Source organism: Janthinobacterium sp. UMAB-56 (assembly GCF_900095265.1).
Taxonomy (GTDB): Bacteria; Pseudomonadota; Gammaproteobacteria; order Burkholderiales; family Burkholderiaceae_D; genus Janthinobacterium.
In genome coordinates, this window is the sequence record NZ_LT607668.1 from 1 (window position 1) to 108,322 (window position 108,322).

General features: G+C 61.6%; 96 protein-coding genes and 3 tRNA genes. 64 read left to right on the forward strand and 35 right to left on the reverse strand.

Annotated features, from left to right (window positions below):
• A partial coding sequence (locus K0F85_RS23500) for an aldehyde dehydrogenase family protein (protein WP_219118337.1) occupies window positions 1-611 on the forward strand: 611 nt, incomplete at its 5' end.
• A gap of 22 nt (window positions 612-633) precedes the next feature.
• Here K0F85_RS23500 and K0F85_RS23505 read toward each other — a convergent pair.
• From K0F85_RS23505 to K0F85_RS23550, 10 genes are all read right to left on the reverse strand, one after another.
• Window positions 634-2,208, reverse strand: coding sequence for a histidine phosphatase family protein (locus K0F85_RS23505; RefSeq protein ID WP_257638139.1), 1,575 nt, complete (start codon window positions 2,206-2,208; stop codon window positions 634-636).
• Between the two features lie 98 nt (window positions 2,209-2,306).
• Window positions 2,307-3,896, reverse strand: a complete 1,590-nt coding sequence (locus tag K0F85_RS23510; RefSeq protein WP_219118338.1) for a histidine-type phosphatase — start codon at window positions 3,894-3,896, stop codon at window positions 2,307-2,309.
• Window positions 3,897-3,974: 78 nt separating this feature from the next.
• On the reverse strand, window positions 3,975-5,372 hold the full coding sequence (locus K0F85_RS23515) for an alkaline phosphatase family protein (RefSeq protein ID WP_219118339.1): 1,398 nt from the start codon (window positions 5,370-5,372) through the stop codon (window positions 3,975-3,977).
• A 230-nt stretch (window positions 5,373-5,602) separates the two neighbouring features.
• Window positions 5,603-6,622, reverse strand: coding sequence for a LacI family DNA-binding transcriptional regulator (locus K0F85_RS23520; RefSeq protein ID WP_219118340.1), 1,020 nt, complete (start codon window positions 6,620-6,622; stop codon window positions 5,603-5,605).
• A 64-nt stretch (window positions 6,623-6,686) separates the two neighbouring features.
• Complete coding sequence (locus K0F85_RS23525) at window positions 6,687-6,848, reverse strand: hypothetical protein (protein ID WP_219118341.1); 162 nt, start codon at window positions 6,846-6,848, stop codon at window positions 6,687-6,689.
• Window positions 6,849-6,922: 74 nt separating this feature from the next.
• Window positions 6,923-6,999: transfer RNA gene (locus K0F85_RS23530), tRNA-Met, on the reverse strand.
• Between the two features lie 60 nt (window positions 7,000-7,059).
• Window positions 7,060-7,136: transfer RNA gene (locus K0F85_RS23535), tRNA-Met, on the reverse strand.
• A 359-nt stretch (window positions 7,137-7,495) separates the two neighbouring features.
• Window positions 7,496-8,443 (reverse strand): tRNA (adenosine(37)-N6)-dimethylallyltransferase MiaA, encoded by a 948-nt coding sequence (gene miaA, locus K0F85_RS23540; RefSeq protein WP_219118342.1) that lies wholly within the window; start codon window positions 8,441-8,443, stop codon window positions 7,496-7,498.
• An 89-nt stretch (window positions 8,444-8,532) separates the two neighbouring features.
• Window positions 8,533-10,440 carry a DNA mismatch repair endonuclease MutL gene (mutL, locus tag K0F85_RS23545; protein WP_219118343.1) on the reverse strand — a complete coding sequence of 636 codons (1,908 nt, stop codon included), beginning with the start codon at window positions 10,438-10,440 and terminating at the stop codon, window positions 8,533-8,535.
• A 138-nt stretch (window positions 10,441-10,578) separates the two neighbouring features.
• Window positions 10,579-11,520: a peptidylprolyl isomerase gene (locus K0F85_RS23550; protein ID WP_219118344.1), complete on the reverse strand. Its 942-nt coding sequence runs from the start codon at window positions 11,518-11,520 to the stop codon at window positions 10,579-10,581.
• Window positions 11,521-11,768: 248 nt separating this feature from the next.
• Between K0F85_RS23550 and K0F85_RS23555 the strand changes: the two genes are divergently transcribed.
• Complete coding sequence (locus tag K0F85_RS23555) at window positions 11,769-12,419, forward strand: VTT domain-containing protein (RefSeq protein ID WP_070223029.1); 651 nt, start codon at window positions 11,769-11,771, stop codon at window positions 12,417-12,419.
• A gap of 99 nt (window positions 12,420-12,518) precedes the next feature.
• Here K0F85_RS23555 and K0F85_RS28995 read toward each other — a convergent pair whose 3' ends face one another.
• On the reverse strand, window positions 12,519-12,710 hold the full coding sequence (locus K0F85_RS28995) for a hypothetical protein (protein ID WP_257638149.1): 192 nt from the start codon (window positions 12,708-12,710) through the stop codon (window positions 12,519-12,521).
• On the opposite strand from K0F85_RS28995, the gene K0F85_RS23560 reads away from it, so the two are divergent.
• Window positions 12,709-13,608 carry a carbonic anhydrase gene (locus K0F85_RS23560; protein WP_374198796.1) on the forward strand — a complete coding sequence of 300 codons (900 nt, stop codon included), beginning with the start codon at window positions 12,709-12,711 and terminating at the stop codon, window positions 13,606-13,608. The genes K0F85_RS28995 and K0F85_RS23560 overlap by 2 nt on opposite strands.
• Here the strand turns inward: K0F85_RS23560 and K0F85_RS23565 are convergent.
• The 3 genes from K0F85_RS23565 to tsaE are packed head-to-tail and all read right to left on the reverse strand — an operon-like array spanning window position 13,605 to window position 16,305.
• Entirely contained in the window at window positions 13,605-14,441 is an 837-nt protein-coding gene (locus K0F85_RS23565; protein ID WP_219118346.1) for a D-hexose-6-phosphate mutarotase, read from the reverse strand. The two genes, K0F85_RS23560 and K0F85_RS23565, sit on opposite strands and share 4 nt — an antisense overlap.
• A gap of 14 nt (window positions 14,442-14,455) precedes the next feature.
• Entirely contained in the window at window positions 14,456-15,853 is a 1,398-nt protein-coding gene (locus K0F85_RS23570; RefSeq protein ID WP_219118347.1) for an N-acetylmuramoyl-L-alanine amidase, read from the reverse strand.
• Window positions 15,817-16,305 carry a tRNA (adenosine(37)-N6)-threonylcarbamoyltransferase complex ATPase subunit type 1 TsaE gene (gene tsaE, locus K0F85_RS23575; protein ID WP_070223037.1) on the reverse strand — a complete coding sequence of 163 codons (489 nt, stop codon included), beginning with the start codon at window positions 16,303-16,305 and terminating at the stop codon, window positions 15,817-15,819. Before tsaE ends, K0F85_RS23570 begins: the two co-directional genes overlap by 37 nt.
• Window positions 16,306-16,383: 78 nt before the next feature.
• Here tsaE and queG point away from each other — a divergent pair, with 78 nt between their 5' ends.
• Window positions 16,384-17,475, forward strand: a complete 1,092-nt coding sequence (gene queG, locus K0F85_RS23580; RefSeq protein ID WP_219118348.1) for a tRNA epoxyqueuosine(34) reductase QueG — start codon at window positions 16,384-16,386, stop codon at window positions 17,473-17,475.
• 19 nt (window positions 17,476-17,494) lie between these two features.
• Here the strand turns inward: queG and K0F85_RS23585 are convergent, their stop codons facing one another.
• Window positions 17,495-17,845, reverse strand: a complete 351-nt coding sequence (locus tag K0F85_RS23585; RefSeq protein ID WP_219118349.1) for a DUF3052 family protein — start codon at window positions 17,843-17,845, stop codon at window positions 17,495-17,497.
• 140 nt (window positions 17,846-17,985) lie between these two features.
• On the opposite strand from K0F85_RS23585, the gene K0F85_RS23590 reads away from it, so the two are divergent.
• Together K0F85_RS23590 and K0F85_RS23595 are read left to right on the forward strand one after the other, a co-directional pair.
• Window positions 17,986-18,642 carry a PadR family transcriptional regulator gene (locus tag K0F85_RS23590; RefSeq protein WP_257638141.1) on the forward strand — a complete coding sequence of 219 codons (657 nt, stop codon included), beginning with the start codon at window positions 17,986-17,988 and terminating at the stop codon, window positions 18,640-18,642.
• A gap of 22 nt (window positions 18,643-18,664) precedes the next feature.
• Entirely contained in the window at window positions 18,665-19,492 is an 828-nt protein-coding gene (locus K0F85_RS23595; protein WP_219118350.1) for a siderophore-interacting protein, read from the forward strand.
• Between the two features lie 82 nt (window positions 19,493-19,574).
• Here K0F85_RS23595 and K0F85_RS23600 read toward each other — a convergent pair whose 3' ends face one another.
• Both K0F85_RS23600 and K0F85_RS23605 read right to left on the reverse strand, forming a co-directional pair.
• Entirely contained in the window at window positions 19,575-20,159 is a 585-nt protein-coding gene (locus tag K0F85_RS23600; RefSeq protein ID WP_034780029.1) for a response regulator transcription factor, read from the reverse strand.
• 18 nt (window positions 20,160-20,177) lie between these two features.
• Window positions 20,178-22,211, reverse strand: a complete 2,034-nt coding sequence (locus K0F85_RS23605) for a PAS domain S-box protein (protein ID WP_257638142.1) — start codon at window positions 22,209-22,211, stop codon at window positions 20,178-20,180.
• 137 nt (window positions 22,212-22,348) lie between these two features.
• Between K0F85_RS23605 and K0F85_RS23610 the strand changes: the two genes are divergently transcribed.
• The 6 genes from K0F85_RS23610 (at window position 22,349) to K0F85_RS23635 (ending at window position 27,434) form a co-directional block, all read left to right on the forward strand.
• Window positions 22,349-23,341, forward strand: coding sequence for a TRAP transporter substrate-binding protein (locus K0F85_RS23610; RefSeq protein ID WP_374198803.1), 993 nt, complete (start codon window positions 22,349-22,351; stop codon window positions 23,339-23,341).
• 116 nt (window positions 23,342-23,457) lie between these two features.
• Window positions 23,458-24,030 carry a TRAP transporter small permease gene (locus K0F85_RS23615; RefSeq protein WP_219118352.1) on the forward strand — a complete coding sequence of 191 codons (573 nt, stop codon included), beginning with the start codon at window positions 23,458-23,460 and terminating at the stop codon, window positions 24,028-24,030.
• Window positions 24,027-25,307, forward strand: coding sequence for a TRAP transporter large permease (locus K0F85_RS23620; protein WP_219118353.1), 1,281 nt, complete (start codon window positions 24,027-24,029; stop codon window positions 25,305-25,307). The genes K0F85_RS23615 and K0F85_RS23620 overlap by 4 nt, the downstream gene beginning before the upstream one ends.
• Before the next feature lie 425 nt (window positions 25,308-25,732).
• Window positions 25,733-26,233, forward strand: coding sequence for a methylated-DNA--[protein]-cysteine S-methyltransferase (locus K0F85_RS23625; RefSeq protein ID WP_219118354.1), 501 nt, complete (start codon window positions 25,733-25,735; stop codon window positions 26,231-26,233).
• Window positions 26,230-27,147 (forward strand): site-specific tyrosine recombinase XerD, encoded by a 918-nt coding sequence (gene xerD, locus K0F85_RS23630; RefSeq protein ID WP_374198798.1) that lies wholly within the window; start codon window positions 26,230-26,232, stop codon window positions 27,145-27,147. Before K0F85_RS23625 ends, xerD begins: the two co-directional genes overlap by 4 nt.
• 80 nt (window positions 27,148-27,227) lie before the next feature.
• Window positions 27,228-27,434, forward strand: a complete 207-nt coding sequence (locus K0F85_RS23635) for a hypothetical protein (protein WP_102296696.1) — start codon at window positions 27,228-27,230, stop codon at window positions 27,432-27,434.
• Between the two features lie 66 nt (window positions 27,435-27,500).
• Here the strand turns inward: K0F85_RS23635 and K0F85_RS23640 are convergent, their stop codons facing one another.
• From K0F85_RS23640 to K0F85_RS23650, 3 genes are read right to left on the reverse strand one after another with little or no spacing between them, the layout of a single operon-like run.
• On the reverse strand, window positions 27,501-28,778 hold the full coding sequence (locus K0F85_RS23640) for a TolC family protein (protein ID WP_219118355.1): 1,278 nt from the start codon (window positions 28,776-28,778) through the stop codon (window positions 27,501-27,503).
• Window positions 28,765-31,869, reverse strand: a complete 3,105-nt coding sequence (locus K0F85_RS23645; protein WP_219118356.1) for an efflux RND transporter permease subunit — start codon at window positions 31,867-31,869, stop codon at window positions 28,765-28,767. The genes K0F85_RS23640 and K0F85_RS23645 overlap by 14 nt, the downstream gene beginning before the upstream one ends.
• A complete protein-coding gene (locus K0F85_RS23650; protein WP_219118357.1) occupies window positions 31,862-32,986 on the reverse strand; it encodes an efflux RND transporter periplasmic adaptor subunit in 1,125 nt (374 codons plus the stop codon). Before K0F85_RS23650 ends, K0F85_RS23645 begins: the two co-directional genes overlap by 8 nt.
• Window positions 32,987-33,224: 238 nt before the next feature.
• On the opposite strand from K0F85_RS23650, the gene K0F85_RS23655 reads away from it, so the two are divergent.
• Entirely contained in the window at window positions 33,225-33,905 is a 681-nt protein-coding gene (locus K0F85_RS23655; RefSeq protein WP_219118358.1) for a response regulator transcription factor, read from the forward strand.
• Window positions 33,898-35,295, forward strand: coding sequence for a cell wall metabolism sensor histidine kinase WalK (locus K0F85_RS23660; RefSeq protein ID WP_219118359.1), 1,398 nt, complete (start codon window positions 33,898-33,900; stop codon window positions 35,293-35,295). The genes K0F85_RS23655 and K0F85_RS23660 overlap by 8 nt, the downstream gene beginning before the upstream one ends.
• On the opposite strand, the gene K0F85_RS23665 is transcribed toward K0F85_RS23660, so the two are convergent.
• The 4 genes from K0F85_RS23665 to K0F85_RS23680 all read right to left on the reverse strand — a co-directional run bounded on the left by K0F85_RS23665 (window position 35,270) and on the right by K0F85_RS23680 (window position 41,046).
• On the reverse strand, window positions 35,270-35,599 hold the full coding sequence (locus K0F85_RS23665; protein ID WP_219118360.1) for a hypothetical protein: 330 nt from the start codon (window positions 35,597-35,599) through the stop codon (window positions 35,270-35,272). The two genes, K0F85_RS23660 and K0F85_RS23665, sit on opposite strands and share 26 nt — an antisense overlap.
• Complete coding sequence (locus tag K0F85_RS23670) at window positions 35,599-36,321, reverse strand: MgtC/SapB family protein (protein ID WP_374198801.1); 723 nt, start codon at window positions 36,319-36,321, stop codon at window positions 35,599-35,601. The genes K0F85_RS23665 and K0F85_RS23670 overlap by 1 nt, the downstream gene beginning before the upstream one ends.
• Window positions 36,322-36,681: 360 nt before the next feature.
• Window positions 36,682-39,801 carry an efflux RND transporter permease subunit gene (locus tag K0F85_RS23675; RefSeq protein WP_219118361.1) on the reverse strand — a complete coding sequence of 1,040 codons (3,120 nt, stop codon included), beginning with the start codon at window positions 39,799-39,801 and terminating at the stop codon, window positions 36,682-36,684.
• 3 nt (window positions 39,802-39,804) lie between these two features.
• Complete coding sequence (locus tag K0F85_RS23680) at window positions 39,805-41,046, reverse strand: efflux RND transporter periplasmic adaptor subunit (RefSeq protein ID WP_219118362.1); 1,242 nt, start codon at window positions 41,044-41,046, stop codon at window positions 39,805-39,807.
• Between the two features lie 393 nt (window positions 41,047-41,439).
• Here K0F85_RS23680 and K0F85_RS23685 point away from each other — a divergent pair, with 393 nt between their 5' ends.
• Window positions 41,440-43,983 (forward strand): EAL domain-containing protein, encoded by a 2,544-nt coding sequence (locus K0F85_RS23685; protein ID WP_219118363.1) that lies wholly within the window; start codon window positions 41,440-41,442, stop codon window positions 43,981-43,983.
• Here K0F85_RS23685 and K0F85_RS23690 read toward each other — a convergent pair.
• Window positions 43,977-44,954: an endonuclease/exonuclease/phosphatase family protein gene (locus K0F85_RS23690; RefSeq protein WP_219118364.1), complete on the reverse strand. Its 978-nt coding sequence runs from the start codon at window positions 44,952-44,954 to the stop codon at window positions 43,977-43,979. The two genes, K0F85_RS23685 and K0F85_RS23690, sit on opposite strands and share 7 nt — an antisense overlap.
• Window positions 44,955-44,991: 37 nt before the next feature.
• Here K0F85_RS23690 and ybaK point away from each other — a divergent pair, with 37 nt between their 5' ends.
• The 22 genes from ybaK to K0F85_RS23800 all read left to right on the forward strand — a co-directional run bounded on the left by ybaK (window position 44,992) and on the right by K0F85_RS23800 (window position 68,146).
• Window positions 44,992-45,483, forward strand: a complete 492-nt coding sequence (gene ybaK / locus K0F85_RS23695; protein WP_219118365.1) for a Cys-tRNA(Pro) deacylase — start codon at window positions 44,992-44,994, stop codon at window positions 45,481-45,483.
• Window positions 45,484-45,580: 97 nt separating this feature from the next.
• Window positions 45,581-46,225 (forward strand): glycerol-3-phosphate 1-O-acyltransferase PlsY, encoded by a 645-nt coding sequence (gene plsY / locus K0F85_RS23700; protein ID WP_257638143.1) that lies wholly within the window; start codon window positions 45,581-45,583, stop codon window positions 46,223-46,225.
• Window positions 46,226-46,315: 90 nt separating this feature from the next.
• A complete protein-coding gene (locus K0F85_RS23705) occupies window positions 46,316-46,987 on the forward strand; it encodes a DsbA family oxidoreductase (protein ID WP_219118366.1) in 672 nt (223 codons plus the stop codon).
• 70 nt (window positions 46,988-47,057) lie between these two features.
• Window positions 47,058-47,348 carry a DUF427 domain-containing protein gene (locus tag K0F85_RS23710; RefSeq protein WP_219118367.1) on the forward strand — a complete coding sequence of 97 codons (291 nt, stop codon included), beginning with the start codon at window positions 47,058-47,060 and terminating at the stop codon, window positions 47,346-47,348.
• 41 nt (window positions 47,349-47,389) lie between these two features.
• Window positions 47,390-48,352, forward strand: coding sequence for a DUF2157 domain-containing protein (locus K0F85_RS23715; RefSeq protein ID WP_219118368.1), 963 nt, complete (start codon window positions 47,390-47,392; stop codon window positions 48,350-48,352).
• Entirely contained in the window at window positions 48,349-50,010 is a 1,662-nt protein-coding gene (locus K0F85_RS23720; protein ID WP_219118369.1) for a GDYXXLXY domain-containing protein, read from the forward strand. Before K0F85_RS23715 ends, K0F85_RS23720 begins: the two co-directional genes overlap by 4 nt.
• 53 nt (window positions 50,011-50,063) lie before the next feature.
• Window positions 50,064-51,308 carry a metal-dependent hydrolase gene (locus K0F85_RS23725; RefSeq protein ID WP_219118370.1) on the forward strand — a complete coding sequence of 415 codons (1,245 nt, stop codon included), beginning with the start codon at window positions 50,064-50,066 and terminating at the stop codon, window positions 51,306-51,308.
• Window positions 51,309-51,414: 106 nt separating this feature from the next.
• On the forward strand, window positions 51,415-53,166 hold the full coding sequence (locus K0F85_RS23730) for a cation:proton antiporter (protein ID WP_219118371.1): 1,752 nt from the start codon (window positions 51,415-51,417) through the stop codon (window positions 53,164-53,166).
• 81 nt (window positions 53,167-53,247) lie between these two features.
• Entirely contained in the window at window positions 53,248-54,156 is a 909-nt protein-coding gene (locus K0F85_RS23735; protein ID WP_219118372.1) for an ion transporter, read from the forward strand.
• A 49-nt stretch (window positions 54,157-54,205) separates the two neighbouring features.
• Window positions 54,206-55,186 (forward strand): 3-oxoacyl-[acyl-carrier-protein] synthase III C-terminal domain-containing protein, encoded by a 981-nt coding sequence (locus K0F85_RS23740; protein ID WP_219118373.1) that lies wholly within the window; start codon window positions 54,206-54,208, stop codon window positions 55,184-55,186.
• 10 nt (window positions 55,187-55,196) lie between these two features.
• Window positions 55,197-56,234, forward strand: coding sequence for an NAD(P)-dependent oxidoreductase (locus K0F85_RS23745; protein ID WP_219118374.1), 1,038 nt, complete (start codon window positions 55,197-55,199; stop codon window positions 56,232-56,234).
• Window positions 56,227-57,057 (forward strand): MBL fold metallo-hydrolase, encoded by an 831-nt coding sequence (locus tag K0F85_RS23750; RefSeq protein ID WP_219118375.1) that lies wholly within the window; start codon window positions 56,227-56,229, stop codon window positions 57,055-57,057. Before K0F85_RS23745 ends, K0F85_RS23750 begins: the two co-directional genes overlap by 8 nt.
• Window positions 57,054-58,367 carry a F390 synthetase-related protein gene (locus tag K0F85_RS23755; RefSeq protein ID WP_219118376.1) on the forward strand — a complete coding sequence of 438 codons (1,314 nt, stop codon included), beginning with the start codon at window positions 57,054-57,056 and terminating at the stop codon, window positions 58,365-58,367. Before K0F85_RS23750 ends, K0F85_RS23755 begins: the two co-directional genes overlap by 4 nt.
• Before the next feature lie 11 nt (window positions 58,368-58,378).
• Window positions 58,379-59,002 (forward strand): phosphatase PAP2 family protein, encoded by a 624-nt coding sequence (locus tag K0F85_RS23760; protein ID WP_219118377.1) that lies wholly within the window; start codon window positions 58,379-58,381, stop codon window positions 59,000-59,002.
• Window positions 58,999-60,114, forward strand: coding sequence for a sterol desaturase family protein (locus K0F85_RS23765; RefSeq protein WP_219118378.1), 1,116 nt, complete (start codon window positions 58,999-59,001; stop codon window positions 60,112-60,114). The genes K0F85_RS23760 and K0F85_RS23765 overlap by 4 nt, the downstream gene beginning before the upstream one ends.
• Window positions 60,111-61,217, forward strand: coding sequence for an acyl-CoA desaturase (locus tag K0F85_RS23770; RefSeq protein ID WP_257638144.1), 1,107 nt, complete (start codon window positions 60,111-60,113; stop codon window positions 61,215-61,217). Before K0F85_RS23765 ends, K0F85_RS23770 begins: the two co-directional genes overlap by 4 nt.
• A 67-nt stretch (window positions 61,218-61,284) precedes the next feature.
• Complete coding sequence (locus K0F85_RS23775; protein ID WP_219118380.1) at window positions 61,285-61,839, forward strand: GbsR/MarR family transcriptional regulator; 555 nt, start codon at window positions 61,285-61,287, stop codon at window positions 61,837-61,839.
• On the forward strand, window positions 61,836-62,480 hold the full coding sequence (locus K0F85_RS23780; RefSeq protein ID WP_219118381.1) for a DUF4166 domain-containing protein: 645 nt from the start codon (window positions 61,836-61,838) through the stop codon (window positions 62,478-62,480). The genes K0F85_RS23775 and K0F85_RS23780 overlap by 4 nt, the downstream gene beginning before the upstream one ends.
• Window positions 62,477-63,940 carry a TIGR01777 family oxidoreductase gene (locus K0F85_RS23785; protein WP_219118382.1) on the forward strand — a complete coding sequence of 488 codons (1,464 nt, stop codon included), beginning with the start codon at window positions 62,477-62,479 and terminating at the stop codon, window positions 63,938-63,940. Before K0F85_RS23780 ends, K0F85_RS23785 begins: the two co-directional genes overlap by 4 nt.
• A gap of 45 nt (window positions 63,941-63,985) precedes the next feature.
• The gene (locus K0F85_RS23790) at window positions 63,986-65,374 is read left to right on the forward strand and encodes an ethanolamine ammonia-lyase subunit EutB (protein WP_219118383.1); all 1,389 of its coding nucleotides are present in this window, start codon (window positions 63,986-63,988) and stop codon (window positions 65,372-65,374) included.
• A gap of 71 nt (window positions 65,375-65,445) precedes the next feature.
• Window positions 65,446-66,888: a pyridoxal-dependent decarboxylase gene (locus K0F85_RS23795; protein ID WP_257638145.1), complete on the forward strand. Its 1,443-nt coding sequence runs from the start codon at window positions 65,446-65,448 to the stop codon at window positions 66,886-66,888.
• 13 nt (window positions 66,889-66,901) lie between these two features.
• Window positions 66,902-68,146, forward strand: coding sequence for a RimK family alpha-L-glutamate ligase (locus K0F85_RS23800; protein ID WP_219118384.1), 1,245 nt, complete (start codon window positions 66,902-66,904; stop codon window positions 68,144-68,146).
• Here K0F85_RS23800 and K0F85_RS23805 read toward each other — a convergent pair whose 3' ends face one another.
• A complete protein-coding gene (locus K0F85_RS23805; protein WP_219118385.1) occupies window positions 68,147-69,082 on the reverse strand; it encodes a hypothetical protein in 936 nt (311 codons plus the stop codon).
• Between the two features lie 83 nt (window positions 69,083-69,165).
• Between K0F85_RS23805 and eutC the strand changes: the two genes are divergently transcribed.
• Entirely contained in the window at window positions 69,166-69,954 is a 789-nt protein-coding gene (gene eutC, locus K0F85_RS23810) for an ethanolamine ammonia-lyase subunit EutC (protein ID WP_219118386.1), read from the forward strand.
• Here the strand turns inward: eutC and tsaD are convergent, their stop codons facing one another.
• Window positions 69,955-70,995, reverse strand: coding sequence for a tRNA (adenosine(37)-N6)-threonylcarbamoyltransferase complex transferase subunit TsaD (gene tsaD, locus K0F85_RS23815; protein ID WP_219118387.1), 1,041 nt, complete (start codon window positions 70,993-70,995; stop codon window positions 69,955-69,957).
• A 210-nt stretch (window positions 70,996-71,205) separates the two neighbouring features.
• Between tsaD and K0F85_RS23820 the strand changes: the two genes are divergently transcribed.
• Complete coding sequence (locus tag K0F85_RS23820) at window positions 71,206-71,613, forward strand: nitrite reductase (NAD(P)H) small subunit (RefSeq protein ID WP_219118388.1); 408 nt, start codon at window positions 71,206-71,208, stop codon at window positions 71,611-71,613.
• A 75-nt stretch (window positions 71,614-71,688) separates the two neighbouring features.
• On the opposite strand, the gene K0F85_RS23825 is transcribed toward K0F85_RS23820, so the two are convergent.
• A complete protein-coding gene (locus K0F85_RS23825; protein WP_219118389.1) occupies window positions 71,689-72,750 on the reverse strand; it encodes a 3-deoxy-7-phosphoheptulonate synthase in 1,062 nt (353 codons plus the stop codon).
• Window positions 72,751-72,910: 160 nt separating this feature from the next.
• Window positions 72,911-73,588, reverse strand: a complete 678-nt coding sequence (locus tag K0F85_RS23830; RefSeq protein WP_219118390.1) for a hypothetical protein — start codon at window positions 73,586-73,588, stop codon at window positions 72,911-72,913.
• Window positions 73,589-73,744: 156 nt separating this feature from the next.
• On the opposite strand from K0F85_RS23830, the gene ybiB reads away from it, so the two are divergent.
• From ybiB to K0F85_RS23870, 8 genes are all read left to right on the forward strand, one after another.
• Complete coding sequence (ybiB, locus tag K0F85_RS23835; protein ID WP_219118391.1) at window positions 73,745-74,737, forward strand: DNA-binding protein YbiB; 993 nt, start codon at window positions 73,745-73,747, stop codon at window positions 74,735-74,737.
• 41 nt (window positions 74,738-74,778) lie between these two features.
• The gene (locus K0F85_RS23840; protein WP_257638146.1) at window positions 74,779-76,008 is read left to right on the forward strand and encodes an NAD(P)/FAD-dependent oxidoreductase; all 1,230 of its coding nucleotides are present in this window, start codon (window positions 74,779-74,781) and stop codon (window positions 76,006-76,008) included.
• Window positions 76,009-76,191: 183 nt separating this feature from the next.
• Window positions 76,192-76,404 (forward strand): 30S ribosomal protein S21, encoded by a 213-nt coding sequence (gene rpsU / locus K0F85_RS23845; protein WP_008451879.1) that lies wholly within the window; start codon window positions 76,192-76,194, stop codon window positions 76,402-76,404.
• A 201-nt stretch (window positions 76,405-76,605) separates the two neighbouring features.
• Window positions 76,606-77,058 carry a GatB/YqeY domain-containing protein gene (locus K0F85_RS23850; RefSeq protein WP_034746974.1) on the forward strand — a complete coding sequence of 151 codons (453 nt, stop codon included), beginning with the start codon at window positions 76,606-76,608 and terminating at the stop codon, window positions 77,056-77,058.
• A 130-nt stretch (window positions 77,059-77,188) separates the two neighbouring features.
• Complete coding sequence (gene dnaG, locus K0F85_RS23855; protein WP_131685402.1) at window positions 77,189-78,985, forward strand: DNA primase; 1,797 nt, start codon at window positions 77,189-77,191, stop codon at window positions 78,983-78,985.
• Window positions 78,986-79,449: 464 nt separating this feature from the next.
• Window positions 79,450-81,690, forward strand: coding sequence for an RNA polymerase sigma factor RpoD (gene rpoD / locus K0F85_RS23860; protein WP_219118393.1), 2,241 nt, complete (start codon window positions 79,450-79,452; stop codon window positions 81,688-81,690).
• A 109-nt stretch (window positions 81,691-81,799) separates the two neighbouring features.
• Window positions 81,800-81,878 (forward strand) — tRNA-Ile (locus K0F85_RS23865).
• Between the two features lie 100 nt (window positions 81,879-81,978).
• A complete protein-coding gene (locus K0F85_RS23870; RefSeq protein WP_219118394.1) occupies window positions 81,979-82,314 on the forward strand; it encodes an FKBP-type peptidyl-prolyl cis-trans isomerase in 336 nt (111 codons plus the stop codon).
• A 15-nt stretch (window positions 82,315-82,329) separates the two neighbouring features.
• On the opposite strand, the gene K0F85_RS23875 is transcribed toward K0F85_RS23870, so the two are convergent.
• The 5 genes from K0F85_RS23875 to K0F85_RS23895 form a co-directional block, all read right to left on the reverse strand.
• Window positions 82,330-82,818 carry a DUF2726 domain-containing protein gene (locus K0F85_RS23875; RefSeq protein WP_219118395.1) on the reverse strand — a complete coding sequence of 163 codons (489 nt, stop codon included), beginning with the start codon at window positions 82,816-82,818 and terminating at the stop codon, window positions 82,330-82,332.
• Between the two features lie 97 nt (window positions 82,819-82,915).
• Window positions 82,916-83,629: a YjjG family noncanonical pyrimidine nucleotidase gene (locus K0F85_RS23880; RefSeq protein WP_219118396.1), complete on the reverse strand. Its 714-nt coding sequence runs from the start codon at window positions 83,627-83,629 to the stop codon at window positions 82,916-82,918.
• Between the two features lie 244 nt (window positions 83,630-83,873).
• Window positions 83,874-84,365 carry a DUF4265 domain-containing protein gene (locus K0F85_RS23885; RefSeq protein WP_219118397.1) on the reverse strand — a complete coding sequence of 164 codons (492 nt, stop codon included), beginning with the start codon at window positions 84,363-84,365 and terminating at the stop codon, window positions 83,874-83,876.
• Between the two features lie 247 nt (window positions 84,366-84,612).
• The gene (locus K0F85_RS23890) at window positions 84,613-85,332 is read right to left on the reverse strand and encodes a Crp/Fnr family transcriptional regulator (RefSeq protein ID WP_219118421.1); all 720 of its coding nucleotides are present in this window, start codon (window positions 85,330-85,332) and stop codon (window positions 84,613-84,615) included.
• A 521-nt stretch (window positions 85,333-85,853) separates the two neighbouring features.
• Complete coding sequence (locus K0F85_RS23895) at window positions 85,854-86,072, reverse strand: oxidoreductase-like domain-containing protein (RefSeq protein ID WP_219118398.1); 219 nt, start codon at window positions 86,070-86,072, stop codon at window positions 85,854-85,856.
• Between the two features lie 363 nt (window positions 86,073-86,435).
• Here K0F85_RS23895 and K0F85_RS23900 point away from each other — a divergent pair, with 363 nt between their 5' ends.
• The 17 genes from K0F85_RS23900 (at window position 86,436) to K0F85_RS23980 (ending at window position 107,673) form a co-directional block, all read left to right on the forward strand.
• On the forward strand, window positions 86,436-87,974 hold the full coding sequence (locus K0F85_RS23900; RefSeq protein ID WP_219118399.1) for a DEAD/DEAH box helicase: 1,539 nt from the start codon (window positions 86,436-86,438) through the stop codon (window positions 87,972-87,974).
• Window positions 87,975-88,324: 350 nt separating this feature from the next.
• Window positions 88,325-89,341 carry a glycosyltransferase family 2 protein gene (locus K0F85_RS23905; protein WP_257638147.1) on the forward strand — a complete coding sequence of 339 codons (1,017 nt, stop codon included), beginning with the start codon at window positions 88,325-88,327 and terminating at the stop codon, window positions 89,339-89,341.
• Window positions 89,342-89,345: 4 nt separating this feature from the next.
• Window positions 89,346-90,416 carry a dTDP-glucose 4,6-dehydratase gene (rfbB, locus tag K0F85_RS23910; RefSeq protein WP_219118400.1) on the forward strand — a complete coding sequence of 357 codons (1,071 nt, stop codon included), beginning with the start codon at window positions 89,346-89,348 and terminating at the stop codon, window positions 90,414-90,416.
• Window positions 90,413-91,309 carry a dTDP-4-dehydrorhamnose reductase gene (gene rfbD / locus K0F85_RS23915; protein ID WP_219118401.1) on the forward strand — a complete coding sequence of 299 codons (897 nt, stop codon included), beginning with the start codon at window positions 90,413-90,415 and terminating at the stop codon, window positions 91,307-91,309. Before rfbB ends, rfbD begins: the two co-directional genes overlap by 4 nt.
• A 2-nt stretch (window positions 91,310-91,311) precedes the next feature.
• Window positions 91,312-92,199: a glucose-1-phosphate thymidylyltransferase RfbA gene (gene rfbA / locus K0F85_RS23920; protein ID WP_219118402.1), complete on the forward strand. Its 888-nt coding sequence runs from the start codon at window positions 91,312-91,314 to the stop codon at window positions 92,197-92,199.
• On the forward strand, window positions 92,196-92,741 hold the full coding sequence (rfbC, locus tag K0F85_RS23925; RefSeq protein ID WP_219118403.1) for a dTDP-4-dehydrorhamnose 3,5-epimerase: 546 nt from the start codon (window positions 92,196-92,198) through the stop codon (window positions 92,739-92,741). The genes rfbA and rfbC overlap by 4 nt, the downstream gene beginning before the upstream one ends.
• Window positions 92,741-93,559 carry an ABC transporter permease gene (locus K0F85_RS23930; protein ID WP_219118423.1) on the forward strand — a complete coding sequence of 273 codons (819 nt, stop codon included), beginning with the start codon at window positions 92,741-92,743 and terminating at the stop codon, window positions 93,557-93,559. Before rfbC ends, K0F85_RS23930 begins: the two co-directional genes overlap by 1 nt.
• A complete protein-coding gene (locus K0F85_RS23935; RefSeq protein ID WP_219118404.1) occupies window positions 93,549-94,880 on the forward strand; it encodes an ABC transporter ATP-binding protein in 1,332 nt (443 codons plus the stop codon). The genes K0F85_RS23930 and K0F85_RS23935 overlap by 11 nt, the downstream gene beginning before the upstream one ends.
• Window positions 94,881-98,033 (forward strand): glycosyltransferase, encoded by a 3,153-nt coding sequence (locus tag K0F85_RS23940; RefSeq protein ID WP_219118405.1) that lies wholly within the window; start codon window positions 94,881-94,883, stop codon window positions 98,031-98,033.
• Between the two features lie 68 nt (window positions 98,034-98,101).
• Complete coding sequence (gene wecB / locus K0F85_RS23945) at window positions 98,102-99,205, forward strand: non-hydrolyzing UDP-N-acetylglucosamine 2-epimerase (protein WP_219118406.1); 1,104 nt, start codon at window positions 98,102-98,104, stop codon at window positions 99,203-99,205.
• Window positions 99,202-100,317, forward strand: a complete 1,116-nt coding sequence (locus tag K0F85_RS23950) for a glycosyl transferase (protein WP_219118407.1) — start codon at window positions 99,202-99,204, stop codon at window positions 100,315-100,317. The genes wecB and K0F85_RS23950 overlap by 4 nt, the downstream gene beginning before the upstream one ends.
• A gap of 250 nt (window positions 100,318-100,567) precedes the next feature.
• The gene (locus K0F85_RS23955) at window positions 100,568-101,554 is read left to right on the forward strand and encodes a glycosyltransferase family 2 protein (RefSeq protein WP_257638148.1); all 987 of its coding nucleotides are present in this window, start codon (window positions 100,568-100,570) and stop codon (window positions 101,552-101,554) included.
• Complete coding sequence (locus K0F85_RS23960) at window positions 101,548-101,913, forward strand: GtrA family protein (protein WP_219118408.1); 366 nt, start codon at window positions 101,548-101,550, stop codon at window positions 101,911-101,913. Before K0F85_RS23955 ends, K0F85_RS23960 begins: the two co-directional genes overlap by 7 nt.
• Window positions 101,910-102,761: a GNAT family N-acetyltransferase gene (locus K0F85_RS23965; RefSeq protein ID WP_219118409.1), complete on the forward strand. Its 852-nt coding sequence runs from the start codon at window positions 101,910-101,912 to the stop codon at window positions 102,759-102,761. The genes K0F85_RS23960 and K0F85_RS23965 overlap by 4 nt, the downstream gene beginning before the upstream one ends.
• Window positions 102,751-103,560, forward strand: coding sequence for a PIG-L deacetylase family protein (locus K0F85_RS23970; RefSeq protein WP_219118410.1), 810 nt, complete (start codon window positions 102,751-102,753; stop codon window positions 103,558-103,560). Before K0F85_RS23965 ends, K0F85_RS23970 begins: the two co-directional genes overlap by 11 nt.
• Before the next feature lie 72 nt (window positions 103,561-103,632).
• Window positions 103,633-106,140 (forward strand): hypothetical protein, encoded by a 2,508-nt coding sequence (locus K0F85_RS23975; protein ID WP_219118411.1) that lies wholly within the window; start codon window positions 103,633-103,635, stop codon window positions 106,138-106,140.
• 438 nt (window positions 106,141-106,578) lie between these two features.
• The gene (locus K0F85_RS23980; RefSeq protein WP_219118412.1) at window positions 106,579-107,673 is read left to right on the forward strand and encodes a glycosyltransferase; all 1,095 of its coding nucleotides are present in this window, start codon (window positions 106,579-106,581) and stop codon (window positions 107,671-107,673) included.
• Between the two features lie 136 nt (window positions 107,674-107,809).
• Here K0F85_RS23980 and K0F85_RS23985 read toward each other — a convergent pair.
• A partial coding sequence (locus tag K0F85_RS23985; protein WP_219118413.1) for an integrase core domain-containing protein occupies window positions 107,810-108,322 on the reverse strand: 513 nt, incomplete at its 5' end.

A 108,322-nucleotide genomic window follows, 5' to 3' on the forward strand; every position in this document is an offset into this window, starting at 1 on the left:
ATCAACTGGTCGAGGCACTGTTGCCGCGCATCGCGGCACTGAAGATTACGCAAGGCATGGATTTGTCGGCCGAGATGGGGCCTGTCGTGACGCAAGTGCACAAGGAAAAAATTGCCGGCTACATCGCCACGGGCGTGAAAGAAGGCGCCAAACTGGTGGCCGACGGGCGCGGTTTCGTGCTGCCAGGCCATGAAAACGGCTTTTTCCTCGGCGGCAGCCTGTTCGACCATGTCACGCCGGAAATGACGATCTACAAGGAAGAAATCTTCGGCCCGGTGCTGTGCATCGTGCGCGTGCCCGATTTCACGGCGGCGCTGGACCTGGTCAACGCCCACGAATACGGCAATGGCACGGCGATCTATACGCGCGATGGCAACACGGCGCGCGAATACACGCACCGGGTGCAGGTGGGGATGGTCGGCGTGAACGTACCGATTCCCGTGCCGATGGCTTTCCACAGCTTCGGCGGCTGGAAGCGCAGCCTGTTTGGCGACCACCACGCGCATGGCCCGGAATCCGTGCGTTTCTACACGAAGCAGAAGGCCGTCACGCAGCGCTGGCCAGCCTCGACACAGGCTGGTGCCGAGTTTGCCATGCCGACCTTGAAATAAGGTGCGAGCGCGGCGCGCCGTGTCAGCGCGTCGCCACGTGTCCGTAGCAGGTTTTCAGTTTCCCGTAGTCGTAAAAGACGCTGTCGGGCGCGATGCGGGCGCCGTCGCAAGCGGCCTGGAAGTCCGTTTCCTTTTCGTTGTACAGCAGGCGTACGATGAGCTGCCCTGCGCCGTTGCGGTACACATCCCACTGCATATTGGCCGCCATCGGCGAGACGTTCTGGCCGCGCCATGGATTATTTTCATAACTGTAGCTGGTCGATGCCGGCAGCGGCGCGAGTACCTGCTTCAAGCCCATGGCCGAAGCGAGCGGAATGAGCATTTCGGCGTGCGTGAAACGCAGCTTGGCAGCATGACGCAGGTCGCCCCTGGCCAGCGCATCGACTTCCTTGAAAAAATCGTCGCGCAAGGCCAGCGCGAAACGCCAGGTCACGCCTGCGCTGGCGGTAGTGGCCGGCCCTTTCTGGTAAAAATCCTCGTGGTCGGCGACATAGGCGTAGTAGCGCGCATCCTCGGCAGGCATGTAGCGGCTGAAATCGGCGGGCACTTCATGTCGCATGCCGGCGGCGATCGCATACAGCGCATACAGTTTCATTGCGGCGGCATTCAGGCTGCGGATGACGGTCTTGCCGCTGCCCTTCATGGTGCGCGTGAGTTTGCCGTCGGCGCTGGTGAAGGTGTAGCTGCCCGTGTCCGCATAGCTGGCGCCGCCGCCGTCAAACTGGTCGAGGAAGGCGGGCGTAAACAGGCGTTCAAGCACGTGGCGCGCATGCGTGGCCGCCGCTGGCAGCCTGGCCGGGATGATCATCAAGGCCTGCATCTGTTTCGTTCTTTCATAATACTGGTAGGCCAGGCTGGCAGCATAGCTGGCGTAATGCGGGTTGGCGCGATCGGCGACAAAATCCGTTTGCGGCGCCAGCTTGTGCGCGTACAGCAGGAAGCGGTTGACGCCAGCAGGCTGCAGTACGGAGGCGCGTCCCTGTGGATACGGCGCCGGTGCGGGTGGCAGGTACAGCAGGGGCGCCAGCGCGGGCGCGTGTTCGAGCAGCGACTGCGTGAAAAAGCGCGCGCTGTCGCGCGCGCGGCCCACGCCGGAATCGATGGTGACCAGCTGGCGCGGCGCCGTCGCGGCATCTTGTCCCACTTGCGCAAACAGGGTGGGCAGGCGCGCCAGCATGCGCGCGGCCAGTTGCCGGTGTTCCTCGATGCCCGTCTGTGACAGATTGCCGTAGCCGGGCCGCTCGATACCGGCCACGCCATAACCGAGCAAGGCATTGGCCTTCATCAGCGCCAGGATGTCGGGTCCCAGTTCGCGCCCCAAAGGCGTGAGCGCATCCTGCGCGGCGGCCTGCTGCCACATTGTGTACAGGGCCGCATCGTTCTTCATGCCGGTCAGTCCGCGCGAACCGTGGCGCGCCACCAGTTGCGTGTAGATGGGCTGGAAGCCGGCCGGGGGCGCGGCATAGGTGGCCGGGTCCTGCTGCGGCGCATAGGGCGTCTTGGTCTGGTAATGGCCTTCGACGGCCTGGGCGGGAGCGGCGCTGATGGTGCAGGCCAGGCCCAGCAGCATGCTGGACAGGGGAAGCGATGGTGGCATGGGCATCCGTGGGTGACGTGATTAATGAGCAGGCGTAGCCTAGCATCAAACGTCAAACGTCAAACAGGCGGGCACGGATGCCCGCCTATGGACTGCGCTTATTGCGCCACGTGGCCGTAGCAGGTCTTCAGCTTCGCATACACATAGAAATGGCTGCCGGCAGCAAAGCGGGCGCCATCGCAAGCGGCCTGGAAGTCCGTTTCCTTTTCGTTGTACAGCATTTTTACCAGCACATTGCCGCTGGCGTCGCGGTACACATCCCACTGCATGTTGGCCGCCATCGGCGCCACGTACAGACCGCGCCAGCTGCTGTTGTCATGGCTATAGGTCTGCGCCGCCGGCAGCGTGCCGACGACGCTCTTCAGGCCCATGGCCGTGGCCAGCGGGATGATGGCTTCCGCATGCGTGAAGCGCAGCTTGGCGCCATGCGACAGGTCGCCGCGCGCGATGGCATCGACTTCCGTGAAGAAGTCGTCGCGCAGCGCGCGCACATAGTTCCAGGTGACGTTTGCGCTCTCGGCGGTGGCGGGCCCCTTGTTGTAAAAATCCTGGTAATCCTGCACGAAGGCCTGGTATTTGGCCGCGTCCGACGGCATGTACTGCACGAAGTCGGCTTGCACCTCGTTCGTCATGCCGGCCATGATGGCGTACAGGTTGTATAGCACCGAGGCGGCGTCGGCCAGGCCTTTGATGGTGGTGCCGCCGTCGCCCGTGACGGTATTGGTGAATTTGCCGTCGTCGCTGGTGAAACTGTAAGTGCCCGTATTGGCAAAGCGGTAGCTGCCGTTGTCGATCTTGTCGACGAAGGCTTTGGTGAACAACCGTTCCAGTACCTCGCGTCCCAGGGTACGCGCCGTGGCATCCGTGTCGATGGCCGTGTACTTGGCCAGGAAGCCGGGGCTATCCAGGTAGACCTGATAAGCCTGGCTGTCCTGGTAAGTCTGGTAGTGGCGATCGAGGGCATCGCTCACCAGGTCCGTCTTCGGCACCAGTTTGTGTGCATACAGCAGGAAGCGGTTGGTGCCATCCGGCTGCGCTACGGGCTTGCCGGCCGGGTAGCCGGCCGGCGCGGGCGGCAGGGTAATCAAGGGCGCGACGTTTGGTGCCGTGGCGGCAAGCGATTGCGCAAAATACGCGGCGCTGTCCCTGGCGCGGTCCACGCCGGAACTGATGGTGACGATCTGGCGCGGTGCGCTGGCGGCGCTCGTGCCCATTTGTGTGAACAGGGCAGGCAGGCGCGCCAGCATGCGCACTGCCAGCTGCTTGTGTTCATTGATGCCCGTCTGCGACAGGTTGCCGTAGCCGGGCGCCGTGATGCCAGCGACGCCGTAGCCGAGCAGCGCGTTGGCCTTCATCAGTTTCAATATGTCGGCGCCGAGCTTTTGTCCCAGCGGCGTGAGCGCATCGTCGGCGGCCGCCCTTTGCCAGACGTTGTAGAAGGCGGCATCGTACTTCATGCTCGACAGCCCGCGCGAGCCATGGCGCGCCACCAGCTCGGTAAACACGGGCGCGTAGCCGGCTGGCGCGGCTTCATACGTTGCCGCGTCCTGCTGCGGGGTGTACGGCGTCTTGGTCTGATAGTAGGTGGCGGGAATGGCCGGCGTGACGGGAGGGGCGGTCTCGCTGCCGCCACAGGCGGCCAGGGAGAGCATCAGGATGGGCAGGGGAAGATGGCGTGCGTGCAGCATGGCGTTACCTTCAGGTGTGGTTGACCTGGGCGCGCCGCGCAGGACGGCGCACCTAGGGCAGGCAGGCAGGGGAGGGCGTCAGAGCTTGAGGGCTTTGGCCAGGCTGTTGGCGCGCGCATCGCGTTCGCTCAAGGGCGCCAGGCCATGGCGTTCCTCGATGAACTTCAGGATCGATACGGTTTCATATTCGGTATGGTCGATATGGCCGCCTTCGCTGAACGGCGAGATGACCAGGGCTGGAATGCGCGTGGCCGGGCCGAAGCGGTCGCCTTTCGGTGGCGCCACGTGATCCCAGAAGCCGCCGTTTTCATCGGTGGTGACGATGATGACGGTATCTTTCCATTGCGGACCTTCCATGATGGCGCTGATGATGGCCACGCCCTCGTCGTCGCCGGCCGCCACGCTCGATTTCTCCATCCCCGGATGCATGTTCTTTTTGCCCATGGGCTTGTAGAACGAGACGGGCGGCAGCTTGCCTGCCTGGACGTCGGCGATCATGTCGGAGCGGTCCTTCAGATGCGTGGCGCGTTGCTGCGGGCTGTCGATGAAGCGCTTGAAGTAGGTGAAGGGCTGGTGGTGATACGAGAAATCCTCGGCCTTCTTGCCCGACTTGGTCGAGGCGACAGCTATGTCGTAGCCGTCCGCATAGTAGACCCAGGAGATGCCCTTGTCCGTCAGGCGGTCGCCGATGGTGGGCAAGGTTTGCGGCGGCAGGAAAGTCTGTTTCTTGGTGGGGTCGAAGAGCAGCGGGCCCTGCATGGTGTTGACGGCGTAGCCATCCTGCGTCACTTCCGCCTCTTCGCCTTTCTTGTGGCCCGTGCCACGCTCATCCCGGGCGACGACGGACTTCGGTGCGTTCGGGAACACGGGCGTGCAGGCGCAGGTCAGCCACATGTGATTGAGGAAGGAGCCGCCGTAGGCGGACTGGAAGAAGCGGTCGGCCAGGGTATAGCGCTGCGCCAGCGCCCACAGTTTGAGCTTGCTGCCATCGAAGTAGCCCATGGGCAGGGCGCCCGTGTTTCCCTCGACGACGAAGCGGTCGTTCTTGCCGTCGTTGATCTGGCGCTTGTGCGTCCAGAACGCATGCACGGGACTGGCCGTCTTGTCGCCCAGCGAGACGCTCGGCTCCATGCGGAAGGCCTGGTTGGCGATGTCGCCCTTGAAACGCGCGTCCAGGCCTCCCTTGTCGAGTGCCACGGCCGGCAGCATCGCATACGGCTTGCCATCGGGGCCGGTTTGCGTGGTGGTATCGGGCGAGCGCCCGTTGGCGATGCCGTCGGCGCCGGGGAAAGTGCCGAACAGGTGGTCGAAGCTGCGGTTTTCCATGTACACGACGACGATCTGACCGATCTTCGCCAGCTTCGGATCGGCGACGGCGGCGGTGTTCGCGCGGGTGTCGCCGGTGGGCGTGGTGCAGGCCGCCAGGCCGATGGCCCCGGCGCCGAAGAGGGCGATTCTCAGAACGTGATTCAACATAACAGTCTCCTTGATACGCCTGCGTGGACGAGGCGTTTTTTTGTGGTGTGGCCAGAACTGGCTTGTTTGAATAAATTGCACACGTGTGCAGTACACGTGTGCAAACAGTAACCCGGATTTTTTTTGATGTCAACCAGTACAGGTGGAGGACAAAAAAGTGTGGGAAATGGGGAACGGCGGGCGGTGTCTGGCGGGCAGACGGCGTTGCGCCATCTGCCGTGTTGAATCGCTCAGCGTGTCGTGCCGCGCCGCACCAGGGTAACGGGCACTTCCTTCAGGCGGCCCGGCATGGCAAATTTTTCCATGCGCTCGACCAGGCTCTTGACGGCGCGGCGCGCCAGTTCACCCGCGTCCTGGCGGATGGTGGTCAGCTGGTAGGCATCGAGTGCCGCCATGGGTATATCGTCGAAGCCGATCACCTGCAGTTGCGCGGGCACGTCGATGCCGTACTTGCTGCGCGCCGCGTCGATGAAGCCGCAGGCGATCAGGTCGGTGGCGCAAAAGACGCCGTCGGGCAGCTTGCCCTTGGCGAGCAGGGCGTCGGCCGCTTCCTGGCCCGCCTGGTAGCCGATGGCGTCGGCCAGGTATTCGCCGGCCATGCAGCGTTTCTTCGCCACGGCCGGCGCCAGGTGCTCGAGGAAAGCCTTGCCGCGCGCGATGCCGCTGAAACTGCTGGCGCGCGTATTGATGAAGGCCAGCCGCTTGGCGCCGCTGTCGAGCAGGGTGCTGGCCGCCAGTTCGCCGCCATGGCGGTTGTCGCTGTTGACCACGTCCACGCCTTTCAGGTCGCGCGCGCGGTTGATCATGGCCACCGGCACTTGCCGCTGCAGGTATTCCGTGGCGACGGCGGATGGCGGCGAGCCGGACGTCATGATGACGCCGGAAATCTTGTAGCTGAGCAGGATGCGCAGCAATTCACTGAGGCGCTCGGGGTCTTCCGCATTCATCAGCAGCGGCACCAGTGCGTGTTCGCTCAGGCTGCGCGTGACTTCGCCCAGCAGGGCCACGCGGAACGGGTCCGTAAAGCCCGTGATGACGACGCCCACCAGATTGCTTTGTCCCTGGTTCATGCTGCGCGCCAGGATGTTGACCTGGTAGCCCAGCGACTGCGCCGCTTCCATCACGCGGGCCCGCGTTTCGGGCGCCACGCTGGCACCGGGTGTGAACGTGCGCGAGACGGCGGAGCGCGAGACGCCGGCCCGTTTGGCGACGTCCACCGAAGTGACCCAAGACTTGTCTTTTTGTTCCATTGACGGTGTAGATGAATGAGAGGCCGATGCACGATGCGGTGCGGCGCAACGCCGCGCCATCATCTTAGCCGAAAATACCGGCTGCGGCGCGAACTGAATGCCAGTCCGCATCCAGGCCTTCGCTGCGCACCTTGCCCGAGGCGCGCGGGCAATGCCAGCCGACGCAGGCGACACCGGCAGCGTAGTCGTTGACGGCGCGCGAGGCGATGATGCGCGCAGGCCGCATGCGCGGTGGTGCCAGAAATGAAAAAACCCGCCGCTGCGCGAGACAGGGGCGGGTTGATCAATACTGCTAATTCTTGGTGGTGATAGGTGGACTTGAACCACCGACCCCAGCATTATGAATGCTGTGCTCTAACCAACTGAGCTATATCACCAAACAGACCGGTCAGACCGGATGCTGGTTGCGATCAAGCAAAAACCTGATCAATGTTCTTTGGTGGTGATAGGTGGACTTGAACCACCGACCCCAGCATTATGAATGCTGTGCTCTAACCAACTGAGCTATATCACCCAACAGCCGAGCATTATCCAGCCTTCCCATTTCCTTGTCAATGCCGGCCATGAAAAATCTGTGGATTTTTCATGGCGGCTTGGCGCTGTGATTATTTTTGCAATGGTGTCAGCAAGGGCTGTATCTGCGCCAGCATGGATGCGGCCGGGTCCATGCCCAGGCAATCAATGACGAGGCGTTCCGGCATCGAGCGTAACCTGAGTCGAGTCTAGCGCGTGACCAGTTGTTGTGTGGCGACGCTTATTTCAGCAAAGGCACGATCTGCGCCAGCATGGCGCTGGCCGGGTCAGCGCCCAGGCAATNCATCGTGCGTAGCATGAGTCGAGTCTAGCGCGTGACCAGTTGTTGTGTGGCGACGCTTATTTCAGCAAAGGCACGATCTGCGCCAGCATGGCGCTGGCCGGGTCAGCGCCCAGGCAATCGATGACGATGCGCTCCGGCATCGAGCGTAACCAGGTCAGCTGGCGCTTGGCCAGCTGGCGCGTGGCGATGATGCCCGTCTCGCGCAGGGTGGCGCGGTCGATGCGGCCATCGAGGTATTCCCAGGCCTGGCGGTAGCCCACGCAGCGCATCGAGGGCAAGCCCGGATGCAGGTCGCCGCGGCGGCGCAGCTGCTCCACTTCATCGAGCAAGGCGTCATTTTTCAGCATGAGGTCGAAGCGCGTGGCGATGCGCGCGTGCAGCACGGCGCGGTCCGATGGTTCCAGCGCGAACGATTGCAAGTGAAATGGCAGCACGGTTTTTTCGCGCCGGGCCAGCAGGGCCGACATGGGTTGGCCGGACAGGGCGATGATTTCCAGTGCGCGGCCGATGCGCTGCGCATCGGCTGGCGCCAGGCGCGCGGCCGTGACGGGATCCTGCTGCGCCAGGCGCGCATGCATGGCCGGCCAGCCGATGGCGGCCGCATCCTCTTCCAGTCGGGCGCGCAGCACGGGATCGGCGCCGGGCAAGTCGTCGAGGCCATCGGCCAGTCCCTTGAAGTACAGCATGGTGCCGCCGACCAGCAGCGGCAGCTTGCCGCGCGCGGAAATCTCGGCCACCAGGCGCAGGGTATCGTTGCGGAACTGCGCCACGGAATAGGCGTCCAGCGGGTCGATGATGTCGATCAAATGATGCGGCACGGCGGCCAGTTCTTCCTTCGACGGCTTGGCCGTGCCGATATCCATGCCCCGGTAGACGAGGGCGGAATCGACGGAAATGATCTCGGATGGAATGGCTTGCGCGATGGACAGCGCACTGGCCGTCTTGCCGCTGGCCGTGGGGCCCATGATGGCGACGGCCAGGGGGAGGTGTTGAGTGGTTTGCATGTTGGTTTTGTATGATGTGGTGCAAAAGAGACCGGCAAAACGTTCAGGGCAAGGCAGTGCAGCGCCGCCATGGACGTTTTTCAGGCTCTCTATTGACCGCGCAGGAATAATTTATCTAGCGCGTTGATCTCGACCTGCACCCACGTTGGCCGGCCATGGTTGCACTGGTCGGCGCGTTCCGTGCTCTCCATCTGGCGCAGCAGGGCGTTCATTTCCTGCACCGACAAGATGCGGTTGGCGCGCACGGCCGTGTGGCAGGCCAGGGTGCCCAGCAATTCGTTCTGGCGTTCGATCAGCACGCGCGAGCCACCGTATTCGCGCACGTCGCGCAGCACGTCGCGCGCCAGGGTTTGCGCGTCGGCGTTCTTCAGCAGGGTCGGCACGGAGCGCACGGCCAGGGTGGTGGGCGAGAGGGCTGCGATATCGAAGCCCAGGGCCTTTAATGTGTCCTGGTTTTCATTTGCCGTCGACACTTCGATGGCGTCCGCGTAGAACGTCACGGGGATCAGCAAGGATTGCACCTGCATGTCCTGGCCCGATACCTGCGCCTGCAGCGCGTTTTTCAGCTGCTCGTACAGGATGCGCTCGTGCGCCGCGTGCATGTCGACCAGCACCAGGCCCTTGGTGTTTTGCGCCAGGATGTAGATGCCGTGCAGCTGGGCCAGGGCAAAGCCCAGCGGATACTCTTCGCGCGCCATCGCTTCGGGCGAGGCGATGTAGGGCTCGACCTGCGTGATCGGAGAGCTGGCGGTGGCGCCGCCGAACAGGGCGCCGTAGGCTGCCGTGTCCTGCGCCACGCCCGGCGCCTCGGCAAAGAAGGGCCGCGCCGCGCCGGGCGTGGCGGGCGCAAAGGTATTCGTGAATTGCGCGCCGAACGAGGTCTGCGTCTGCTCGCGACGCCAGATGCCGGGGCCACCGGCGGTCGTGCCAGCATCGCCACCGCCCAGGCTGGAGGCGGCCGGCAGCGGCGCCGGCACGCTGCCAAACGCCGTGGCCGAGGTTTGCGCCAGCGCGCGCTGCACGGCATGGAAAACGAACTGGTGCACGGAACGGCTGTCGCGGAAGCGCACTTCGATCTTCGACGGGTGCACGTTGACGTCCACCAGGGCAGGGTCGAGGTCGAGCGCCAGCACATACGAGGGGAAGCGGTCGCCGTGCAGCACGTCCTGGTAGGCCATGCGTACGGCGTGCACCAGCAGCTTGTCGCGCACGAAGCGCCCGTTGACATAAAAGAACTGGCCGTCGGCGCGCGCCTTGGACGCCGTCGGCAAGCCGGCAAAGCCGTGTATGCGCAGGGTGCCGGCCGATTCGTCCAGCGCCAGGCGCGCTTCGGCGAAGTCATTGCCGAGGATGTGCGCGCTGCGCTTGGCCAGTTCGCTGATATTCCACTGGTCGATGGTGCGCCCATTGTGCGACAGCGAGAACGCCACGTCCGGTCGCGCCAGGGCGATGCGGCGCACGACTTCGGCGCAGTGGCCGTATTCCGTCTGTTCCGATTTGAGGAATTTGCGCCGCGCTGGCGTGTTGAAATACAGGTCTTGCACGTCGACCGTGGTGCCGTGCGCGCCCGACGATGGCGAGACGCTGCCATTGTGCGAGCCGACGATTTCCCACGCATGTGCCGCGTCCGCCGTGCGCGAAGTTAGGGTGACGGCGGCCACCGAGGCGATCGAGGCCAGTGCCTCGCCGCGAAAGCCCAGGGTACCCACGTTTTCCAGGTCGTGCAGGGACGCGATTTTGGAGGTGGCGTGGCGCGCCAGGGCTAGCGGCAGCTGCTCTTTATCGATGCCGCGCCCGTTGTCGGTAATCGCGATGCGTTTCACGCCGCCTTCTTCGAGGCGTACCGTGATCTGCGTGGCGCCCGAGTCGAGCGCGTTTTCCAGCAGCTCCTTGACGACGGCGGAAGGGCGCTCGACCACCTCGCCAGCGGCGATTTGCGAAATCAACTGGTCAGGCAGGGCCTGGATCGGGCGGTGGGGCGTGATGGGAGCGTTCATGCCCTCATTATACCGGGGTCAGACCCGCAACGCGGCCAACGCAAAGCGTGGCGCCAACGTAATTGGGGTCAGACCCTCAACATGGTTAACACATAATTTAGCGCCAACGTAGCCGGGGTCTGATCCCAACCTTAGCCCTTATTGACTAGCCACCTCCCGCACCGGTATCGGCGCATTGCACAAGTCAATATGGCCGGCCGTGACCTTGCTCCAAGGGCCGCCGCGGTGGCGCTGGGCTTCCAGCACGGCCTGGTACGCGGCGCTGTCGGTGCGCATCACTTCCAGCTTGCTGCGCTGTGCCAAAGGCACGCTGGCGGCCAGGCGGATGGCCTTGATCGGCACGTTTTTCTCGGGGCTGTCATAAAAGCCCATGGGGCCCGCGCCGCGCGGCAGGGTGGACAGCAATGGCATGCCGGAGACGACTCTGCCGACGACAGTGATGTCGCGGTCAAGGTGGCGCGGCGACTGGCCGATGACGGCGTACAGCTCCGTGCCACCGCCGCTGTCGCTGGCGTTGTCGCGGCCCACGCCCACGGTCGCATAGCAATGCGTGAGCCAGGCCGTACCCGATTTCGGATCGCGCGCGGACGGAAAACCGTTTGAATGGCCCACTTGCGGTGCATAACCATCGACGTCCGGCAGGCGGGTGAAGCTCTTGATGTTTTTCAAGGGGACCGTGAATTCTCCGGGCAAGGTGCGCTGGGCATGCAAGATGGGCTTGGGATTTTTCTCGTTCGGATCGCCCCATTGCGCCACCCAGTTGTCCTGCGCGCGCGTGATGGCCAGGCCGTCGTAATACTGTTCGGCCACGAGTGCCTTGATGTTGGCCACGTGCCTGGGCGCGAAGTCCGGCGCCAGTTCGATCACCACGCGGCCGGCGGGAATCTCCAGGTACAGGGTGTTGTCCGGGTCCAGGGCACGCCAATCGGACGCCTTCGCGGCCTTGATCGCATCGGCCAGTGTCGCCTTGGCGGGCAGTTCGGCGGGCGCCTTGATCTGGACGGGCGCCGCGTGGGCAGTCAGATGTGCAAGGCCCAGTATGGTGGCCATGGTCAGGCCGCTCAGTGGGTGTCGATACATGTTTTCTCCTGGTCGGCACGGGTTGCGCCGGTCAGAAAGTGTATACCGGAATGCCAATATTTCGTTTGAAAAACATTGCAAATAGTAATCCTGGCATTGGCCGGCCGATACGGCGTTTCCTTAACCTGCACTTAAAATGCCACGCCGCCAAGGGCGCTGCCGAATTAATCACGAAATATAGGGCAGGGGACTGCCGTTGCGCCGGTCCGGTGGTGTATGATTCCGCCGCTACCTTTAGGGAAAAATATATGGATTTTGTGCAATTCCTCGACATGATCGTGCATGTTGACAAGACGCTGGGTCTCTTGATCGAGCAGTACGGTACCCTCGTGTATGCAGTGCTGTTTGCCATTATTTTTTGCGAAACAGGCCTCGTGGTGCTGTTTTTCTTCCCTGGGGATACCTTGTTGTTTATCGCCGGCGCGTTTTGCGCGACGGGACAGATGCACCTGGGCTTGCTGATCGCCTTGCTGGTGACGGCCGCCGTCACGGGCAATACGCTCAATTACTGGATAGGCGAGGCCATCGGGCAAAGGGTGTTTACTCACGATTACCGCTGGATCAACAAGGATGCCATGCGCCGTACGCATGAATTCTTTGAAAAGCATGGCGGCAAGACCATCATCCTGGCCCGTTTCGTGCCGGTGGTGCGCACCTTCGCGCCGTTCGTGGCCGGCATTTCCGACATGACGCACGCGCGCTTCCAGATGTACAACGTGACGGGCGCCTTGTTGTGGGTGGTCGGTCTGGTGACGGCGGGCTATTTCTTCGGCAATATTCCCTGGATCCGCGATCACCTGACCTTGATCGTGCTGATCGGTGTCGGCGCCGCCGTCGTGCCGGTGGTACTGGGCGGCCTGTGGAAACTCTACAAGCGCATGGTCGGCAAGTCGGCCTAAGGCCGCATGGATACGGGGCAAGCGCGTTGCGGCACAGCCCGCAGCGGGCCCCGTATCCCGTTTTTCTCTGTCCTGTTTCTGTTTTGCTCCCGCACTGATTCAAGTTTTGTTGCTTTCCAGCCGTAAACCAGAGGGTATTCTTACTTTCTGGATTTCCATGCGACATTTGAGCGCCCTGTTAGCTTGCAGCCTTGCCGCGATGGCGGTCATGGCAAGCGCCAAAGATGCCCCCGCTTCGGCGAGCGCCGCCGCATCCGCGCCCATGTCGGCGTCGGCGCGCGCGGCCGCCATGAAAACCCTGACTGAAACGGTCAAGGGCAAGGAGGCCAAGGCGCCTGTCGTCGTCGCGCCCACGGCGCGCGAGAAGGAAGAAGCGGCCGAAGTCGACCTGTCCGAACGCATTGCAGCGCGCCTGGCGGAAATGCGCGCCACGCAGGCCGCCCGTGCTGCCGCCCGCTCCAGGCGCGCCGCCATGGTGAAGGCGGCACCGCCGCCACCGCCGCCCGTGCCGCGCGGCACGCACTGGTCGTACGAGGGCGAGAGCGGCCCGGCCAACTGGAGCAAGATCAATGTCGACTGGGCCAAGTGCGGCAATGGCAGCCGCCAGTCGCCGATCGATATCCGCGATGGCATGAAGGTGGAGCTCGAGCAGATCAGCTTTGACTACCATCCGTCGTCGTTCAGTGTGGTCGACAATGGCCACACGGTGCAGGTGGGGGTGAGCGGCGGTAATTACATCACGGTGCAGAACCGCATGTTCGAGTTGCAGCAATTCCATTTCCACCGGCCGTCCGAAGAGCGCATCAACGGCAAGGCATTTGAAATGGTGGTGCACCTGGTGCACCGCGATGCCGAAGGCCGCTTGGCCGTGCTGGCGCTGCTGCTGGAACGCGGTGCGCCGCAAGCGACCATCCAGACCGTGTGGAACAACCTGCCGCTGGAAAAATTCGAGACCATGCAACCCACCATCCTGCTCGATCCGGCCGAGATGCTGCCGGTGCGGCGTGACTACTACACGTATATGGGGTCGCTGACTTCGCCGCCGTGCAGCGAGGGCGTGCTGTGGATGGTGATGAAGCAGCCGATACAGGCGTCGCCGGCGCAGATGGCCTTGTTCAGCCGCTTGTATCCCTTGAATGCACGTCCAGTCCAGGCCGGCAATGGCCGCATCATCAAGGAATCGAATTAGACGAATTCAAGGCGCTGGCGCCCGGTCCATCCGGCGCCGGCGGCAAGCAGGTCGGGCTGGATCAGGGCCGGTTCGATGCAAAGGAAGTGCTGGTATTCGTCGTCGGCCAGGTCGGGCAGGGCGGCCGCATCTTGCGCACCCGGGTTCCACACGACGGCATCCGTAAAGCCCTGCTGCTCCAGGCGCAGCGTGTGGCCGCCAGACAGCAGGCTCAAGGCGCCCGGCAGCTGGTAGTAGATGCGATCGAGCTTGTCCGCAAACTGCAGCAGTTCTTCCGTCTGCAAGGCATCTTGCGGCGTCTCGTCCGAATAGCGCACGCGCTGCAGGCCGCCAACGCGCGCCTCGTTCAATTGATCAATCGCAAAGTAGCTGTGTAGGGCGGCCGAGAATGGAAACGCCTGTTCGCCCGTGTTGTGCACGGACAGGTTCAGCTCCAGCGCCTGCGCCTTGACGGCCACGCGCAGGCGCAGGGTGAAGGCACAGGGCCAGGCGGCGGCGATCGCTTCCGGCAAGTCTGTGTGGTGCAGGACAAATTCCGCGTAGGCCGCGCCATCGGCGTCACCGCTGGACGCGAGCTGCCAGGTCGCCACGCGCGCAAAGCCATGGCGCATGCCGGTGCCGCGCGCGCCGAACTGGGGAAAGATCACGGGCACGCCGCCACGGATGGCGCGGCTGCCATCGAGGCTGGATGCGCGGCTGCAGAACAGGCGCTCCTGGCCATCGCTGGTCCGCCACGAGACCAGGTGGCCGCCGTACAGGGTGACGGTGGCTTGCGCGCCATCGGCGGCGCAGATGGTCACGGCTGGCAGCTCGCCAAAGATACTCTCGCTCATGCTCGGCTTTCTTGTCAGGTCAAACGGCTTTTCGCCAGCGGAGGATTCTTGGCAAAGTAATTCTTGATGCCGGTGACGATGGCGTCTGCCATCTGGTCCTGGTAGCCGTTGTCGGTCAGCTTGGCTTCTTCTTCCGGATTCGAGATGAAGGCTGTCTCGATCAGGATGGAGGGGATATCGGGTGCTTTCAGCACGGCGAAGCCGGCCTGCTCGACGGAGCCCTTGTGCAGGCGGTTGATGCCGCCGATTTCGCGCAGCACGGCCTTGCCCAGCTTCATGCTGTCATTGATCTGCGCCGTCGTCGACAGGTCGAGCAGCACGCTGGCCAGCTGCTTGTCGTGGTTTCTCACGTTCACGCCGCCGATCAGGTCGGCCTGGTTTTCCTTGTTGGCCAGCCAGCGCGCAGCCGTCGATGTGGCGCCCTTTTCGGACAGCACGAAGACGGACGAGCCGCGCGCGGTCGGCTGGATGAAGGCATCGGCGTGGATCGAGACGAACAGGTCGGCCTGCACCTTGCGCGCTTTTTCTACGCGCATGCCCAGCGGAACGAAGAAGTCGGCGTCGCGCGTGAGCATGACGCGCATGTTCGGCTGCAGCTCCAGCTTGGTCTTGAGGCGCTTGGCGATGGCCAGCACGACGTCCTTTTCGCGGCTGCCACGGCTGCCCATGGCGCCCGGGTCTTCGCCGCCGTGGCCAGGGTCGAGGGCGATGGTAATCATGCGCACCACTTTCTGGCCCGGCAGGGGGCGTGCTTCGGGGCGCTGTTCCGGGCGGATATCGGGCACGGGCGGCACGATGGGCGCTACCTGTGGTGCAATGGCCACGGGCGGCTTGCCACTGTCGGGCAGGGGCAGCGCGGGTGGCGGCGTATGCGTGTCGGACATCAAAGGCTTGGCCGGGTCGCTCGACCAGTCGCCCTTTTCGATCAACTGCGCGATCAGGTCCGGCTCGCGCACGGGATACAGGTCGAAGATCAAACGGTGGTTGTAGGAGCCGGCCGGCGGCAGGGTAAACAGCTGCGGCGTGACTTCTTCCTTCAGGTCGAACACCAGGCGCACCACGTTGGGCCGGTTCTGGCCCACGCGCACCTGCTTGATATACGGGTCATTCGACTGGATCTTCGCCACCAGGCCTTTCAAGGTGGGATTGAGTTCCAGTCCTTCGATGTCGACCACCAGCCGTTCCGGGTCCTTGACGATGAAGTGGGTCGCCTTGAGGATGCTGTCGTTTTCCAGGGTGACGCGGGTATAGTCCTCGGCCGGCCAGACGCGCACGGCGAGAATTTGCGCCGCCATCGCCGACATCGGCGCGAACACGGACAACAGCAGGGTGCCGCCGGCCTTGAGTACCGTGCGCCGGGTGATGGGCGAGGAAATCAAAGGTTCGGGGCGAATTTGAGACGGTGAAGGCATGACAGACCCAATTCAGAAGACGCTTGCAATTCTACATCACGTCCTGTGCCCGCAACGTTCAAATAAATATTCAAGTCGGCCGGCGGCAGCACCGGTTCGGCTTTTTCCGGCCATTCGACGATGCAGATATTGCGGCCGTCGAAGTCTTCGCGAAAGCCGGCGTCGAGAAATTCCTCGGCGCTGCCCATGCGGTACAGGTCGAAGTGGATGACGTTGACGCTCTGGCCATCGAGCTGCACCGTGTACGGTTCGGACAAGGTATAGGTGGGGCTTTTGACGTGGCCCGCATGGCCGGCCGCGTGCAGCAGGGCGCGCGTGAGAGCTGTCTTGCCGGCACCCAGGTCGCCGTGCAGGTAGATCGCCAGGCCAGGCGCCAGTGCGCGCGCCAGCGCGGCGCCCAGCGCGGCGGTACCGGCTTCGTCGTGGAGGTGGGCTGTGAAGTGTTCGGTCATTATCATCGGTATCGCATAAAATGGAGGCTGCTGTCATTGTAACCGCCCGCGCGCCTGCCGTTTTCCGTAAAGTCCCCTATGTCCGCCACCGTCACCGATCTCGCCGTCCTGGCGCGCACCATTAAAGAATGGGGGCGCGAGCTGGGTTTTGCCGAGGTGCGCATCGCCGACGTGGATCTGTCGCACATGGAAGCGCCCTTGCAAGCCTGGCTAGCGGCAGGGTATCACGGCGAAATGGACTATATGGCCAGCCATGGCATGAAGCGTGCGCGCCCGGCCGAACTGGTGCCGGGCACTGTGCGCGCCATCAGCGCGCGCATGAATTACCTGCCGCCGGCACTGGGGCCCGATTGGCGCGCGCACGAAGCGGCGCGCGACGCCGATCCGTCGGCGGCCGTGATCTCCGTGTATGCGCGCGGCCGCGACTATCACAAGGTGATGCGCTCGCGACTGCAGCAGCTGGCCGAGCGTATCAAGGGCGAGATCGGTGACTTCGGCTACCGTGTCTTCAGCGATTCGGCGCCCGTGATGGAAGTCGAGCTGGCGCAAAAGGGGGGACTGGGCTGGCGCGGCAAGCATACCTTGCTGATCAACCGCCAGGGCGGTTCCTTCTTTTTCCTCGGCGAGATCCTCATCGACGTGCCGCTGCCGGTGGACCCGCCGGAGATTGCGCGCTGCGGCCAGTGTTCGGCCTGCATTACGGTGTGCCCGACGCAGGCGATACTGGGGCCGTACCAACTCGATGCGCGCCGCTGCATCTCTTATCTGACGATCGAATTGAAGGGCGCCATTCCCGTCGAGATGCGCCCCTTGATCGGCAACAAGGTGTACGGCTGCGACGATTGCCAGACCGTCTGCCCGTGGAACAAGTTCGCCCAGCGCGCCGTCGTACCGGACTTCGACGAGCGCCACAGCCTGGGCAGCGCCGGCATGGTGGAACTGTTCGCCTGGACAGAAGAGGAATTCAACCGCCGCATGGAAGGCAGCGCGATTCGCCGCATCGGCCACGAACGCTGGTTGCGCAACCTGGCAGTCGGCATGGGCAACGCTGCCGCCAAGGCCCGTGGCCAGGCCGACATCGTTGCGGCCCTGCTGTCGCGCCGCGCACATCCGTCAGCCATCGTGCGCGAGCATGTCGAATGGGCGCTGGCGCTGCACGGCATCGCTTGATCTGCGCTTGTAACGGCACTTAAACCTGCTTCAGGCGCAGCGCCGACCACGCACTATCGATGGCGATCATCGCCACGCTGTCGAGCCGCATGGTTTGCGCCAAGTCGCGGATATCGTCGCGGTGAATGTCGCTGCCCGCCTTCACGCTACCCTTGCGGTACGCCACCCACAGCGCGCCACCGGGCGCCAGGCGCGCCTGCGCCGCCGGCAGGTGCTGTTCCAGTTCCGCGCGGCTGCGCGCGAACAGCAGTATCCAGTCCGCATGCTCTCCTTCATTCACCCGCCGCTCGGCTGGCAGTTGCGCCAGCAAGGCCGCATGCTCGCCGCCGTCATTCAACACGGCCATGGCCTTGGCATTTTTTACAAACATTTTGTCAAAGACGGTTTTGTCAGGCATGGCATGGGCGTGTAGATGAGGGGAAGACGAGCATAACAAATTTCTCCTTGACTTATCGATATATCGTTATAAAATGTCGATACCTACTAACGATATATCTTTAAAGAGAAAACATGAGAAACTCACAGCATACAGAACATGGCCACGGCGGCCAGCAGCATCACCATCACCATCATGGCGACCATCGCCACGAACACCGCAGTGACCACTACATGCACGGACGCGGCCCGCGCGGCTTCGACGAGCGCGGCGACGGCATGGGCCATGGCGGCCCGGGTGGCCCAGGTGGACGAGGGCGCGGCGAACGGGCCGAGCGCGTCTTCGGCCGCGGCGACTTGCCCCTGATCGTGCTGGCGCTGATCGAAATCAGCCCCCGTCACGGCTATGAAATCATCAAGGCCATCGAAGAGCGTTGCGGCGGCGCCTATGCTCCCAGCCCGGGTGCCGTGTATCCGACCTTGACCCTGCTGGAAGAGCAGGACTACGTCACGTCGGGCGAAAGCGCCAGCGGCAAGAAGCTCTACACGATCACCGATATGGGCCGCGCGTATCTCGACGAGAACCGCGCCCAGGTCGATGGCATCCTGGCCCGCCTGGACATGTTTGCCCGCGTCCAGGCGCGCAACGCCTTGCCCGAGCGGGTGCGCCAGGCCATGCACACCGTGAAGCATGCGCTATTGCTGAACAAGACCAACTGGAGTGAAGCGGAAGCCGAGCGCGTTTCCGCCGTGCTGGAACAGGCGGCGAACGCCATCGTCGACGGCCACTGAACCTACTTGACAAGGATAAGCAATGACTACTGCATCACCAACAGCGCCACGCCCGCACGCCATCGAGCGCGTGCGGCATGACTTGAAACTGCGCGTGCTCACCGTCGTGCGCACCGAGCAGCTGACGCCGCACATGCGCCGCATCACCCTGGCCGGCGACGACCTGGACGGCTTTGTCTCGCCTGCGCACGACGATCACGTGAAACTGTTCTTCCCCGCCCCGGGCGAGACGGCGCCCGTGTTGCCCGTGCTGGGCAATGGCGCCAATCCCATCGAGTACGCGCAAGGGGCGCGCCCCATCGCCCGCAATTACACGCCGCGCCGCTACGACGCCGAGCGGCGCGAGCTGGAGATCGACTTCGTGCTGCATGGCGACGGGCCCGCGTCGCTGTGGGCGGCGCAAGCCGCTCCCGGTCAGACCCTGGGCGTGGGCGGCCCGCGCGGCTCGATGCTGGTGCCGTTTGATTTCGACTGGTATGTGCTGGTGGGCGACCAGACGGCCTTGCCGGCGATTGCCCGCCGCCTGGAGCAGCTGCCGGCCAAGTCGCGGGCGATGGCCGTGATCGAGATCGTCGAAGACGGCGAACAGATCGCGCTCGATTGCGCGGCGCAGCTGGACGTGCGCTGGGTGGCGCGCAATGGCCGCAAGGGGCCGCTGCTACTGCAAGCGTTGGCGCAAGTCGCCTTGCCGCAGGAGGGCGACGGCTATGTGTGGGTGGCGTGCGAGCATGCGCAGGTGCAGGGCTTGCGCGGTCACTTTATTGAAGCCGGTGTGCCAAAGCAGCATCTGCATGTGGCCAGTTACTGGAAGCATGGCGTGGAAGAGCACCATGAGCATCATGATGACTGATTAAGGCCGGGGTCAGACCCCAGGATGCGATGGCACCGAGCTTGACGCCAGCGGCATTGGGGGGCTGCCCCCCGATTTCAGCCTACTTCAACAACCCCGCCAGCTCCACCGCCGTCTTGACCTGCATCTTGTCGAAGATATGCGCGCGGTGCACTTCCACGGTACGCATGCTGATGCCCAGCTTGTCGGCCACCACCTTGTTCATCTTGCCCGCCAAAATCAGGTCCAGCACTTCGCGTTCGCGCGTCGACAGGGTGGCCAGGCGCGCGTGCACGGCGGCCAGCTCGCCCGCCTGGCGCGAGTTGGCCAGGCCCTGCTGCACGCGATCCATCAGGTCGTTGTCGTTGAACGGCTTTTCAAAAAAATCGAAGGCGCCCCGTTTCAGGCTGTCGACTGCCATCGGCACGTCGCCGTGGCCGGTGAGGAAAATCACGGGCAGGCGCGCCGTCAGGTCGCGCTTGACCAGCTGGTCGAACAGGGCGATGCCGTTCATGTCTGGCATCCGCACGTCGAGCAGCACGCAGTCGCCGGCGGCGTCGAAGCTGCCGTCCAGGCTATCGAGGAATTGCTGGGCGCTGGCGTAGTTGCGCGCCTCGATGCTGCGCGAGGCGGCCAGCCAGGACAGGGAGTCGCGTACGACCTCTTCGTCGTCGATGATGTGTAGCATGGTGTCTCCGGCTCGTCGTTATTGGTTATTGCTTGGTGCTGGGTGCTTGGTGCGCGGCGCGGCCGGCACACTGAATGTAAAGATAGTACCGCCAGCGGGGTTGGCGTTGAAAGTCAGCGCGCCGCCGTGAAATTCGATGGCGGTGCGGCAGATGTTCAGGCCCATGCCCATGCCTTCGGATTTGGTCGAGAAAAACGGCGAAAACAGCCGCTCGGCCACGTCTTGCGCAATGCCGTGGCCATGGTCGATCACATCCACCGTTACCATGCCTTGCTGCGCATCGTGGCTGGCCCGCAGGCGCATGATACGCCGTCCGGGTGGCGCATCCTGCATGGCTTCGATGGCGTTGCGCGTCAGGTTCAGCAGCACTTGCTCGATCATCACGGGGTCGGCGCGCAGCAGCGGCAGGTCTGGCGGCAGCTCTTCCTGGATGGTGACATAGTATTTGCGCGCCTGCAGGTCGATCAGGGCGCGGATGCCGTCGATCAGGGTGCGGATGGCGATATCCTGGCGCTGCGGTTCGCTCTTGCGCACGAAGTCATGCACGCTGCGGATGATCTGGCCGGCCCGCTGCGCCTGCGCGCCGGCCTGTTCCAGCGCCGGCTTCAAGGTGCCAGGATCGACGGGGGCGCCATGCTCGATGGCGCGGCGGATCAGGTTCAGCGCCCCCGTGGTGTAGCTGGAGATGGCTGCCAGCGGCTGGTTCAGTTCATGCGCCAGCATCGACGCCAGTTCGCCCATGGTGGCCAGGCGCGAACTCGTTTGCAGCTTTTCCTGCTGCTGGCGATTGAGTTCCTCGACCCGCTTGCGGTCCGAGATATCGAGCACGGAACCCATCCAGCCCGTCTGCTGGCCGTTCTTGTCCACCAGCGGCGCTTCGAAGATCAGCACGGGCACGCGCGTGCCATCGGGGCGCTGGAAATAGGTTTCGAACTGCGGCGTGGGATTGCCGGCCAGGGCCTTGACGAAGCGCTGCTGGTATTCCTCCAGCGCCTCGGGCACCCAGTAGGGCATGGGCGGCAAACGCCCCAGGATTTCCTCGGCCGGATAGCCGACGATGTGGCAGAACGCGGGATTGACATAGGTGACGCGCCCTTCCAGGTCGCGCGCGCGCATGCCCGTCACCAGCGAGTTTTCCATCGCCGTGCGAAACAGCATCTGCTGGCGCAGCGCGCCTTCGGCCACCAGGCGGCGCGAAATATGCCGCCACAGGGCCAGCAAACTCCACAGCAAACCCAGCGACAGGGCGATGACGGAGCCGACCAGCAAATTGGGCAGCAGCTTGGGCTGGCTTTTCACGCTGTCGGTAAACAGGGTGATGGTGGCGCCGGGCACGTCAAGTGCGCGTTTGTGCGTGTACACGCCGTGACCGGGACCGGCGGCGGCGCGCCGCGCCAGCACCTTGTCGTCGCGGTCGATCAGCGAAATCTGGTTATCCTGGGCAAACCACCACGGCACCATTTCATCGAGCAGGCTGCTGATCTGGTAGGTGGCCACCAGGCTGCCCACATAGCGCTGGCCGTCGAACAGGGGCTGGTGGTAATCCATCAGCATGGCGCCCGGCGGTGCGTCGGGAAAGCCCGTCTGCTGCGACGGCTGGGCGTACTGGCCCCGGTGCAGGCGGCGCGCATTGTCGGCCGCCGTCAGCGAAGCCGGCGAAAACGACAGGGCATGCGGCAGGCTGCTGTCGCTGGTGGCCAGCACCTTGCCGCTGGTGTCGAGCCACAGCACGCGCTGCAGTTCGCGGCCATTGCGCAACATCTGCTGCAGCCGTTCGTGCACTTTTTCCGCGCCCAGCGAGGCGCTGGCGATGTCCATGCCCAGGTTGAACAGGCTTTCCTCGTTGCGCGCCAGTTGAAAACGGATGGTCTGCTCCACCCACAAAGTGTCGGCGATCAGCTGTTCCTGGCGCTCGTTGCTTTCCATCTGGCGCGCCTGCCAGGGCAGCCAGAGCAGGATGGACAGGAACAGCAGCAGCAGGATGACGGGCAGCAGCCAGCGCATCGGGCTCGATAGCTTGAAGCGGCGTGCAAGAGTGGGGGGAGTCGGCATGGCTGGCAGGGTAGCGGCTTATCGGCAGCCGGCTATTGTGGTTAACCACAATAGCCGTGGCGGTTTCTTTGGAACAATATCCAAGTAGACAAATAATAAAGTTTTTTTCAAAAACCATCCAGGAGACAAAAATGCAGATGAAAACCATGTTCGTCGCGCTGTGCGCGGCCATTGGCGCCACCGCCGGCGTCCACGCTTACGCGCAAGCGCCCATCGTCATCAAATTCAGCCACGTTGTGGCGACAGACACACCGAAGGGCCAGGCCGCCGAGCGCTTCAAGCAACTGGCCGAGAAAGCCACGAACGGCAAGGTCAAGGTCGAACTGTACCCGAACAGCCAGCTCTACAAGGACAAGGAAGAACTCGAAGCGCTGCAGCTGGGCGCCGTGCAGATGCTGGCGCCATCGCTGGCCAAGTTCGGCCCGCTGGGCGTGAAGGAATTCGAAGCCTTCGACCTGCCCTACATTTTCCCCACCAAGACGGCGCTGTACAACGTTACCGAAGGCGAAATCGGCAAGAGCCTGCTGAAAAAACTGGAACCCAAGGGTATCACGGGCCTGGCCTACTGGGACAATGGCTTCAAGGTGATGTCGGCCAACAAGCCGCTGCACAGCCCGGCTGACTTCAAGGGCCTGAAAATGCGCATCCAGTCGTCCAAGGTACTCGACGCGCAGATGCGCGCGCTGGGCGCCAATCCGCAAGTGCTGGCCTTCTCGGAAGTGTATCAGGCGCTGCAGACGGGCGTGGTCGACGGCACGGAAAATCCGCCATCGAATATGTACACGCAAAAGATGCATGAAGTGCAAAAGCACGTGACTGTCTCCAACCACGGTTACCTGGGCTACGCCGTCATCGTCAACAAAAAGTTCTGGGATGGCTTGCCACCCGATATTCGTGCACAGCTGGAAAAAGCCATGCGCGAAGCGACCACGTTTGAAAAAGCCATCGCCCAGCGCGACAATGACCAGGCCCTCGACGCCATCAAGAAATCGGGCAAGACGCAAATTTATACGCTGACGGTGCAGGAACAGGCCGAGTGGCGCAAGGCCCTGGCGCCCGTGCAGAAAGCCATGGAGGGGCGCATCGGCAAGGATCTGATCTCGGCCATCAACAAGGAAAGCGCGAAGTAAACAGCGCCGCCGCGCCGCCTGGTGCGGCGTTCAGGGACATCCCTGTCTCTCTGTAGCAACAGCGCCTGCGCGTCCTGCGCGGGTGCTGGCGTCCCCGCATTCTTTGAAAGTCCACCATGAAATTTCTGGATCACCTGGAAGAGTGGCTGATCGCGTCCCTGATGGGCGCCGCCACCGTCATCATTTTCGTCGCGGTCGTGCACCGCTACCTGTCCGGCTTGCCGATACCGGGGCTGCAAGACTACCTGATACAAATCAATACCAGCTGGGCCCAGGAACTGTGCATCTACATGTTCGTCTGGATGGCCAAGTTCGGCGCCGCGTACGGCGTGCGCACGGGCATCCACGTGGGCGTCGATGTGCTGATCAACCGCATGAATCCCCGCTGGCGCGACCGTTTCATCGTCTTCGGCCTGGCCGCCGGCGCCCTGTTTACGGGCATCGTCGGGACCCTGGGCGCCAGTTTCGTGTGGTCGATCGGCCACACGGACCAGACTTCGGCCGACATGGAAATCCCCATGTGGCTGGTGTACCTGGCCGTGCCGCTCGGTTCTTACCTGATGTGCTTCCGCTTCCTGCAAGTCATGGTGCATTTCATCAAGACGGGTACCTTGCCGAAACACGACCATTCGCATGTCGAGGGCCTGGAAGAAGAACTGACGGCTGAAGAAAAAGGAGCCAAGGCATGAACGCGCTGATCATATTTGTTTTGCTGCTGGGGTTGATGCTGACCGGCATGCCGATTTCCATCTCGCTGGGCCTGACGGTGCTCACCTTCCTGTTCACCATGACCAGCGTGCCCATCGAATCGGTGGCCTTGAAGATCTTCACGGGTATCGAGAAGTTCGAGATCATGGCCATCCCGTTCTTTATTTTGGCGGGCAACTTCCTCACGCATGGCGGGGTGGCGCGGCGCATGATCAATTTCGCCAGCTCCATGGTGGGCCACTGGCATGGCGGCCTGGCGCTGGCCGGCGTGATGGCGTGCGCGCTGTTTGCCGCCGTCTCCGGCTCCAGCCCCGCCACCGTGGTAGCGATCGGTTCCATCATCCTGCCGGCCATGGTCAAGCAGGGCTATCCGCGCGGCTTCGGCGCTGGCGTCATCACCACCTCGGGTGCGCTGGGCATCTTGATACCACCGTCGATCGTGATGGTGATGTATTCCGTCAGCACCAACACCTCCGTGGGCAAGCTGTTCATGGCGGGCGTGATTCCCGGCATGATGCTGGCCATGCTGCTGGGCCTGACCACCTGGTTCTTGGCGCGCAAGAATAACTATCCACGCATGAAAAAGGCCAGCTGGGGCGAGCGCTTCGTGACATTCAAGAAGAGCGCCTGGGGCTTGCTGCTGATCGTCATCGTCATGGGCGGTATCTATTCGGGTGCGTTCACGCCGACGGAAGCGGCCGCCATGGCTGCCGTGTATGCCTTCGTCATCGCCGTCTTCGTCTACAAGGACTTGAAGATCAAGCAAGTGGGCAAGGTCTTGCTCGATTCGGCCGCCATGTCGGCGATGCTGTTGTATATCATCACCAACGCCGTGCTGTTCTCGTTCCTGATGACCAGTGAAAACATCCCGCAAGCGATGGCCGAGTGGATCACGGGCAAGGGCCTGGGCGTGATCAGCTTCCTGCTGGTGGTCAATGTGCTGCTGTTGGTGGCTGGTAACGTCATGGAACCGTCGTCGATCGTGCTGATCATGGCGCCCATCCTGTTCCCCGTGGCCATGAAGCTGGGCATCGACCCTGTGCACTTCGGCATCTTGATCGTCGTCAACATGGAGGTGGGCATGTGCCATCCGCCTGTGGGGCTGAACCTGTATGTGGCGTCCGGCATTACCAAGATGGGCATTTCCGAATTGACCGTGGCCGTGATGCCATGGCTGCTGACGATGCTGGCCTTCCTGGGCTTGATTACCTACGTACCACAAATCTCGCTGTGGCTGCCAAATTTAATTTACAACTAAAACAGTTGTCCCCGTCATGGTGCAAAAAAAGTCGATCCTGCCGAATAAATGCGCTATGATGGGCAGCCTTAAGGGGAAACACGTAGTTGCTTATACGCTCCGGTAGCAAGGCTGAAATACAGAATTGGTAACTAAGTTAGTGGGGGAGTGGTCTATAAAAACGGTATTGATACCGGGGATATATTGAGGAGACACACGTTTCACAGAAGTTGTTGAGTCATAGCTGTCTGCGGCCACAAGCCGGCACCGGCGGACCCAAACGACCGGGAACGTGAAGCAATATTTGAAGCGCACCGACTGGTGCGCTTTTTTTTCGTGCCCGGGAAACGTCCGCCCACTTGCCCAAAGACGGTGCATAATCGCCAGGGCGCAGCGATGTGCGCCTGCGGGTTGTATATTTGCCACACTTGAATAATGATCAGCAGATGAAAAAACAACAGGGCAGTGAACTGTTCAGTGCCATCGTGGCCGCGCCGTTTGGCGCCATGGGCGCGCGTACGCAGGATGGCCAGGTATGCGAACTGGTCTACCTGCCGCAGCACTTCGACGAGAAGGCGCCGCAGGATGCCGTCTCCGAGCGGGTATGCCAGCAGCTGGCGCGCTATTTTCTCGACCCCGATTATGTCTTTGACCTGCCGCTGGCCGCCTCGGGCAGCGCCTACCAGCAACGGGTATGGACGGCGATCGCCGGCATTCCGCGCGGCCAGGTACGCACGTATGGCGATGTGGCGCGCCTGATCGGCTCGGCGCCGCGCGCCGTGGGCCAGGCTTGCGGCGCCAACTGGTTTCCCGTGCTCATACCATGCCACCGGGTTACGGCCGCCGGCGGCCTGGGCGGCTTTGCCCATCACGACGATGCGACGGGATTCCACCTGGGCGTGAAGCGCTGGCTGCTGGCGCATGAAGGCGTGGCGGCTTACCTATGATGAACAGCCTGCTGGCGCCGGATAATGCCACCCTGATCGATGAATTCTGCGACAGCCTGTGGCTGGAAGACGGCCTGTCGAAAAACTCGCTGGACGCCTACCGGCGCGACATGCGGCTGTTTTCGCGCTGGCTGGAAGTGGCGCGGCCCGGCCGCGAGGGCCTGTACGAGGTGTCCACGGCCGACATCGAAGCGTATTTCGCCGCCCGCCACGACGAGAGCAAGGCCACGTCGTCGAACCGGCGCCTGTCCGTGCTCAAGCGTTTTTACCAGCTGGCCCTGCGGCAGAAGCATATTGCGGTTGATCCCTGCCTGAAGATGGTGTCGGCCAAGCAGCCTGCGCGCTTCGTGCATACCTTGAGCGAGGCGCAGGTGGAAGCGCTGCTGGCGGCGCCCGACGTGAGCACGCCGCTGGGCTTGCGCGAGCGCACCATGCTCGAGCTCATGTATGCGAGCGGCTTGCGCGTGTCGGAACTGGTGGACTTGAAATCCGTGGAGCTGAGCCTCAACGATGGCGTGCTGCGCATCACGGGCAAGGGTAGCAAGACGCGGCTGGTGCCGTTCGGCGAGCAGGCGCGGCTGTGGATCGAGCGCTACCTGAAAGAGGCGCGCGGCGTCATCCTCGATGGCCAGATGGACGATGCGCTGTTTGTCACGCGGCGCGGGGGCGCCATGACCCGGCAAATGTTCTGGGTCATTATCAAGAAACATGCGCTGAACGCCGGCATCACGGCGCCGCTGTCGCCGCATACCCTGCGCCACGCGTTCGCCACCCATTTGCTGAACCATGGCGCGGACTTGCGTGTTGTGCAATTGTTACTGGGACACTCCGATATTTCCACCACGCAGATTTACACGCATGTGGCGCGCGAACGGCTGAAACTGCTGCATGCGCAGCATCATCCGCGCGGCTAAACATTTGGTGTTTGGTCCAATTACGTCATAATGTGCCTTATGTGCTTATCTGTAACATCTAAAAACTAAAGAGGTAGTAAATGGCCAAGACAAATTTCCAATACGAAAAACGGCAAAAAGAGCTGGAAAAGAAGAAGAAAGCCGAGGAAAAAGCCAGGCGCAAGCTGGAAGCGAAAAACAATCCGAAGCCGGCCGATGGCAGCGAGGGCGATGAGCCGGAAGCGGACGACGCCGACGTTGACGCTGATCCGGCCGCCGAAGGCGACGCGCCCGCCCAGCCGCAGTAATTCCCCGTTCCCGATGGCCGGTGCGGCACAGCCGCGCCGGCCCCGCTTCGCGCTATCCTTCCCCCGCTATAAGCTTGGCCGCTGGCCGAGCGCCAGTTGCAGCTGCGTGCTGGCGATGGCCGCATCGGCGCGCGCCTGCACATATGCCTGGTAAGCCTCATCGGCCGAACGCTGCGCCGCCAGCCATTCCAGCAGAGACGCATTGCCGCTAAAGTAAGACAGGCGTATGCCATCGACCACCTTTTGCGTATCGACCAGCACGCCGTCACGGTAGCGCGCCAGCCTGTCCTGCGCCGCACGCAGCTGCCGCTGCGCCGTGCGCACCTGCGTTTCCACTTGCAGTTCCGCCTGGCGCAAGGCCAGCATCGCTTGCGTGACGCCCGCCGCCGCCTGCACCACGTCGCCCTTGTCGCGCCGCGACAGGGGAATGGGGATGGCCAGCGACAGGCTCAATGCGCGCGAGCGGGGTGACTCATCGACGCGATTGCCGCTGGCGTCGATGCCGTCATGGTAGCCGCGCGCGGCGGCCAGGCCCAGCGTGACGGTCGGGTCGACTGCGCGGTTGGCGCGCACCAGCGCGGCGCCATCGCGCAGATTGTCCAAGGTGGCGCGAGCGATGCGCACGTCGCTGCGCGCGTCGAGCGCCTGCGCCACCAGCACCCTGGCATCCTTGTTCTCGTACGCGGCGAAGTCGCAGGCCAGCTGCGCGTCTGGAAACAGCGTGTCGAACTGGCGCCCCAGCGGCGGCGACAGGGCCAGCATGGCGCTGTCGGCCTCACTGCGCGCCTGCGCCAGTTCGGCCTGGAACTGGTCGCGTTCCACGCGCGACTGCAGCAGTTCGATGCCGCCCACGTCGCCCGCCTTGCGCCGCACGGCGTTTGCTTCCACCACTTTCGACAGGGCCGCCATGGTCAGCTCCCTGCGGGCCAAGACCTCGCGCGTGCGGCACGCGTCCGTGAACGCGGCGGCGGCATTCCCATACAGCTCGCTCCTGAAGCCGGCCACCGTTTCCTCGGCCAGCGCGACATTGCTGTGCGCCGCCTTTAAGCGCGCGGCGCGCTTGCCGCCCGTCTCGATGGCCATGCTGATGGCCGGGTTCCAGGTGATGGGACGGTGCCCGGCGCTACGCACGGTTTCGCGCGTGGCACCCAGGGTGAACTCGGGGTCGGGACGCAGGCCGGCGATGCCGATGCCGGCCTTGGCCGAGGTGATGCTCTCCTGCTGCGCCTGCAGTTCCAGGCTATTTTTTTCCACGGCGGCCAGATAGGCATCGAAGGTCAAAGGGGCGGCGGTGGCGCAAGGGGCCAACAGGCAGGCCGCCAGGATGCAATTAAAGCGTGTCATAGGTCTCTTCCTCGGTTGGCGTCTGGCGTGCTGAGACATACGCCTCGATCAGGTAGTACAGGGCCGGCAACAGCAGCAGGGTGAGCGCCGTCGCTGTCAGCAGGCCGCCCACCACCACGGTGGCCAGCGGGCGCTGCACGTCGCTGCCCAGGCCCGTTGCCAGCATGGCCGGCGTCATGCCCACTGCGGCAACGGTGGCGGTCATCAGCACGGGGCGCATGCGGTCGCGCGCGCCTTCCAGCACGGCCTCGCGCAGGCTGCGGCCTTCATCGGTGCGCAAGCGGTTGATCTGCGCCAGCATCAGGACGGCATTCAGGACGGCCACGCCGAACAGGGCGATGAAGCCCACGGCGCTCGAAACATTCAAGGTCATGCCGCGCAGGTGCAGCGCGGCCAGGCCGCCCAGCATCGCCAGCGGCACGGCCAGCAAGACCAGGGCGGGCTGGCGCAGGTTGCGGAACTGGCCAAACAGCAGCAGAAACATGGCCCCCAGGGTCATCGGCAGGATCAGGGCCAAGCGGCTTTGCGCGCGCTGCAGGTTTTCGAACTGGCCGCCCCATTCGACACTGATGCGCTGGTGCTCGTTGGCCACGGCTTGCGCCACCAGCGGTCGCGCTTCGGCCAGGAAGCCGGCCAGGTCGCGCCCACGGGCATTCAGGCGTACGATAATGTGGCGCCGCCCCATTTCACGCACGATCACACTCTCGCCCGAGGTGGTGCTGATGCTTGCCACCTGCGCCAGCGGCACCTTGGCGCCATTGGCTGCCGTGAGTTTCAAGTTGGCGATGGCGTCCGGGCTGGAGCGCGTGGCGGGCGGGAAGCGCACGGCGATGTCGTAGCTTTTTTCGCCCACATACACCTGGCCGATGGGCGCGCCGCCGATGCCGGTAGAAATCAGGTCGGCCACGTCGGCCGCGTTGATGCCGTAGCGGGCTGCCTTCGCGCGGTCCAGTTCCACCTTCAGGTTGGGCAGCGGCGGCTCCACGTCCACCGCCACGTCGGAAGCGCCGTGGATGGTCTTCAGGACATTTGCCACCTTGCCGGCGATACGGCGCACTTCATCGAGATCATTGCCGAAGATTTTCACCGTCAGGTCGCTGTGCGCGCCCGACAATTTATCCTGCACGCCATCGATCATCGGCTGCATGAAAGCCACCGTCATTGCGGGCATGCGGGCGAAGCGTTCGTTCATTTTCGCGATCAGCTGCTGCTTGCTCAGACCCGACTTCCAGCTCTTGTACGGATGCAGGCCGACGCTCGCTTCGATATGCGACGGCGTCCAGTAATCGGTGCCATCGTCGTTGCGCCCCGTCTGCGTGACGATGCTCGACACTTCGGGGAACTCCAGTGCGGCGCGGCGCAGTTCGCTGGCCATTTCGGATGCCTTGTCCAGCGTGATGCCGGGCGGCATCTGCACTTGCAGCCACAGGGAACCTTCATCGAGATAGGGCAGGAAGTCGCGTCCGATGCCCCCGCCCAGCAGGGCCAGGCCGGCCAGAGAGGCGGCGCACACCATCGCTACCCAGCGCTTGCGGCCCACCAAGCGCTCGAGGCAGCGCCCGTACGCAGCCGCCAGCTGTTCCAGCGCGCGGTTAGGGTAGCTGCGGCGCGGCTTGCGCAGGGCCAGCCAGGCCAGGCCGGGGATCAGCACCAGCGCCACCACCAGCGCGCCCACCAATGCCGCGCCCACCGCATAGGCCATGGGAGAAAACAGCTTGTACTCGATGCGCTGGAAGGCGAACAGGGGCAGGTAGGCGGCGATGATGACGGCCATGCCGAACATGATGGGGCGCGCTACCTGCAGCGTCGACGCTATGGCGTCCTGCAGGGTAAGGGGGCGCTCCTGTTCCCGTTCGCGTCGGCGCAGCATGTTTTCCAGCACCACCACGGAGCCGTCGACGAGGATGCCGAAGTCGATCGCCCCCAGGGACAGCAAGTTGGCGGGGATTTTAAAGTGATGCATGAAGATGAAGGCGATCAGCAGTGCCAGCGGGATCGTCAGCGCGACGATGGCGGCCGCGCGCGGGCTGCCCAGGAACAGCAGCAGCACCAGGGCGACCAGCAACATGCCTTCGCCCAAGGTATAACTGACCGTGTGCAGGGTAGCGTCGATCAGCGAGCTGCGGTCCAGGTAAGGCACGACCTTTACGTCCTTCGGCAACAGCTTGTTGTTCAAATCGTCCACGGCCGCATGGATGCCCGCCAGCGCTTCGGACGGATTGAAATCTTTCAGCAACAGGGTGATGCCTTCGATGGTGTCGGGGTTGTCGTCCTTGCCGAGGATGCCGCGCCGCTCCACGTTGCCGTAATCGAGCTTGCCCAGGTCCTTCACCAGCACGGGCACGCCGTCCCTGCTGTTGACGACGACATTGCCCATGTCGCCCAGCGAGTGCAGCAAGCCCACGCCGCGCACCACGTACGATTGCTGGCCACGGTCGATGACGCTGCCGCCGCCGCTGATGTTGTTGGCGTTGATGGCATCCTTGACCTGCGCCAGCGAGAAGCCGTAGCTGTCCAGTTTTGCGGGGTCGAGTTCGAGCATGAACTGCGTCGTCAGGCCGCCGAAATTGCTCACATCGGCCACGCCGCGCACCTGTTGCAGGCGCGGGATCACGGTCCAGAACTGCAGCTCGGACAGTTCGCGCAAGGAGCGCGTCTTCGATTCCAGCGTGTAGCGGTAGATCTCGCCCGTCGGCGAGGTGTAAGGGTCGAGTCCCGGCTTGGCGTCGTAGGGCAGGTTCACGCTGGCGAGGCGCTCCTGCAGCCGCTCGCGCGTGAAGTAGCCGTCGCTGCCATCCTCGAACACCACCGTGATCAGCGACAGCGCGAACAGGCTGCGCGTGCGCAGCACGTGCATGCCCGGTGTACCCAGCAGGGCGCGCTCCAACGGTATCGTGATCTGCTGCTCGATTTCCTCGGCGCCCAGGCCCGGCACCTGCGTGACGATTTGCGAGGTGACATCGGCGATGTCGGGATAGGCTTCGATGGGCAGCTGCTTCCAGCAGTAGACGCCATAGGCGGCGACGAACAGCAGTACCAGCCAGACGATGCCGCGCCGCTGGCAGCAGGTGGCGATGAAACGGTCAATCATTGAGCAGCACTCCTTCCTTGACGACGATGCGTTCGCCCGCGCGCAAGCCCGAGATGATTTCCACCTGTCCGCCATGGCTGGCGCCCACTTCCACCGTGCGCGGCGTGAATACCAGCGGGCTGCGCTCCACCATCACGCGCGTCGATGGCCCGCTTTGCAGCAGCGCTGACGCGGGCACCAGCAGGGCGCGGCGGCTGGCGCCGGAAAAAACTGCGTGGGCGAACATGCCGGGCTTGAAGCTGCCGGCGCGGTTTTCGATGGCCACGCGCACTTGCACCGTGCGCGTCTCGGGATCGAGCACGGCACCCACATACGCGACCTTGCCTTCGAAGCTTTTTCCGGGCCAGGCATCGACGCTGATGCGGGCCGTCTGGCCCACGCTCGCCAGCGCCAGGTCCCTTTCGGCCACGTTGGCCGCCAGCCATACGGTGGTCAGGTCTGCCACCGTCATGACGGCGGCGTTGATATCGTTCCAGTAGCCGCCCTGAGCGCCTTCCATGGCGATCACGGTGCCGGAAATCGGCGAGCGCAGTACATAATCGCGGCGCGAACCGCGCGCGCCGGCGCCGTACTGGGCCAGCTTGTCGGCGCTGGCCTGGGCGTCGCTGCGGGCCTGCGCAAAGGCTGCCTGGGCCGCTTCGTACTCCTTGCGCGCGGCGATCTCCGCTTCGAACAGGGTTTTCTGACGCTTCAGTTCCTGGCGCGCCTGCAGCAGGGCGGCTTTCGCCTTGCTGTCGTCCGCGTGGGCGGCACTCAATTCTGCCGAATCGAGGGTGAACAGCGGCTCGCCCGCCTTCACGCTGTCGCCCAGGGCGCGCTGTATCCGCGTGATGCGGCCAGCCAGGGGCGGCGTGATTTTCACCAGTTTTTCCGGCATGGCGACAATGCTGCCCGGCGCCTCGGTCTGCGTGGCGACGTCCTGTTCCTGGACGGGCGCAATCTGCAGGCGCTGGTGCAGCGGCGACATCCTGTCGACGGCGATACTGCCGTCTTCCAGATGCATCGCTTGGGGCCGCGGTATGGCCGCTGGCGTCGGTTTGGCGCAGCCGGCCAGGGCCGAGCAGGCGAGAGCGAGCGCGCAGCTGGCGCCCAGGGCGTTGCGGGTGGTCATGTTCATCCGGTGTTTCCTTGTTATTGATGGTGATGGGGCATGCGTGGATGCCATGCCCAGGCGGGCGGTCAGGGGGGGCGCGGGCCGTGTGTTGACAGCGCAGGGAAAGCATAGCAATGTGGTCCTGAAGAAGTGCCCAAGAATGCCTGAATCATTCTTCAGATTCCGTGCGCGCACGCTGCGGCACGGTAAAATGCCAGCATAGGAAATGCGGAAAAGCCGCAGCGCAATGGGAAAGGCAGGCATGAGAATTCTTCTGGTGGAAGACGACCGCAAGGCGGCGCGCCTGCTGGCCCGTGGCTTGCAGGAAGAAGGCTTTGTCGTCGACGTGGTGCACAGCGCGGAAGAGGGCGAGGACGAAAGCTACGCCGTCGATTACGACGTGATCGTGCTGGACTGGATGTTGCCGGGCAAGCAGGGCATCGATTTTTGCCGCGACTTGCGCGCACGTGGCATCCAGACCCCCGTGCTGATGCTGACCGCGCGCGACGCCACGGCCGACCGGGTGGCGGGCCTGAACACGGGCGCCGACGATTATCTGACCAAACCGTTCGAATTCGAGGAGCTGCTGGCGCGCATCCGCGCGCTGCTGCGCCGCTCCGATATCAGCCGCCCGCTGGTGCTGTCGCTGGCCGATTTGACGCTCGATCCCGTCAGCCACCAGGCGACACGCGCCGGCGCGCCGCTGGTGCTCACGCCCAAGGAATATGCGATTCTATTGATCCTGCTGCGCCAGGCGGGCGAGGTGGTCAGCCGCGCGCGCCTGACCGAGCAGATCTGGCAGGCGGACCTGATCGGCATCGATAACCTGATCGATGTCCACGTGCGCAACCTGCGGGGCAAGGTCGATGCGCCGGGCTTGCCGCCATTGATACACACGGTGCGCGGACGCGGCTTTCGCCTGGCGGAAAACAACGGTGGCTAGCTTTCGCAAACGCCTGCTGCTGGTGCACCTGGCCGTCATCCTCGCCATCGTGGCCTGCACGGCGCTGGCCGGCTACTGGGGCCTGTCGCGCGCCGTGCATGGCCAGCTCGATGCGGCCCTGCTGGCGCTGGCCGAAACGGAAATGGCCATGCTGCCGGCCGCCCCGCGCCAGCCCGTGCAAGTGCACGAGGTGGCGTCGGGCCTGGCGCCGCCGTCGTTGACGCGCCTGGACCGCCTGGTGCAGATCATCGATGGCGAAGGCCGTGTGCTGGCGCGCAGCCGCAACCTGGAGGCGGCGCAGCTGCCGGTGCCTCCCGCCCTGCTGGCGCGCCTGGCGGCCGGCGACACTGTCTTCGAAACCCTGCCCAAGTTTGGCGAAGAACCGCTGCGCATGGTCTCCCTGCCCGTGCCCGCATCCGGCGCGCGCCTGGCGGTGCAGGTGGCCGGTTCGCTCGACGATGCCAATCACGTGCTGGCCGCGGCCACCGTGCTGTTTGGCGCCATGGCGCTGGCCTTGCTGGCGGCCGTTGGGCTGGCCGGCGAAATGCTCACGCGCCGCGTGCTGGGTGCCATCGACGACGTGGTGCGCCAGGCGCATTCGATCGGCGAAGCCAGCCTGCACCAGCGCCTGCCCCATCCCGGCACGCGCGACGAGATCGGCCGCCTGGTCGATACCCTGAACGCCATGCTGGACCGGCTGGAGCACGGCTACGATGCACAGCGGCGCTTCACGGCCGATGCTTCGCACGAATTGCGCTCGCCCCTGTCGCGCCTGCGCACGGAAATTGAAATCACCCTGCGCCGGCCGCGCGAGGCGGCCGAATATGTCGATGCGCTGGCGTCCTGCCTCGATGAAGTGCAACGCCTGACGACACTGGTGGAAGAACTCTTGATGCTGACGCGCCTGGATGTCGGCCAGGAGCGCAATGCCGTGGAAACCATCGCGCTCAATCCGCTCGTGCGGGCGGCCGCGCAGCGTCTGGAAAAAGCGGCAGCGCAGCGCGGCATCCGCATCGTCGTCGATGCTGGCGCGCCCGTGCACGCGCGGGTGGCGCCGGGGCCCGTGGACCTGGTGCTGGCCAATCTGCTGGATAACGCCGTGAAGTTTTCGCCGCCGGGCGGCGTCATCAGCGTGCACGTGGTGCGCGAGGGCGAACATGCGCTGGTGGGCGTGGCGGACGCAGGGCCGGGCATCGGCGTGGAAGATTTGCCGCATCTGTTCGAGCGTTTTTACCGGGGCGCCCAGGCGCGCGCTGGCGAGGCGCCCGGCTTCGGCCTGGGCCTGGCCCTGTCGCAAGCCATCGTGCACGCGTATGGCGGGCGCATCGAGGCGCGCAACCGCCCGCAAGGCGGCGCGCTGTTCCTCATGCGTTTGCCCGCTTCAAGCTGAGGGGAGCCACGCCTTCCCAGCGCACCTGGCGCACCTGCGGCCAGGCGCCTGCGCGGTTGACGAAGCGCACCAGCACGGCGCGCTGCACGGCCTGGCACAGCACCGTGGCGATCAGCTGCACCAGCTGCCTGGCCTCGTCCCAGTTGCGCAGCACCTGCGACGGCGCCAGGCCCGCGCCCTTGAGTTCGGCCAGCAGCAAGCGCACGACGTGATCGGCTTGCCCTGCGGCGCAGGTAACGGTCAGGCGGTAGGTGGCGACGGACGGCCCCCGTTGCACGAACCACAGCATCCATTTTTTCATCATCAGACTCCCCGCTCGGCGACAAATTCCGCGTTATTCACCAGCGCCCAGCGCACGGCCGAGACGCTGCCTTCCAGGCTGACCTGGCTGACGATCTGTTCCAGCAATCCCAGGCTGGACAGGGGCGTGAGCAGGTCGGCCCGCACTTCGATGCGCCCGGCCTGCGCGGCATCCTCGCTGTGCAAGGATTGCAGCATCAGCGCCGGCATGTCGCTGATCATGCGCAGCATCAGCTTGCGCACCTGGACTTCCTGTTCCGCCTCGCACACGGCCGTGACGCGGTAGATGCTTTCCGTCTCGATGCCCGCATCGCTGCCGTGGGCGTTGATGCGCTGCGCCAGGTGGCGCAGCACCAGATTGGCGACCAGCACGAAGCACGTGCCGATGGCCGCTTCCAGCGCAAAGCCCAGGCCGCACAATATGCCGATGGCGGCCGAGCACCACAGGGTGGCGGCCGTGTTCAGGCCGCGCACCGTCATGCCTTCGCGCATGATGACGCCGGCGCCAAGAAAACCGATGCCCGATACCACCTGCGCGGCGATGCGCATATGGCCGGCGCTATCGCCCTCGAGCACGGAAACCATCACGAACAGCGAGGCGCCGACGGACACCAGCGCGTTCGTGCGCAGGCCCGCCATGCGCTGGCGCAGCTGGCGTTCGGCGCCGATCATGGCGCCCAGGGTCAAGGCTGCGGCAACGCGCAGCGCAAAGTCAAATACCACCATCAGTTTCTCCCGGCTTGGGAGGAACAGGCGAGTGCAAGGGCGACGACGGGTCGCCCCCAAAGGGGGCAGCAGACGATAACGGTGGAACGATGAGGAGGGAAGTGGCGGCGAATGTGCATCGCCGCAGGTAAAACCGCACCTTGCCATGGGCCAGGCGGGCGGAATGCGCGCGTCTTGCCTAAGGCCGATCGCCGGTGGTCAATCGACTACTGTCACTGGAACAAGCACCCACGAGTCACTCCATATCATTGATAACGGGGACAGTCTAGCCAGTGGGGCAGCTTTGGTCAACTGAAGCTCTCTTCAGGAAGCCGCCGCGTCGTCCCCGCCAATGCGGGGACGGTGTAGGCGACCGGTCAATCAGTGGGCATGCGCTTCGCCGTCGGCATCGGTATGGGCATGCTCGCCGCCGCTGCCGCCGAAAAAGCGCGCGGCGCGCTTGCCCAGGCTGTCGAGGTAGGTGTAGGCGACGGGCACCACCACCAGGGTCAACAGGGTCGAAGTGATCACGCCGCCGATGACGGCGCGGCCCATCGGCGCCTGCGATTCGCCGCCGTCGCCCATGCCGATGGCCATCGGCAGCATGCCGAAGACCATCGCCAGGGTCGTCATCAGGATGGGGCGCAAGCGCACTTGCCCCGCTTCCATCAGCGCTTCGAACTGCCCCAGGCCTTCGCGCTGGCGCTGGTTGGTGAAGTCGACCAGCAAGATCGCATTCTTGGTGACCAGTCCCATGAGCATGATGAAGCCGATCACGGAGAAGATGTTCAGGGTGCTGCCCGTGATCAGGAGCGCAGCCAGCACGCCGATCAGGGACAGCGGCAAGGACACCATGATGGCGATCGGCTGCAGAAAGCTGCCGAACTGCGAGGCCAGCACCAGGTAGATGAAGATCACCGCAATGCCCAGCGCCATCATGGCGCCGCCCATGGTTTCGGCCATCTGCTGCGCGTTGCCGGCCACGTCGAAGCGCACGCCTGGCGGCAGGTCGATGGACTTGATGGCCTTCTGCACGTCGGCGTCGACGTCGCCGGCAGGGCGGCCCTGCACGCCAGCATAGATGGCGACGCGGCGTTGCAAGGCCTGGCGTTTCAGCACCTGCGGGCTGGACGACGGCACGAAGTCGACCACCTGGCGCAGCGGTATCATGATCGGCTTGCCATTCGCATCGAGCTTGCTGGACGCCAGCGACAGGTCGGCCAGGTCGGCCACCTTTTGCCGGCCCGACTTGGGCAGTTGCACATTGACGTCGTAGTTTTGCCCGTCGCTGGCTAACCAGTGGCTGACCGTGTCGCCCGCCACGAACGGTCGCAGGGCATTGCCGATCTGCTGCACCGACAAGCCCAGGTCGCTGGCCAGTTCGTTATTGATCTTCACGGTGGTCGACGGATTGGCGCCTTCCTGGCTGTATTCCATGTCGGCCAGTCCCTTGATGCTGCGCATCTTGTCCATCAGGCGGTGCGCCACGTCATCAAGCTTGCCTTCGTCGGTACCGAGGATGGCGATGAAGATGGGGCGGTTGCCCACCGACAGGGTAATGCCGGCAATCGGCGCCAGGCGTTCGCGGATCAGCTTTTCCAGTTCCTGCTGCGAGCGGCGCTTGTGCGTCTTGATGTCCGTCAGTTTCAGGTTCACCTCGGCCGCGTTGCGTCCGTCCGGCGTGCCGATATTGGCCACCAGGCTGTCGATTTCGGGAAATTCCTTCAGGGCCGTTTCGATCTGGCGCACCTTGGAATCCGTGTAGGCGAGGCTGGAACCGACGGGCGTCTTGAAGCGCAGGTTAACCCAGCCCTGGTCCGTTTCCGGGAACATCTCGCCACCGATCATCGGCACGAGCATCAGGCTGCCCGCGAACAGCGCCACGGCCGTGGCCAGCGTCGTCTTGCGCCAGCGCAGGGCCACTGCCAGCACCTTGCCATACCAGACGTGCAGGCGGTCGATGCCCGTCTCGATCCAGGCCATGAAGCGGCCCAGCCACGGCGCGTATTTGAAGCGGTCCTTGACGGGATCGCGCCAGACGGACGAGAGCATGGGGTCGAGCGTAAAGCTGACGAACAGCGAGATGAGAACGGCGACGGCCACGGTGATGCCGAACTGCAGGAAGAAGCGGCCGATGATGCCGTCCATGAAGGCCACCGGCACGAATACGGCGACGATGGCGAACGTGGTGGCCATTACGGCCAGGCCGATTTCATTGGTGCCGTCGTTGGCCGCCTTGTAGTGGTTCTTGCCCATGCCCAGGTGGCGCACGATGTTTTCGCGCACCACGATGGCGTCATCGATCAACAGGCCTATGCACAGGGACAGCGCCATCAGGGTCAGGAAGTTCAGGGTAAAGCCGAAGGCTTTCATGGCGATGAAACTGGCCAGCACGGAGATCGGCAAGGTCAAGCCCGTGATGATGGTCGAGCGCCACGAGTGCAGGAACAGGAAGACGATCACCATGGTCAGCACGGCGCCTTCGATGATGGTGCGCTTGACGTTATTGAGCTGGCTTTGCACGCGTTCCGATTCGTCGTCCAGCACGCGCAGCTTGATATCGGGCGGCAGCGTCTTTTGCAAATCAAACGCCACTTTCAGTATGCCGGTGCCCACTTCCACCACGTTGGCATCCTGCACCTTGGTGATTTCCATGGTCACGGCTTGCTGGCCGTTCATGCGCGAGATCGACAGTTCTTCCTGCTCGCCGTCGACGACGGTGGCTACCTGGTCCAGGTAGACGGGGCCGATGGCGCGGCGCGCGACGATGATCTTGCCGAATTCGCGCGCATCCTTGATCTTGCCTTCCACGCGCACCAGTTGTTCGGCCGCGCCATGGCTGATGGAGCCGGCCGGCAGGTTGGTATTCGTGGCCTGGATGGCGCGGATCACTTCATCGACGCCGATGCCCTGGGCATTGAGTTCGATCGGCTTCATGCTGATGAGGATCTGGCGCGCGCGCAGGCCGCGCAGCTTGACTTGCCCCACGCCTGCCACGCCTTGGAAGCGTTTGCTGATGATCTGCTCCGTCATGGTCGACAGCGCGCGCAGGTCATGCCCGGTCGAGGTCAGCACGATGGTGGCGATGGGGCGCTCGTTGTCGCCTTCGGCGCGCGCGATGAACGGGTCCTTGGCTTCTTTCGGGAAGCGCGGGCGCACCAGTGCCACCTTGTCGCGCAAGTCCTGCATGGCCTTGTCCATATTGGTCGACAGCTCGAATTCCAGGTACACGCCGGCGCGCCCTTCCCACGAATTGGCGCGGATGGTCTTGATGCCGCTGACGGTGTTGACAGCGTCTTCGATGGGGCGCGTGATGTCGTTTTCCACGGCCTCGGGCGAGGCGCCGGGGTAGTTCACTTCAATGGCGGCGAACGGGAACTGCACGCTGGGCATGCTTTCCACGCCCAGGCCGCGGTAGGAGAATATGCCCAGCACCACCAGCGCCACCATGACCATGGTGGCGAAGACGGGGTTTTGAATACTGACTTTGGTCATCCACATGGTTTAATCCTTCCGTGCCAGCACGGCTGCCGGCGCGCCAGGGGCGGCGGGTGTCCCTGATTGTGCGGCGAAGGTCACGCCGTGCCCGGGTTTCACGCCATCGAGTTTGGCGATGATGACTTTCGCGCCCGGCACCAGGCCGGACGTCACTTCCGCATAGCCTTCGTCCTCGTTGCGCAGTCCCAGTGTGACGGGCTGTGCGACCACCTTGTTGTTCACCAGTGCATACACGACGGGGCCCTGCTTTTCATTGCGCACGGCCGTCAACGGCACCAGCGGCGCCACGGGCGAGCGCTCGGTGACGATGCTGCCCTTGGCGAACATGCCGCCGCGCAGTGCGCCATCGCCATTGTCGACGGCGATGTAGACCAGCATGGCGCGCGAGCCGCTTTCGGTGGTGGGATTGATGCGCGTGACCTTGCCGGCAAAGTCGCGCGCGTCGAAGCCGTCAACTTTGAAGTGCACCTCCTGGCCCAGCTTGATGCGCGGAATGTCCGCGCTGGGCACGGGCGCTTCCAGGGTCAGCTGTGCCAGGTTGACGATGGTGTAGACGGGCATGTCGGGCGCGACCTTTTCGCCTGCCTGCAGGTGGCGCTTGCTGATGATGCCGGCCATGGGCGCGCGGATCACCGTGTCGGCCAGCGCGATACGGGCGATATCGAGCATGGCGGCGGCGGACTTGACGTTGGCGCGTGCCAGGTCGACCGAGTTTTGCGTGGTGTCGTAGGCTGTCTGCGAAATGTATTTTTGCTTGAGCAGTGCCTGGCTGTTCGCTTCATTCTTGCTGGCCATCGACAGGCGCGCTTGCGCCTCGTCCAGCATGGCTTGCTGCTGCGTCAGGCGGGCGCGCTGGTCGGCCGCATCGAGGCGCACGAGGATTTGCCCGTTGGCTACTTGCTGGCCTTCCTGCAAGGTCGTTTCCTGGATGACGCCGGAGACCTTGGCCTTGATGGTGGCCTGGGTCACGGGCGCCAGCGAACCGGACAGTGGCAGGCTGATGCTGAGCGCGCGCGCATCGATGGCGGCCACGTCGCCCTGTGCCAGTTCATGCACGGGCGTCTTGGCCTGCTCCTTCTTCTTGCTCGCTTGCAGTTCGGCAGCCTTGGCGGCTTGCTGCTTCGATTGCAGCACCGTCCAGCCGCCGCCGGCCAGGCCGAGCACGACGAGGATCAGCACGGGGGTGCGCCAGCGCCGGCGGCGCGTGGCTGCAAGGGGGGAGGCGGGGGGCAGGGTCTCGTTTTTCATAGATTTTTTAGTCAGGAGCGGCGCAGGGGTTCGGCGCCAGGTCTCGGTGCGGCCGGCCTGCGGCTGGCCGGGGGGAATTCGGGTAGCGCATCACCGTGGCGGCCGCAGACAGCACGCCTGCCGCTGCGCCCGTTCACGGCGATGCGCATGTTGCCACTTTAGGAAGATTCAAGTCCTGTCGCCATCGCCGTGCGACAGATTGCACAAAAGCGGGGCTGGAATGCAAAAAACGGCGACCAAAGACCGCGGCCGGCATGGATGGTCTGCACCTCACGATGCTTGCGCATCCTCAAGAAGCCGATTCGCCGGCGCGCAAGAATGGGCAGGATGGTTGCGCTACCGGACGGGCCAGACGCTCGCCGGTTGCCGTGCGGCCGCGCCACGGGAGGACTGATGTCTGATCGGATCGTCGGAACCGCCCCGTCGCCGGGCAGCCTGCTTGCCGCCGCCGAACCGCAGGCGGGGCCGGCCGGCAAGGCGCTGGACTTGTTATCGATCATTGTTGCTGCCGTCGAGCAGGCGCCTGGCCTGGCCGTGCGCGGCATCGACCGCGACGGCATCGTGCGCTACTGGAGCGCTGGCGCGGCGCGCCTGTACGGCGTGGCGGCCGAGCTGGCGCTGGGACAGCCTTGGAGCAGGGTGGCTGCCACGCTGCCGGACGCGGCCACCGTGGCCGAGCAGGTGTCCAGCGAACTGGCGACCGTGTGGGAGAGCGGCAAGGCGCGCAGCATGCGCCTGTGGAAGCTGGACGCCGATGGGGCCGCGCCGCGCCGCATCTGTTCCACCGTGTTTCCCGTCGTACTGTGCGGGCGCGTGCTGCAAGTGGTCTGCATCGATGTCGACATCACGGCCAGTGGCCAGGATGGCGCGGCGCAGGGTGGCTTGTTACTGATGGGTGACAATTTCCGTCATTTATACGACAAGTCCGCCGACGCCATCGTGCTGTTGCGCGATGAATACATCGCCGAAGCCAACCCGGCCGCTATTGCCTTGTTTCAATGCGAAGACCGGCCGCGGCTGCTCGGGCGCCGCCTCAGCGACTTTTCGCCGCTGCGCCAGCCCGACGGCGCCTTGTCATCGTTGCGCGGCACGCAACTGATGGCGCAGGCCCACGCCCAGGGCACCTGGCGCTACGACTGGCATTATCAAACCTGCCAGGGGAAATTGTTCTGGGGCGAAGTGCTGCTCACCTCCGTCACGCTCGACCAGACAGCGCTGTTTTACGCCGTGATCCGCGATATTTCCTCGCGCAAACTCGCCGAGCGGGCCCTGTACCTGTCGGCACAGGTGGTCGAGCATGCAAGTGTCGCCATCCTGGTGATGGACCCGCAGCAGCGCGTCGTCAGCATGAATCCCGCGTACAGCGAGATCAGCGGCTACAGCCTGGACGATATGCTGGGCAAACCCTTCGCCCTGCATGGCGTGGAGCCGGACACGCCGGCGTTTTTCGATCACGTGTGGGATGAAGTCGAGGCCAACGGCTATTGGCAAGGCGATATCGTGGGCCAGCGCAAGGCGGGCGGGCGCTATCCGGCCTGGCTATCGCTGACAGCCATCCGCGACAGCCAGGGGCAGTTGAGCAATTACCTGGCCATACTCAGCGATATCAGCGAGCGCAAGAAGAACGAGGAGCACACGCGCCACCTGGCCGAGCACGATTTCCTGACCGACTTGCCGAACCGGGTGCTGCTGCTGGACCGGCTGTCGCTGGCACTGGCGGCCGCACGGCGCAAGCTGAGCATGCTGGCCATCTTGTACCTTGACCTCGACCATTTCAAGCATATCAACGACAGCATGGGCCACCACGTGGGCGATTTACTGCTCAAGGAAGTGGCGCGGCGCCTGGTGCGCTGCGTGCGCGGCGTCGACACGGTCAGCCGGCATGGCGGCGACGAGTTCGTCATCATCCTGGCCGAGGTGGGCGGCATCGATCAGGCGGCCCATGTGGCGTCCAGCCTGCTGCATGCCGTGACGCAGGTGTACCAGCTGGGCGACTACGAGCTGCAGGTGGCAGCCTCGATCGGCGTGGCCATCTTTCCCAGCGATGGCGACACTATCGATACCCTCATGCACAACGCCGATATCGCCATGTACCACGCCAAGGAAGGCGGGCGTAACAATTTCCAGTTTTTCAATGCGGAAATGAATGCGCAAATCGTCGAGCGGGCCAGCCTGGAGCAAGGCTTGCGCGCCGCGCTGGGCCGCGATGAATTCGTGCTGGAGTTCCAGCCCGCGCTCGATGTCGCCAGCGGGCAGATCCTCGGCGCCGAAGCCCTGTTGCGCTGGCGCCACCCGCAACTGGGTCTGTTGCCGCCCGAGCGCTTCATCGCCGTGGCCGAAGAATGCGGCTTGATGGTGTCGATAGGCCACTGGGTGCTGCACCAGGCTTGCCTGCGCGCGCGCGCCTGGCACGATGCGGGCCAGGCCTGGTGGGTGGCCGTGAATCTGTCGCCGGCGCAATGCCTGCACAACAATTTATTGCTCAGCGTACAAGAGGCGCTGGCCGTGTCGGGTTTGCCTGCCGCCAACCTGGAACTGGAAGTGACGGAGTCCTTGCTGATGAAGGGCGGTGCGCGCCTGGCCGGCGTGCTGGCGCAGTTGCGCGCACTGGGCGCCAGGCTGGCCATCGACGACTTCGGCACCGGCTATTCGCGCCTGGCCAATCTGCGCCATTACCCGGTGGATAAACTCAAGATCGATCCATCGTTCCTGCCCGCGGCGGCGGACGCGGCGCCAGCCGAGTCCGATACGGCCGTCGCCGCCACCATCATCGCCATGGCGCGCGAACTGCAATTGACGGTGATCGCCGAAGGCGTGGAAACAGCGCGGCAACTGGCCTATCTGCGGGCGCAGGGCTGCCAGCAATACCAGGGACGCTATGCCAGCGGGCGAGGTGAGGATGAGGATAGTGCGCTGGCTAAATTATTGAACTACTGAATATTTCCTAGCAGCCTGATGCGCGCCAGCACCTGGCCATGGTCGGACGCGTGTGGCAGGCCCAGCAGCAAATGGTCGTTGAGGCAGCTCACTTCCTGCACCACGCCGATGGCGCGCGGCGAGGCGGCATGGAAATGCTCGGACACGAGGATGTGGTCGATCGTCATGTAGGCGCTGTCGTGGATATTCGTATAACCCACGTGGCGCAAGGCATCCTGGCGCAGCTGGATGGCATTGGCATCGTACAGGCGCGCGCGCATCTCCATGCCTGGTTCGCACGGTGCGCCCGCGCCCATGACGATGGACGTGGTGACGGCATTGGCGATGTCGTTGAAGTCGCCCAGCACGATGCGCGGACGGCCGCTGTGGCCCAGTTCGTTCGCCAGCACGCGCAGGGCCACCGCTTCCGCACCGCGCCGCTGCAGCGAACGCAGGTTGGCCAGCGCGTAGGCGGCCGCATCGCCGCCTTCGCCGTGGCGGTAGTCGGGCCGGCGCGATTTCAAATGCACAACGACGACGTCGGTGAGTTGTCCGCCTGGCAAGTGCACCTGCACATGCAGGGGCGCGCGGGCGAAGCGGCAGGCGTTGTCTTCGGCGGCATGGCTGTCGGAGGCGAGGGTCACGCCGGCGGGGAAATTCACCCAGGCAACTCCGGCGCCGGCCAGCGGCAGCCGCGACACCAGCGCCACCGTGGGCAGCATGCGTCCGGCAGCGTCCATCGCCTCGTGGCCGGCCAGGGCGGCGTCGCGGTAGTGGCGCGTGCGCGACAGCACGTCGCGCAGGGCCGCTTGCGAGAAAATTTCCTGGAACGCGATCACGTCGGCGTCGAGCAGGTCGATTTGCCGCGCCGTCCAATCTGCCTTCGCCTCGTATTGCGCCGGGCTCAACGGTTCCAGGTTGTCATACAATTTCGCCCCGGCGGGAGCCAGGTTGCAGACATTGAAGGTGGCAAAGCGGATTTCTTGCTGCATAATTAGCACTCCTCACTGAACGATCAGCGTATCACGCATGGCTAAAAAAGAGCATATTTCCGAAACCCAGGCGACGCAGCTGCTGCGCAAGCATCAAGTTTCCTTCGAAGAACACCCGTATCCCTACGAGGAGCACGGCGGCACCAGCGTCTCGGCGCGCGAGCTGAAGGTGCCGGAGCACGCGGTGATCAAGACCCTGGTGATGCAGGACGAGGCGGCCAAGCCGATGATCGTGCTCATGCATGGCGATTGCAAGGTCTCGACCAAGAATCTGGCGCGCGGCATCGGCTGCAAGTGCGTCGAGCCGTGCAAGCCCGAAGTGGCGCAGCGCCATTCCGGCTACATGATAGGCGGCACCTCGCCCTTCGGCACCAAGAAGGCAATGCCCGTGTATGTGGAGCAATCCATCCTGGCGCTCGAGCGCATCTATATCAATGGCGGGCGGCGCGGCTTCCTCGTCTCGCTGGCGCCGCAGGTGTTGCTTGACTTACTACAAGCCAAGCCGGTGCAGTGCGCCCTGCAGGATTAAGAAAACGCGACACCGCCCTGTCCTTGACCCGGGCGCTGGTGTATATTCTGCTGCGCCAGCCTCGATGCTGGTGCAATAAACACAATAAAGGGAAGAAATGAATCCAGTAATCACGACCGTGGCAATGACAGTGGCCGCTTACTTGCTTGGCTCGATATCGTTTGCCGTGGTGATGAGCAAGGTCTACGGCATTGCCGATCCGCGCACCTATGGTTCGAAAAATCCGGGCGCCACCAACGTGCTGCGCAGCGGCAACAAGGGCGCCGCCATCATGACCCTGGTGGGCGATGCTGCCAAGGGCTGGCTGGCCGTGTTCCTGGCCGAGCATTTTTCCAGCGCCCTGGGCGTGGGCGACATGGCCGTGGCCCTGGTGGCCATCGCCGTTTTCCTCGGCCATCTGTGGCCCGTGTTCTTCCGTTTCGTCGGCGGCAAGGGCGTGGCCACGGCCCTCGGTGTGTTGCTGGGCATCAATCCATGGCTGGGCCTGGCAACCCTGGCGACCTGGCTGATCATCGCCTATGCCTTCCGCTATTCTTCGCTGGCAGCCCTGATGGCTGCCCTGTTCGCGCCGTTTTACTATGGCTTGCTGTTTGGCGTCGATCCCATCTTGCTGGCTGTCATCGTCATGAGTGTGCTGCTGGCTTACCGCCATAGCCAGAACATTGCGAACTTGCTCTCTGGCAAGGAAAGCAAGATTGGCGGAAAGAAGGACGCGGCCAAGGCCGCTGGCAAGAAGAAGTAAGCGCTTGAATTCCTGCGGCCCGCACGCATATGCTGTGTTTGCGGCGCCGCACGGTGCGGCCGCCACCGACTCGCGCAAAGGCTGCCCACCATGAGTTCCACTCCCGCCACACCCACACCCACTCCCATCCGTATCGACTTCGTTTCCGACGTTTCCTGCCCCTGGTGCGTGGTCGGCCTGAAGTCGCTGGAGCAAGCCTTGGACAAGCTGCACGATACCGTCCAGGCCGACATCCACTTCCAGCCTTTCGAACTGAACGCGAATATGCCGCCCGAAGGCGAGGATATCGGCGAACACATCGCCCGCAAATACGGCTCCACCCCGGAACAGATGGCGCAATCGCGCGAAGCGATACGCGCGCGCGGCGAGCAACTGGGCTTTACCTTTGCCATGGACAAGCGCGGCCGCATCTACAACACCTTCGATGCACACCGTTTGCTGCACTGGGCCGGGCTGGAAGGGCGCCAGAAGGAACTCAAGATGGCCCTGTTCGACTCTTATTTCACGCAGGGCCAGAACCCGTCCTCGCACGAGGTGCTGCTGAAAGTGGCGGGCGACGTGGGCTTGGACAGCGTGAAAGCGGCCGAGGTGCTGGCCTCAAGCGCCTACGCGGACGAGGTGCGCGCACAGGAGAAGTTCTACCAGCAGAACGGCATCAATTCGGTGCCAGCCGTCATCATCAACGAGCGCCACCTGATTTCCGGTGGCCAGCCGCCCGAAGTGTTTGAGCAAGCCTTGCGCCAGATCATCAGCGGCGGCTGAACGGGGCGCCAATGGCGCGCGCCATGGCGGGCTTTTTCGGCTACACTCGGCACAGAGGGAGGATAGTCAAATGCCAACAGCCAGATGGAATGGCGCCGTCATCGCGCAAGCCACCGATGCACAGGTGCAAGTCGTTGAAAACAATGTGTATTTTCCTTTATCGGCAGTGACGCAGGAGTGCCTGCGTCCCAGCAGCCACACCACCATCTGCCTCTGGAAGGGCACGGCCAGCTATTACGACATCGTCGTCGATGGCCAGACGAATGCCAACGCGGCCTGGTCTTACCCCCAGCCCAAGGATGCTGCCAAGCAAATTGCCGGCCACGTCGCCTTCTGGCGCGGTGTGAGCGTCGAGCGCTGACGCGGCACACTAAAATACTAAAAATCAACAGAAAGCAGACGATGGATTTACGCCTCGCCGTGTACCAACTCGCCTCGGCCAACGCGCTCGATGCCCAACAAACCCGGCAGTTGCAAGAGGTGGCCGGCTTCCAGCGCGAACCGGCGCGCCTGGCCTACTGGCTGCCGCGCGGCGTGGCAGTGCTGGGCGCCGCGCTGCTGGGCATGGGACTGATCTGCTGGGTTGCCGCCAACTGGGAAGAGCTGGGCCGCATGGGCCGCTTTGCCCTGCTGCAAGGGGTGTTTGCCGCCGCTTGCGTGGGCGCATTTGCCGTGCCCAAGGCGCGCGTGCCCTTGCTGCTGCTGGCCTTGCTGGCTATCGGCGGCCTGTTCGCGTATTTCGGCCAAACCTACCAGACGGGCGCCGATCCCTGGCAATTGTTCGCCCTGTGGGCCGTGCTGGCCTTGCCCCTGTGCCTGGTGGCGCGCAGCGACGTGTTGTGGACGCCGTGGATGCTGGTGCTGGCCACGGCCGCCGCCCTGTGGATGCAGGCCCATGCGCAGCATAGCTGGCGCATCGATTCGGCCGATCTGTCCATTTTCGTCAGCGGCTGGCTGGCCGTGCTGCTTGCCTGTGCGTTTGTCTCGCCCCTGCTGGCGCGCTGGACGGGCGCGGGCAACTGGGCCTTGCGCCTGGGCCTGGTGCTCGCCACCATCCTTATCACGGGCACGGCCGTCAGTGCCCTGTTCGGCAGCGAGCTTGCATCGCCGTACTGGGCCGGACTGGGCTTGCTGGCCGTCGCCGGCGTCTTGCTGGTCACGCGCCGCTACTTTGACGTGTTCGGCCTCAGTGCCGTCGCGCTGGGCGTCAACACCTTGCTGGTGGGCGGCCTGGCGCGCGTGCTGCTCAATGGGGGCAATGGCGATGGTGTCGGCAGGCTGGTGATGCTTGGCTTGTTTGCGGCCGTGCTGCTGGCGCTGACCGTGCAAGGCATACTGTGGCGCACGCGCCAGGAGGCGGCATGAGCACCAGCAATAGTCAGCGAGCCGATGCGCTCGCCAGCCTGATCGATGACGCCACGCGCGCCGGCTTGCTGCCGCCCGGCGCTGCCCGGCCGGCGCAGGATGTACGGCCGTGGCCGCTGGTGCTGATGACGGCATTCGGCGCCTGGCTGGCCGCCATTCCCCTGATGATTGCGCTGGGCGTGGGCCTGGAAAGCGTGGTGCGCCACGGTCCCGGTGCCTACGTCGTGGCGGGCATCGTGCTGGTGGTGTCCGTGCTGTTGATCCGCATGCGCGGCGTGGCCTTGTTTGTCGAACAGCTGGCCGTGCCTTGCCTGCTGGTGGGAGGTGGCTTGCTCGGTTATGCGCTGTACCGCGATTGCACGGCGCAGATGGCTTCCTCGCTGCTGTGTCTGGCATGCCTGGTGGTGGCAGCCGCCTTGCCGCGCGACTGGCTGCGCGTGCTGCTGGGCTTGCTCTCCTGCGGCTTGCTGGCGCTGGGCATCGTCGATAGCGGGGCCGACTGGATTTTCGAGAATAATCCCACGCAACTGTATGTGGCCTGGATGCTGGCCCTGGCATGCTGGCTGGGCGCTCACTGGCTGCAGAAGCAAGCCTTCAATGATGGCCGTGGCGCACCGGTTGCCGCCTTGCTGGAATCGCTGTCGACGGGCTGGGTGCTGGCGATCCTGGCGGGACTGGCCTTCTGGTCCGGCATGACCTTCATGCTGGACGCCAGCGTGGGCGGTGGCTTTGTCGGCGAAGTGACGCGTGAAGTGACGCGGCAGCAAGGCGCTGCCTGGTATGCGCAGGCGTTGAATGGGGTCTCGCTTGTGCTGGCCGTGGCGGCCGCCGTCTGGACGGGGTGGCGCTGGCCGGCGCTGCGCCAGTTGCCCGCCATCGGCGTGGCGCTGGTGCTGATCGTGCTGGCGTGGTTCATGCCGGCGCTGGGTCCCGTGCTGCTGATCCTCGCGTATTGTTTGACGAGCGGGCGCTCGCGCGTGGCCGTGGCGGCGGCGCTGGCTGCCGCGTGGATACTTGGCAGTTTTTATTACCAGCTGGCCTGGCCGCTGGCCAGCAAGGCGGCGCTGCTGGCCATGGCGGGCGCGCTGCTGTGCGCCCTGTCGTGGCTGGCCACGCGCAGCGCAGTATTACACCTGGTCGACAGCAAACCGGTGGCTGCGCCGGCCGACAGCCGCGCCGTGCGCCTGGGCGTGCTGGGAGGCTTGCTGCTGGTGTTGCTGGTGGCGAATGGCGGCATCTGGCAAAAGGAGCAATTGATTGCCAAGGGCGAGCCTGTGTTCGTGGAGCTGGCGCCTGTCGATCCCCGTTCGCTGATGCAGGGCGACTACATGCGCCTCAATTTCGTCAACCTCGGCGTCCTCAGCACCCTGGCCAGCGTGAACAGGGAGCCTGGCCGGCCCTTCGTGGTGGCCAGGCGCGATGCGCGCGGCGTGGCCGAACTGCTGCGCCCGTACACCAAAGAGGCGCTCGCGCCCGGCGAATTCCTGCTCGAGCTGACGCCGAAGAATGGCAGTTGGGTGCTGGTCAGCGATGCCTGGTTCTTCAAGGAAGGCGAGGCGGCGCGCTGGGAAAAGGCACGCTATGGCGAGTTCCGCGTGCTGCCCGATGGCCGCGCCTTGCTGGTGGGCATGCGCGGCCAGGAGCTGGAAAAGCTGTAGCGCAAGGTGTCGTGCAAAAGCGCGCCAGGGCGGCCATCCTGTAAAATTGCCCGATGGATAATATTACGCATTCGGTCATCGGCCTCGGGGTCGGCGAACTGGTACATCGCAGCCTGCCGCCCGAGCCGCAAGCCCCCACCCAGCGCACCCGGCGCGCGCTGTTTCTCTTTTCGGCCTGGTTTGCCAGCAACGCGCCCGACCTGGACCTGGTGCTGACCAAGCTGCTGCCGCGTCCGTTCGGCTACATGCTGCACCACCGTGGCCACACGCATACCTTGCTGCTGGCCTTGCCGCAGGCGCTGCTGTTGCTGGCCCTGCTATGGCTGCTGTGGCCCGGCGCGCGCCGCCTGCTCAGGGAAAGCCTACCCGCCCGGCTGGGCCTGGCGGCCTGTTTGCTGCTGGGATTTTGCTTGCACATGGGCATGGATTTCCTCAATTCCTATGGCTTGCACCCGTTTTACCCGTTTGACAGCCGCTGGTTGTATGGCGACATGGTTTTCATTGTCGAACCCATGTTCTGGGTGCTGCTGGGCGTGCCCGTGATCATGTCCTTGCGCTACGGCAGCGTCAAAGGCGTGCTGCTGGCGGGGCTGGCGGCGGCCCTGTGTTTCTTTACCTATCAAACCTATCTGGCGCCTGCCGCGCTGTTTGTCTTGCTGGCGCTGGGCGTGGTACTGGCCGTGCTGCAAGGGCGTGCAGGCGAGCGGGGGCGCGGACCGCTGCTGCTGGCCTTCGCGCTGGCCGCCACCTTCATTGGCACACAAGGCGTGGCCTCGGCTCTCGGCCGGACGCGCATCGAAGCGGCCGTGCAGCGCCTGGACCCCGGCACGCGCGTGTGGGATGTGGCGATGACGGCGTTTCCCAGCAATCCCCTGTGCTGGATCTATGTCTCGCTCGACAGCAGGACAGACGTGTATACCTTGCGGCGCGGCACCCTGAGCCTGCTGCCCGAGTCGCTGGCGCCGGCCGCCTGCCCGGCCGGCTTGGTCGAGACGGGCAAGCGGGAACAGCAACTGGCGCCCGGTATTGCCGTGTCCGCCCAGGCGGCAGGCAGCCTGGCCGCCTTGCGCGCTTTGCAGTCGGACAATTGCTATGCCGACGCCTGGTTCCGCTTTGCCCGCATGCCCAGACTGAATGCGGACAAGCTGACGGACGTGCGTTTCAATCCCGCCATGTTGCCCAACTTTACGACCGTCGAACTGCAACAGTTCCGTAGCCGGCCGTGCCCCGCCTACGTGCCGGGCTGGGAGCGGCCCCGCGCGGACATGCTGGCGCCGCCGCAAGCGGATCGCCATTAGCGGAAATGTTGCCTTATGGAAAAAATATCGTGTGTGCACTGACATCGTCATGGCCGCGCATGCGACACTAGCAACTCAGCATGAATGATATTTAGTTAGGATTATCTTGGAAGAGCAACACGCCTTACCTTATTTGCGGGAAACCCTGCTGTTTCTCGCCCTGGCCGGGATTTTTATTCCGCTATTGCAACGCCTGAAAGTCAACCAGGTCCTCGGCTTCCTGGCCGTCGGCGCCCTGTTCGGCCCCTTCGGCTTCGGCCTGTGGGCCGGTGAATTCACGTGGCTGACGTATTTTTCCTTCGTGCGTGCCGAGCAAGTCAGCGGCCTGGCCGAGCTGGGCGTGATGTTCTTGATGTTCATGATCGGCCTGGAATTGTCGACGGAACGGCTGTGGGCGCTGCGGCGCTGGGTATTCGGCGCGGGCGTGGGGCAGGTGGCCGTCAGCGCTTGCCTGGTCGGTGGCGTGGCGTATTACTTTGGCCTGTCGCTGGAAGCGTCCATCGTGCTGGGGCTGGTACTGTCGCTGTCGTCCACGGCCGTGGTGATGCAGTTGCTCACCGACCAGCGCTCCTTGCAGACCCCAAGCGGCCAGGCGGGTTTTTCCATCCTGATGTTCCAGGATTTGATGGTGGTGCCGCTGTTCATCCTGATCGACGTGTTCGCCAGCGGACGCAGCGATGACCTGGCGTATCTGCTCAGCTTTGCAGCCGTGAAATCGGCCGGCGCCATCCTGCTGATCTATCTGCTGGGACGCAGGGTCATCCGTCCGCTGTTCCAGTTTTTCGTCAAGAAACGCCAGCCCGACGTGTTCATGGCCCTGACCTTGCTCAGCACCCTGGGCATCGCGGGCCTCACATACCTGGCAGGCCTGTCGATGGCGCTGGGCGCCTTGCTGGCCGGCCTGCTGCTGGCGGAGACGGAATTTCGCCATGAAGTGGAAGTGACGATAGAGCCGTTCAAAGGTTTGCTGATGGGCCTGTTCTTCATGTCGGTGGGCATGCAGATCGACGTGCGCGAAATCGTCAAGTCGCCCGTGCTGATTCCGCTGGCCGTGCTGAGCCTGTTTGCGGTGAAAACCCTGGTCATCAGCGTGATTTTCCGCCTCGGCGGCTTTCACTGGGGGCGCGCCGTGGAAACGGGCGTGCTGCTGGGGCAGGGCGGCGAATTCGCCTTCATCGTCGTCGCGTATGCACTCGGTACCAAGCTGATCGGCCCGCAAGTGGCGCAATTCGTCATGCTGGTGGTAGGCCTGAGCCTGTTCGCCACGCCGGCGCTGGCGAAGGCGGCGCGCGCTTTCGGCAACTGGTGGGAAAAGCGTCACCACCACCAACTGGCCGACCTGGCGCACGGCGCATTGCCGCCGCAGGGCAGCACCGTCATCATCGCCGGTTTCGGCCGGGTGGGCCAGTTGCTGGCCAAGGTGCTGACGGAGCAGGATATCGCCTATGTGGCGATTGAAAACGATGCGCGGCTGGTGACGACCCTGCATCCGCGCGGTTTCCCCGTGTATTTCGGCGATGCCTCGCGCGCGGAACTGTTGCAAAAGGTGAATGCGGACCGGGCTGCCGCCGTGGTGCTGACCATGGACCATGCGGCGTCCGTGCTGCATGCCGTGAAATCGATACGCCGCGAATATCCGCAGTTGCCCGTGTATGCGCGCGCCCGCGACGAGGCACATGCGGTGGCCCTGATACAGGCGGGCGCGACGCTGGTCGTGCCCGAGGCGCTGGAGTCGGCGCTGCAACTGACGGCCACCGTGCTGCACACGGTGGGCTTGAGCGAAGCGCGCACGACGGACATCGTGCAAGTCGAGCGCGACCGGCGCAATGCCGTGTTGCTGGCGAAGAAATTGTCGTAGTGCAAGCTGTAGCGCAAGCGTGCGTGTCGCCGTGCCTGGCTAATTATCTATACAATAATGGTATATGAGCATACTACCGACATGAAAGCCGCGACGAAGAGCGCTGCGGCGCCCTTGACGCCGCAACAACTGGCGGCGCAGGAAACGCAGCAAAAATTTGGCAAGCCCGAGCGGGGCTGGCGCGAGCAGGTGTACACCGTCATTTTCGAGGCGGAAACGCGCACGGGCCGCGCTTTCGATTTGCTGCTGATCGCCGCCATCCTGATCAGCGTGACGGTGGTCGTGCTCAGCAGTGTCGCCTCCGTGGCCGAGCGCTATGGCACCTGGCTGACGGCGCTGGAATGGTTTTTCACCATTTTATTTACCATCGAGTATTTCGCCCGCCTGGCGTGCCTGCAGCATCCAGTGCGCTACGCCAAGAGTTTTTTTGGCGTGATCGACTTGCTGGCCATCGTGCCGACCTACATCGGCTTGCTGCTGCCGGGCGCGCACGTACTGATTGACGTGCGCATTTTGCGCCTGCTGCGCATGTTCCGTGTCCTCAAACTCACGTCCTATGTGCATGAATACACGGTGCTGGGACGTGCCCTGGTCGCCAGTCGACGCAAGATTCTCATTTTCTTGTCTTTTGTCATGATGGTGGTCTTTCTGTTGGGTACTGTGATGTACGTCGTGGAAGGGCCGGAAAACGGTTACAGCAGTATCCCCACGTCAATATACTGGGCCATCAGCACCATGACGACGGTGGGTTTCGGCGATATCACGCCGCGCACCGACCTCGGGCGCAGCATCGCTTCGCTGATGATGTTGCTCGGTTGGGGCATCCTGGCAGTGCCTACCGGCATTATCAGTGCCGAGATGACGGTACAGCGCAGTTCGAAAATGGTCACCACGCGTACCTGCCCCACGTGCCTGAAAGAAGGGCTCGATGACGATGCCAATTTCTGCAAGAACTGCGGCGCCAAACTGCCGCCGCTGGCACGCGACTAGCTCATCGACCAACGATAGACCCTATTTACTTTACTTTTTTAAGGCCAACATGATTCCAGTTCGCCTGATCGCGACGGGCAAAGCCGTGCCCTCGCATAGTGTGACTTCCGCAAGCCTGGACCTGAAACTGGGCCACCCGGCCGGCTATACCCTGCGCAAGAGCGGCGTGCTGTCGCGCTTTGTCGCGGCGCCCGATGAATCGCAAAGCGAGTTGGGCGCCGCCGCCCTGCGCGACGCGTTGAAGAATGCCAGCCTGCGTCCGGCCGACATCGACTTGCTGATCTGCGCCTGCGGCGTGCCCGAGCAAGCCTTGCCGAACACGGCCTGCTTCGTTGCCGAACATGCGGGCTTGCCACCAGGTACGCAAAGCTTCGACGTCAACGCCAGCTGTCTCAGTTTCATGGCTGCCTTCCGCGTGGCCGCGTCCATGCTGGCCGGTGGCGCCTACCGTCGTATCGCCATTGTCTCGTCCGACCTCGCCTCGCGCGGCGTCGACTGGAGCGAGCCGGAAGCGTCGATGATCTTTGGCGACGGCGCCGCCGCCGTCATCGTCGAGCGGGGCGATGGCAGCGCCGGCATCCGTGCCTACAAGATGGGCACGTATCCGGAAGGGCTGCGCTACTGCGAAATTCGCGGTGGCGGCACCGAGCGCAATCCGCGCAATGGCTGCGAACCGGGCGATTATCTGTTCCGCATGGATGGCAAGGCCGTGTTCCGCCTGGCCGTCAAGGTGATGCCGGAGTTCCTGGCGGAATTGATGCTGGAATCGGGCGCGGGACTGGAAAAAGTCGACGTGGTCGTGCCGCACCAGGCCAGCCCGCTGGGGCTTGCGCATGCGGCGCGCATCCTCGACGTCCCCGATGCTAAAATCATCAAGATCTTTGAAACGCATGGCAACCAGGTGGCCGCGTCCCTGCCCACCGCGCTGCACGAGGCGGTAATGACGGGGCGGGCCGTGGCGGGCCAGCGTTTGCTGATGATGGGCACGGCCGCTGGCCTGACCATCGGCGGCATGATTCTTGACCTGTGAAGGTGGTGTGATGAGGCGGATACTGGTCACGGGAGCGACGGGCGGGCTGGGGCGCAATGCCGTGCGCACCCTGCTGGCGCAGGGCGTGGAAGTGCGCGCCACGGGCCGCAACGCCGACGTGGGCCGCGAACTCGAACGCATGGGCGCGCAATTCGTGGCGCTTGATCTGGCGCAAGCATCGCCGCGCCAGGTCGATGAGCTGGTGCGCGGCATGGACACCGTCTGGCACTGCGCCGCGCTGTCATCGCCCTGGGGCGCGGAGAGCGACTTCATCGCCGCCAACGTCACGGCCACGGCCCAGCTGCTGCGCGCGGCCGCCAGCCTGCACGTGGCGCGCTTCGTGCACATCTCCACCCCGGCCATGTATTTCGACTACCGCAACCGCTACGAGGTGCCGGAAACCTTCCGTCCCGATGCCTTCGTCAACGCCTATGCGCGCAGCAAGGCGATGGCGGAAAAACTGGTGCAGGAGGCGGTCGACCGCCACCGCGGCATGACGTGCGTGATCCTGCGCCCGCGCGCCATCTTCGGCCCGCACGACCAGGTACTGATCCCGCGCCTGGCACGCGTGCTGCAGCAGCGCGGCGGCAAGCTGCCGCTGCCCAATGGCGGCGCGGCCACCATCGACGTCACCTATGTCGACAATGTCGTGCACGCGATGTGGCTTGCCACCGTGCACAAGAGCATCGCTTCGGGCGCTGCCTTCAACATCACGAATGACGAACCGGCGCGCCTGTGCGACATCTTGCGCAGCCTGTTTTGCGAGCATCTGCAGCAGCCGTTCGAAATCGTCAGCGTGCCCTACCGCGTGCTGGCGCTGGCCGCGCGCCTGATGCAGTTCGCTTCGCGCTTCACGCGCCGCGAGCCATCGCTGACGCCCTACAGCATCGGCGCGCTCAGTTTCGACATGACGCTCGATAACGCCAAGGCGCGCAAGGTGCTCGGCTACCGTCCCATCGTCAGCCTGCACGACGGCATCGCCCGCACGGCACAGTGGATGCGCCAGGAAGCGGCGGCGCACAAGGTGGGCAAGGAGCGCAATGGCTAACATCACGGCGTTTCGCGTCGGCCACTGCACGCATCCCTCGTGCATGGTCTTGAAAGGCAGCGGGCTGGCCAGCCGCTGCTTCCCCTCGCGCGCCTACCTGATCGACACGCGCGCGGGCCTGTACCTGTGGGATACCGGTTATGCCGAGCATTTCCGCGCCGCCACGGCGAAGGGCGTATACCGCATGTATGCGTGGGTGACGCCGATTTCCTTCGACGAGAATGAATCCCTGCAGGGCCAGCTGCGCGCGCATGGCGTAGCGCCCGGCGACATCCACACCTTGCTGCTGTCGCATTTCCACGCCGACCATATCGCCGGCCTGCGCGACTTTCCCGGCGCGCGGCTGATGGCCTCAAAAACGGGCTGGGACGCCGTACGGAGATTGTCCGGCGTGGCCGCCGTACGCCAGGCCTTCGTGCCCGAGTTGCTGCCAGCCGATGTGTCGGATCGCCTGGCTTTTGTCGAAAGCGTGCCCGAAACGGCCTTGCCGGCCGCCCTGCTACCGTTTACGCACGGGCGCGACGTCAGCGGCACGGGCGAGATTTACATCGTCGACTTGCCGGGCCACGCCATCGGCCATCTCGGCGCCTTCGTGTTGCAGGAGGGCGGCTGGACCCTGCTGGCGTCGGATGCAGCCTGGGTGCCGGAAAGTTTTCAGCAACTGCGCGGCCCGTCAGAACTGTCCTTCCTCATCCAGCACAAGCGCGCGCCGTATTACGCCACCTTGAACCGGCTGCACCAGTTGCACCACTCGGGCAATGCGCAGATCCGCATCACGCATGAAGATACGCTCGATTATTTGCCTGTGGCGGGCCGTCCGTGAAGCGTATTTTCTGGCTCTTGCTGTCGTACTGGCGCACGCGCCGCCTGCGTTTTGCGGATCGCGCGCAGCTCGGCGCCTACCAGCACAGGCAACTGGCGCGTTTCATCGATGTGCTGTGCGCGCGCAGCAGCTACTTTGCCGCTTACCGCCACCTGCCTCTGGCGCAGTGGCCAACGATGAACAAGGCGCTGATGCTCGAACACTTCGATGCCATGAACACGCAGGGCATCACCCTGGCGCAGGCGATGGAGGCGGCCATGGCGGCCGAGCATAGCCGCGACTTCACGCCTGCCGTGGGGGACATCACGGTGGGCCTGTCGTCGGGCACCTCGTCGCGGCGCGCCGTGTTTACCGTCAGCCCCCGCGAAAAGGCGCAATGGGCGGGCGTGATGCTGGCCAAGGCGCTGCCCGATGGCCTGTTTTCCGGCGAACGGGTAGCACTGTTCCTGCGCGCGAACAGCAATCTGTACACGGCCGTGCGCTCGCCGTGGCTGACCTTTGCGTTTTACGACCTGTTCCAGCCCTTCGACAGCCTGTGCGCGCAGCTGGCGCAATATCGGCCCTCCGTCATCGTCGCGCCGGCCCAGGTGCTGCGCCAGCTGGCGCTCCGTGTCATCGATGGCAGCCTGGCGCTGGCGCCGAAAAAAGTCATCTCGGTGGCAGAAGTGCTGGAAGCGCAAGACCGGGCCCTGATCGTGCAGGCGTTTGGCGCCGTGCATGAAATCTACCAGGCCACCGAGGGTTTCCTCGCCAGCAGCTGCGAGCATGGGGTGCTGCACCTGAACGAGGAATATGTGCATATCGAGCCGCAATGGCTGGATCAGGAACAACGTCGCTTCGTGCCCGTGATTACGGACTTTACGCGCCTCACGCAGCCCATCGTGCGCTACCGCCTGGACGACATCCTGCTCGCGCGCACCACGCCATGCTCGTGCGGCCGCGCCACGCGCGCCATCGATGGCATCGAAGGGCGCTGCGACGACATGCTGTTCTTGCCATCCCTACCATCCATGTTGTCGGCGAACGGCGGCGCACCGGTCGCCGTGTTTGCCGACGTATTGACGCGGGCGTTCGCGCAAGCCTTGCCGCCGGACGCCGATTACCGCCTGGTGCAGTCGGGTGTAGCGGACTTGCAGCTGCACGCGGCCCTGGACGACGCTGGCCTGGCCGCCTTGCGCGCCCACCTGGCAACGGTGCTGCACGGCCTGGGCGTGGCCACCGAACGTCTGCTCTGGACGGTGAGCGGCGACCTGCCTCCCTTTGACCCTACGATGAAACGGCGCCGTATCCGGCGTCTTGCGACCGCATGAACCCTTCTTGCATGACTGTACGCAGCCGCCTGCTGCATTTGCTGGCCGGCTGGGGCAGCGTCGGCCTCGTGTATTTTTCCAGCGACCTGCTGCAAGGGCAGGGCGTGCTGCTGCCCGAGACGGCCATCGACCGCGCCATTGCCTACTCGGATACCGCCATCTGGCTGTACCTGTCCTTCTTCCTCCTGATTCCCTACGCCTACCTGGCGGCCGATGCGGTGCGCGTGCGCTGGCTGGCGCGCGCCATGGCGCTTTCGGCGCTGGCCTGCGGCGTGGTCTTCCTGCTGTATCCGACCACCCTTGCATATCCGGCCGTGAATGAAGGCAGTGCCTGGAGCACGCAGGCACTGCGCATGCTGCAGGCGGCGGACTCCACGCAAAACTGCCTGCCTTCGCTACATGGCGCCCTGACATTGTTGTGCGTGTGGGCCTTGTGCGACAGGCGCCACCTGCTCCGCTCCGCGCTGGTCGTGGCACTGGGCGTGGCCATCTGCTACGCCATCATCGCCCTGCGCCGGCACGTGAGCATCGACCTGGCCGCCGGCCTGTTTGTTGGCATCGCTGGCGGCATGCTGGCGAAAATACAGGTATCCTTGGCTGCGCGCCGCGCCGTTTCCATGAAAACCGCACCATGATGAATCCCTTTGCCCTGTCGTTCTTGATCATGCTGGCCTTCGTGCTGGCCGAACTGCTGATACTCAAATGGGTACGCAAGACACCCGTGCCTTGGAAGGACGTGATCTTCAACCTCAATTCCGGCCACATCCTGATGTGGGTGTTCCGCGGCGTGGAAGTGGCGGCGTTCGCCCTGCTGCTGCGCCATGTGAACCTGCATCTCGTCGACCAGTGGCCCGTGGTAGCGCAATGGGTCTTTGCCTTTTTTGCCTGGGACCTGTGTTTTTACTGGATGCACCGGCTGCACCACAAATTCCCTTTACTGTGGGCCGTGCACGTGGTGCACCACCAGGGCGAGCATTTCAACCTGTCGCTGGGCGTGCGCAATTCCTGGTATTCCTCGCTGACGAATTTCCCCTTCATCGCCATCCTGGCCGTGCTGGGCGTGCCGCTGGAAATCTTCCTCGTCGTCTCGTCCCTGCATTACACGGTGCAGCTGTATAACCACAATGCGCTGGTGAACAAGTCCGGTATCCTCGATACATTCATGGTGACGCCCTCGCACCACCGCGTGCATCACGGCACGGATAAACGCTACCTCAACCGCAATTTCGGCGGCACTTTGCTGCTGTGGGACAGGCTGTTCGGCAGCTTCCAGCCGGAACTCGATGGCGTGGAAATGCGCTATGGCGTGAAGGGCATGGCACCCACGCACAACCCTCTGCTGGCCAGCAACGGCAAACTGTTTACCTGGCTGCGCGCGCGCTTTCCCCACTGGCAGTCGCGCGGCACCTTCCACGTGCCAGAGCTGTTCATCGGCGTCGGCGGCGTGATCCTGTTTGGTCTCGTGATTTATTACGTCAATCATGAAGCGGTGCTGGCTGGCGCGCAGCAAGCCATCCTGTTCGCGCTGATCTTTGCGGGCACCCTGGCGCTGGGCGGCCTGTCTGATGCGCGGCGCTGGGGCGCCATCGCCTGGGTCGCCATCGCCCTGGCCATGCCGGCCTTGTATCTGGGCTGGTATGGCGCGCGCGATGCGTGGGGCAGGGTGTTTTTGGCCGCGCTGCTGGCGCATGGCCTCGATGGGGCGCGCCGCCTGTGGTGGCCGGCAGCGGCCGGGACGCGCGCGTGAGCCAGCTGCCTCCGCTGCGCTTCCAGCCCGCCCGCGATTCCGCCTTCCGCCGCGAATTGCGTGCGCGCGCCGACGCCTACCTGGCGGACGAAGGAAAACACCGCTTTGGCGACGCGCGCCTGCACGCGAAAACCGTGTTCCTGGCCGCGCTGACGGTGGGGCTGTATGCGCTGTCCTTGCATGCCGACAGCACCTGGCCGTTTGTCGCCAGCTATGTCGCTTGCCTGGTCGCGGCCATGGCGCTGGCCATGAACACCCTGCACGACGCCGCCCATAGCGCCATCTTCCGCCAGGGCGTCTGGAACCGCGTGCTGATCCGCCTGGTGGCCTTGCCTGTGGGCGTGGACACGGATTTCTGGACCATCCGCCACGTGCACTTCCATCACACCTATGCGAATGTGGAAGGATATGACCTCGACACGGAACCCAACCCGTTCCTGCGCCAGACGCCGTATCAAAGCTGGTCGCCGCAGTATCGCTATCAATACCTGTACTGGCCCGTGGTGGCGGCCCTGTCGCTGCCTTATCTGAACTGGTATGGCGACTGGCTGGACCGCTTTGGCAAGACGCCCGTGGCCGCGCATAGCCGCTTGCAGGGCTGGCGCGGCTGGCTGTCCTTCCTGGGCTGGAAGCTGGGCCACGTGGCGCTGGTGCTGGCGCTGCCCATGTGGGTGCTGCAGCAGCACGGCCTAGGCTGGGGCGTGGTGCTGGGCGCGTATTTCCTGGGCCAGATGCTCGCCTCGTGCGCGCTGGTGGCGCTGATCCTCGGCACGCACTGGGCCGAAGTGGCGTTTTTCCAGCCGGGGCAAGACGGCACCCTGCCGCACGACTGGTACCAGCACACGTTTTATACGGCTTGCGACTGGACGCCGAAACCGCGCCGCCTGCGCTGGCTTGGCTACTGGCTGGGCGGCTTGAATCTGCACCTGACGCACCATCTGTTCCCTACCTGGAACCACCGTCACTACCCGGCGCTGGCGCGCATCCTGGCCGAACTGGCGCCGCGTCACGGCCTGGTCTACCGCGAACTCGGGTATGGCCAACTGCACGCCTCGCAGCAGGCTTTCCTGCGTGCCATGGGCCAGCCGCCTGCATCCTCCTGAATAATCGCGCTTGACCCGGCTTCTGTTTTGTCTTACATTTCTGTAACGACAGAAATAAGAGAAAGCCATGGAATTAAGCCCGACTACTCAAAAGTACATCCTCCATTGGGGCGAGATGGGCACGCGCTGGGGCGTCAATCGCACGGTGGCGCAAATCCACGCGCTGCTGTTCCTGGCAAATGCACCGCTGACGGCGGAAGACATCGCGGCCAGCCTGAACGTGGCCCGCTCGAATGTCAGCAACAGCCTCAAGGAATTGCAAAGCTGGGGCCTGGCGCGCGTCACGCATGTGATGGGGGATCGGCGTGACCACTTTGTCGCCCTGCAGGATGTGTGGGAAATCTTCCGGGTCATCATGGAAGAGCGCAAGCGGCGCGAGATCGACCCCACCCTGACGGTGCTGCGCGAATGCGCGATCGAGGGCGAGCACGATGCAGCGATACCGCCAGAGACGCTGGCACGCATGGGCGAAGTGCTGGCGTTTTTGGAAATGCTCAGCAGCACCTACAGCGACTACAAGAATTTGCCGCCGGCGACCCTGCAACGCATGCTCTCCATGGGCGGCAAGGTGGCCAAGTTCCTCAGCCCGGACGACAAGCCCGCCAAGCCGGGAAAAGCATGAACGGCCCGTCCGAAGGAGAGCTGTTCAGGAAGGTGATGGGCGAGCAGTGGCGCACCCTGCACCCGGACATCCGCCGCCGCTTCGAGAAAAATCCCGCGCCCGGCCAGCCCCTGTATTACCGGGGCGAACTCAGTGAGCTGACCAGTTCGCGCCTGGGCAAGTTGCTGGGCTGGCTCACGCGGCCCTTCATCGCAGGCGCGCTGATTCCATACGACGACGCGGATTTTCCCGTGGATATCGAAGTCTATTCGCGCCCCGCTTGCCCCTTCATCTTCAAGCAGCGTATCTACCGCCTGCACGGGCGCGCGCCGATCCGCTTCACGTCCTACATGGCGGAAAGCGCACAGGGCGAAGTACTCGAATACGTGGGCATGGGCCTGGGCATGAAGCTGCTGTTGCACGTCGAGGACGGCAACCTGCATTTCACCAGCGACGGTTATTTTTGGGATCTTTTCGGCTGGCGGATGCCGCTGCCCGGCGTGCTCACCCCCGGCAAGACCTATTTGTGCCACCGCAACGACACGCCGCAGCAGTTCAACATCCGCATCGAGATCCGCCACGCCCTGTTCGGCACCACCTTCACCCAGGTCGGCGTGTTTCGCGAAAGCGCGGCGCCCACCCTTCACAAGGACACACCATGAATACGCATTTGCTGGCCCTGCAACTGATGGCGGCGCAAGGCTGCCTGGGCGCCTTCGACACCATCTACCACCATGAAATCACGGAAGCGCTGCCGCAAAAGGCCTCGGCGCGCCTGGAATTGACCATCCATGCCACGCGTGCGCTGATCTACAGCCTGCTGTTCGTCGGCCTGGCCGCCTGGGAATGGCATGGCGCCTGGGCCTGGGTACTGGTGATTGTCTTTGGCGTGGAAATCGTGCTGACCCTGTGGGATTTCGTGGTGGAAGACCAGACCCGCCTCTTGCCCGCCACCGAGCGCGTCACGCATACGGTGCTGGCGATTAACGCAGGTGCCTTTATTGCGCTGCTGGCCCTGAACAGCAGCCAGTGGGCGACGTTGCCGACGGCCCTCGTGTGGCAGCCGTATGGCTGGCTCAGTGTCTTCCTGGCCCTGTGCGGCGTGGGCGTGGGCCTGTCCGGCCTGCGCGACGCGTATGCCGTGTGGCAGCTTGGCCGGCGCAAGGTGCAGGAGACGCAAGAGCAAGAGGAGAAACTGAGCTTTGCCGCCGCGCCGCAGTGCGTGCTGGTGACGGGGGCCACGGGCTTCATCGGCCAGCAACTGGTGGCTGCCCTGCTGGCCGACGGCCATGCCGTGACGGTGCTGACGCGCCAGCCGAAGCAGGCTGCCTGGACCTTCGACGGCCAGGTGCGCTGCATCCGGTCGCTGAACGAATTGTCGGCGGCGCAGCACATCGACATGGTGGTCAACCTGGCCGGCGCACGCATCGTCGGGCAGCGCTGGACGGACGCGCGCAAGGCCGCCCTGCGCCGCAGCCGGGTGGCGCTGACGCAGGAACTGGTGGCGTGGATCGCCCGTGCGCAGCACAAGCCGCGCCTGCTGCTGTCGGCGTCGGCCATCGGCTATTACGGCGTGCAGCCGCAGGGCGACGCCACGCAACTCGATGAGGACAGCGCGCCGCAAGCCATCTTCATGTCGCAGCTATGCCAGGAGTGGGAAGCGGCCGCGCGCGAGGCGGAAAAATTTGGCGTGCAAGTGGGCTGCATGCGCTTTGGCCTCGTCTTCGGCCACCAGGGTTCGCTGCCGCAGATGCTGCTGCCCATCCGCTTCGGCGTGGGTGGCCCGTTGGGCAGCGGCAAGCAATGGGTGTCATGGGTGCATGTGCGCGATGTCATTCGCAGCATGGCCCATTTGGTGCGCCGCAGTGAACAGGGTGCGGTGAGCGGCGCGTACAATTTCTGCGCACCGGAAGCCATCGAGCAGCGCCGCTTCGCCCAGGTGGCGGGCGCGGTACTGCACCGGCCCAGCTTCATGCCGACACCGGCTTTCGCCATGCGCGCCTTGCTGGGCGAGCAGGCCGACTTGCTGGTGGAAGGCCAGCGCGTGGCGCCGCGCCGCTTGCTGGCCGAGGGATTTGTCTTCCGCTATCCGCAGCTGGAAGGGGCGCTGCGCAGCCTGTAGCCTGGCGTAGAATGGGGCCATTGCAGATGCATTGGAGTACAAGCCATGCCCCGCTTCAGCCATACGATAGACAGCCACACCTATGTGTTTGCCAGCCTGAAGGCGCTGCTGGCGAAGGCCACGCCGCCCCGTTCTGGTGACGTGTTGGCCGGCGTGTCGGCCGCCAGCGCGCGCGAACGGGTGGCGGCGCAGTTGGCGCTGGCGGACGTGCCGTTGACGCTCTTCCTCAACGAGGCGCTGGTGCCGTATGAAGACGATGAAGTCACGCGCCTGATCATCGACTCGCATGCGCGCGCCGCCTTTGCGCCGATTTCTCACCTGTGCGTGGGCGATTTTCGCGACTGGTTGCTGGACGACGCGACGGAGTCGCAAACGCTGGCCCGCGTGGCCGCCGGCATCACGCCGGAAATGGCGGCAGCCGTCTCAAAGCTGATGCGCTTGCAGGACCTGGTGCTGGTGGCCCGCAAGTGCAAGGTCGTCACGTCTTTCCGCAATACCCTGGGCCTGGAAAACCGTTTATCCACGCGGCTGCAGCCGAACCACCCGACGGATGACGCCACGGGTATCGCGGCGTCGATGCTCGATGGCCTGCTGCTGGGCAGCGGCGACGCCGTGATCGGCATCAATCCCGCCACCGACAATGTGGCGCAGGTGGTCTCGCTGCTGCAGCTGCTCGACGCCGTCATCGGGCAGTACCAGATTCCCACCCAGTCGTGCGTGCTCACCCATATCAGCACTACCCTCGAGGCGATACGCCGCGGCGCGCCGGTCGACCTGGTGTTCCAGTCGGTGGCGGGCACGCAGGCGGCCAACCGCAGCTTCGGCATCGACTTGTCCCTGCTGGCCGAGGGGCAGGCGGCGGCCCTGTCGCTGGGGCGCGGCACGGTGGGCAACAACGTCATGTATTTCGAAACGGGGCAGGGCAGCGCCCTGTCGGCCGGCGCGCACCACGGCATGGACCAGCAGACGTGCGAAGCGCGCGCTTATGCGGTTGCGCGCGCCTTCCAGCCGCTGCTGGTCAATTCGGTGGTGGGATTCATCGGCCCGGAATACCTGTACGACGGCAAGCAGATCATGCGCGCGGGCCTGGAAGACCATTTCTGCGCCAAGCTGCTGGGACTGCCCATGGGCTGCGACGTGTGCTACACCAACCACGCGGAAGCGGACCAGGATGACATGGACGCCTTGCTGACCATGCTAGGCGTGGCTGGCTGCAATTTCATCATGGGCGTGCCGGGCGCCGACGACATCATGCTCGGCTACCAGAGCACCTCGTTCCACGATGCGCTGTATGCGCGCCGGGTGCTGGGCCTGCGTCCTGCGCCCGAGTTCGAGGCCTGGCTGGCGCGCATGCAGATCACGGATGCGCAGGGCTGCCTGAAAGGGCCGCTGGCGCCCGCCTTCCAGGCGGCGCTGGGGCGGCTGCCAGCGTAAAACGGCGCAAATTGACGCCCCGGGCGCGCGCGCCGGTGCGATAATCGGCAATCCTCCCATCTGACGCCATCATGCTGCCACCCGACCCCGATTCCCTCGATCCGCACGACTGGGATGCGTTTCGCGCGCAAAGCCATCGCATGCTCGACGACATGCTCGACTACGCACAAGGAATTCGCCAGCGGCCCGTGTGGCAGGCGCCGCCGGATAGCGCCCGCGCGGCATTCGCGCAAGCGCTGCCGCGCGCACCGGGCGAGCTGGCGGATGCCCACGCCAGTTTCATGCACGATGTGCTGCCCTACGCCGTAGGCAATGTGCACCCCGGTTTCATGGGCTGGGTGCATGGCGGCGGCACGCCCGTGGGCATGCTGGCCGAGATGCTGGCGGCCGGCCTGAATGCGAATGTGGGCGGACGCAACCAGATGCCGGTGGAAGTGGAGCGCCAGATCACCCGCTGGATGGCCGAACTGTTCGGCTTTCCCGCGTCGGCCAGCGGCGTGTTCGTCACGGGCACATCGATGGCCAACTTGATGGGCGTGCTGGTGGCGCGTACGCAAGCGCTGGGCGTGCAGGCCCGCCAGCATGGCTTGCAGGGCGCGCCGCTGGTGGCGTACACCTCGGCCGCCGCGCATGGTTGCATCGCGCAGGCGATGGATCTGTCCGGCCTGGGCACGGCTGCCTTGCGCCGCATTGCCGTCAACGAGCGCCAGCAGATCGACGTCGCCGCCCTGGCGCAGACCATCGCCGCCGACCGCGCGGCTGGCCTGCGTCCTTTCTTTATCGCCGGCACGGCCGGCACCGTGGACACGGGCGCCATCGACGATTTATCGGCGCTGGCGGCATTGGCCGCGCGCGAACAGCTGTGGTTCCACGTCGATGGCGCCTATGGCGCACTGGGCATGCTGTCGCCCCAGGTGGCGCCCCTGCTGGCTGGCATCGAGCTGGCAGACTCGCTGGCGTTTGATTTTCACAAATGGGGGCAAGTGCCGTATGACGCGGGCTTTTTGCTGGTGCGTGACGGCACGCGGCATATGGCGGCGTTTGCCGCTCCGGCGGCCTATCTGCGACGCGAAGCGCGGGGGCTGGCGGGTGGCTCGCCCTGGCCCTGCGATTTCGGACCCGACCTGTCGCGTGGCTTCCGCGCGCTGAAAACCTGGTTCACTTTCAAGGTGCACGGAGCCGACCGCATGGGCGCGGCCATCGCGCACACCTGCGTGCTGGCGCGCTACCTGGCCGAGCGGATAGCGGCCACGCCGGAGCTGGAATTGCTGGCGCCCGTGACCCTCAACATCGTCTGCTTCCGCCACCGTGGCGTCGCCGATGGCGGCAGTGATGCCTTCAATGGCGAGATCGTCGCCGACTTGCACGAGTCTGGCATTGCCGCGCCATCGACTACCACCATCGGCGGGCGACTGGCCATCCGCGCCGCCATCGTCAATCACCGTACGCGCGCCGAAGATATCGATGCGCTGCTGGCAGGCGTGCTGCGCTTCGGCGCCGCGCGCCTGTCTTGAAAGGGAAGTCACCATGAACGATTTGCTGCAGCACGCCGCCACGCCCTATGCACCGCTGATCGGCCTGGCGCCCCTGATGCGCCGCGCCTTTCTGCAGGAAGACCTGGCGCCGCTGGGCGAAACGCTGCTGGCGCGCGCGCAAGCGTATCCCGATGACGCGCACGCCTACCTGGATTTTTCCACCGTGCTGCAATTGAAGGGCGAGCGCGAGATGGCGCTGGCCGTGCAGGCGCAGGCGATCGAATTGCAGCAGCTGTATGCGCTGCCCGCGCAAGCGCCACAAGCGGGCCCCGGCATCCGCGTGCTGGTGCTGATGGGGCCAGGCGACCTGATGTCGAACACGCCCATCGAGTTTCTCGTCGAGCAGTCCGACGTGGCGCTCGACCTGCTGTACCTGACGGTGGACGGACCATTGCCGGAAGAAGTGCCGGATCACGACGTGCTGCTGGTGGCCGTGGCCGAGTCGGATGCCAACCAGCCCTTGCTGGCGCTGCTGGCGCAATTCGTGGCGGACTGGCCACGCCCCGTCATCAACCTGCCGCAGCATATCGCACACACCTCGCGCGATGGCCTGTGCGGGAAGCTGCAGGATTTGCCCGGTGTCGCCATGCCGCGCACGGCGCGCATCGCGCGCGCGCAGCTGGCCGCGCTGGCTTCGGGGGAAATGCCGCTCGATGCCGTGCTGCCCGGCGACGTCTTTCCCCTGATCGTGCGCCCTCTCGGTTCGCACGCGGGCCACGACCTGGAAAAGATGGAGCATGCCAGCGACCTGCACGCCTATCTGCAGGCCGTTGACGCGCATCGTTTTTATATCGCCCGCTTTGTCGACTACCGCAGCGAGGATGGCCAGTTTCGCAAGTACCGCATCGTACTGATCGACGGCGTGCCGTACATCTGCCACTACGCCGTATCCTCGCACTGGATGATTCATTACCTGAACGCGGGCATGGATGAAAGCGCGGACAAGCGCGCCGAGGAGGCCCGCTGCATGGCGCATTTTGACGAGGAATTTGCGCGGCGTCATGCGGCGGCCTTGTGTGCCATCCATGCGCGCATGGGCATGCCTTATCTGGGCATCGATTGCGCCGAAACGCGTGACGGTGAATTGCTGGTGTTCGAGGCCGACAACGCCATGATCGTGCATGCCATGGATGCCGAAGCCCTGTATCCGTACAAGCGTCCGGTCATGCAGAAGGTCTTTACGGCGTTTCGCGCCATGCTGGCGCGGGCGGCCGCCGGTGGCTGCGCCGCCAACTGATCACTTGCCCAATAACTGTTCCAGCAGCCGGCGCTTGGCCGTGCTGCGTTCTGTTTCCCAGTAGCCGTCGAACTGCAGCAGCAGGGCGTTATTGTGAAAAATGCGGATGCGCTGGGGCTGGCCCAGCATGACGGCGTGCACATAGCTGGCGAACGATTCGGCAAAGTCTTCATGCATGCTGGTGGCCGCATACAGGGTGGCGAAGTTCGCGCCCTGCAGCTGCGCATACGCGTCGCGCATCTGGCTGGCGGCCAGGCGCGGCGCCTGGTAATACACGACGTCGGCGCGCAGGGGAAAATCGTTGCCTGGCAAGGGCACGACCTGCAGTGCTGGCGTGATCTGCCAGGCTAGTGGCAGGTAGTGGTAGTCGTGCGCGCTGCGCATGGCCTGCGCGGCGTTCCACCATTCGGGCAGCAAGCCCCGGCCGGCGGCCAGCACATGGCCGAATTCATGCAGCAGCAGGTATTGCAGCGCGCGCTGGCGGTTGTCGTCCTCGGGTGCGGCGATCTGCGCTTCAAGGCGATAGCCATCTTGCGGCGTGAAGGGCGTGTTCTCCTTCCAGCTGGCCCAGGCATTGGCCGTGCGCGCCTCGAACGCTTCCACGTCGAGCGCCACCACCACGCCCAGGATCACGCCCTCGCCATTGACGACGATGTCGCTGATGGCCGAGGAACCGAGCTGGCGCGCATAGCCCACCCCCAGCAGCACGCCGTCGAGCAGCGCCTGCACGGAGGCTGGCATGGAGGCCATCGCCGCGCGCACGTCGGCATGGAAGTCAGCGTCCACCAGCGTGGAAGTGGGCTGCGCGGCGACACCGGTGGCAGCATTGACTTGCGCCACATGGGCGATGACTTCAGCCTGGGAGGGGCCGAGGCGCCCGAGCAAAGGCGAATCGTACAACTGGTCCCACTGCGCGGCATCGGCGGCAACAATCATGGCGTTCCTGGCGTGGTGAGTGACGGTGATAAACTGGAATTGCGGCGCAGTGTAGCAAGGATACGCGCTTGCAGGGAGAGTGTATGGCTAAATCGGATATCGTCGTCGGCAGTGCCTGGCAAGCCTTGCGCCGGCATACTGCGGCGCGCATCGCACTGGGACGCTGCGGCGTGAGTGTGCCGACTGGTGCGCAGCTGGCGTTCCAGCTGGCCCATGCGCAGGCGCGCGACGCCGTGCACCTGGCACTCGATGGCGAGGCCATGGCGCGCGACTTGGCCGCGCAGGGGCAAGATTGCGTGCAGTTGCACAGTGCGGCCGCCACGCGTGCCGAATACCTGCAACGCCCCGACCTGGGACGCCGGCTCGACGACGCTTCACGCGCGCGGCTGGCGGCTTGTGTAAAAGGCGTGGACCTGGCGCTGGTGGCGGTCGATGGCCTGTCGGCGCTGGCCGTGCAGCGCCACGTGGCGCCGTTCCTGGCCGCCTTGCGCGAAAGGCTTGCGCTGGAGGCATGGACGCTGTCGCCCTTGCTGATCGTGACGCAGGGGCGGGTGGCCGTCGGCGACGAGGTGGGGCAATTGTTGCAAGCGAAGGCCGTGCTGGTGTTGATAGGCGAGCGGCCGGGCTTGAGTTCCCCGGACAGCCTGGGCCTGTACCTGACGTGGGCGCCCAAAATAGGCTTGCTGGACGAGCGCCGCAACTGCATTTCGAACGTGCGCCCCGAGGGCCTGGCATATGCGCAGGCGGCGTACCGGCTGCATTATTTGCTGTCGCAGGCATTTTCCCGGCAGTTGTCGGGCGTGGACTTGAAGGATGAAACGGTGGAAGTGGGCGCGTCCCTGGCGGGCACGCGCAACTTCCTGCTGGAGTGATCAGACTTCGCGGATTTCGTCCAGCGGCCAGCGCGGGCGCACATTGAACGCGTAATCGTACTTGGCCGCTTGCGGGTTGATTTGCAGGCGCATGGCGCCGGCAAAGGCGATCATGGCACCGTTGTCGGTACAGAATTCCAGCTCTGGGTAATACACTTTAAAGCGCTTCTTGGCGGCGGCCGCGTTGAGCGAGGCGCGCAGCTGCGCGTTGGCGCCCACGCCGCCGGCGATCACCAGGCGTTTCAAGCCCGTGTGCTTGAGGGCCGACACGCATTTGGCCGTCAGCACATCGACGATGGCGTCGACGAAGCCGCGCGCAATGTTTGCCTTGTCCTGCTCGCAGATATTGGCGATGACTTTTTCTTCATGGTTTTTCACCACTGTCAGCACGGCCGTTTTCAGGCCGGAGAAACTGAAATTGAAGTCCTTCGAGTGCAGCATGGGGCGCGGCAGTTTATAGGCCAGCGGGTCGCCGAATTCGGCCAGGCGCGAAATGGCCGGCCCGCCCGGGTAACCGAGTCCCAGCAGCTTGGCCGACTTGTCGAACGCCTCGCCTGCCGCATCATCGAGCGTTTCTCCGAGCATCGTGTACTGGCCCACGCCGTCGACGCGCATCAGTTGCGTGTGGCCGCCCGACACCAGCAGTGCGATGAAGGGGAATTCCGGCGGCTCGGACGCCAGCAAGGGGGAGAGCAGATGGCCTTCCAGGTGGTGGATGCCCAGCACCGGCTTGTTGATGGCCAGGCCCAGGCTGCAGGCTACCGAGGAACCCACCAGCAGCGCCCCGGCCAGTCCCGGGCCTTGCGTGTAGGCGATGGCGTCGATGTCGGGCAGCGTGATGCCTGCCTTTGCCAGGGTTTCTTCCAGCAGCGGGATGGCGCGGCGGATATGGTCGCGCGACGCCAGTTCCGGCACCACGCCGCCATATTGCTCGTGCATGGCCACTTGCGAATAGAGGGCGTGCGACAGCAGGCCGCGTTGCGTGTCATACAAGGCCAGGCCGGTTTCGTCACAGGAGGATTCGACGCCAAGAACAATCATGAAGGTGCTAAATAGGGAGGAGTAATCCGCCATTGTAAAGGAAAGCCGGGCAGTCCACCGTGTGGCCGGCGCACCATTTCGGCGGCAGTGTGCACTTGCGCAGTGCGGCGCGCGCCGGTTTTACCCGGAATTCTGGCTGTTTTGCGCCTTGAGCGCCATTGGCACTGCTCTTGCTTAGACAAGCGTGTGCCTTTCTCAAGGGAGCTAGCAATGTCGGAACAATGGAAAATGATTTGCCGCCTGAAGGACATGCCGCTGGCAGGCGCGCGCATGGTGCAGCGTGGCCTGGCCTGGCAGGACTTGCCCGGCGTGGCGCTCTTCCGCGCGGCTGACGATACGGTGTACGCGCTGCTCGACACCGTTCCTTGCCTGGGCGGCCCGCTGGCGCATGGGGTGCTGATGGAGAAAAACCTGATGGGGCCGAAGAACAGCTGGATCATCGAGCTCGATTCGGGCCGCCTGGTGGCGCCCGTGCAGGGCGTGGCGCGTTTGTACGCCGTGCGTATCCTGGATGGGCGCATCTACCTGGACTTCAATGAGCTCAATATCCCGGCCAGCAAGGCCGAACAGGCGCTGGCCGGGTCGTACGCCGTGCTGCCGCATGTGCAGATGGCATAGGCATATGGGGTCAGACCCTCAACACCGCTAACGTCAGACTCAGCGCCAACGCCGGCGGGGGGTGACCCCGGCCGTTTATTTAGGGCGATTGAGAAGATGCGCATGCGCGTCGCGCAGCATGGTGGCCGTCGTGTCCCAGTCGATGCAGCCGTCGGTGACGGAGCAGCCGTAGGTCAGTTGCGACAGGTCTTGCGGGATCTTCTGGTTGCCGCCCACGATGTTCGATTCGATCATCACGCCCACCAGCGAGCGGTTTCCCTGGCGGATCTGGTTGACCACGTCGGCCATCACCAGCGGCTGCAGTTCCGGTTTCTTGTAGCTGTTCGCGTGCGAGCAGTCGACCACAAGGTTGGCCGGCAGCTTGGCCTTGGCCAGCGCCTGTTCGGCGATGGCGATCGAGACCGAATCGTAGTTCGGGCGGCCGTCGCCGCCGCGCAGCACCACGTGGCCATACGCGTTGCCGCGCGTGCGCACGATGGCCACATTGCCCTCGGCGTTAATGCCCAGGAAGGAGTGCGGGTGGGCCGACGACAAGATCGCGTTGACAGCGATGCTGATGTCGCCATCGGTGCCGTTCTTGAAACCGACCGGTGTCGACAGGCCAGACGACATTTCGCGGTGCGTCTGCGATTCCGTGGTGCGCGCGCCGATGGCCGTCCAGGCAATCAGGTCGCCCAGGTATTGCGGCGAGATCGGGTCCAGCGCTTCGGTGGCGGTGGGCAGACCCAGTTCGCACACGTCGAGCAGGAACTGGCGCGCCTTTTCCATGCCTTCGTTGACCTTGAACGAATCGTCCATGTACGGGTCGTTGATATAACCCTTCCAGCCCGTGGTGGTACGCGGTTTTTCGAAATACACGCGCATCACCAGAAGCATCGTATCCTTGACTTCCTCTTGCAGCGCTTTCAGGCGGCGCGCGTAATCGAGGCCGGCGACCGGGTCGTGGATGGAGCACGGTCCGACGACGACGAACAGGCGCTGGTCCTTGCGGTCGATGATGTCGCGCAGCGCTTCGCGGCCGCGGCTGACGGTGTCGAAGGCGCTCTCCGACAGGGGCAGCCTGGCGTGCAGTTCGGCCGGCGTCGGCATGGGCGCGAAGGAGGTGACGTTGATATTTTCGATGTCTGGCGTATTCATGATTCTGGCTCGGCTTTCGCTATTGCGTTCTTTAAGAGGCAATAGTGTAGCGGAAATGCGGCCTCGCGGCGGGGATGGGGCCAAAACGGGAATGCCTGAGTTGTTTTTATGGCAGGGCCGGCACGCCGCCGTCCCCTCCTGGTTCTGCGCTTATTTGTCGCTAATGGCCGCCGGCCAGGCTGGCGCCAACGCTGTAGCGGGCGATGCGCTGGTAGTTGCCTGCCAGCTCGGGCGGCCTGGGCAGGCCGGGATGGCGCCGCACGTGTGCCAGGATGGCCGTTTCGTGCTGGCGTATCTGCGCGTCCAGGCAGGCGATCTGCTGGCGCAACAAGGCGTGCAGCGCGTGCTGGCCAGCCTGCAGATGGGCATCGAGGCGCGCCGACTCCTGCTGGCGCACGCCTTCGATGGCGTGCAGGCGGCGCAGCCAGAGGCGCAGTTCCACGTAGGCGGCCGAGGGTGGCGTCCAGCGCGCGGGGCGCTTGTCTTCGCAGTAATTGGCCAGCACTACGGCGCTGCGCGCCGCGTCAGCGGGCAAGTCCTGGCTCCGCAGATAGTCATCCAGCGAGCCCGCTTCGGCGTCGCAGACCAGCATACCCATGTCGGCCAGCATGCGGGCAGGCGCCTCGCTGTAGGGCATATCGAGGCGCATGCAGACGCGCAAGCCCATGATGGGCACATCGTTTCTTTGCAGCCAGCTGCGCAGCCAGCGGTAGCCTGCGACGTCGTTTTCCAGCACCTTGCACAGTACTTCGCCGCCCGAGAGCAGCACGGCTTTCAGCAGCAGCTTGCTCGTTTCGATGCCGACGAAGGCGCTTTCCCGTTTGCTCGCGTGTGTCATGATAGATCCTCCCCTGCATTGATATACGCAGCGGCGGCGCGTTTGGATGCAGTCGCAATGCAGTGTGTTCAAAAAAAGCTTGAAAGACTGTTGCTTTGACGCTTATGCCGTCCGCCAGCCCCTCTGCACGGTTAAAAATCCGTGTAAGCTGGCGCCATGACGACTGTATCCATCCCCCATACCGATGTGGCCGGTGAGCCATTTCCCGCCGCACGTTTCATTAAAGAAATAGGCCGTGGCAAGAACGGCGCGCGCAGCATGACGCGCATTGATGCCCGCGCCCTCTACCGCGCCATGCTCGAAGGCCGCGTATCCGACCTGGAGCTGGGCGGCATTTTATTGTCCATGCGCATCAAGGGCGAGTCCGTGGACGAGATCGCCGGCTTCCTCGACGCGGCCGAAGCCTCGTTCACCCCCTTGGCCGCGCCGGCGGGCGAGTTCGCGCCCATCATCATTCCCAGCTACAACGGCGCCCGCAAGATGGCCAATCTGACAGCCTTGCTGGCGCTGCTGCTGGCGCGCGCAGGGGCGCCCGTGCTCGTGCATGGCGTGAGCAGCGATCCGGGCCGCATCACCACGGCCGAAGTGCTGGCCGCGCTCGGGGTGCCGGCCTCGCCGGACCATGCGCAAACCGAGGCTGCCATGGCGCGCGGGGAAGTCGCCTTCCTGCCCATAGCGTCACTGGCGCCGCGCCTGGCACACATGCTATCGCTGCGGCGCGTGCTGGGCGTGCGCAATTCCACGCATACCCTGGTGAAAATCATGCAGCCGTTCGCCGGGCCGGCCTTGCGCCTGGTGTCGTACACGCATCCGGAATACCTGGAAATGCTCGGCGAATATTTCCTGACCTCCTCTGATCCTGCGCGCGGTGATGCTTTCCTGATGCGTGGCACGGAAGGCGAGACGGTGGCCAACGCCAACAAGGCGCAGCAGATCGACTGGTTTCACGGGGGTGAGCGCACGCTGCTGGTGGAAAAACAGTTGCTGGTGGAAGAGTTGCCGCATTTGCCCGCCGAGCGCGATGCGGCCACTACAGCTGAATGGGTCGCGGCCGTGCTGCGCGGCGAGGTGCCCGTGCCGCCATCGATCGCCGGGCAGGTGGAGCAATGCCTGATGGCATCGCGGCAGATTGCAGCACGGCCGCGCTAGCCGCGGCGCCGCAGTTTACAATGGCGTCTTTGTAATCAGCGGTGAGTGGAATTCCTATGGCAAAACAATTTGATGTGGCAGTGATCGGCGCTGGCGCGGCCGGCATGATGTGTGCGGCTGTTGCCGCCCAGCAAGGCAAGCGCGTGGTGTTGATCGATCACGCGGCCAAGCTGGCCGAAAAGATCCGCATCTCGGGTGGTGGACGGTGTAATTTCACCAATATTAACGCCACGCCGCAGAATTTCCTCTCGGAAAACCCGCATTTCTGCAAGAGTGCGCTGTCGCGCTACACGCCGCAGGATTTCCTTGCGCTGGTGAAAAAATACCGCATCGGCTACCACGAAAAGCACAAGGGCCAGCAATTCTGCAATGAATCGGCCGAGCAAATCATCGACATGCTCAAGGATGAGTGCGCTGCTGGCGGCGTGCACTGGCGCATGCCGTGCAAGATCGACCACGTTGCCCGGCAAGAAGACGGCGGCTTCGTGCTGCAGACAGATAGCGGCGACATCGAAACGGCCAGCATCGTCATCGCCACGGGAGGCTTGTCGATCCCGAAGATCGGCGCCACGGATTTTGCCTACCGTATCGCCAAGCAGTTTGACCTGGCGATGGTCGAACCGCGTCCGGCCCTGGTGCCGCTGACGTTCGATGCGGCCAGCTGGGCGCCGTTCGCGGAACTGTCCGGCATCGCGCTGGAAGTGGATGTGGAGACGGGCAGCCTGAAAGGCCGCAAGGCAAGCGGCGCGCGTTTCCGCGAGGATTTACTGTTCACCCATCGTGGCCTGTCCGGACCGGCGATCCTGCAGATTTCCAGCTACTGGCTGCCGGGCGAGCCCATCGTCATCAACTTGCTGCCGGAAGTGGACGTGGCACAGACCCTGATCGAAGGCAAGGGCACCTTGAAGAAGCAACTGGGCAATATCGTCGCGCAATGGCTGCCGCAGCGCCTGGCTGACTGCCTGCTGGCCGTCAACGGTCTGGCGCCGGACGCACGCATCGCCGACATGCCGGACGCGCAACTGCGCAAGCTGGGACTGGCCATCAATGCCTGGTCCATCGTGCCCAACGGTTCCGAAGGCTACCGCAAGGCCGAAGTGACACGCGGCGGCATCGATACGCGCGAGCTGTCGCAGCAGACGATGATGGCCAACAAAGTGCCTGGCCTGTACTTCATCGGCGAAGCGGTCGATGTGACAGGCTGGCTGGGTGGCTACAACTTCCAGTGGGCCTGGGCTTCCGGCGTGGCGGCAGGTATTGCCTTGCAGTAAGCAACTCTGTAGTATTGGGTTCTGGCGCCCGGTGCGCCGGCCCCGGTGCGTGGTTTACGCCACATTCCGGCAGCGACCGCAGGCTGCATGCCGCACGCAAGTGGGGGAGGGGCTTCCCTTTCCGAATAAAAGCTGCTACTATCTATCTCTTCCTATACACCACCTCAACGGTTTGAATTTTACATGACCACTATTCGCCTTAAAGAAAACGAGCCGTTCGAAGTCGCAATGCGTCGCTTCAAACGCACCATCGAAAAAACGGGTCTGCTGACCGAATTGCGCGCACGCGAATTCTACGAAAAGCCAACAGCTGAGCGCAAGCGCAAGCTGGCAGCTGCTGTAAAGCGTCATTACAAACGCATCCGCAGCCAACAACTGCCGAAAAAATTATTCTAAGACTGTTCAGTCAGAACCAACCCGGGTAGTTCGGCGCATTGTTCGCCACGGGTTTTGTTTTGATTCGCCTGAAGTGATACTTCAGATGAGTCGCATGCCCGCTCCGGTTCGCCGCAGCGGGTTTTCGCTTTTGTGGCCGCCTGCTTGGCCCGCGCGCACGAGCATCGAGTCCCTTTACCACTTACCAACACGAGGATTGCCATGAGCTTGAAAGAACAAATTACCGAAGACATGAAAAACGCCATGCGCGCCAAGGAAGCGGGCAAGCTGGGCACGATTCGCCTGTTGCTGGCAGAAATCAAGCGCAAGGAAGTCGACGAGCGCATCGAACTGACGGATGCCCACGTGACGGCCATCGTGGAAAAGATGATCAAGCAGCGCAAGGATTCGATCACCCAGTTCGAAGCCGGTGGCCGTGCCGACCTGGCCGACATCGAAAAAGCCGAACTGGTGCACCTGACGGGCTATATGCCTGCCGGCCTGTCGGACGAAGAAGTGGCGGCCGAAGTGGCTGCCGCCGTGGCCGCCTCGGGCGCCGCCGGTCCGCAAGACATGGGTAAGGTGATGGCCATCGTCAAGCCGAAGCTGGCCGGCCGCGCCGACATGACCGTGGTGTCCGCCCTGGTCAAGAAAGCCTTGACGCCGGCAGCGTAAGCATACAATAGTAGTAATCGGCTGCCGGCCCATGCTGGCAGCCGCTCAAATCGCCCACACGTTGACCTGGCTCAACCTCAGGCCGCGTGCGGTAGTATAGTCTGACCTATAACAAGACCCGCCCTCGCCAGTGATACCTCAATCCTTCATTTCCGATTTGCTCAACCGCGTCGATATCGTCGATGTCGTGGGCCGCTATGTGCAACTGAAAAAAGGTGGCGCCAATTTCATGGGCTTGTGCCCGTTTCACAGTGAAAAATCGCCCAGCTTTACCGTCAGCCCCACCAAGCAGTTCTATCACTGCTTCGGCTGTGGCGCGCATGGCACCTCGATCGGCTTCCTGATCGAGTACTCGGGCATGGGCTTTGTCGATGCCGTGAAGGACCTGGCGCAGAACGTGGGCATGGTGGTGCCGGAAGCGGACGACAAGATCCCGCCGGCCCAGCGCGCGCAGATCCAGGCGCAAAGCATGGCCCTGTCCGATGCCATGACGCAGGCCTGCGATTATTACCGGGGGCAATTGCGCCACGCGCCGGAAGCCATCGCCTACCTGAAGAACCGGGGCTTGACGGGCGAAGTGGCCGCTCGCTTCGGTATGGGCTTCGCGCCCGGCGGCTGGGACAATTTACGTTCCGTCTTCCCCGACTACGATGTGGTGGCTCTGGCCGAGGCCGGCCTGGTGATCGACAAGGTCGATGAAGAGGGCAACAACCGCAAGCGCTACGACCGTTTCCGCGAACGCATCATGTTCCCGATTCGTAATACCAAGGGCCAGGTCATCGCCTTTGGCGGACGCGTGCTCGACCATGGGGAACCGAAATACCTGAACTCGCCGGAAACCCCCTTGTTTTCCAAGGGATTCGAACTATATGGCTTGTTCGAGGCGCGCCAGGCTATCCGCGACGCCGGCTATGTGCTGGTGACGGAGGGCTATATGGACGTGGTGGCGCTGGCGCAGATGGGTTTCCCGCAAGCAGTTGCCACCCTGGGCACGGCGTGCACGCCCACCCACGTGCAAAAACTGCTGCGCCAGACCGATAACGTGATTTTCAGCTTCGACGGCGACAAGGCTGGCCGCCGCGCCGCCCGCCGCGCGCTGGAAGCGAGTTTGGCCCATGTGTCGGACAATAAAACCATCAAATTCCTGTTCCTGCCCTCGGAACACGATCCGGACAGTTACATCCGCGAATTCGGCGCCGAAGGTTTTGAACAGCAAGTACATGAAGCCATGCCGCTGTCGCAATTTTTGCTGAAAGAAGTGTCGGGTGAGCATGATTTGTCGGAGCCGGAAGGGCGTGCCCGCGTGCAGTTCGACGCCAAGCCCCTGCTGCAACTGATGGCGCCGTCGTCCTTGCGCCTGCAGATCGTGCGCGGCCTGGCGCAACTGACGCAGTCCACGCCGGCCGAAATCGAAGCCCTGTTCGAGCTGGCCAAGCCCGTTGCCGTGGCGCGCCGCGCGCCGCCGAAATCGGGCCGCCCCGTGCCCGTGGGGCTGGAATTGAAGATCATGCGCATGCTGGTGGCGCATCCGCCGCTGACGATGCGCATCGACGAGGCCGCTCTCACGGCTTTCCAGCACCTGGGGCCGGATGCGGCGCACAGCCTGGGGCAACTGGTGGCCGTGGGGCAGGCCTTGGGCGAGCATGGCAGTTTTGCCGCCCTGGCGCAGCAGTTGAAGGAGCTGGGCAGCGAATACGACGAGATCATCGGCGAGATCGCGGCCGGCACGGAATCCGATTACGACAGCGAATTGTCGTGGCTGGTGAGCACCATCCGCGAGATCAAGTTGAATGCCTTGAAGGCGGAATTGCAGCAATTGTTTGCGTCGGGTTTGCCATCCGAGAAAATTGGTGTACGCTACCGCGAAATCATGCAAGAGCAAGGCGAGCTGGAGCGTGAGCGTGATGCGGAGTTGGTGAATCGATAACCTTGCTCTGGAGGTATGGCGCGCACTGGAAAAACATTTTTCGCGTGCTATAATTAAATGCTAAGTATTGTGTGCTTTGGCAAGCTAGTTCTGTTTCGTAAATAGTATTTGTTTTCAGTAAGTTAGGCTCTTGATCGGCGCGGTGGATCGTGTCGGCAGCCAGAGCCAACTGGCGCTTTCGGCATTGTGGGCAAGGCTCGCAGACGCTGTCAAACCGCGCCAGGCTCTCGCTCCCAACGCGGTCGATGCAGGAATTTTTGCCGAGGCGGCTGGCAACAGCCGGTGGACAGGAATTGCTGCGCTTCCCGCGGATCGTGGCCGATGAGGTGTAAGTAACGTAACAGTGTCGAATTTGCGTTGTCGGCAGGTTCGAAGATGGTGGTTCCCGCAGGTAGACAGGGAACTGGCAGCAAACTTTATCCTAATCCACCGTAAAGCAAGTCGTTGTGTAATCGAAAGCGCCTGTGCCAATCAAGAAACCCGAATCCAAAGCGGCTGCAAAGCCCACTAAAGTTACCACGAAAGCCGAAAAGGCGCTCGACCGGCCAGAAGCGCGCATCACCAGCGCGCCCGTGGTCAGCCAGACCACCGACGCCGCCACCCTGGCGGCCATCGATACGTCCGGCTATGTCCTGCCTTCGGTAAAAGTGCCAGGCCGCCGCGGCCGCAAGCCAAAAGAATTCCAGCCAGAAAATGATGAAGTCGCCGCCCTGAATGCCGTGGAGCGGGCCGAACTGAAGGCCGTCGACAAGGCCAAGGCCAAGGACCGCAAGGCGAAGGAGCGCGCGCTGCTGAAGGACGCCTTCTCGTCCGACACGGAAGCGAGCGAGGAAGAACTCGAGCGCCGGCGCCAGAAACTCAAGACCCTGATCAAGTTCGGCAAGGAACGCGGTTTCCTGACCTACGCGGAAATCAACGATCACTTGCCCGAGAACATCGTCGATCCGGAAGCCATCGAAGGCATCATCGGTACCTTCAATGACATGGGTATCGCCGTCTACGAACACGCGCCCGATGCGGAAACGCTGTTGCTGTCCGATAACGTTGCCGTCGTCACCAGCGATGACGAGGCGGAAGCGGCGGCCGAGGCCGCATTGTCGACCGTCGACTCCGATTTCGGCCGTACCACCGACCCCGTGCGCATGTATATGCGCGAAATGGGTTCGGTTGAGCTGCTGACGCGCGAAGGCGAGATCGAGATTGCCAAGCGCATCGAAGATGGCTTGAAAGACATGATACAGGCCATTTCCGCTTGTCCCGTGACGATCGCCGAGATCATCGCTGCCGCCGATCGCATCGCCAACGAAGAGATCAAGATCGACGAAATCGTTGACGGTCTCGTCGATGAAAATGAACCGGTCGCCGCCGCTCCTGTCGTGGCCGCCCCCGTCGAAGAAGACGACGAAGAAGGCGAGGCGGAAGAGGAGGAAGCCGAAGAAGAGGAAGAGGCGAGCGCTTCCGGCGCGGCCGGCTTCTCTGCCGAACAGCTGGAAACCCTGAAACGCACGGCGCTGGAAAAATTTGCCGTCATTTCGCAGCAATTCGACAAGATGCGCCGCGCTTTCGAAAAAGAAGGCTACAACTCCAAGCCCTACGCCAAGGCGCAGGAAGCCATTTCGCAAGAGCTGCTGGGCATCCGCTTCACGGCCAAGGTGGTGGAAAAACTGTGCGACACCCTGCGCGGCCAGGTCGATGAAGTGCGCCATATCGAGAAACAGATACTCGACGTGGCAGTGAACCGCTGCGGCATGCCGCGCGCCCACTTCATCAAGGTCTTCCCGGGCAATGAAACCAATCTGGACTGGGTCGATGGCGAAGTCAACGCAGGGCACGCCTATAGCGCCATCCTGGGCCGCAACATTCCGACTGTCAAGGAACTGCAGCAGCGCCTGATCGACCTGCAGGCACGCGTCGTCTTGCCGCTGCCGGACTTGCGCAACATCAACCGCCAGATGGCGGCCGGTGAAATGAAGGCGCGCAAGGCCAAGCGCGAAATGACCGAGGCCAACTTGCGCCTGGTTATTTCGATCGCCAAGAAATACACGAACCGGGGCCTGCAATTTCTCGACCTGATCCAGGAAGGCAATATCGGCCTGATGAAGGCCGTCGACAAGTTCGAGTACCGTCGTGGCTACAAGTTCTCGACCTATGCCACCTGGTGGATACGCCAGGCCATTACGCGCTCGATCGCCGACCAGGCGCGCACGATCCGCATTCCCGTGCACATGATCGAGACGATCAACAAGATGAACCGGATTTCTCGCCAGATCCTGCAGGAAACGGGCGCGGAACCCGATCCGGCCACCCTGGCGATCAAGATGGAAATGCCCGAGGACAAGATCCGCAAGATCATGAAAATCGCCAAGGAACCGATCTCGATGGAAACGCCGATCGGCGACGACGACGACTCCCACCTGGGCGACTTCATCGAGGACAACAACACCCTGGCACCGGCCGACGCGGCCCTGCACGCGTCCATGCGGGGCGTGGTCAAGGACGTGCTCGATTCCCTGACACCACGCGAAGCCAAAGTGCTGCGCATGCGTTTCGGTATCGAAATGTCCACCGACCATACGCTCGAAGAAGTCGGCAAACAATTTGACGTGACGCGCGAGCGCATCCGCCAGATCGAAGCCAAGGCGCTGCGCAAGCTGCGCCATCCATCGCGTTCCGACAAGCTGAAAAGCTTCTTGGAAGCCAACTAGAAGCCAATAGGGCTTGACGTGCGCCGCTGATACCCCTATCCTCGCGTGTCCGTTTCCAAAACGGCCGCGCGAGGCGGGTGTCAATAGCGCCGCCACGCAGCAGTCCCTTGGGCCTCTAGCTCATGCTTGGTTAGAGCAGCGGACTCATAATCCGTTGGTGCCGTGTTCGACTCACGGGAGGCCCACCAGAATTTAGTAATAATAGAACGAGCCCCGGCGGGTGACTGCCGGGGCTTTTTTCATGCTGTGTACAATCGCGGCATTGCGATTGATGAAGGATGAAACGAGATGACGGCTGAAGTGAAGATTGAAGATATTGTCGTTGGCGAGGGTAAGGCAGCAGCGCGCGGCGCCCTGATCACCGCCCATTATCGTGGCTGGCTGGAAGATGGCACGGAGTTTGACTCGTCGCATCAGCGGGGTGAGCCTTTTCGCTGTGTGTTGAGCAATAACAAGGTCATTCAAGGTTGGATTTTGGGTTTGCACGGCATGCAGGTGGGTGGTACTCGCAAGTTGTGGGTGCCGGCGGCGCTGGCGTATGGCGAGCGTCAGGTGGGCATGATTCCACCAAATTCCAATCTCGTGTTCGAGATTGAGTTGCTGGAAGTGCTGACGCGCGACTGATCTCTTGATGCGCGATCAGGCGGGCAGAGCACTTGCCTTCACGCCGTCTTTTTTCGTCAGTAGTTTTTCGATATCGGCGCGCAGCGCTTGCTGGGTGGGGAAATTTGCATAACGCAAGGTCACATATCCTGCCAGCTTGAGCATGGCGTCGCGTTCCTTGTCCTGGCGTTCGCGGCCGGCGTGGCTGCGGTCGTCGAGCTCGACTATGGCGATGACGTTCAGTTGCTGGCTGCACAGGACAAAATCGGCTACCTTGCGGTCGAAACGGTTTCTGTTTGCCCATCCCTTCGCCGTTATCAGCGCGGAAAATGCCACTTGTGCCAGCACTGTGCATTCCGGCAAGGCCGTCTGCAGCAGGTGATACATTTGTTGCTCGCGTGCCGTCATGACGGGTTTTCTGTGCAGCCGCAACGGCCTGGCCGACTTGCCAGCCTGGCGCGTGGCCAGCATGGCAAAGAACAGGATCAGTGCTGCGATGGCGATCAGGACGGCGTAAGAAGGCATGGGCTGGCACCAGAATGGACGAGTACTGATGGTACGCGAGTAGCGGTGTGTTTTCGTGCCGCCGCCAGCGTATGTCAGGTGGTGCTCTTGTTGAAGATCAAATCTGCTTCAACTTGACCGGCATCGCGTCCAGCACCGGCACGATGTCATGCAGGCTGGCCACTTCATAGGTCGGCAAGGCGGTCGAGGTATTGGCCATGCTGTCCGGGTTGAACCAGCAACTGGCGATGCCGTAGCGGTTGGCGCCGAGGATATCGGCGTCCAGCCGGTCGCCGATGATGATCGATGTTTCCTTGCTGAATGCGCGCGCCATCTTGGCTGCGTACTCGAAGAAGCGCACGTCCGGCTTGGCGTGGCCGCACGCTTCGGAGGTGGCGACGAAGGAAATATAGTTGCTCAGGCCGGATGCGGCGATGCGGCGGTTCTGGATGGATTCGACGCCGTTGGTGATGATGCCCACTTCGCCGATGCGCGACAGGGTTTCGCATACTTGCTTGGCGCCATCGATGAGCACGACCGTGTCCGGCAGCGATTCCAGATACAAGCGGCTGGCCAGTTCCGGGTCCATGGCTATGCCATTCAGGGCAAACGTCTTGCGGAACCGTTCTACCTTCAGGAAATCCTTGCTCACCTCACCCGTTTCGAAACGTTTCCACAGGTCGACGTTGATCGCCTGGTATTGTGTGAACAGCCCGTCGATGCCGTCGCGCAAGCCCAGTTCGTGCATGGTATGCAGGAACGAGCGCTTTTCGGATGCCCTGAAATCGAGCAGGGTATCGTCCAGGTCAAACAGGAATAATTTGTATTTCATGGCATGTTGTTGAAAGCGTGGAACTTGTCTTGCATCGTAGCACGTAGCGCTGAATTCGGTTGGCCATCGCCTGTGCGGGTGATAACAGGGCCAGCATAGGCAAGGCCTCGCCATCCGCCGGCGACTGATCCACCGGATAAGACAGCACGCATACACCGTCTAGCCTGGTGGCAAACAGATATTTGGGCCAGAGTAAAACGGCGGGATGGCACAGGGCATGGCCCTAACCTGCGCAAGAGCAAGCTTACATATCCACCCACCAGTTGAGCAAGGTTTCATCATCGTCGTCATCGAGGTTGACGTAGATATTGGCGAAGTACCATTCCACGCCCGTTGCCGTGCGGAAGGCGTCGAAGGGGCCGTTGACGTTGTAGAGGCCGTGGTGTCCTGGCACGCTGAAGGTGAGATTGCCCCTGTGCTGGCCGTCCATGGTGCCGCCCAGTTGTTCTTGCACGTCGCGTTCGAGCTGATCCACCGCCTCTTGCGACACGTCGTCGGCATAGATCTGGATGCAGAAGTTGCCGCCGCGCGTCAGTACTTCGGCAGGGGCGAGCGGGTCGGCGATGTTGACGATGTCGCCGCGCGCCAGGTTCAGGGTCAGGCCGGGCGAGGCCAGCAGTTCGTAGACGTGTTCGTCAATCTGGCGCGCCGGCAGGGTTTCATACACGGGGCCGTGGGTATTTTCGCCTGCCAGTACGCGGATATGCGGCAAGCCTTCGCAATTGATGTCTTCCATGCATTCTTTCATAGTGCCGGCGCTGCGGGTCGCGCCAGGTTTGGGGAAGGCAATATTGTACCGGGTACCTAGCTGCTGGATGGTTACGCAACGGTGCAGGCGAGTAGATGCAATGACGAAAGTGATTCCGGCTCGAGCTTGTTTATATGCCGTCGTGCGATTTGACGTGACCGGCGAGGGCAGCATGCTCCAGAATGAAAAAAAGCACGCCGGAGCGTGCTTGCCTTGATACATTGGCGCTGATTACTTAGTTATGTGCGCTGATGCCGCTGCGGAACTGTTCGAACCCGGCGCGCGCTGCCTTGTAGCAATTGCCGGCGGCCGCTTCCAGACCTTCGCGGTCGAGGACTTCGACCGTGCCGCGGCGGTACTGGATCAAGCCTTCGTCCTGCAGTTTGCGGGCCGTGACGGTGACGCTTTCGCGGCGCACGCCCAGCATGTTGGCCATGGTGTCTTGCGTGACCTTCAGTTCGTTCGAGAGCGAACGGTCGAGGCGGTCGAGTAGCCAGCGGCACAGTTTTTGTTCGATGCTGCAATGACGTCCGCCTACTACGTTCTGTGCCATTTGCGCAAACATCGCGCTGGTGTAGCGCATCAGCAATTGTGCCATCGCGCCGCCTTCATTGAAGATTTCACGCAGGAAGGCGGTTTTCAGGCGGTAGCCGTAGCCAGCTGTCTGCACGATGGCGGTGCAGGTGGCACGCTCGGCCTCGTACAGCACCACGCCAGCCACGCCTTCGCGGCCGATGACGGCGATCTCGGTAGTGGCGCCATCTTCCATCACATACAGCAGGGAAACGATGGCGTTGGTGGGGAAATAGGTATATTCGATCTTGCCGCCACAATCGTACAGATGCTTGCCGGCAGGTAACGCGACCAGTTCCAACTGGCAAAACAAGCGCTCCAGATCGGCGCGCGACAAGGCGCGCAGCAATTCGTTCTGTTGGGCGCCGGTGATGCTGATCATGGGCGTAGCCGGTGCGGCTTGCCAGTTGTGCTGGGCGGCGTGGCTATTCGTGGCTGGGGTCAGGTTGCTATAAGCTTTGTACATGGTAGGGCCTCGTCTTCTGATTTTGTTGGATGGCGCTGCTTTTCTGGCTTGCTAGCGTTGTGCTGAATCATGTATCCACTATAGGACCAGCGGTCGCAGGCGGGCATCGGATGAGCCGACGTGCTTATGTAGGCTAGGAACATTGCCTCGTGTCATCCGACTCCTACGCCTGGTCTCTTGTGTGGAACTAACGGTGTTCTGGGGAAAAGCAATACGCTGACCGTCGCGCGCGAGCTGATGGCATGATGGCCAGCGATGTGAGTCCGGGTCTTCTGTCTAGCCATACGGTCTATATACGTGCGCGCGCCTGCCTGGACCGTTTCATGAAGGCACGCAGCGTATGCAGTGCTCCTCTCGTTCTGGCTAGCTTCCCGTTTGGAAGAGTGGGCGCTGGCGTCAGCAAAGAGCGGGGCGCTGGTGCACGAGTGGGGAAGCGTTTACACGCGCTTGCGGGATTTTTTAAGGCCTTGGGTGGCGGGCGCAGCAGCGGCTTGCTGGCGCTGTTGCCAGGCCCTCAGGGCCTCTTCGTAGGCGGCCAGGTCTTCCTGATACATTTCCAGCACGCAAAAGGTGCAACCGCTGTGGCAACACTCGTCATTGCCCGGTTTGTTGGGCGCTTGCGGTGGCGGATCGTGTGGGAAAGGCGGGGTCGGCATGGTGAGGGCTGGGGACGGAGGAGCTGGCATCGGAGCTCGCATCATACGGCATCCCGGCGTGCCGTTGCGGGAACGCTTTTTGCTCAAAAATCACGGTTTCCGTGTACAGTTGCGGTGAATTAGGGTATCGTTTACAGCACTGATATTGTATCTTCTGCGCGCGATGTTCCGCCGGCGCGATCTCCGCCGCCATCGCAGCACATCTCTTCGACGCTCCCGCATACGCCCTACAGCATGTCCCGGAGCACGGAGGTGCCGCAAGAACAATGATCCATGGCTTGCAAGACGGAGCTGCCTGTGCCCAGAAATGTTGTTTATTGAGAAAGCATGGCTTCCGCAGTGCGGAGGCACACCAGAAAATTTATGTCTGAAACCGAATCGACTCCTACGCCCAGCCCGGCGATTGCCCCTGAAGCGGTGCCCACCGCCGCTGCACCTGCACCTGCCGCATCCGCTGCTCCCAGCCTGACCTTTGCCGACTTTGGTCTCGCGCCTGAAATTCAGCGCGCACTGACTGATCAGGGCTACACCCATCCGACACCGATCCAGGAACAAGCGATCCCCGTGGTGCTGCAAGGCCGCGATGTGATGGGGGCCGCGCAAACGGGCACCGGCAAGACGGCCGGTTTTTCCTTGCCGATCATCCAGTTGCTGATGGCGCATGCCAGCAGCAGCATGTCGCCGGCACGCCACCCGGTGCGCGCGCTGATCCTGACGCCGACCCGCGAACTGGCGGTGCAGGTGGCTGAAAACGTCAAGGCCTACGCCAAGCACACGCCCTTGCGCTCGACCGTCGTCTTCGGCGGCATGGACATGAAGCCGCAAACCGTCATCCTGCGTGGCGGCGTGGAAATCGTCATCGCCACGCCGGGCCGCTTGCTCGACCATATCGAGCAAAAGAACATCAGCCTGAGTCAGGTGCAGATGCTGGTCATGGATGAAGCCGACCGCATGCTGGACATGGGCTTCCTGCCGGACTTGCAGCGCATCATCAACTTGTTGCCGAAGCAGCGCCAGAACCTGATGTTCTCGGCTACGTTCTCGCCAGAAATCAAGAAGCTGGCTGCCACCTTCCTCAACGATCCGCTGACGATCGAAGTGGCGCGCAGCAACCAGACGGCCGACAAGGTCACGCAAGTGGTCTACAAGGTGACGGAAGACCAGAAGCATGCTCTGGTCGCCCATCTGCTGCGCCAGCGCGACCTGAAGCAGGTCATCGTATTTTCGAACACCAAGATCGGCGCCTCGCGCCTGGCACGCGTGCTGGAACAGGAAGGCATGAGCGCTACGGCGATTCATGGTGACAAGAGCCAGCAGGAGCGCATGGCGGCGCTGGAAGCGTTCAAGAAGGGCGAGATCGACGTGCTGGTGGCCACCGACGTGGCGGCGCGCGGCCTGGATATTTCCGACCTGCCTTGCGTCATCAACTTCGACTTGCCCTACAACGCGGAAGACTATGTGCACCGCATCGGCCGCACAGGCCGCGCCGGCGCATCGGGCGACGCCATTTCGATCTATTCGGACAAGGACGAGCGCCTGCTGACGGACATCGAAAAACTCATCAAGCAAAGCATCAAGCGCGGTGAATTGACGGGCTTCAACCCGGCTCCCGCCCGCAGCAGCGACAGCGAGCGCCGCCCGCCGCGCCGGACCGAAGGTAGCGAGGCGCGTCCCGCGCGCGCCCCGGAGAGCCGTCATGCTGGCGATAGCCGCGACAGCCGCTCCGCCGAGCGCGGTGCGCGTCCCGCCTTTGGTCCCGGCCCCCGCCGCGAAAAGGCCGATCCCTGGTTCCTGAAGCCGTATGAGCCGGCGAAGACCGCTGCACCCATGGTGAGCAATAATCTGCCACCCGCCAAGTCGAAGCAAAAGCTTGCTGCTCTGCTGGGTGGAATGCCGAAATAAATTCCCTTCTCTCTGAGCGCCTCTGGTATCTAGGAGGCGCTACCACGTTCATCCTCCTTTACTGCGTAAAACTTTTACTTTCCGAAAAGCTCAAATAGCCATCGTTAAAAATTGTTTTTTACAAATTTTGTTGGTAATGTAGCTGTTTTTTCATTTTTAGAACGTGTTTAGTCGCTTGCCTTTGGTGCACGCGATTGGTAAATTCGCATCAAGCTAAAATTTTAAGCGGATTTTATATTGTTACATGATGTTATTTGCTTATTAAAAAGCTCTAGCATCTGCGATACTTCCGCTTCGGCGTGCCTTGTGCATCGGGTGTTTTAAGAAAGACCAAGGATAGAGACGGATAAGTGAGTCAATTTAATGATGTAGCTAGCACAACGTATGGCGTAGGCGCGATGCCACATGTATCCATAACACCCCCTCTTTTGGGCGCGGCATCTATGTTGCCAAGGGTTGCAATTTTGGTATGCACTTACCATGGCCAGCATTTTTTGGCTGGGCAGCTTGACTCATTTGCTGCCCAAACGCACACCAATTGGGAAGTCTATGCTTCAGATGACGGCTCCAGGGATGATACGTGCGCTATCCTGACAGAGTACCAGCAAAAGTGGGGGCGGGAGCGTCTATCCATATATTCAGGTCCCGCGCAGGGTTTTGTTGCTAATTTCTTATCTTTGACCTGTAACGCCGATATAGTTGCTGATTATTATGCCTATTCCGATCAGGACGATATATGGGAAGTTGACAAATTGCAGCGAGCTGTCGATTGGCTCAATGACGTTTCGCCAAGTGTGCCGGCGTTATATTGTTCGAGGGCCTTGTTGGTTGATGTTGATAATCAAGTAATAGGCGCTTCTCCCTTGTTTTCCCTGCCACCAAGTTTTGCGAATTCATTGGTGCAAAGTATAGGTGGTGGCAACACGATGGTATTTAACAATGCTGCGCGAGAATTGTTGTGCGAGGCGGGTGGCGATGTGCAGGTCGTATCGCATGACTGTTGGGTTTATATGGTGGTGAGCGGCTGTGGCGGCAAGGTGTTTTATGATCCATCTCCTTCTTTGCGTTACCGTCAGCACGATGGTAATCTGGTGGGAACGAATCGTAGCTGGCAGGCGCGTTACTCAAGACTGCGGCGTCTATGCAACGGTTGGTTTCGTAACTGGAATGGACGCAATATCGAATCTCTGCAGCGCCTGCATGGAAAATTAACACCTGAACACCGGCGCATTCTCGATGACTTTACTACCGCCAGGAAATCTTGGCTGCTGCCGAGGCTATGGCTGTTAAAGCGCTCTGGTGTTCATCGGCAAAGTTTGCCAGGTAACATTGCCTTTTTTGTAGCTGCAATTTTTAATAAAATCTAATCAAATGAGCATACTTGTAACTGGCGGCGCAGGTTTTATCGGCTGCAATTTTGTTTTGGACTGGCTGGCACAGGCCGATGAACTGGTTGTCAATCTTGACAATTTGACGTACGCCGGTAATTTGGAAAATCTTGCTAGTTTGCAAGATGGCTCCAAACACCTGTTTGTGCATGGCGATATCGGAAACGGCGAGCTGGTAGCGGGGTTGCTGGCCGAACATCGGCCGCGTGCGGTGGTCAATTTTGCCGCAGAGAGCCATGTCGATCGTTCTATCCATGGGCCCGCTGCCTTTGTCGAGACGAATATTGTCGGCACCTTCAAGCTGCTTGAAAGCGTGCGCGCGTATTGGGGGAGTCTGCCCCCAGAGGAAAAAAGCGATTTCCGGTTTTTACACGTTTCCACGGATGAAGTCTACGGTTCGCTGGCGGCCGATGCCCCGGCATTTACCGAGGAGCATCGCTACGAGCCGAATAGCCCTTATTCGGCCAGCAAGGCAGCCAGCGACCACCTGGTACGTGCCTACCATCACACCTATGGCTTGCCGGTGCTGACGACGAATTGTTCGAATAACTACGGCCCTTATCATTTCCCGGAAAAACTGATTCCGCTCATGATAGTCAACGCCTTGAGCGGCAAACCCTTGCCTGTGTATGGCGATGGCCAGCAGATTCGCGACTGGCTGTATGTCAAAGATCACTGCAGTGCCATCCGCCGCGTGCTGGACGCCGGCAAGATCGGTGAAGTGTATAACGTGGGCGGCTGGAATGAAAAGCCGAACCTGGACATCGTGCACACGGTGTGCGCCCTTCTCGATGAGCTGCGTCCGCGTGCCGATGGTGCCAGTTATGCCCAGCAGATCAGCTATGTGACCGATCGGCCCGGGCATGACCGGCGCTATGCGATCGATGCCAGCAAACTCGCGCGTGAACTGGGCTGGAAGCCAGCAGAGACGTTTGACAGCGGTATTCGCAAGACAATTCTATGGTATCTGGACAATGCCGAATGGGTGGAGCATGTGCAGTCGGGAAGCTATCGTGATTGGCTGGCGCAAAATTATGCAGGGCGTGCGGCATGAAAATTCTTTTGCTGGGCAAGAACGGGCAAGTGGGCTGGGAATTGCAGCGCAGCTTGGCGCCGCTGGGCGAGCTGGTCTCGCTTGGGCGCGACAGCCTGGAGTTCTGCGGCGACTTGAGCGATCTTGACGGGCTGGCCGCCACCGTGCGTCGCGTCGCGCCCGATGTGATCGTGAATGCCGCCGCGTATACCGCGGTCGACCGAGCCGAGAGCGATGCGGCGCTTTGCCGCACCATCAATGCATTGGCGCCGGGCGTGCTCGCCTCGGAGGCAGCCCGCATCGGCGCCTTGCTGGTGCATTATTCCACGGACTATGTGTTTGATGGCAGTGGCGACGCCGCCCGGACGGAAAGCGCCACGACCGGCCCACTGAGCGTATATGGCCAGACCAAGCTCGAAGGCGAGCAACTGATCATGGCATCGGCTTGCCGCCACCTGATTTTCCGCACCAGCTGGGTATATGCGGCGCGCGGCGGGAATTTTGCCAAGACCATGCTGCGCCTGGCCGCCGAGCGTGAGCACTTGTCCGTGGTGGATGATCAAATTGGTGCGCCCACCGGCGCAGAACTGATCGCCGATGTGACTGCGCATGCGGTACAGGCGATGCGTGGAGGACACGATATCGGCGGCATCTATCACCTCGCCGCCGCTGGCCAGGCGTCGTGGCACGACTACGCACGTTTCGTGATTGAATTTGCGCGGCAGGCTGGTGTCACATTGAAGGTCAGCAGCGATGCCATCAACCCGGTCAGCAGCGGGGCTTTCCCGGCGCCGGCGCCGCGTCCGAAAAATTCCCGATTGGCTTTGCACAAAGTCCAGGAGGCCTTGCAGTTAACCTTGCCGCCATGGCAGGCTGGAGTCGCCAGGATGTTGACAGAATTTCTGGGAAAATAGTTATGACTGAACGTAAAGGTATCATCCTCGCTGGCGGTTCGGGTACACGTTTGTATCCTGTCACCATGGCAGTGTCCAAGCAGCTGCTGCCGGTCTATGACAAGCCGATGATTTATTATCCTATCAGCACCTTGATGTTGGCAGGCATACGCGACATTCTGATTATTTCGACGCCACAAGATACGCCGCGCTTTGAACAATTGCTGGGCGACGGCAGCGCCTGGGGCTTGAATCTGACATACGCGGTGCAGGAAAGTCCTGATGGTCTTGCGCAAGCCTTTATTATTGGCAGGGAATTTATCGGCGATTCATCCTGCGCATTGGTACTTGGGGATAATATTTTTTATGGCCACGATCTACATGTGCAGTTGGAAAATGCGATCGCCCAGCCCCAAGGTGCCACCGTTTTTGCCTACCATGTGCAAGATCCGGAGCGTTACGGCGTCGTTGCTTTTGACGCTGCCGGCCACGCCACGAGCTTGGAAGAAAAGCCAAAAGTACCTAAAAGCAATTACGCGGTAACTGGGCTCTATTTTTACGATAATCAAGTGCTTGATATCGCAGCGAATCTGAAGCCTTCCGCCCGTGGTGAACTCGAAATTACCGATGTGAACAAGATTTACATGGAGCGTCAGCAACTGACCGTACAGATCATGGGGCGCGGATATGCCTGGCTTGATACAGGTACGCATGAAAGCCTGATTGACGCGAGTAATTTCATCGCGACCATCGAACATCGCCAAGGACTGAAGGTAGCGTGTCCCGAAGAAATTGCATTCCGTAAAGGATTTATTGATGCCGTGCAATTGGAAAAATTGGCGCAGCCTCTGTCAAAAAATGCCTATGGAAAATATTTGTTCAATTTACTGAAAGAGGGAATCCGTTTATGAAGGTGATTGCCAGTCCAATTCCCGAGGTGCTGATACTTGAGCCTAACGTATTTGGCGATGACAGGGGTTTCTTTTTTGAAAGTTTCAATCAGGCTCGATTTGATGCTGCCGTGGGACGATCTGTCGTTTTTTTGCAAGACAACCACTCACGCTCAGAAAAAAATGTCGTGCGGGGGCTGCATTATCAAATACAGCAGCCGCAAGGCAAGCTGGTGCGTGTTACGGAGGGGGAAGTATTCGACGTAGCGGTCGATCTGCGCAAAAGCTCCGCGACATTCGGACAATGGTACGGTACCGTGCTCAGTGCTGAAAATAAAAAACAGTTATGGATACCCGAAGGCTTTGGGCACGGCTTTGCCGTACTCAGCGACAGTGCCGAGTTTTTATATAAAACGACGGATTATTGGATGCCGGAACATGAGCGTTGCATCGCCTGGAACGATGCGGCGCTGGCGATTCAGTGGCCATTGTCTGGCGAGGCGATACTATCGACGAAGGATGCGTGCGGGGCTGCGTTCATCACGGCCGAGATATTTTCCTGATGCGGGAATTTTCTGCTTCGCCAAGAGAAATGGCCGCAAGTTTATGGCGTAACCGAAATCTGGTACGGGTCTTGGTGCAACGCGAAGTGATAGGCCGCTACCGTGGTTCCTTCATGGGTATCCTGTGGTCGTTCTTTAATCCTGTTTTCATGCTGCTCATCTATACATTCGTTTTCAGCGTCGTCTTCAAGGCGCGCTGGAATGCTGGCAGCGACTCGAAGACTGAATTTTCCCTGGTGCTGTTTGCAGGATTAATCATTTTCAATCTGTTTTCTGAATGTATTAACCGCGCACCGGGTTTGGTGACAGCCAATGTGAATTACGTCAAGAAGGTCGTATTTCCTTTGGAAATATTGCCATGGGTAAGTGTTGGTTCCGCACTGTTTCATTTCATGATCAGCCTGGGCGTGTGGTTGGTCGCCTATACCGTGTTGTTTGGCGTGCCGCATCCTACCGTATTGCTGATGCCATTGATCATAGCGCCTTTGATTTTACTCATCATGGGATTGAGCTGGATGCTGGCTTCGCTCAGTGTGTATCTGCGCGATGTGGCTCAATTTATCGGCATGGTCACGACGGTGTTGATGTTCATGACGCCAATTTTCTATCCAGTGAGTTCTTTGCCAGAGAGTTACCGCCATCTCTTGCTGTTCAATCCGCTGACGCCAGCGGTTGAAATGGCACGTGATATTTTATTCTGGGGCAAGTTGCCCGACCTAGGCATGTTGACGCTATATGGTGCAGCGACATTGTTGCTGTCGTGGTTGGGATTTGCCTGGTTTCAAAAGACACGAAAGGGTTTTGCCGATGTCCTCTGATATATCGATTCAGGTAGAGGGCCTCAGCAAGTGCTACCACATCTATGACCGCCCTCGTGACCGCTTGCTGCAAATGCTGCGAGGTGGGAAAAAGCAGTATTTTCGCGAGTTTTGGGCGTTGCATGACGTCTCCTTTTCCGTCCGTCGGGGTGAGACGGTGGGCATTATCGGCCGCAATGGCAGCGGCAAGTCCACCTTGTTGCAAATGATATGCGGTACGGTGTCGCCGAGCACCGGTACGATCAGCACGCAAGGACGCGTTGCCGCCTTGCTGGAGCTGGGCGCGGGCTTCAATATCGAGTTTACCGGACGCGAGAACGTCATGCTCAATGCCGCCATTCTAGGCTTTTCCGCCCAGGATATGCAGGCCCGCATGGCCGAGGTGTTGGAGTTCTCCGAGTTGGGCGACTTCCTCGACCAGCCTGTCAAGACGTATTCCAGCGGCATGTACGCGCGCCTGGCATTTTCCATTGCCATCCACGTTGATCCCGACATCTTGATCGTGGATGAAGCCCTGTCGGTGGGGGATGCCCGCTTTGTTGCGAAATGCATGCGACGTATCAAGGAAATCAAGGAGCAGGGTACAACGATATTGTTCGTGAGCCATGATGTCGGATCGATACGCACCTTGTGCGAACGCGTGGTATGGCTGGACAAGGGGCGCTTGGTCGAGCAGGGCGATGTATTTCCCGTCACAGGGCGTTATATGGAATTCATGTTCCAGGACGAACAGACGGAAGAAGAAATCTTACATGCCGAGATTGAGTCAGAACAGTTGTCTAGCATTCACGCAAATGTTGAGCAGGAGGGCGACACGCTCCTGGCTTTATCGACAGCAGCACACGATGTGCCGGAAATCCGGCTGGACTCGCGTCCCGTCACGCATTGGGGATCGCATAAAGGTAGTATCGTGTCGGCCGCCGTGCTCGATGCGGATGGCGTGCGCAAGAATGTGCACTATTGGAATAGTGCCATCGAAGTCCGTATTGAGCTATGTATCCCTGCGGATATCCCACGCGAACATCTCAGCGTTGCGTTCTCCATCAAGGATCTACAGGGTAGCGATTTAATTGTTTCTACGACGCATGATTTCGACGGGAAAGTTCTTCCCGATATGGAGCGATTTAGCGTATCGTTTCAACTTAATAATTATTTGCTGACAGGGAAATATCTCCTGGTAGCGGCACTTGAAAATCGCCAGCACAGCGATATTCATTATTATGAATATGTAGAAGGCGCTCATTATTTCTCATCTCTGTCCGATGCCCGCCTTTTTGGCCAGTTCCAACCTCCAATCCAGCACTCTATTTTGCTCAAATAAATGACTGACGCTACTAAAATCAATACTGACGACTATTGGGACGGCCGTTTCTCGACCGATTGGCAAACCTTCGAAGGTCCCCGTCAATCCCGTTTCTTCGCTCGCCTTGCCATTGATAATCTGCCCCGCTGGCTGCTCGATCAAATCCGGCAGCAAGGCATGACTCTTGTCGACTGGGGATGCGCACAGGGTGATGGTACGGATTGCTTGGCCAGCTATATCGACGCACAGCAGTTGACCGGAGTTGATTTTTCCAGCGTGGCCATCGCACAGGCCCGCGAGCGCTATCCCGCCATTCAATTCTTGAGCGAAAATTGGCTGGAGGGCGTGCAGGCTGCTGCGAAAAAATTCGATGTGGTCTTTTCATCGAACACCCTGGAGCACTTTCATACGCCGTATGAGATTTTGCCGATATTGGCGCAACGAGCACACAAGGCGATTGTGCTGGCCTTGCCTTACCGCGAAATGCAGCGCATAGACGAGCATTTTTATTCTTTCTTGCCGGACAATGTGCCGATGGTGCTGCAGAATGGTTTTCATCTGGCATGGTCGCGCGTCATCGATTGCCGATTGATTCCCGATGCGTTGTGGGGCGGCGAACAGCTTATTCTCGTCTATGCGGCGCCAGACTGGTTTGATCAGCTCAAGTTGAAGTTGGCCGATTGCCGTATCGAGCAAGATGATGCATTGTCGAAAGAGCAGGGCCTGCATAATGCCCTGGCCGAGTACCAGTCGAAAATCGCCAGTCTGACGCTGCGATTGAGTGAAGACGGTAGTGAACTCGTTCGGCTTCAGCAGCTCCTGTCCGAGTCTGCCCAGGAGGTCAATACCATCAGAAAAGATCTGGCAGCATCGCAAGCCGAAGTGAGCAAGCTTCAGCAGGGTTTGGTTTGTTCGGCGTCTGAGATCATGCAGTTGCAACAAAATGTCTCGCAGGCCAATACGGCAATCGATAACCTCAGCCAAACTGCCATTGCCCAGCAGGCTGCGCAAAAAATGCTCGACAGCCTGCGCAGTACCCGTTCGTGGCGCTTGACGGCTCCCCTGCGATTCGGCGCCCGCTTGTGGCGCTATGGTTTGTTGAGTGAGGACCGTCAAAAATTGCTGCGTGGCTTGCGCAGGGTCTATCATCGCCTGCCCTTGCCTGATGGGATGAAGCGTGCCATGGTCAGCACCTATCGGGAAACGGTCGGGACTACTTACGTTGCCGTTCGCAAGCAAGTGTTGGCATCGGTGCCATTCGAGGCTCCCGGCGTTCAACCCGTCCCGCAGGCTGGCAATGTGCCAGACTATATCGTCTGGGGGGTGATCGATTGGCATTTTCGCCATCAGCGTCCGCAGCAATTGGCGCAGGCCCTTGCCCTGTCGGGGCGCCGCGTATTCTATGTGTCGGTCAATCTGGTGGATGATGCACGTCCTGGTTTCCAGCAGGAGCAACTCGATAGTGAAGGCCGCTTATTCCAGATCAGGCTGCATGCCGAAGGCGCGCCCGTGATCTACACGTCGGTACCGGGCCACGATACCGTGCAGCAATTGCGCAGCGGGCTCGGAGCCGTGCTTGAGTGGGCAAACTCGCGCAGCATAGTCTCGCTGGTGGATCATCCATTCTGGTATGACGTCGCCGCCGTATTGCCCAATGGCCGCGTGGTGTATGACTGCATGGACCATCATGAGGGTTTTGGCAACACCGCTGATGCTGTCTTGCAACTGGAACGGGCCTTAATGCGCAATGCCGATTTAACGATCACCACCTCGGCGTGGCTCGATCAGATCGTCGCTGAACATACGCCGCACCGTGCTCTGGTGCGCAATGCGGGGGAATTCTCGCACTTTGTGCGCAAGCCCGACGCCGCCTACGTGGAGCCGCAAGGCCGGCGCATCATCGGCTATTACGGCGCGATCGCCGAATGGTTCGACCTGGATCTGGTCGAAGCGATCGCTGCGCGCTTTACTGACTGCTGTGTCTTGCTGATCGGCGACGATACCGTCCATGCGAAGGCGCGCTTCGCTCACCTGTCGAATGTGGTCATGACAGGTGAAGTGCCCTATGCGCAGTTGCCGAAGTACCTGCATGCCTTCGATGTTTGCCTGTTGCCATTCAAAGTGATTCCGCTCACCCTGGCCACCAATCCTGTCAAGGTGTATGAGTACCTGAGCGCTGGCAAGCCGGTTGTGTCCGTCGACTTGCCGGAAATGAAGCAATTTGATGATCTGGTGCGTGTGGCGCACGATAGCGAAGGCTTCCTGTGCGCCATTGAGTCAGTCCTGCAGGAGCGCGACGATGCTCCAGCCATCGTGCAACGGCAGAATTTTGCCAGGGAGCAGACTTGGACGCACCGCGCCCAAGCCCTGATCAGTCATGCGGAATCCGGTGCGCGCGATCCTTTCGTGAGCGTGGTGGTGGTCACGTATAACAATATCGATTTTACGCGTGCCTGCCTGGACAGCCTGGAACAGCACACCCAACATGCCCCGATAGAAATTATTGTCGTGGATAATGCGTCCTCGGATGGCTCGCCAGCCTTCCTGACCGAGTGGGCTGCTGGCGCCTCGAACCGCAAGCTGATCTTGAACGACGATAATCGTGGTTTTGCCGCAGCCAACAATCAGGGCCTGGCGATTGCCGGTGGCGAGTATCTGGTCTTGCTGAACAACGACACGTATGTCACGCCAGGCTGGGTGCGTACGATGTTCAAGCACTTGCAGCGGGATCCATCCATCGGCTTAATCGGGCCGGTCACAAACAATATCGGCAACCAGGCCAAGATCCATATTGACTATGGCAACATGGAGGAAATGCTGGTGCAGGCGGGGCGCTATACCCGCAGCCATATCGGGCAAACCTTCCCTTTGCAGACTGCGGCCTTTTTCTGTGTGATGTTCACGCGCAATGTGTATGAGCGGGTAGGCGATCTGGACGAGGCGTTCGGCCGCGGCTTCTTTGAGGATGACGATTATTGCCGGCGCATCGAGCAGATTGGTTTGCGGATCGTTTGTGCGGAAGATGTCTTCATTCACCATCATTTGTCCGCATCATTTAACAAGATAAAAAGCTTCGATCGCCAGAAATTGTTTGAAGATAATAAGGCGACATACGAAGCCAAGTGGGGACCTTGGATTCCGCATCATTACGAACGGGACCTGCCTCAGTAAGTGCGTTTGGCACGACTGCATTGGATATGAATTCGCATTGGTAATGGAAGTGCATAGATAGGAAATATATGTCGAAGATAAAAATTATTTGTGCCGTAGGCACGCGTCCGGAAGCGATCAAGATGGCTCCGGTAATTCTTGCATTAAAGCAGCAACCATGGGCTGATGTGCGCGTGCTGGCGACGGCGCAGCACAGGGGCTTGCTTGACCAGGTGCTGACTTTTTTCGGTATCGAGCCCGATATCGATTTGAATATTATGCGTCCCAATCAGGCGTTGACCACGCTGACGGCAAGGCTGTTGTTGGAACTGGACGAGGTGCTGCTGGCAGAGAAGCCAGACGTCCTGTTGGCGCAGGGCGATACCACCACGGTCATGACGGCAGCGCTGGCGTGTTTTTATCATCACATTCCATTTGGCCATGTCGAAGCGGGCCTGCGTACCTGGGATATGCAAAATCCCTTTCCTGAAGAAGCGAACCGTGTCATTGCTGGCCGGCTTGCTCGCTGGCACTTTGCTCCGACCGAAGGCTCACGCCAGAATTTGTTGCGCGAGGGAGCGCCAGACAGCGATATTATCGTTACCGGAAACACGGTGATCGATGCCTTGCTGATGACTGCGGACCGGGAATTGGAATTGGGTATCGAGCTTGATCCGGCCAAGCGCCTGGTTCTCATCACCTCGCACCGCCGCGAGAATTTTGGTGCGCCTTTCCGTAACATCTGCCGCGCGGTTCAAACCCTGGCAGAGCGTAACCCGGACGTGCAATTCCTGTATCCCGTGCATCCCAATCCGAATGTCAAGGATGTCGCGTACGAAATACTGGATGCCAGTAGCAATATCCACCTGTGTGAACCACTCGACTATGCCCCCTTTGTCGCTGCCATGAAGCGCTCTTATTTGATTATCAGCGACTCCGGCGGGGTGCAGGAGGAGGCGCCAGCGTTGGGCAAACCGGTACTGGTGTTGCGTGATGAAACCGAACGTCCGGAAGCGGTGGAGCAGGGCGTGGTAAAACTGGTAGGACCCAACTACGAACGTATTGTTCATGAGGCGCAGCGTTTGCTGGATGATGAATCCGCATACCTGGAAATGGCGCGCGGTATTTCGCCCTATGGCGATGGACATGGCGCCGAACGTATTGTCGAGGTACTCCGCGAGCATTTTGCATGACATGTCTGATTTATGTATCACCGCTGCCGTGGGACAGTTTTGCGCAGCGGCCACATAAATTCGTCGAATGGTTCCATGCGAAGAATGGTGGTTCCGTACTATGGATTGATCCTTATCCGACCCGTTTGCCTGCACTGGAAGATTTGCGGCGCCTACGGGCCAGGATGAGTCACGGTGCGCCCGCTACCCCGCGGCCTCTGCCGTCATGGTTGACCGTATTGCCGGCGCCGGCGCTGCCGATCGAACCCCTGCCAGGATCGGGCCTGTTCAATGGCCTTTTTTGGAAGCGGATTCATCAGACTGTCGAGCGTTTCAGCGCTGGCGGGCACTGCCTGCTCGCCATAGGCAAGCCGAGCAAGCTCGCCCTGCAACTGATGCATCGGCATCCGCAACTGGTATCGCTGTTCGATATCATGGACGACTTCCCCGCGTTTTACCGCGGCCTTTCCAGGTTTTCCATGGAGCAGGGGGAACGTGCCGTTGCAGCGCAAGCCAAGCAGGTACTGGTTTCATCGACGCTGCTTGCTGAGCGCTTTGCAGCGTGCGGCAAGCGATTGCGCATGGCCTTGAATGCCTGTGCCATCGAGACACTGCCGCAGGTGCCCGACTTGCCTGCCCGCCCTGCGTCGCCCATGCTGGGCTATGTTGGGACGATTGCAAAATGGTTTGATTGGGAAATGGTGATTGCGTTGGCAGTCGCTCATCCGGCTGTGCCCGTACGCTTGATCGGTCCCGTGTTTGGTTCAATACCCACTCACCTTCCCCGGAACATCGAGTTATTGCCAGCCTGTCAGCATCAGCAAGCGATAGCCCACATGCAAGCTTTTTCGGTGGGACTGATTCCTTTTAAACGCACCACGCTGACAGCATCCGTTGATCCGATAAAATACTATGAATATCGGGCGCTTGGGTTGCCGGTGTTATCGAGCCGATTTGGCGAAATGGCCATGCGTGAAGACCAGCCAGGTGTATTTTTAATGGATCAAGACAGTAATCTTGAGCAACAGTTGCGTCTGGCTCTGGCTCATCGGGATCAGCCCGAGGCCATACAGGCTTTTCGGAATAGGCATTCCTGGGATGCGCGTTTTGAGGCGGCAGGTATTTTCTTCTAAGAATTCATCCCGATAGAGGAATGCAGTGCCTGCCGACAGGCGCTCAAGCGTGGAACGGATGCTACAGTCATGCGTATTCCGGCGTAATTGATCAGGCCCTGGGCGATGGCCAATACCGATGAAATGCTGGGTAAGCGAAGGCCCTGCATTGTGCTATGTCGAAGATGTCATAGCCAAGGCCTTGAGTAAGTGGCCAAGGGTTTTGGCTATAATTTATTTCTATAATTTACAATATTTCCGGATGTGCAAAGTGAGCGAGAAAAAAACAAGAGTCGCAGTGATAATACCGAGTTATAAAGTTCGTGATCATATTCTCGACGTCATTGAGAGTATCGGTACGGAGGTGACGCGGATTTATGTGGTCGATGATTGTTGCCCTGTCAATTCTGGAGATTTTGTGGAAGAGCATTGCCGGGACGAACGCGTTGTGGTGTTGCGCAATCCGGAAAATCAAGGTGTAGGGGGCGCTGTCATGACTGGCTATCAAGCAGCCATTGCGGATAGCATGGATATCATGATCAAGATTGATGGTGATGGCCAGATGGATCCGGCTCTCATCACCTCCTTTATCGCTCCGATTGTCAATGGAGAGGCCGATTACACCAAGGGAAACCGTTTTTATGATCTGGAAGAGATCCATGCCATGCCCAAAGTGCGCCTGTTTGGCAATGCGGTACTCTCTTTCATGACAAAATTATCCTCAGGATATTGGGATCTGTTTGATCCCACCAATGGTTATACAGCAATTCATAGCGATGTCGCACGACGTTTGCCATTTAAGAAAATCAGCCGCCGGTATTTTTTTGAAACGGATATATTATTTCGACTCAATACCTTGCGCGCCGTCGTGATTGATATTCCCATGGATGCGAAATATGGCGATGAAGTCAGTGGTTTGAAAATTTCTAGCATCGTTGGTGAATTCTTCCTCAAGCATGTCCGTAATTTTTCAAAGAGAATTTTTTATAATTATTATTTACGCAATATATCGCTCGGCTCGTTTGAGTTGCCAGTCGGTATGCTTCTGCTAATTTTTGGTGTCGTGTTTGGCGGCGTACACTGGTTTATTTCGTCGCAGACAGGCACTTCTACGCCAGCGGGAACCGTCATGCTATCGGCCATGCCTGTGATTGTAGGTTTGCAACTAATTTTGGCGTTCCTGTCCGAAGATATTTCTTCCGTTCCACGACGTCCTGTGCATCGCTCTGCCAGCGTAGAACGGCCTACCGAATGCTGATACGCAAACAGTTTCTTTTTTTTATAGGCATCGGGCTTCTGTGTGCGGTGATCGACATTTCGACAGCAAAATTAATGGTGTACGCCGGCGTTTATTATGGCACCGCCGTCTCGGTCGGATTTTTATCAGGCCTTGTTGCCAATTATGCGCTGCATGCCAAAGTGACGTTCAAGGCAGTCAGTTCTGGCCCGACAATACTGAAATTCGCTGTGGTGGTGGCAGTCAACTACTTAATTACAATGGGTTTTTCTTCTTTTTCTGTACAATTGACTGGTGATTTTCTGGCCGGTAAAGTGCTATCGCTACCCATCGTGGCGGTAAATGGCTTTCTCTTGAGCAGATATTGGGTATTTCGATGATAACTTTTTCGCCGGTGCGCGTAGACGCACAATCGCTGCTGCGGTATGAGGCCTTATTTACCGTCTGTTTTTCCAAGCAGGAAAAATTCTCGCCGCGCGCCCTGGAGTGGTTATATGCGCAGAATCCGGATGGTCATGTCGTAGGCTACGATGCATACGATGGCGATACGCTTGCCGCTCATTATGTCTGCATACCTGCATCATTGCGCGTCAACGGTCACGTGCAAAAGTCCTTGTTATCGTTGAATACCGCCACGCATCCCCAATATCAAGGGAAAGGCCTGTTCACAAAACTGGCTGAAATGACATACCAAGCGGCGGCAGAGCAAGGCTATTCCAGCGTGTATGGCGTTGCAAATGCGAACAGTACGCCCGGTTTTGTGCGAAAACTCGGTTTTCAGCTTGTCCAGTCTCTTGAGTCGAAAATCGGTTTTGGAAGTTTGGGTGTGAATTGGGCGCTTGCGGCAAGAAACGCGCATTTCGAGCGTGTGTGGAGCCAGGAATCGCTGGACTGGCGCTGTGCCAATCCTGTCAATCGCATCCACAGCAGTGCCGCCGGCGGGCACATTGCCTTTCATGCCAGGGCATTCGGTAGCATCCTGCCCGCCTATGCTGAATTGCCCGGTACACTCGCTTACCGCCCAGCTCGATCGGCAATGCAGTCTCCCATGCACTTATACCTGGGATTGACACCGAAGTCCGCCGGCGGTCTGCGAACATACATGGACATTCCGCAGCGCTTTCGTCCCTCCCCGCTCAATTTGATTTTCCGCTCCCTGTCAGCGCCAGATTTTTCGCTGGAATCTGGACACATACTATTTTCCTTCCTGGATTTCGATGCATACTAGGATAGAACCGGCGGACCCCGTACCTGAACTTGGCGTCGCATCAACGGCGCTGTTTTTATTTGCGCATCAAGATGATGAGTTTGCGATTTTTCAAAAAATTGCAGAGGAAAAGAAAAAAGGACGGCGCGTAGTGTGTCTCTATTTCACCAGCGGCGTGCCTGCTGGTGCTGATGCTAGCTTGCGTAACCAGGAGTCTTTGGGCGTGTTGCAGGAATTAGGTGTCGCCCCTGGCGATATCTATTTTGCTGGTGAGCAACTTGAAATTGAGGATGGCGCCTTGCTGGAGCATATCGCACTTGCCGCCGATTATCTTGATAGACAGCTCGATAACATCGGTCCGCTCGCCAGCATCTATATACTGGCTTGGGAAGGGGGGCATCCCGATCACGATGTATTGCATGCATTTTCCCTGGCATTGCTACATGAGCGGGGACTGACCCCGCTCGTGCGCCAGTTTGCGCTTTACAATAATTTTCATTGTCCCTGGCTCTTTTTTCGCGTTCTGTCTCCGCTGCCGGCGAATGGTCCGATTGAATCAACTCTAATTTCTTGGCGCCAACGTCTGCGTTTCCTGTCTTACTGCCTGAGGTATCCGACGCAGCGTATCACTTGGATAGGCTTGTTTCCCTTTGTGCTAGGACATTTCGTCTTGAATGGGCGGCAACAGCTGCAGGGGGTCAGTATCTCCAGAATCGGACAAGTACCCCATAGCGGCACTTTATACTATGAAAAACGTCAATTCTCGACTTGGAAAGTGGTGGAGGCCAGGCTGAAAAAATGGCATGCCTCACGTTCCTGAGCAATGTTGTCTGGGCCGCAGTGATGGCAGTACACGACCAACCGTCTTTTATATTTAATTGCATCCCTTTTCATGTTCATTTTTAAAAATCGCCACTCAGCCCAAAAAATCGATTACCTGAAGCTTGGATTTTTAGTCATCGCCATGCTGATTATTCCGATTGGCATCGGCACCTGGCCACTGGCGTTCGAGTACTGGCATGACGACATGCTGGTCGATCTGTTCTTCTGGGCACTGGCTTGCAGCGCGGGAGCCATCATGTTGCACTTGTGCCGCATACGGCAAAAGATCGCCATCCTGAGCGGGTTTGTGCTGCTGTATCTAGTGATTGGAATTGGATGGGGGCAAAGTCTTGCCATCGCCTATTTCGTGGTCTCGGCCTATTGCTGCGGTCGTGTATTGCTGTATTTCCTGTTCAGAGGAGAGCGGGCCGCGTTTCTGCTGGCGGAGTCGCTGGTGCTTGGTGTTGGCACCTACCTTGCGGTGTTTGGCCTGCTGATACACTTTCCGCTCAACTATTTGACAGTGTATGCAGCGATACTGGGCTTGCCTGTTGCGATCGCATGCTTATTGAGATTTCATTCTATTTACAAGCCGCAGGTGCTTGCGTTCTTCGCATGCAACAGTCGTCGCGCCGCTGGTGTCAGTTATCCATTGATGGTACTGGTGATCGGACTGGCAGGCTATATCGCACGTTACGCCTTTTTCCCGTCGCTTGCCTACGATGACAATGCTACCCATCTGCGCATGTGGACTGTCTTGGCGGAGCGTCATATCTATGATTTCGATGTGCGCTCCCAGATATGGGTGGTCGCGCCGTTTGCCGTGGATCTGCTGCATGCCATCCTGTCCGTTCTGGCGCAAACCGATGCCCGCCCGGCGATGAACCTGGCGCTGGCGGGTTTTCTGTTGTGGGGATTATGGCGTTTGACGCACCTTGTCAATCACCGCTTGAACGATCGCTTGCTGATCCTGGCATTGTTTGTCACTACCCCTATCCTGACAGTGTTGTTATCGAGTTTGCAAACAGAGCTCATGCTGGCGGTATTGGCGGTACTTGGTACCTTGCTGGCATTGGAACGGCAAGCGGTTTTCTCGGGTGCCCGTTTGGCGGCGGTGCTGATGGTTGCTGCGATGTGCGCCGCCACCAAATTGCCGGGTGCCGTACTCGGTGTCGCCTTGTTGGGCACCTATGCCTGCGAGTTGTACCTGCGCCGGCAGCAGCGTATTGCGGTGCCATTTTCATCGCAAGTGCCGGGCCTGGTGATTGCCGTTTTGATTGCCGCCTTTGTGGCCTTTCACTCGTATGCCTACGCCTTTCATGTGACGGGTAATCCTGTTTTCCCTTTGTATAACGGCTATTTTAAATCGCCATTCTTTGGCCCGTATAACTTCCTCGATACGCGCTATGTCAAAGGAGTTTCCTTCAAAAGTTTTTGGAACATGTTTTTCCAGACGCCAGCGCATTATGAGTCGCAAAACTATGTCGCAGGTTTCCAGTATCTGTTGCTGTTGCCACTAGCGTTGCTGTCGTTGCTGCTGTATGGGCGCAAGCGTTCCGCTGTGCGCATCGTCGTGCCCATGCTGGTGTTCGGCATGGTAATGTTTGCCGCGATGCAGTATTGGCGCTACCTGTTTCCCGTGTTGCCCCTGGCGTCGGTTTTGCTTGGCGCCCTGTTCTATCGTGGTCATGTGACAGGACAGCCACGTCTGCGGCGTCGTTTTGTGGCGGCGACCCTGATGGTGTTTGGGGCCGTGAATATCTGCTTCTTGCCGGGCATTAACTGGTACTTCAATATTCCGCTGGGCACCTTGTATAGCGAAGCCGGCCGAAATGCAGTGGTGGCTAAACTCATGCCAGAGCAGATTTTTAATGCGCAACTGAACCGTGATGCCCCCGATGCGCGCGTGCTGTTTGCCATTACACGCCCGACGGGCGCAACCCTGAGCGCCAGCCCCGTTTATATCAACTGGTATGCACCTGCGATACTGGCCAAGGCCGACGCGATTCAGTCGCCTGATCAGCTCGCTACGTTCTTGAAAGAGGAGAATGTTCGTTTTGTTTATTGGAATCTTGCCGAGCCGGTGGATGCTCACAACACGTTTTCAAGTTTGCTGGGCAGGTACCTCAGCCGTTTTGCCGTGCCCGTGCAAGCCAAGGGCGGCATGGTCATGTACCAACTGCAGGACATGCCCGTCAGCTATGTGACGGTGCTCGATATTTCAGACTTTCGCCCGTACGGCGTCGAGGCTGAAAAGAGGGGCGCCAAAGTGACGCCGGATGGGAAATTGCTTGCCTCGAACCAGTCCTATGCGCTACACGAATTTTCTACCGGCCTTGCCCGGTCTGCCCTATATGCCGTCCGTCTGACATGCCCTGCCAAGACCGGCAGTCTGATCGCACAAATCAACTGGAATGTCGGGACGCCTTACTACCGCCTTGTGAATTGCAATAAGGATGAGGTTTACATGGCGGAGTCCGTGCCTGTTCCGACGGGCGCTGAGCGGGGTGTATTATTCTTGACCAGTCGCGATACCGATTATCTGCTGGTGAATCAGGTGTCGGTCTCGCTGCGATAGTCAGCGTCTTCCCAGCCTGTCAGCCGCGCTTGTATTTATATCGCGCCTTGCCGCCGTTGCGGCCAGGCTGCTGTTACCCTCTGAAGGGTTAGCGATCATGGACGCCCTTGCTACTATCTGCAGCGCCTGTACCAGCCTCGGCGAAAGTCAGCGCGCACTTGTTGTCATACAAATAATAATTTGTATATTTCCCCGCGGTGTGGACCCCGCATACATGCAGGCGGGGCAAGGCGGGCGATCTCCAATCCCCCGGTGCCTCAATACTTGGCATTGTTGGATATCTGTACTGGCAGGCTGTGCATGCCAGTATGTTGAAATAGGGATTTATTGGTAATTTCAGTACAATGTCATTGACTGCCGTATAGCGTAATTTTCTCGTATTTTTCACCTTATCGATGGCTTTTTAGTGGCAAGCCCGATTTTTTATTGATAATAAAAATGTTTTCTTTTATCGTGAGCTTTGTCGTATCCACATTATTGACCCTGTTGATTATAAAACAGGTGAGATTGCATAGTGCGGCACTCGATTCGGATTTTCATGGTGTCCAAAAAGTTCATTCGCATTCGGTGGCGCGTATAGGCGGATTGTCGATTTTCCTGGCGGTGGTGATCAGTGCCCTCGTGTCGATCTGGCGTTTGCCGGCCATGACTTACTGGATGCTGTCTTTGCTATTGTGTTCAGGCATCGCCTTTGCCGGTGGTATTGTCGAAGATTTCACGGGCAAGGTCAGTCCCATAGGCCGCTTACTGCTGACCATGGCGGGCGCCCTGCTGGCGTATTTCCTGATTGATGCGCGGATCGGCCGCATTGATTGGGTATTTTCCAGTTGGGCGATTCCCTTTATTTGGCTGAGCTTGCCAATTACGGTGCTGGCCGTAGCTGGTATTGCCAATGCCATCAATATTATCGACGGTTTCAATGGCTTGGCCAGCGTGGTGTCCATCTGCATGTTGCTGTCACTTGCCTATGTCGCCTTGCAGGTCAATGACTCCTTTATCCTGGTATCTGCCTTGTTGGTGGCAGGGGCGATTACAGGTTTCCTGATCTGGAATTATCCCGTAGGGTTGATTTTCCTCGGCGATGGCGGAGCGTATTTTATTGGCTTTATGCTGGGCGAACTGACCTTGTTGCTGGTGATGCGCAACCCTGAAGTGTCGACTTGGTATGCCGTTCTATTGCTTATCTATCCTGTGTTTGAAACACTGTTTTCCGCTTATCGACGCGCATTCATTCAGGGGAAATCAGCGGTGATGCCTGACGGTATCCATTTGCATAGCCTGATTTTCCGTCGCATTGTGCAGTGGACCGTGGGCCGCAAGGAGGCGCGTGCATTGATGCGCCGCAATTCCATGACATCGCCGTATTTATGGCTGTTTTCTCTGATGGCAGTGATCCCTGCAACTATGCTTTGGCGCCATACCTGGTTATTGATTTGTTGCTCCATATTATTCATAACATCGTATATCTGGTTATATTTCCGTATTATCCGATTCAAGTCGCCACGCTGGATGATTATGAATAAGAAAAAATAGTTCCAATTGCATATGTTTATGATATTTTTATTAAGTATTGTAAATATGTGACTGTTTAGCTGTTTAGATGTTTAGATCGCTGGGATTATGCACCCCATCCGTAGCTGGCCCCTCTTCGAGGCTCGGCACGTTTTGATTACGTGTCAAGACCCGCTTGGTTATAAACACGTTTAACAAATAATTCCGGCTTTTTCCCCTGCCATTTCTTCATCGCCTGCATCGGTGTTTCATTATCCAGGGCGCGCTGGGGAATGTTGTGGTTGTAGATTTTCAGGTAATTGCGCAGTGTCGATTCGAGTTCGGCCCTGGACGCGAAGCGGGTCTGGTTGACGACCTCGCTGATACGGCCGTTGAAGCGCTCAACCATGCCATTGGTCTGCGGATGACGTGGCGGAATCAGGCGATGTTCGATCGCCAGTTGCTTGCACAGCACGTCGAACGCGTGCCTGCCGCTGGGAATCCGATCGCCCGTTTCCGGGTCTTTCTTCTTGCTGGTAAAGCGGTCGGTGAACTGGCTGCCATTGTCGGTGAGCAGCTTGACGATGGCGATCGGACAGGCTTTGTTGAGCTTGATCAGGAAGTCGGTGCTGCTGCTGTCGGACTGGTCGGCATAGATCTCCATGAAGACCCAGCGCGTGGCGCGGTCGAT

Coding starts and splice junctions, on each gene's coding strand:
- K0F85_RS23505 (WP_257638139.1), bottom strand. CDS start 2,208: ATGCCACCATCGCTTCCCCTGTCCAGCATGCTGCTGGGCCTGGCCTGC.
- K0F85_RS23510 (WP_219118338.1), bottom strand. CDS start 3,896: ATGCTGCACGCACGCCATCTTCCCCTGCCCATCCTGATGCTCTCCCTG.
- K0F85_RS23515 (WP_219118339.1), bottom strand. CDS start 5,372: ATGTTGAATCACGTTCTGAGAATCGCCCTCTTCGGCGCCGGGGCCATC.
- K0F85_RS23520 (WP_219118340.1), bottom strand. CDS start 6,622: ATGGAACAAAAAGACAAGTCTTGGGTCACTTCGGTGGACGTCGCCAAA.
- K0F85_RS23525 (WP_219118341.1), bottom strand. CDS start 6,848: ATGCGGCCTGCGCGCATCATCGCCTCGCGCGCCGTCAACGACTACGCT.
- miaA (WP_219118342.1), bottom strand. CDS start 8,443: ATGCAAACCACTCAACACCTCCCCCTGGCCGTCGCCATCATGGGCCCC.
- mutL (WP_219118343.1), bottom strand. CDS start 10,440: ATGAACGCTCCCATCACGCCCCACCGCCCGATCCAGGCCCTGCCTGAC.
- K0F85_RS23550 (WP_219118344.1), bottom strand. CDS start 11,520: ATGTATCGACACCCACTGAGCGGCCTGACCATGGCCACCATACTGGGC.
- K0F85_RS23555 (WP_070223029.1), top strand. CDS start 11,769: ATGGATTTTGTGCAATTCCTCGACATGATCGTGCATGTTGACAAGACG.
- K0F85_RS23560 (WP_374198796.1), top strand. CDS start 12,709: ATGAAAACCCTGACTGAAACGGTCAAGGGCAAGGAGGCCAAGGCGCCT.
- K0F85_RS28995 (WP_257638149.1), bottom strand. CDS start 12,710: ATGGCGGCCGCGCGCGCCGACGCCGACATGGGCGCGGATGCGGCGGCG.
- K0F85_RS23565 (WP_219118346.1), bottom strand. CDS start 14,441: ATGAGCGAGAGTATCTTTGGCGAGCTGCCAGCCGTGACCATCTGCGCC.
- K0F85_RS23570 (WP_219118347.1), bottom strand. CDS start 15,853: ATGCCTTCACCGTCTCAAATTCGCCCCGAACCTTTGATTTCCTCGCCC.
- tsaE (WP_070223037.1), bottom strand. CDS start 16,305: ATGACCGAACACTTCACAGCCCACCTCCACGACGAAGCCGGTACCGCC.
- queG (WP_219118348.1), top strand. CDS start 16,384: ATGTCCGCCACCGTCACCGATCTCGCCGTCCTGGCGCGCACCATTAAA.
- K0F85_RS23585 (WP_219118349.1), bottom strand. CDS start 17,845: ATGTTTGTAAAAAATGCCAAGGCCATGGCCGTGTTGAATGACGGCGGC.
- K0F85_RS23590 (WP_257638141.1), top strand. CDS start 17,986: ATGAGAAACTCACAGCATACAGAACATGGCCACGGCGGCCAGCAGCAT.
- K0F85_RS23595 (WP_219118350.1), top strand. CDS start 18,665: ATGACTACTGCATCACCAACAGCGCCACGCCCGCACGCCATCGAGCGC.
- K0F85_RS23600 (WP_034780029.1), bottom strand. CDS start 20,159: ATGCTACACATCATCGACGACGAAGAGGTCGTACGCGACTCCCTGTCC.
- K0F85_RS23605 (WP_257638142.1), bottom strand. CDS start 22,211: ATGCCGACTCCCCCCACTCTTGCACGCCGCTTCAAGCTATCGAGCCCG.
- K0F85_RS23610 (WP_374198803.1), top strand. CDS start 22,349: ATGAAAACCATGTTCGTCGCGCTGTGCGCGGCCATTGGCGCCACCGCC.
- K0F85_RS23615 (WP_219118352.1), top strand. CDS start 23,458: ATGAAATTTCTGGATCACCTGGAAGAGTGGCTGATCGCGTCCCTGATG.
- K0F85_RS23620 (WP_219118353.1), top strand. CDS start 24,027: ATGAACGCGCTGATCATATTTGTTTTGCTGCTGGGGTTGATGCTGACC.
- K0F85_RS23625 (WP_219118354.1), top strand. CDS start 25,733: ATGAAAAAACAACAGGGCAGTGAACTGTTCAGTGCCATCGTGGCCGCG.
- xerD (WP_374198798.1), top strand. CDS start 26,230: ATGATGAACAGCCTGCTGGCGCCGGATAATGCCACCCTGATCGATGAA.
- K0F85_RS23635 (WP_102296696.1), top strand. CDS start 27,228: ATGGCCAAGACAAATTTCCAATACGAAAAACGGCAAAAAGAGCTGGAA.
- K0F85_RS23640 (WP_219118355.1), bottom strand. CDS start 28,778: ATGACACGCTTTAATTGCATCCTGGCGGCCTGCCTGTTGGCCCCTTGC.
- K0F85_RS23645 (WP_219118356.1), bottom strand. CDS start 31,869: ATGATTGACCGTTTCATCGCCACCTGCTGCCAGCGGCGCGGCATCGTC.
- K0F85_RS23650 (WP_219118357.1), bottom strand. CDS start 32,986: ATGAACATGACCACCCGCAACGCCCTGGGCGCCAGCTGCGCGCTCGCT.
- K0F85_RS23655 (WP_219118358.1), top strand. CDS start 33,225: ATGAGAATTCTTCTGGTGGAAGACGACCGCAAGGCGGCGCGCCTGCTG.
- K0F85_RS23665 (WP_219118360.1), bottom strand. CDS start 35,599: ATGATGAAAAAATGGATGCTGTGGTTCGTGCAACGGGGGCCGTCCGTC.
- K0F85_RS23670 (WP_374198801.1), bottom strand. CDS start 36,321: ATGGTGGTATTTGACTTTGCGCTGCGCGTTGCCGCAGCCTTGACCCTG.
- K0F85_RS23675 (WP_219118361.1), bottom strand. CDS start 39,801: ATGTGGATGACCAAAGTCAGTATTCAAAACCCCGTCTTCGCCACCATG.
- K0F85_RS23680 (WP_219118362.1), bottom strand. CDS start 41,046: ATGAAAAACGAGACCCTGCCCCCCGCCTCCCCCCTTGCAGCCACGCGC.
- K0F85_RS23685 (WP_219118363.1), top strand. CDS start 41,440: ATGTCTGATCGGATCGTCGGAACCGCCCCGTCGCCGGGCAGCCTGCTT.
- K0F85_RS23690 (WP_219118364.1), bottom strand. CDS start 44,954: ATGCAGCAAGAAATCCGCTTTGCCACCTTCAATGTCTGCAACCTGGCT.
- ybaK (WP_219118365.1), top strand. CDS start 44,992: ATGGCTAAAAAAGAGCATATTTCCGAAACCCAGGCGACGCAGCTGCTG.
- plsY (WP_257638143.1), top strand. CDS start 45,581: ATGAATCCAGTAATCACGACCGTGGCAATGACAGTGGCCGCTTACTTG.
- K0F85_RS23705 (WP_219118366.1), top strand. CDS start 46,316: ATGAGTTCCACTCCCGCCACACCCACACCCACTCCCATCCGTATCGAC.
- K0F85_RS23710 (WP_219118367.1), top strand. CDS start 47,058: ATGCCAACAGCCAGATGGAATGGCGCCGTCATCGCGCAAGCCACCGAT.
- K0F85_RS23715 (WP_219118368.1), top strand. CDS start 47,390: ATGGATTTACGCCTCGCCGTGTACCAACTCGCCTCGGCCAACGCGCTC.
- K0F85_RS23720 (WP_219118369.1), top strand. CDS start 48,349: ATGAGCACCAGCAATAGTCAGCGAGCCGATGCGCTCGCCAGCCTGATC.
- K0F85_RS23725 (WP_219118370.1), top strand. CDS start 50,064: ATGGATAATATTACGCATTCGGTCATCGGCCTCGGGGTCGGCGAACTG.
- K0F85_RS23735 (WP_219118372.1), top strand. CDS start 53,248: ATGAAAGCCGCGACGAAGAGCGCTGCGGCGCCCTTGACGCCGCAACAA.
- K0F85_RS23740 (WP_219118373.1), top strand. CDS start 54,206: ATGATTCCAGTTCGCCTGATCGCGACGGGCAAAGCCGTGCCCTCGCAT.
- K0F85_RS23745 (WP_219118374.1), top strand. CDS start 55,197: ATGAGGCGGATACTGGTCACGGGAGCGACGGGCGGGCTGGGGCGCAAT.
- K0F85_RS23750 (WP_219118375.1), top strand. CDS start 56,227: ATGGCTAACATCACGGCGTTTCGCGTCGGCCACTGCACGCATCCCTCG.
- K0F85_RS23760 (WP_219118377.1), top strand. CDS start 58,379: ATGACTGTACGCAGCCGCCTGCTGCATTTGCTGGCCGGCTGGGGCAGC.
- K0F85_RS23765 (WP_219118378.1), top strand. CDS start 58,999: ATGATGAATCCCTTTGCCCTGTCGTTCTTGATCATGCTGGCCTTCGTG.
- K0F85_RS23775 (WP_219118380.1), top strand. CDS start 61,285: ATGGAATTAAGCCCGACTACTCAAAAGTACATCCTCCATTGGGGCGAG.
- K0F85_RS23780 (WP_219118381.1), top strand. CDS start 61,836: ATGAACGGCCCGTCCGAAGGAGAGCTGTTCAGGAAGGTGATGGGCGAG.
- K0F85_RS23785 (WP_219118382.1), top strand. CDS start 62,477: ATGAATACGCATTTGCTGGCCCTGCAACTGATGGCGGCGCAAGGCTGC.
- K0F85_RS23790 (WP_219118383.1), top strand. CDS start 63,986: ATGCCCCGCTTCAGCCATACGATAGACAGCCACACCTATGTGTTTGCC.
- K0F85_RS23795 (WP_257638145.1), top strand. CDS start 65,446: ATGCTGCCACCCGACCCCGATTCCCTCGATCCGCACGACTGGGATGCG.
- K0F85_RS23800 (WP_219118384.1), top strand. CDS start 66,902: ATGAACGATTTGCTGCAGCACGCCGCCACGCCCTATGCACCGCTGATC.
- K0F85_RS23805 (WP_219118385.1), bottom strand. CDS start 69,082: ATGATTGTTGCCGCCGATGCCGCGCAGTGGGACCAGTTGTACGATTCG.
- eutC (WP_219118386.1), top strand. CDS start 69,166: ATGGCTAAATCGGATATCGTCGTCGGCAGTGCCTGGCAAGCCTTGCGC.
- tsaD (WP_219118387.1), bottom strand. CDS start 70,995: ATGATTGTTCTTGGCGTCGAATCCTCCTGTGACGAAACCGGCCTGGCC.
- K0F85_RS23820 (WP_219118388.1), top strand. CDS start 71,206: ATGTCGGAACAATGGAAAATGATTTGCCGCCTGAAGGACATGCCGCTG.
- K0F85_RS23825 (WP_219118389.1), bottom strand. CDS start 72,750: ATGAATACGCCAGACATCGAAAATATCAACGTCACCTCCTTCGCGCCC.
- K0F85_RS23830 (WP_219118390.1), bottom strand. CDS start 73,588: ATGACACACGCGAGCAAACGGGAAAGCGCCTTCGTCGGCATCGAAACG.
- ybiB (WP_219118391.1), top strand. CDS start 73,745: ATGACGACTGTATCCATCCCCCATACCGATGTGGCCGGTGAGCCATTT.
- rpsU (WP_008451879.1), top strand. CDS start 76,192: ATGACCACTATTCGCCTTAAAGAAAACGAGCCGTTCGAAGTCGCAATG.
- K0F85_RS23850 (WP_034746974.1), top strand. CDS start 76,606: ATGAGCTTGAAAGAACAAATTACCGAAGACATGAAAAACGCCATGCGC.
- K0F85_RS23870 (WP_219118394.1), top strand. CDS start 81,979: ATGACGGCTGAAGTGAAGATTGAAGATATTGTCGTTGGCGAGGGTAAG.
- K0F85_RS23875 (WP_219118395.1), bottom strand. CDS start 82,818: ATGCCTTCTTACGCCGTCCTGATCGCCATCGCAGCACTGATCCTGTTC.
- K0F85_RS23880 (WP_219118396.1), bottom strand. CDS start 83,629: ATGAAATACAAATTATTCCTGTTTGACCTGGACGATACCCTGCTCGAT.
- K0F85_RS23885 (WP_219118397.1), bottom strand. CDS start 84,365: ATGGAAGACATCAATTGCGAAGGCTTGCCGCATATCCGCGTACTGGCA.
- K0F85_RS23890 (WP_219118421.1), bottom strand. CDS start 85,332: ATGATCAGCATCACCGGCGCCCAACAGAACGAATTGCTGCGCGCCTTG.
- K0F85_RS23895 (WP_219118398.1), bottom strand. CDS start 86,072: ATGCCGACCCCGCCTTTCCCACACGATCCGCCACCGCAAGCGCCCAAC.
- K0F85_RS23900 (WP_219118399.1), top strand. CDS start 86,436: ATGTCTGAAACCGAATCGACTCCTACGCCCAGCCCGGCGATTGCCCCT.
- rfbB (WP_219118400.1), top strand. CDS start 89,346: ATGAGCATACTTGTAACTGGCGGCGCAGGTTTTATCGGCTGCAATTTT.
- rfbD (WP_219118401.1), top strand. CDS start 90,413: ATGAAAATTCTTTTGCTGGGCAAGAACGGGCAAGTGGGCTGGGAATTG.
- rfbA (WP_219118402.1), top strand. CDS start 91,312: ATGACTGAACGTAAAGGTATCATCCTCGCTGGCGGTTCGGGTACACGT.
- rfbC (WP_219118403.1), top strand. CDS start 92,196: ATGAAGGTGATTGCCAGTCCAATTCCCGAGGTGCTGATACTTGAGCCT.
- K0F85_RS23930 (WP_219118423.1), top strand. CDS start 92,741: ATGCGGGAATTTTCTGCTTCGCCAAGAGAAATGGCCGCAAGTTTATGG.
- K0F85_RS23935 (WP_219118404.1), top strand. CDS start 93,549: ATGTCCTCTGATATATCGATTCAGGTAGAGGGCCTCAGCAAGTGCTAC.
- K0F85_RS23940 (WP_219118405.1), top strand. CDS start 94,881: ATGACTGACGCTACTAAAATCAATACTGACGACTATTGGGACGGCCGT.
- wecB (WP_219118406.1), top strand. CDS start 98,102: ATGTCGAAGATAAAAATTATTTGTGCCGTAGGCACGCGTCCGGAAGCG.
- K0F85_RS23950 (WP_219118407.1), top strand. CDS start 99,202: ATGACATGTCTGATTTATGTATCACCGCTGCCGTGGGACAGTTTTGCG.
- K0F85_RS23960 (WP_219118408.1), top strand. CDS start 101,548: ATGCTGATACGCAAACAGTTTCTTTTTTTTATAGGCATCGGGCTTCTG.
- K0F85_RS23965 (WP_219118409.1), top strand. CDS start 101,910: ATGATAACTTTTTCGCCGGTGCGCGTAGACGCACAATCGCTGCTGCGG.
- K0F85_RS23970 (WP_219118410.1), top strand. CDS start 102,751: ATGCATACTAGGATAGAACCGGCGGACCCCGTACCTGAACTTGGCGTC.
- K0F85_RS23975 (WP_219118411.1), top strand. CDS start 103,633: ATGTTCATTTTTAAAAATCGCCACTCAGCCCAAAAAATCGATTACCTG.
- K0F85_RS23980 (WP_219118412.1), top strand. CDS start 106,579: ATGTTTTCTTTTATCGTGAGCTTTGTCGTATCCACATTATTGACCCTG.